Genomic DNA, 115,343 nt, shown 5'->3' on the forward strand with positions numbered 1-115,343 from the left:
TTGTAACTCAATTCTATCACTATATCTTTCCGCATTTCACTTTTTTGTAGTAACTTTGCGAATAAAATATCCGACCTGAGTAATCCGAGGATCCCGTCCACCTACAGTTATCAAACCTTGCTTATCAGCTCCTATACGCATTGAACGGAACTTATAGACGTAAAAATCCGTCCCTCCACGTCCCACACGTAGTTGTTTATAAAAACCACCACCTTTACTTTCCAATCGGACGGCGAAATATAACACAAGAAATACGGGGAAAAGTAGAATTATTCCCAAAAGAGAAAAGATAAAATCAAGAAAGCGAATCATCACTCAGTACCTGCAACTGTTATATATGCGGCCTTTACAACATTAATAATGAAGTTCAGCTGTTCCTCATCCAGCTGAGGATAAATAGGCAAAGAAATTTCCCCCTTAAAATTCTCATAAGCTTGAGGATAGTTTTTTATGTCATATCCCAAGGATTTGAAAAATGAAAGCATCGGCATCGGAATGAAATGCACATTGACCGCTACTTCCGCCTTGGCTATTTCATCAATCATACGGTCACGCTGTTCTTCCGTAAAATTCTTGATTCTTAATGCGTAGATATGATAGGAGCTTTCCTTTTCACCATCTACCGAAGGAGGAATTATAGCCCAATCGTAATCTGCAAAAGCTTTGGAATAAGTATTGAATACCCTTCTACGTTCCTTCAGAAGAGCAGGATACTCTCGTATCTGAGCCAGTCCGATAGCCGCATTCACATCAGCCATATTTATTTTCATTCCCAACCCCACAATGTCATAACGCCAACCACCGGCTTTCGACTTTGAAAAAGCATCTTTTGTCTGGCAATTCAGACTCATCATATGGAGCTCCTTATAAAGTTCCGCATTGTCAAAGGGAGCAGGCAAATTAAGGCAAATGGCACCACCTTCCGCAGTTGTAACATTCTTCACCGCATGAAGTGAAAATATAGCAATATCCGTTTCACAACCCGTTCTTTGATTCCTACTGTAATATGCTCCCAAAGAATGTGCAGCATCATTCATAACCAAGATACGCCCCAATCGTTCTTGTACTGACGATGTCGGTTGAAACATGCCACGTATATCCGGTTCATTCACCAACTCCATGATGCGCTCATAATCGCAAGGAAATCCTGCAATATCAACCGGGATTATAGCCTTTGTCTTTGAAGTGATGGCATTGCGAATAGCCTCTACTGAAATATTAAAGTCTTTTCCAGAGTCCACCATAACCGGTTTTGCACCAGCGTGGAGTACAGCCAGAGCAGTAGCACTATAGGTATAGGCCGGCACAATCACCTCATCCCCAGAATGAACACCCAGCCAACGAAGCATCATGATAGCTCCCGATGTCCACGAGTTCACACACAGCACTTCTTTTGCATTGGAGAAAAGTTTTATTTCTTCCTCCAATGCTTTTACTTTCGGACCGGAAGTTATCCAGCCGGAACGTAATGAATCAACCACCTCACTGATGACAGTGTCATCAATGTAAGGAGGCGAAAATGGAATTTTCATGATTAATGTATATTTAAATAGGAAAGAATGCTACAAAAGGGCATCATATAAGATTTCTATAGGATGATAAGCTTGCCTGCCTGTACCATCCTTTATCTGTTGCCTGCAACTCGTACCAGGAGCAGAGATACAAATTTCAGTTTCAGCTTGCCTAACAGCAGGAAATAATGACTGCTCTCCTATCTGCATGGACAATGCATAATGTTCTTTCTCATAACCGAAAGCCCCGGCCATGCCACAGCAACCGGAAGGAATTATATCAACCTGATAATTTTCAGGTAAAGCAAGCATCTCCTTGGAAGGTTCAATGGAAGCCAGTGATTTCTGATGACAATGTCCATGCAATTTTATGTGTAAAGGAAAATCTGTAAATTGTTCTTGTGTTATATTTCCCTTATGGATTTCTTTCACAATGAATTCATCATACAATAAACAATTAGCAGCCAGCCTACGGGCATCTTCCCGGGTATTTTCATTGACTAAATCCGGATATTCATCCCGAAAAGCCAATATACATGAAGGTTCTATACCTATTAAAGGAGTTTCTTCAGAAATAATCTCTTTAAGTAAAACTATATTTTTCTCAGCTATGCCTTTAGCCCTTTTCAAGAAGCCTTTAGACAACTCTGTACGTCCACTCTCCACATGCTTAGGGATAATCACCTCATATCCTAAAGTACGCAGCAGTTTTATGAACTTTATGCCAATCCCCACATCCGTGTAATTGGTAAATTCATCTGCAAACAGATACACTTTACCCTTATCATGGGTTTTATTATCCGGATGCTTTATCATCCAGCTCCGCAAAGTCATTTTATAAAGCTTCGGAATAGAGCGTTGAGGAGCAAACTTCAATATCCGTTTAATGAGTGAAGACGTAAATACATTTGAGATTATTGCATTATAGAGCCATGGCGCTGCCATACCCAGCTTTTGCATACTTGTCAGATTGGCAATTAAACGCGAGCGCAATGGAATATGGGCATTGTCATAATGATGTTGCAGGTATTCCGCTTTAAAACGGGCCATATCCACATTCGAAGGGCATTCTGACTTGCAAGCCTTACAAGAAACACAAGTATCCAAAGCGGTCAGAATTTCTTCCTGATTAAAAATATCCTTCTGGAGCGGATGTATCAAAAGTTCACGTAGTGTATTGGCACGAGCACGCGTAGTATTTCTTTCATCTCTTGTAGCGCGATAAGTAGGACACATCGTACCGCCCAATAAGCCTGATTTACGACAATCCCCGGAGCCATTGCACTGTTCGATGGCACACAGCCATCCTTTCTGCCGAGAATAATCAAAATAAGTATCTATTCCTAAATCCCACTGTTCATAACGCAAATTAGCATCCATCGGAGGAGTATCCACAATTTTGCCCATATTGAAAATATGCGGAGAATCCCATATTTCCTTTACCTCCTTCAAAAGACTATAAACTTTATCTCCCAATAATAAAGGAATGAATTCACCACGTAAACGACCATCCCCATGCTCACCACTCAAAGAACCTCTATGTTTCTTTACCAATTCAGCAGTTTTGGTAGCTACCGTACGGAATAACTTCCTATCTTTTTCTTCCTTTAAATTCAAAACTGGACGGAGGTGTAACTCTCCGGTACTGATATGGGCATGATACACACAACTCAAGCCATAACCGTCAAGCATCTTTTTCATATCTGCAATGTATGCAGGAAGACGCTGTGGGGCCACAGCCGTATCTTCTATAACAGATACAGGTTTAGCACTCCCCGGCATTCCGGAAAGTAAGCCCAACCCGGCTTTTCGCAAGCTCCAAACACGACTGATATCCTTCCCATAGACACGTGGGTAATGAGTTCCATAATTATGTGCTCTTAAATCAGCCTCTATTTCGTTAGCCTTCTTATCTACCTCTTCACGGGTATTTTCTGCTAACTCAATAATAAGTATGGCAGCCGGATCTCCCTGAACAAAGAATCTGTTCTTGTTTTGTGATATGTTCCGTTTACTTAATTCCAAAATTGTGCTATCCATCAACTCAATGGCTACAGGATTATGCTTCAATACCACAAGATTGGCAACAAATGCTTCCTCCAAAGTTGAACAATGCACACATACCACAGCTTTTTCTGTTGGTGGCAGAGGTACTAAACGCAATTTTAGCTCAGTAACGAAAGCCAATGTACCTTCTGAACCAGCCAGCAATTTACACAAATTGAATGGTTCCTGACTATTAGAGTCAAAATAATCTGAATGCAATAATTCGTCGATGGCATATCCGGAGTTCCTTCTGCGTAAAGAGGTATCAGGATAGTTATCCACGATTTCTTTCTGATTTTCCTTATCTGACAGCAACGTTATCAGCCGATCATAAATAGAACTTTCCAATGAAGCTCCTGCACGTATGCTATCAACTTCCTTGGGGGATACCCCTTTCAAAAGAGCCTCAGAACCATCACTTAATATGACTTTTGCCTCCAACAGATGATCACGTGTACTGCCATATACCAATGAATGAGAACCACATGAATTATTACCGACCATTCCTCCCAAACAACAACGATTGGATGTGGAGGTTTCAGGACCGAAAAACAGTCCGTATAGTTTACAATAAAGATTTAACTCATCCAATACCACTCCGGGTTGTACCCTAACCCAACGTTCCTCCGGGTTTATTTCCAAAATATGATTCATATATTTGGAAATATCCACTACCAGTCCTTTCCCGACTACCTGCCCCGCAAGAGATGTACCTCCTGCACGGGGAATCAAATTAATATGATTTCTGGAAGCGTAACGTACAATCTCCTGTACATCTGTTTCATCTTTAGGAAATGCTACGGCAAGAGGTGTCTCCCTATATGCAGAAGCATCGGTAGAATAAAGAATACGATGAAGTAAATCTGTCCTTACTTCACCATGAATATGTAAATCTTTAAAATTCATTCAAATAAAGAAGCTAAAAAAGCAATTATAAAAGTTGTAAACTTTCCAAGATTTTATTTCCTGCATCTCCATTTCCATAAAGTCTATTTTCAAACCCCGTTTTAGGAGCATCCACCAACAGAGCATACGTATCTTCTATCATCGCTTGATTGCTTCCTACCAATCTGTTAAATCCATTGTCAACAAGTTCCACCCACTCTGTTTCATCACGCATAGTCACACAATATTTACCAAAGAAATAGGCTTCTTTTTGCAATCCACCACTATCAGTCATTACCAACTCACAATTCTTTAAAAGCCAAACCATCTCCAAATAGCCAACAGGCTGGATAAAGCATATATTAGAACAGGAAAAATCATATCCTATTCCTATCAATTTGGCTTTAGTACGGGGATGCAGCGGCAATACCACCTTACATTTATCAGATATATTTTCTAAAGCCATAAAAATATTCTTCAGACGTCCCAGATTATCCGTATTTTCAGCACGATGTACTGTACATAAAACAAATTTATCCGGTAAGTTGCTGTTTGGTTTTCTGCATTTATCCGCATAAAACAATGCAGCATCTTGCATTACATCTCCATTCTTTACTATTTGGCATCTAATATTGCCATATCCTTCATTGACCAGATTTTCAGTAGCTTTATCAGTTGGACAAAATAGAATGTCACTGATACGGTCTGTCAAGATACGGTTTATCTCTTCCGGCATATCCATATTGAATGAACGTAGTCCCGCTTCTACATGAGCCACCTTGATATGAAGTTTCTTTGCGGCCAATGCACCGGCAAGAGTAGAATTTGTATCTCCATACACTAACACCCAATCCGGTTTCTCTTCTATCAGAACCTCTTCTATTCTCTCCAACATCTGCCCAGTCATAGCACCATGACCCAATCCATTTATGTTTAAATTATAATGCGGTTTAGGTATGCACATCTCTTCAAAAAAGATATCACTCATGTTAGAGTCAAAATGCTGACCTGTATGTACTATAATCTCTGTTACGTCTTTAGAAGCTGCAAAAGCACGACTCACAACCGCAGCTTTTATAAACTGAGGACGTGCCCCAATAATTGTTACTATTTTCATTTCTTTATAAGATTATTCATTATATCGAAAAAACGCTTTCCCAACACTTGATAAGTATGATTCGAGAGAACAAATTTTTTACCATTCTCTCCTAATCTTCTTCTTTCTTCTTCTGGCATGGATTTTAACGCCAAAATAGCCTTACTAATTTCACCGACGTTATCCGGTTCGACATCAATGCCACAATCAGCCTCTCCAACCAAATTGTTCCCGGCATCTATTGCCTGTATAATTGGTTTTGCAGCCATCATATAATCAAACATTTTATTGGGACTTATGCCAAAACGAAATAAAGACTGCTTTTGCAAGCCTATATAAAGCACATCCATTTCTTTCAGCAAATTAGGTATCGCCAATTTATCGATAGTTGGAAGAAAGTAAACATTTACAATTTCTTTCTTATGTGCATATTTTATCAAATTTTCTTTTTCCTGTCCTCCACCGACTAAAACAAGTACCACATTTTGCTCCGCGAGAGACGAAACCGCATCAATCACAGCATACAATGAATTTGCAATACCATGAGCACCGGCAAAACCAACTATAAACTTTCCTTCTTTCTGAAATCTACTCAATAATAAGCCATGTTCTTCCGGAATCCCCTTAGGGTTATTCCAATCAGATAAAACAATGCCATTAGGTACATAATGAAATTTACCTTTTCCCAATCCATGCTCTCTCATGTGCTCCTCAGCCTTAGGTAACATGGAAACGACAGTATCTACATATCTATAACAGTCATTCTCTGCCTTTTGCATAATTTGGATAAAGGGGTGCTTTTTAGAATATCCACCTAGTTCCATGGGGGATAATGGCCATAAATCATGTACTTCATAAATGAGTTTTGCATGATAATGCTTGGCTATTTTATAAGCAGGATAAATATCTAAAGGATAAGTAGAAGACGCTATTACAATGTCAGGTTCAAAATTCCTTAAATACTCTACAAAATAATGGTAAAGTTTGAATACAAACAAAAACATGGAAAAAATCCTTCCTACTCCATTCCCTTTATATCGATTAACCGGAATCCAACAATATTCAACATTATCTACGATTTCTCTATACTCACAAGGTTGTTTTTTTCTTAAATGCGAAAAAGAACCTCCTACAATTCGCACATGATGTCCTGCTTTCTGCCACTCCTTAGCCATATAATAAGGACGAAATTCCATGCCTAAATCAGGACTACCTGCATAATGATTAATAAGAAGAATATTCATAAAGTAATTTGATTATAAAAGCAATGGTAGTTTTTGTCTGCATTAAACTCATTCTGATAACATAAAATAGTAGATATTTTCAGAATATCCATCTTATTCATAATATCCGAAACTGTTTCATTAAAAGCAGCCTGATCAATATTAACTGGTATTAAGACACCAGTTTCATCATTTACTATTTCAGCATTTCCTCCTACATTTGTAGCAATAATAGGAATCCCAAAACTGATAGCTTCCATAATTGAAACCGGAATCCCCTCTGATAAACTCATATTAACAAACAAATCAAAATCATTCATCATATACAATTGTTTTACATCCGAATTACTGATATAACCAGTCAATATTACATTCAGGTTTTTCGATTTATTCTCTATTAAAGCCTGTAATTCCCTCAATAATGGTCCGCCCCCAATATGAGTCCAACTGATACAAAGCTGCGGATGAGCTACACAAAAAGAATTTATTCGTTTAAAAATGAAATCCACCCGTTTGACAGCAGTCAAACTTGAGCATGAAATAAAAGAAATATCTGCCACTTTCTTTACTTTCTTATTATACTGTTCTTTTGTCGATACTCCCAAATGACTTAAAAATATCTTTTCAGCATAATTTGGATAACATTTTTGCAAAAATATCTTACCTTCTTTCGCTACACAAAACACTCCTTTTAAATAGGCCAACGCTTCTTTTCTATAAGGAATATAAGAACCTATTTGTCGCTCATAAACATCATATCTATGAGCACGAGTGTAAAGCACAAAATCTCGATAATACTCATCTTTCTTTATTCTCCAACCTAATCCCAAAGGTGTATGATTAAACCAGTAACTATAAAAAACACTACCTTGTTTAAAAATATATTTATGAGATGATAAAAAAGAGCTTATCCAAAAAGAACCATACAGATACTTAATTCCTTGATAAAATTCATTGGGAGAACGTGGTCTATCTTTAATCCATAACATTTTCCAAAAATGCAGACTAAATAGCATCAAACAAGCGATATATATTTTCTTTATAAAACTCGTATCAGCCAATGAATTACAAATTTCGACATTTGAAGGTACACACCGACAAACCTTCTTTCGATGAAGAGGCAATACGACAATATGTAATCCCAAATTTCCAGCGACGCGCATCTCTTCCTCTATGAAAGTTTCTGAGTTTATTCCATAAGGAAAAGTATTAGTAAACAAATAAACCGTTTTCATCAAGATTCTCAATTAGCATAAACCTATGAATGTAGACTTTCAATCACAGTCAAACATCGTTTTTCCCACGTATGCTCTAAAGCTATTTGTTTTACCTGTTCTCTAAGCAAAACAAGATCTGTCTTATTATCCAGTATAAACAAAAGCTGTTTTTCTATATCTTTTGCCGTATAATTACAAGTATAACCTATTTTTTTTTCAGATATAAAATCTCCTGTCATCGTATGATTAGTTCCTAATAGTGGACAACCATATCCCAATGATTCAAACAATTTATAAGGAACTGCAAAATTTAAATATTCCACAGGATTTATTAATATACAAAACAAATCTGTTTGGGAAAACATTTTTTTAACTTCTTCTTTTGTACCATGCACTATTCGAACATTTAAAGGAAGTATCCCATATTGTGTTTTTTCCCTCTCCCAATCATCTTTCCTACAACATATTGTTAGATGAACTTCAGGAATATTACCAACAGCTTTTACGAATTGTTTCAAGTCATATACTCCTCCAATACCTCCAACATATAACAAACTCAATTTCTTGTCCTTGTGAGTAAGGTTTTCTTGCAAAAAATCAACGTTTAATCCCGATGGTAAAGCAAAAACAGGCATATTCAATTTTATAGGAATATAATCAAGCATCTTTGTTGAGGGAAGATATAATACATCAACCAATTGCTTATATCTCAACAAATCATAGCGATAAAAATATTTGGCGATATTTTTTTTTATAGAGGAGCCATAAAGTTCAAATTTCCAATAAATATCCCGATAAAATAAGCCAATTTTAATTCCGTGTTTTCTACAAAATGAAAAAAAAGAGAAATCTAAAAAGGGGTGAGTAGGACAATGATGCTTTTCAGTCAATAAAGTTGGCATTGTCGAGGATTCGCTATACAAGAAATCATAAGTTACACCTTTTCTAATATTGTGTTTTATTTCTTTTATTCGTTTTTTACGTTGAGAAGCATTTCCTTCAATTAATATGACTTCGTAACCTAATCTTTCAAATGCTTCAATCATCTTGACAGGACGAATTGAACTTGCAGAAGCCCGTTCCCGATTAATTCTCATGGGAATATGAAAAATCATCCTCTGTATACTCTTCTCCATTTCTTTTTATTTTTATAAAACGTTTTCAATATTAAATAAATGAAAACAAGCAAAAATGCATTTCTAAAATTTATAATCGGATATATACAATCCGATACTGATCCACGTGGAGCATATAATAACCCTGAAAACATTAGCATCCCCATCACGGCAATAAAACCACCCTGTCTAAACCATTTATGCAACTGTGACAAAAGGATTCCGAATACAAAATTCACCACAATAATTCCGACATATCCAAAATCAACCCATGCCTCTGCTATATATGAACTTCCCAACCCACCTCCACCTAAAAAACGTTGAGGATCTACCAAATAAGTAATCGTTGCTCCAAAATTATTATTATGATAAACAGCTTCTAATTCCTGTGACTTATAAAAAGGAAACAACCCGAAAAAATTGCTAACAGGATTATGTTTAAGCTCCTGTATAATAGGTCCGAATGTATAACTGATATTCGTTTCAGGATACGTCCCCTCACACTCTTTTGCATAACCGATGACATTTACACTAACCCCTTGACCTTGAAAAAAACTAATTGCCGAATCAAAAATATTTTTTGATTCATGATCTAGCTCATTTCGTATATACCCGAACGCAAGTAAAAAAGAAAGGGCAAAAGGAGTTATTATACCACAAATAATATATTCACGTTTGCCAAACCATACCTTACCACCAGAATTTACCGTATTTCTCAGAATCAAATAAGCAATCAAAAAGCAAAATGCTAAAACGACTCCGTTACGCTGTCCGTACCCTAATGATAAAGTATTAATTAATAGAAATACTAAAAAAGGATATTTCAATTCCCGTTTCGAAGGCATAGTCGATAAATACAAGAAAAAAAACAAATTAAATGAACGACCTATAAACCCAATGAAATGAGGAAGTCTAGAACTGAAATCTGTATAATAACTCAAATAAGAATTAGACAGAACAAACAACATTTTTTCAATATTGATACAACAAGCAGCAACTGCACATACATAAAGAAAAGGCAAAAACAGTTTTTTCCGGAATTTTACAATGTCCGAAGCATACTTAGTCCTTTCTTTTTGCTTAAACCACACAATCCGCTTATCTTGAAACATATAGAATCCAACAAATAAAAAAAATAAACTTAAATACAGGGAAAACAAAATATGATTTATAATCTGCGGAGAACTAAAATTTAATCCTTCTTCTGACTGTAATTCACCGAAAATGGGAGAAATAAACAATCTACTCAATAAAAAAGTAAAAAATGTAACATTAAACAGAGCAAATACATATCGTTTATTTAGGTCTGCTATTGCATAGATCATACTTAATATCCAAACCGAAAATATAGCTCCTAATGAAAAAAGATACACTTGATACAATAAACCTATTACGAAACTGAAAAGCCCGAGAAATAAGAAAAAGAAAAGATATGCCGTTCGTATTCTCCGCATATAATTACTTTGACAACAAATATCTGTACAAATAAAGATTAGACACAAGACCAGACAATAAAAACACCGACAACGTACTTATTGCCGCCCCGATACTTCCCATCCAATATATTAGAACCACATCTGCTATGATATTAAAAAGCCCCATAGCAACCGTAATATAAAAATTCACTTTAATTTTCCCTAAAGAAGCCAATACATTTCCTCCTGGAATCCGCAAAGAGGCTGTAAAGAAATAACCGATCGCCAAAACAATAAATATGGATACGCAGTCCAAATACTCTTTGCCAAAACAAATCTGAACAATCAACTTTGAGAAAAAAATAAGAAAAAGAGAAATACACAAATTTAATCCCAAACAATATTTTAGTAATTTCATATAATGGTTGCGCACCCAATTCTTATCATTTTGATGATTGGCAAAGTAAGGATAAACAAACGTCATTATAGTCGAAGGAATAAACGTCAAAGCAAAAGGGATAAGTGTAGCTGTCTTATAAGATGCTAGAACATTCATATCTTCAGTAATAACCCCAATAAGAAAAACATCAATAATATAAACCAAAAATGATACCCCATTATTGAACATTGAAACTAATGAAAAACGATTAAACTCTGATGCCTCCTCCTTTGTTATTACAACTCTTGCATCACACCATATCCACCCACCTCTTTTTAAATAAACCATTCCTGCCCCAATACAACCTAACAAAGCAATATAAGTAAAAGCAAAAATTCCCTTCACACCTAAAAAATATGCTCCAACTACAGTCCCTCCCATAACCAATACTGTATTCAAAGAAGTATATAAAGAATAAAATTTGTTATTTCGAAGTACTAAATTATAAATTTGGAAAATCTCATAAATAATTGTAAAGACAGGTATAAAAGAAATAATCACAAATAAAATACTTGTAGAAGAATCTTTGACAAATAACAAACCAAATAATCCGATTCCAAAAGCCAATATAATATTTGCGATCACTCCCCTTCTTAAACCGTATTTAAAAAATGCGTACATCAAAGGAGAATTCCTATACACTGAACCATATTGCAACAACCCTGAAACGACTCCCAAACCGTTCAATAACAAAAAAAAAGACAAAATATTTTGGACATAAGCATATACCCCATATTCTCCCTTTGATAAAATGCGGACTAACAAAATAGTTCCTGAAAAAGAAATGATTTTATTAAAGACATTCGCACCAAACATATGCATCAAGCCACGTTGTGCCAAATTCTTAATAAGAATTACCGTATTATTACGCATAAATCTTTCTCGCAGCAAGTATTGTCAAAACCTGTAACTTCTCAATCACACTCCCTTGATTAAAAAGCATCATAGAGTCCGCTTGTAACTTCTTGTATCCATCTAATAAATGAATATGTTCCTCATAATAAGTGTTAACAAAGTTCCTTATTCCAGGATTTGTAGCATACCAAAATTCAAAAGGATTCATATCACGCTTATTATGGCTAAAATGGCGACTTCCAATTATGTGCAAGCCTCTGCGAAATCCCCCTTGAACAAGCTGCATCAATTTCTGAAAAATAAAAAAACGAGTCCTTTGCTTACGAGTAGATTGAATTTTACCCGCCATCGGATATTTTTTATTAATCCATGTCCAATAAAGCCTGTTATATATACGCAAACATTTAGGGATAGAAAAACAAATATCTATAAACTCTGGATCAATAAAAGGAGAAACAGCATATGTATAATTCGAACGAATATAATGAGTTGATAATGCACCTTGAAAACCACGAAGATAAAGAGACATCAATTCATGGCCCTCATATCCCGAAACATTTATATCTTCACATGAAACCCTATTGGAATATTTAATTCCATTCACATCTATTGTATCTTCGCGTAAGGATTTTAAATATCCTCCTCCTACAATCAAATCCCCCAATTGCCCTGTATGTTCTAAACCCAAGACTCTAAAATTCAAAAATTTCAAAAACTGATTTCCCCCGGTAATTCCCGCATAATATCCCATGCCAAAATTCTTTTTCGTAACTTCCTCCACTTCTCGCACAAACGAAGCTTCATCCAAATACTTTACATAAAATTGGTTACCCAAAAAGTGGGCAACATCTTTTGCATATTGGCAATCCAGACTAGTTGATTGTGAATAACAGATATTAACAATATTTCTATAACCCATATCATGAGCAACCCAAGTTGTCATTCGAGAATCTAAACCACCACTTAAATCCACCAAATGATATTTATATCCATACTCCGTATCTTTGTCAAAACAACGTTTAACAGCCTTTCTGAAACCTTGATCAATTAACTCTATCGCCTCGTTCATTCCCATATCTATTTTTACTTTATAGGAAAAACGATGCCATTCCTTGATATTCATTCCTTTCTCACTCACAAACAAATACTTTCCAGCTCTCACCCTCTTCACCTCTTTTAAGAATGTAGAATCATCTACCATATAACCGAAAGAAAGCAATTGGTAAGCGGCTTTATCCGAAAACGAATATACCATTCCATTCCGCTTTAACTCTTCATATACCAAGTTAAATTTATTACTAACTACAACATTACCATCCACTCCTACATAATAAAAAGGAGCACTATCACCCGTCTGATTTCCCCAAACAATAAGCACTCCAGTTTCTTTATTACGATAAAATCCATTGAATGGGCCTATAAATTCTTTAAAAAAAGTAAATTCATCTTTTTTTAATAATAAAAAAAGTAAATCCTCAAGAGTTGTAACCTTATATTTTGCGAACAGCTCCGACTTATTTAAAATCACCCCATCAGAAACAATAGTAATCTTCTCGTTATCACAATAAAACTTATCATCCTTAAATCTATCATCAAAATTTACCTTCACCCGGACAATTCCATTTTTTCCCGACAACATAAACATCCAACCTATCGTCTGCTTTTCCATCTCTATATATCTTTATAAAGTCCTTAAAGTCAAAACAACTCATTCAATATTCGCACAAATTTGCTATAATTCACAGAAGAATTATATCTTTCTTCCCACATTTCTCTAGCATGTTTTCTTAAAGTCTGATAATCATTATCTACCATACAAGCAATAGATTTCAAACAAACACTCAAATCTCTATTCAAGAAATCTTTATTCAGTAATAAACCATTATACCCATTTTCTACAATTTCTCCCACTCCACCCACGTTGGTCGCAATCACAGGAATGCCAAAAGATGAAGCCTCCATAATAGAAACAGGAATACCTTCTGATTCACTAACATTCACAAAAATATGATAAGAGTTTTCCTTATATAATTTATAAATATCTGTAGATGTCAATTCCCCCAGCAAATTTACTTTTATATTCTTAGGTAGTTTTTCTATATCTAATTCCAACCTCTCTTTTAATGCTCCTCCACCAATATGTGTCCATTCAATATTTATATCAACTATTTGTTGCAATGTTTCTAATATCCTATGAACCCTCTTGACTGGCACAATCCAAGAACAAGATACCAATCGAAGTGTTCCTTCCAAATGTACATTACTTTTAATTCCATAATCAAAAGTGCCCAAACGAGAAACTTCTAGTTTACAACTCTTAGAAATAAAAATATTACCTTTTAAATAATCCAAGCCATGCTTAGATATTGGAAATATAACATCCAGGTAACTTGATAAATAGAATCTCAAAGGTAAATAATTAGAGATATACCTATCTGCATATAAATCATACCCATGACACCGAGCTACTGCTCTTGCTGAAAACTTTTTCTTAAAACGAACTGCAGCATAAGCTCCATGATGCAGCCAATAACTATAACAGACCGTATCATGTCCTTCAATTTTATTAGATATATTCTTTGTTAGAAAAATAAACACCCTTTCACCTAAACCAATAAATGCAATCAAAGAATGCAGTCTCGAAAAAAAATAATTTCTTTCTTTTAGCAAAAATAGTAATTCTTCATAAAAGACTTGCCTGAGAAGAGAACGTAGATACCAGATTATTTTATTACATCTACTCAATTTAGGCATTTGATAAATGCTAATATTATTAGGGATGTTCAAAAAGCGCTGTGGACAAACATTATCTATAGAAACAACGTAAACAGGATAAAACTTGCTATAATAGCGAATTTCATTATCTACAAAAGTTTCTCCTTTACCAAAAGGGAAAGAGTTAGTAATTAAAACTAATGCTTTTTTAGCCATTACAAGATAGCAAACTATAGAAAGATAAAATATTAAAATTAGGGGGACGTAATTTAAACTGTGTCAATCTTTGCATTTTTCTTTTTATCAGTAGATTACTACTTGTATTTATATTGATATTCAAGTGTTTATCCGAAGTAAAATATGATTTACTCAATGGATTAAGAACTGACACAGCTTGAATTATGACCTCTATAAATTATAAAGCAAAGCAAAAGTGCCCCCCTTTTTAAATATCACTAGCATTTATTCTGATAATCATTAAGCAGATTCTCATGGTCCCACATCTTTTGTCAAATCCATAAAAAAATCAAATACTCCAAAACAAACATCCTATCTAGTAGGTAGATTTCTCTCAAAGTTTTTCCCTCTCTTCCCGATTAGCTTTGCGCAATGCGAAAAATTCGTCAAGCAACATTAATTTTTCTATGGAACTCATATCAGAATAGTAATCAACAAAGGAAACACATACTTAAAGCAATAATCCAAAACGCCTTAACATTTTAGGCGAAGCATCTTCATAGCTAATCACAGCACCTTTAATCAGTTCGAGGTCATCTTGCATAATGATACCTTTAGCTTTATCGTTCCCAAACAGTTCTTTAAAACGCTTACCAGTAATCGTTTTCAAATCAGAACAATCTACAAAACGATCTTTCTCTTTTAGAAAAGCATATTTCTTTGCAGACAATTGATAGTGCATCTGTTGCCGTCTTAGAGGCAAATTAGGATTTATTTTTGTGTCTATAATAACAACTCCTATGGCATTTCCATCTAAATCATGTCCCAAGACAACAAAATATTTATTGCGGCCATCATCTCCCGGATTCTTACCCTTGATGTTCTCTTCTTTCCCCAAGTGCATTCTGAACACCTCACCAACAGATACATTGGACAGCAACATGCGTTCTACCGTTTCTTGCGGTAAAAGGTCTTCAAAGGTTCCTTTCTTCATCTGCCCTGCAAATAATCGTCAATCTCAGATTGTTCTTTCAGATATTCTACAAATCCGGAAGTTGCGCCTCCTGCCTGAGCCATCAATAGCGGATTCATAGGTGATGCACTCCTTGCATCCCATGCCGTTTGCCAAGCTACATCATGCGAATCTTTGGACAATTGCTTTGCATCCTTCTGCAAATTTTCTTTTATGGAAGCATCCAAACACGCAAGGTCAGCCTTACTCAACTCATCCATATCCGGTTCTTCGGCAGCTCCTATAAAATAGTAACATTCTGCATTTCCCGGTTTTAATGAATCCGCTAATTGCTGCAACAAGGAACCTTTTACAGCATGAGCCGAATTTGTTGCAACCTTCACGGCATCATACAAAAAAGAAGGAACAGGACCACGCTCCAACGCACAGAACGTATCCTTCACCAGATGCTTCCCGTAAGTAGCATAATGTTGGCGCTCCGCAAAATATAGAATTTTGAACAAATGGATGAAATCCAACTCGCCACATTGCTTTAAAATATAGAGAGTAACAGCTTTTAATTTCAACATGTCATCCGTAGTCATCATTATATCCTCCTATTTTTCACCAAAGAGCAAAGTTCACTCCTCTTTTTGTATTTATATCTACCGCAAAGATAGTCTTTTCACTACAAACTCCAATACTTCAACGAATGAATCTTATCTCTATACATTCCTTTAATATCCACAAGCACCGCATGATCGTACGTCATACCCTTGAAGTATTTATCATCCAGATTCTTGTATTCATCATGAGCCACAGCTACAACCACTGCATCATAATTATCTCGCGGTTTTTCCACCAATCGGAAACCGTATTCTTTCTGAACTTCATCACTGTCTGCGTGTGGATCAACCACATCTACATCGCACCCGAAGTCCCTGAGTTCATTAATAATATCAACAACTTTTGAATTACGGATATCCGCTACGTTCTCCTTGAAAGTAACCCCCATCACAAGGACACGGGCACCAAGTACACCCTTGCCTAATGATATCAAACGCTTTACGAGCTTCTTAGCGATATATCCGCCCATACTGTCGTTTATATAACGGCCCGCACTGATTATCTGGCAATGATATTTCAACTCGCTGGCTTTCTGAACCAAATAATAAGGGTCGACGCCGATGCAGTGCCCTCCTACCAAACCCGGATAGAATTTCAAAAAGTTCCATTTGGTTCCGGCAGCTTCCAACACATCGTAAGTATTGATACCTATACGGCTGAAAATAATGGAAAGCTCATTCATCAAGGCAATATTGACATCACGCTGAGTATTCTCAATAATCTTTGCCGCTTCAGCAACTTTTACATTCGGTGCACGATGGACGCCCGGTTTTACTACAAGCTCATATACTTTGGCCACAACATCCAAAGCTTCTGAATCGCAACCAGAAACAATCTTAATCGTGTTGGGCAGAGTATGCACCTTTTCTCCCGGATTGATACGCTCCGGAGAATAGCCGTATTTAAAATCTATGCCGGCTTTCAATCCGCTTACCTCTTCCAAAATGGGAAGGCAGTCGTCTTCCGTACAGCCCGGATAGACCGTAGATTCATAAACTACATAATCACCCGGTTTCAAGGCTTTAGCTACTGAACGGGAAGCACCTAACAACGGGGTCAAATCCGGCTTATTGTATTTGTCAATTGGAGTAGGAACGGCTACAATGAAGAAAGAAGCTTCCTTCAACTTCTCAATAGAGGAAGTAAACTCTATATCTACATTTTCAAAGGCTGAACCATCCAGTTCCCCACAAGGATCAATCCCCTCGCGCATCTTTGCCAAACGTGACTCATTTATATCAAAACCAATTACTGAAATCTTCTTTGCAAATTCCAGAGCAATGGGCAAACCTACATAACCTAAACCGACCAATGCCAGTTTAGCCTCTTTATTTACTAACTTATTATACATAACCTTCAAACAAAATTAAAAATTAAAAATTAAAGAACTAAAAATTAAAGTTTAGCAACCTTACCTTCTTTCAACCGATAACGTTCCTTACTCTCCGGACAAACTGCAACCCCATCTTCATCAAAGTCAAGCCTATGACCGTATTCACTCATCCAACCCATCTGACGGGCAGGATTACCAACCAATAAAGCATAAGCAGGAACAGTTTTAGTAACTACCGCACCGGCACCGATAAATGCGTATTCACCAATATCGTGTCCACAAACGATGGTGGCATTGGCACCAATAGTGGCACCTTTGCCAACATGAGTTTTGGCGTACTCGGATTTACGGTTGACAGCACTACGAGGATTGGTAACATTGGTAAAGACACAAGAAGGACCTAAAAAAACATCATCTTCACACGTCACACCAGTATAGACTGATACATTGTTCTGAACCTTTACATTATTCCCTAATACCACATCTGGAGAAATCACCACATTCTGACCGATATTGCATCTTTCTCCAAGCACACATCCGGACATGATATGACTATAATGCCATATCTTTGTACCCGCACCAATCCGGCAACCATCATCGATGGTTGCTGTTTCATGAGCAAAAAAATCTTGCATAGGTGTATTTATTTAAAGAAATCTTTTATGCTATCAATAACCAAATCCTGCTGCTCAGTAGTCAGTTCGGTGTGAACAGGAAGGGAAAGAACGGAATATGCCAATTTTTCAGCATTATCCAAAGACTCTGCAGCACGTGTTATTTTTTGGAATGCCTCTTGTTGCTGTAAGGGCAACGGATAATAAATCATACTAGGAATACCGGCATCTGCCAAATGCTGTTTCAAGGCATCACGTTTACCATCTAATACCTTCAAAGTATATTGATGATAAACATGAGTACTTTGAGGCAACTCTTCCGGCGTAATGATGCCTCGCACATCCTTCAAATGTGAAGTGTAATATTGTGCCGCTTCACGGCGAGCAAGGCAATATTCATCCAAATGTTTCAATTTGGCGTTCAAAACCGCAGCTTGAACAGTATCCAGACGAGAATTACATCCGATAACCGCATGGTGATACTTTATCCGCTGACCATGATTGGCTATCATACGAAGCTGTTCGGCCAATACATCATCATTGGTAAGGATTGCTCCTCCATCACCATAACAGCCCAAATTTTTTGAAGGGAAAAATGAAGTACATCCTATATGACCAATGGTACCGGTATGTTTCTTAGTGCCATCGGAAAAAGTATATGTAGCACCGATGGCTTGTGCATTGTCCTCCACAACATACAAGTGATGTTTTACAGCAAACTGCATGATAGGCTCCATATCACAAGACTGACCGAAAAGATGTACCGGGATAATAGCCTTTGTCTTCGGGCTTAGCGCCTTTTCCAAATTGGCAGCTGTCACATTAAAAGTGGCATAATCTACATCCACCATCACAGGAATCAAACCTAAAAGGCCAATCACCTCTGCAGAAGCAACATACGTAAATGCAGGCACTATAACCTCATCTCCCGGTTTCAAGCCTAAAGACATCAATGCTATCTGAAGAGCATCTGTCCCGTTACCACAAGTTATTACATGTTTACAACCGGAATAAGTTGCCAGATTGGAAGCGAATTCTTTTACTTGAGGGCCATTAATAAAAGCAGAAGTTTCAATGACTTGCCGAATACCCGTATCCACTTCCTTTTTTATCTTTAAATATTGACCATGAAGGTCAACCATTTGAAGTTTCATATCCATAACCATTTCATTCTCAAGAATTATTTACCACCCAAATGGATGTTTGGCTAAAGGCAGTTTTGCCAAAGGATGGTAGTCACCTTTCAAACCGATGGGTTCTGCATGACGAATATCATACACGATATTGATTGCATTACGTGCATCCTCAATACCAAAACCTTTACCGGCAAGAATATCCTTATAGCTTTCAGTGTGCAATTCCGTAAAACCTTTGCTGAATTCAAATTCTTCACCGTCAATATTGATTGTACGATAAGTAAGCTTCTCCCCTTGTACTGCATTTTCAGGAAGATTGTCTGAATTTATACTTAAAAAATAACGGACACGCGCTCTTTCCAACTCCAGATATCCTGCTGCACGGTCATGTGTATATACATGAACAATATTCTTCTTTACAGGACCAAACACCCATGAAAGCATATCATAAAAATGCACGCCGATATTGGTCGCAATTCCCCCACTCTTGTGTACATCACCTTTCCAGCTTGTATAATACCAATTGCCACGTGAAGTGATATACGTCAAGTCCACATCATAAATTTTATCTTTAGGACCGTTCTCTATTTTCTTCTTCAAATCAATAATAGACTGGTGCAGACGAAGTTGAAGTATTGTATAAATATGGTGTCCGGTTTCTTTCTCCACTTCTTCCAAGGCATCCACATTCCAAGGATTCAAGACCAAGGGCTTTTCGCAAATCACATCAGTCCCCAAACGCAACCCATAACGCATGTGTGCATCATGAAGATAATTAGGAGTACAAATAGAGACATAATCAACTTGCTTGTCAGTACCTTTCAGTTTCGTACAGTGACGGTCAAACAATTCATGTTCGACAAAAAAGGATGCTTCCGGAAAAAAACTATCCATAATCCCAACACTGTCAAATTTATCATAAGCCGCAACCAAGCGGTTTCCGGTGTCCTTGATGGCACGCAGATGACGGGGAGCAATGTAACCCGCCGCTCCAATTAATGCAAAATTTTTCATTGATTATAATTGTAATATTAAGAACCTAGATTTGCGGAAATTTATTCTTGCACTTCTTCCCACGGATATTGATTCTCCTCGAAATTTCTCAATTCTTCTATTATTTCCTTCTGTTCATCCGTTAAGTCTGAAATATTCCACGTTTCAATAAGTTGATGTGCTTCATGAGCCAATTCTTCATCATACGTTTCACTATATCCCCATGTCAGTAAACGCATTTTTAATAAAGATGCCGGAAGTTGACTCATAATATTGTAGATACGATCCAAAATAACCTGTTTTTTCCGCTCCTTATCTCCATTATCATAGATAGTGGCATTATACCCCATCAGCAGAGCAAGACACAGATTTCCCTCTTCTTCAATATCAGAGCTTTGTTCGGAAAATAAAGAATCGGAACGGGTCAGAACTTCTTTATTTAAACGACAGAATTCATCAGAATAAATAGGACTACCATTCGTATCCAAATACATAAGTTCATGAGCCATCCGTTGAAGCTCAAGAGCACGGGAAAGTAAAGAATTCATCTTTATATTGATTTTTTATTATTTATCGGGAAGAAAAAATATCTTTCGAGAAGATTAGGATGACAGAGAGTCGCTTAGTCATTAATTGCCTTCAGATAGGATTTGGGTACTTTAATGCTTGCTACTAAAACACCCGTAATGCGGATAACAACATAAGTCTTGTTGGCTTCTGTGGCGATTTCACCTTCAATGCCGCTAAACTCCCCTTTGACAACTGTAACCTTTTTGCCAACGGTAAGAGGTTCATTGTCAAAACAAACACCTTCGGGATTCAAATCCATGACGAACATGAAATCCTGCATTTGTTTATCGGGAACAACCAGCATGGAATGAGTGGAAAAATCCTTCATATAGAAAACCTGAACACCATAAACATTATGTATGTCACAAGCAGACTGTTTGGTGGCATGAATAAAAATCAATCCACGGGCAACCGGAACCACGCTACGCTTCCGACGGTACTTCAACTGTGAGATTACAGTTCGAGTGGGAAGATAACACTCCACATCAATACCTTCCTCCAAATTAAGATTTTCGATACGCTTCTTAACTGCAAATTCTTGTTTGCTTAGTGTACGGGCTGCGAACCAATATTTCTGTGTTTCAACCACTTGGAGAAGTTTAATAAATAATCGGAAGTTTGTTTTGGGGTACGCTTCGCGGTCCGATTGAGTCATTTACTCTTTCGAACCGTATCTGCAGACAAGTGCTTATAAAACGTTGTCACCGAACGAATTAGAAGTAGAAAAGCGTTCAATAGACGTTCGTTTAATAAACGCAAAGATAAGCCGTATTTTTTGAACTAACAAAATGTTTAATAAAAATATTTCCAAAGTAATTTTTATTTCATATTAATGTATTGATTTACAATAATATAAATCTAATATTTAACATCTTAAAGTTTTGTTCCTTTTTAACTTTTATGCCTCTACTTATTTTCTTAAAAATAGACGTTCATTAAACGAACGTTAAAAAAACTCCTCCAGCATCTCCTCCATCTTTCTGTGTTACAAGCAATTACACAGTTTATTCAAGCAAAACAAAAACAGTATACATGAACAGATACAAACAATTTATAGCATGCAATACACGATACTAACAACATGTCGTGCAAGAAGTTAATAACGTGTCCTACAAAAAACAAATATCGTGTCCGCAGGATATTAACTTCCTGCAAACACGATATTAATTCGCTTTTACACAAAACTATACGAGGCTAACTACCTGCTGCAACAACCCCGACAATTCGAAAGTAGCATTCTTAATATCCGAAATCCGGTTCTTGCCTTCTGTCGTAAGAGAAAAACGCATCTGACGCTTATCTTCCTTACCTATCAGACGGGTAATGAGCTTCTTTCCCTCGACAGAGCGAATGACCTTTGAAGTGTTGGAGGCAGACAAACCCAGTGCCTCGGCTATCTCACTGGAGGTAAGCTTAGGAGTATTGAGCAGCGTGCACAACAGCATTCCTTCATTCAGCGATAAATCATACATCTGCGTAAACTGCACCTCGAACTCGGCAATAGCCCGATAAACATCACGGATTTTACATAAAGTCTCCATATCTTGTCCTCCTATATAAATAAGTTCACATTTGCCTTGTCCGCACGTTCCATATAGGTAGCCACGCCGCCGATGGTTACTTCATCCAGAAGTTCTTCGTGCTGGATGCCCATCATATCCATAGACATCTGGCAAGCAATGAATTCCACTCCCTGCGCCAATGCCTGCGAGCGCAACGACTCCAAAGAATCCACTCCCTTGCGCTTCATCAAGAAGCGCATCATGCGGCTGCCCATGCCAAACATATTCATCTGCGACAACTTCAGTTTCAAAGAGCTGGACGGCAGCATCATGCCGAACATCTTGCCGAAGAAGTCCTTCTGCACACTGGGTTTCTGCACTTTCTTCAAGACGTTCAGTCCCCAGAAGGTGAAGAAAATGGTTACTTTCTGTCCCGTTGCCGCTGCTCCGTTTGCTAGTACGAAGGTTGCCAGCGCTTTGTCCAGGTCGTCACTGAACAGAATCAGCGTCTTTCCCCTACCCCCGGCTGCGGAAACATTGGAAGCAGATGTACAAGCCGGAGCACCTTTCTCGATGACTACCGTATAGCGTCCTTTCTCGTCATGCTTCTCTATCAATTTATTTCCCGTCGTATCACACCAGGCAGAAGCATCGCGTGCAAAACCGGCATCGGTTGCCACAATCTCCACACGCTCGCCCACAGCAATGCTATCCATCGCCTTTTTCACCTGCATGATAGGTCCCGGACATTGCAAACCGCAAGCATTTATCTTCAACGTTTCCTTCTTGGACACTGATGCATCCGCAGGAACATCATCAGTAGCAGCCTCTACCGAAGAAGAAGAAGAGCCGCCGCCTGCCGGAGCAGATGGAGACGGCAGAGGTGCTGTTGCCGTGGAGTAGGTCTTATAACCACCTATCAGATTGCGCACATTGCGATAGCCGCACCCCATCAGGATGCGCAGGGACAGATAACCGCGCAGACCCACAGCACAGAAAAGCACTACCGGCTTGTCTGTAGGTATCTCTGCCAAATGCTCGCGCATTTCGTCCAACGGAATATTGACGGCTCCCGGAATGGTGCCGAAAGAGAATTCCTCGGGCGTACGGGTATCTATCAGCATCACTTTATCCTTCTCTTCCACCAGCTCGCGCCAAGAGATGACGGGCATTGCACCGCTGATAATGTTCGATGCTACATAGCCGCCAATAGCGATGGGGTCTTTGGCCGAGGAGAAAGGAGGCGCATACGTGTGCTCCGTCTCCATCAAATCGTAGACTGTGCCACCCCGCTTGATGAGTCCGGCTATCTGGTCGATTCGCTTGTCCACTCCCTCGTAACCGATACATTGCGCACCATAGAGTTTACCGGTTTTGGGATGGAAAGTCAGTTTCAAGGTCAAAGGTAGGGCATCCGGATAGTAACCGGCATGAGATGCCGAGTGAGTCACCGAGCTTTGATATTCCATGCCCCACTGCTTCAAGCGTTTGGCTGCAAGGCCCGTAGAGGCTACCGTCATGTCGAATACTTTGGCAATGGAGGTGCCGATAGCTCCTTCGTAGGAAACAGTATTGCCAAACACCATATTATCAGCAACGATACGTCCCTGGCGGTTGGCAGGATTTGCCAGATAATTGAGCCAGGGCTTTCCGGTCAGCGGATGAGGATATTCGATGGCATCGCCCACAGCATAGATGTCTTTTTCGGAAGTCTCCAAGTGTTCGTCTACCCAGATACCGCCCATCTCGCCCAGTTTCAAGCCGGCTTGTTGCGCCAATGCAGTGGCAGGACGCACACCGATGGAGAGTAACACCATATCGGCAGGAATGGCCTTTCCGCTTTTCAGGAATACGGTGATTCCGTTGTCCGTACGTTTGAAATGGGTTACTCCTTCTTCCAGATAGAGAGAGACGCCTTTCTGCAACAAATGCTGATGAATAGGTGCCGCCATAGAGAAGTCGATAGGCGCCATCACCTGATTACCCATTTCGACTACAGACACATGAACACCGGCATGATGCAGGTTCTCCGCCATTTCCAATCCGATGAAACCGGCACCTACCACCACGGCGCGTTTCACCTGCTTGTCCGAGATATAAGCCTTGATATGGTCGGTATCTTCTACATTGCGCAACGTGAAGATGCCTTCGGAATTAATGCCTTCCAAGGGGGGCTTCACGGGGTTGGCACCGGGAGAAAGCAAAAGTTTGTCATAGCTTTCGTCGTACTCCTTGCCTTCCACATTGCGTATGGTAACGGTCTTGTTTTTGGGATGGATGGCGATTACTTCATTCTGCACACGCACATCAATGCGGAAGCGCTTGCCGAAAGATTCGGGTGTCTGTACCAACAGCTTCTCGCGCTCTGCTATCACTCCACCTATATAATAAGGTAAACCACAATTAGCATACGAGATGTAAGGGCCTTTCTCCAATAAAAGGATTTCAGCCATTTCGTCCACTCTTCTCAGTCGGGCGGCTGCCGTGGCTCCACCTGCTACACCGCCAATGATTACATATTTCATAATTCTTCGTTTTTTAAGTTTGACGATGCAAAGAAAATAATTATTTTCAATAAAACATAATTTCCAAAGGAAAATATTATTAAAAGACTCATTTTTAATAAGAATAGGCATAAAAAAACGGATTATTACAAGTTTTTACACCTATAATAATCCGTTCAGTATGCAAGTTTTTATAAGCTTACCAACCAAGCCGAGCAAGACCGACAGCACTATACCATAAGGTAGAACGATAAGCGGCATTAGCAGCTTGAGCAGCAGCAGAAGTGGCAGTGGAAGGTATATAATGGCTAACCCCATTTGCCCGCTTCATGGAGAACATACCAACAGACATCGAATAAATCATCGGCGTTTTTTTCCAACAGACAGAAGCTGCATCATATGCTTGCTTCCATTCATCCAAGGCAACTTCATCCACAACGAGTTTTTCCATCATTTCTACGAAATCATAATAGCCTACATAATAAGACGATCCTACTTTACGCTGATCATAATCAAAGACCGATGACCGAAGAACTTCTCTATCTGCTGTCACTCCCGACAAAGCATTTGCTGTAGCAGCAGCTAAGTTCTCAAGCTCAGAAGATTTCAGCACATCTATAGCAGTGCCCATTGTCCAATTGCTATTACTTCCTATTTTTCCAGTATAAATTTCATCATAAGCAGCAAAAGTCCCAATAGCCATTTCTACCGCTGCACCTTTCTGAAATATAAATGGAAACATTCTATCATAGGCAGCACCAGGACCAGGATTCTCAGCAGGGAAACCAATATAGTAATCGCAACAATCACGCAACTCATACGCGACTTCCACCGACTGCATAAAGCAAGCATCAAACATAATAAAATCAAAATGAGGAGCGTTCTGTAATACTAACTTCAAGTCCTCAATATTCATATAATGCCCTCCTCCAGTCTTATCATTTCCTATCCAGCGAGTAGAAGGCAATGGAGTAGGTATCCATCCTTCCCCATGCGACCAATAAATCAAACCATAACTTTCCGCTTTATATAAAGAATTCCCAAACACATCATTGAATACCTCTTGCGTCTCAGCGACTCCGCACGAATTTCTATCTTCGTATTCTTTGACTATTGTTTCAACAACAGTACCACCTTTATTTTCAATTTCAATCAAACGAGGAAATCCCGTATCTATATACACCAATAAATGCATATCAGATGTATTATCAATTGAAGCCATCCCAGCTTTCAATTCCTCCAAATCCCCATCCGTAAAGCTAGCCAATGGATTTATACTATTATCCGCTGCCATATATACCAGCACAGTACGTTTCCCATCAACCGGAGGATCAGGTATCGGGTCATCACCACGACACGCCGACATGAACAAGGGGAAAACGAAGAAAAAAAGAAGATATAGTTTTGTTTTCATACTTGAAATCTTATTCCTGCGGTTTTGCAAATGTGAAAGCCTCAGGCTTCACCACCTGCAAAACCATATTCTTACTCTTTTTATACTTGCCTTTTACCTTTACAGCCTCTTTTTCCAACTTTTTCTTGTTTTCAGCGAAATAAATCATGCAAGTATAATCAGGTTTCTTCAGATTGTACTCCAGATAGTTCTTAAGCTGGTAAGTGTATAAATCACGCTTGGGCAAGAATCCATTCTTATCCAGCTCTACGCTGTCCAATACCTGGATGTCTGTATAATATACGATGGAGTCATTGAAAGAAGCCGCCACCCCAAAAGCATATACAGCCTTTTCCTTATCTTTCATTGTAAAAGCCGAACACAACGCAAAAACCAAAGCTACGGCACAAAGTATACGAACGTATTTCATTGAGTTATGAGTTATAAGTTATGAATTATCAATGGGGCAAAGATATAAAAAAAACCGCACGCCTACTAAAGACGTACGGTTTTTAATTCCTTCTATTTGTCGGAAACTGATATTTCTTATTTATCCCAAATAAGATTTGAGCAATTTACTACGATTACTTTGTCTTAATCTTCTGATTGCTTTTTCCTTAATCTGACGCACACGCTCACGGGTCAAGCCGAATTTGTCGCCGATTTCCTCTAATGTCATTTCCTGCTGTCCGATACCGAAAAACATCTGTATGATTTCTTTTTCCCTATCGGTTAACGTAGAAAGAGCTCTATCAATTTCCCTCGCAAGAGACTCGTTCACCAAAGAGCGGTCAGCCATAGGGGAGTCATCGTTGACCAGTACATCGAGCAAGCTGTTGTCCTCTCCTTCTACAAAAGGTGCGTCCACCGAAATGTGACGGCCGGACACCTTCAGCGTATCAGAGATTTTGTCAACAGGGATTTCCAGTTCATCGGCAAGCTCTTCAGGAGACGGACGACGTTCGTTTTCCTGCTCGAACTTGGAGAAGGCCTTGCTGATTTTATTCAGCGAACCTACCTGGTTCAACGGAAGACGTACAATACGCGACTGCTCTGCCAAAGCCTGCAGAATGGACTGACGTATCCACCATACTGCATAACTGATGAACTTGAAACCACGTGTTTCATCGAACTTTTCGGCAGCCTTGATCAGTCCTAAATTACCCTCGTTAATCAAGTCGGGCAAACTCAAACCTTGGTTTTGGTACTGCTTGGCCACAGATACAACGAAACGCAGATTGGCACGTGTCAATTTCTCCAGTGCAACACGGTCACCCTTGCGGATGCGCTGAGCGAGCTCCACTTCCTCTTCAACAGTAATGAGGTCTTCGCGACCGATTTCCTGCAAATACTTGTCAAGAGAAGCGCTCTCTCTGTTAGTGATACTTTTTGTAATTTTAAGTTGTCTCATTCTTATAATACAGATTTGGGTTGCAAAGGTACGACAAATTATTTTGTTACAATAATTTCATCCCAACTTTTTCACATTATTTATATCTTATCCTATATAACAAAAAGGATGCCGGTATGTATTGTACCGACACCCCCTTTTTCGCTATTGTTAGCTAATATTACAATCTTCTTACCTAACTATCCCTATTTTTTATTCTTGAGTCAAATCAACGGCATACATTGCACGTTTTCCTGACGGGAACATACCGGTGATGAACAAACCTTGCTCAGGAGACTTTCTTGCCTCTTTCATCGCCTTTTCCAAATCGTCTACCGTCTTCATCGGCACTCCGTTGGCTTTCAGAATGATGAAGCCCTTGCGGATACCTGCATCGGCCATCTTGCCATTGGTAACCCCGGTAACTTCCAGACCGTAACCCAGGTTCAACTGCTTCTTCAGCTCGGAAGATACGGGCTTGAAGGCTGCACCCAAGATTTCCATTCCGGCATCCTTCACTACCTTCGTAGTGCCTTGCTCATTCTTCAGCGTGATTTCGAATTCCTTTTCCTTCTTGTCACGAACCACTGTTACCTTCACTTTGTCGCCCGGACGGTGTTTTGCCAGCATTTCCTGCAAATCCGAGAACTTGTGAATCTTCTTGCCGTTCAATGCTATGATTACATCATTTTCCTTCAAGATGCCGGCAGCGGAACCACCTTCAACAACTTCGGCCACATAGATACCCTCTTTCACACCAAGTTCGTCGGCCTTCTTCTTCAGTTCTTCGGTCCAGCGTTCGTCCATCTGCAGGTCTGTGCTCAAATCACTACCCTTGATGCCAAGGAGCGCGCGCTGCACGGTACCAAACTGTTTCAAGTCGGCTACCACCTTTGTCATAATGCTGGTAGGGATGGCAAAACCATAGCCGGAATAAGCACCCGTGGGTGAGTAAAGCATGGCATTGATACCAACCAGCTCGCCTTTGGCATTCACCAACGCACCACCACTATTACCTTGGTTGATGGCAGCATCCGTCTGAATGAAAGACTGGATGTTTGCAGCTTGTCCATTGGAGGCAGAAGAGCCAATGGAACGGGCTTTTGCACTGACGATACCAGCTGTTACGGTAGAGTTCAGGTTGAACGGATTACCTACTGCCAATACCCATTCTCCCACCTTCAACTGGTCGGAGTCACCAACCGGAATTGTCGGAAAGTCATCCCCTTCAATCTTAATCAATGCCAAGTCCGTGCTGGGGTCAGTACCGATGATGCGTCCTTTCAGCTCACGGTCGTCATTCAGTTTCACAGTGATTTCATCAGCACCTTCCACCACGTGATTGTTCGTCACAATATATCCGTCTTTGGAGATGATGACACCCGAACCGAAACCTACACGCGGCTGGGTCTGTATCTGGCGCTGGCGTCCACGACCGTCTCCAAAGAAGAAGTCAAAAATATCCGGCTGTTCTTGTACCGTCTGGGTCTTACTCAACTGAGTGGCACGTATATGCACTACAGCATGGAGCGAACTCTCCGCTGCTTGTGTCAAATCCACTGGCTGGGCATCCGTTGCATGGAAAGCCGCCGGTAGCAGATTATTGGGGTTCTGTTGGAACAACTCGCTGAATGCGGCAGGCTTTTCCTTATTCAGCATCTTATAAGTGGTCAATCCAGCCACTCCAGAGCTCAGGAGCACGATAGCCGCAACTCCAAGGATGTTTTTTGTTGTCTGTTTCATACTATTCTTCCTATTCTTTAAATTGTTAATATTCAAGTTTCGTTTAACATTACGACGTTAAAATAACGACAAAAAACGTTCAGTTATTCCGCTTGTCACTCTTTTTTGTTCTCTTTTAACAGAGGATATTTAGGGCTTAACAGCGGTTAACGGCAAAGACTGACAAATTAGCATTTATGTACGATTGCTGACTGTTAAAGAACTGACAGATAGGGTATAAAAAGACGCATCACCCGTTGCGGCCGAAACGGATGATGCATTTGGGGTAAACAGATGATGCGTTTATACCAAACAGATGATGTGTTCGGGCTGAACGCATCATCTGTTTTTAGAGGGCAGATAGCACCTTAATAATTCAAGTAATCAATGTCCATGTGGTAGCCCCACTGCGGGAAGTAGAGGTTACCTCCCTCCCACTCCACCTCGCCACGCTGGAAGTCGACGGTCTCGCTGCGGGGATACTGCTTTTCGGGCTGTAGCGGCATGCCGTAATCAGTGTTCACAATCATGCGCCAAGAGTCTATACCACCCAGGAAGAAATATTCTTCGTCGGCATTGCGGGCAAAGGCAGGAATGCCGAATGACTGGTCGACAGGCACCCAACCCACACCCTCGAAGTAGACTTCTGCCCAATCGTGCAGATTCCATGCACGGGGATGCATCATGAAGCCGCTCTGGAAATGTGCGGGAATACCACTGATGCGGCAAAGCGTAATGAACAGCAGGCTGACTTGGCCACAGTCTCCGTGACGGTTGTCCAACACATATTCCGGGATATTCTCAATGGTGGAATATTCGCGTGCAGAAGCCCACGGGAAGTTGTCATTCACCCAACGGAAGATACGTTTGGCTTTCAGGTAGGGGTTGGTTTCACCGGCTGTCAATTTGGCAGCAAGTTCGCGCAAGCGCGGGGAAAAGACGATATGCTTCTCACGCTCGGCAGTATATTCCTTATAAAGGGCGGTCGTCGTATCATAGGGCTGCACATCTTCCGGCTTCAGATTATGCCATTCGCCGTTGGCGGTAAACTCAAAGGTTTCGGAGAATACGGTCGGTTCGCCTTCGACAGCACGTTTCTCCATGTACAATGTACTGTGACGGCACTCGGGCGACGAAAAGGTGTATTGCGGTTCGCTGGCCGAAATGAACTTGACATCCTGCTGCCGGGCCTGGTCCTGACGGGGATAGGGTAACCAGCAACGGATGATTTTCCCGGCAGGCACGGCATTGGTATCTACGGTCAACGTGTAGGTGACGCGCATGCGCTTCGGCGCAACAATGGCCTTGCCCTCTTTCTTCACAGCAGAAATGATTTCGGGCAGGTTCTCCATATTCACTTTCTCGCTGCCACTCGGCGAAGTGCCTTCCTTGGCTATCTTGATGTCATAGCAAGTGGAGTCCACACGAAACAGATTAGGTCCGGCATTGCGGAAATAGCGTTTCTCTCCATCCAGCATCATGCACTCCAAAGCTTTGGAGGCTTCCCACTGGCGCATCTGCTCATCGGTCACGTCGGGAATATACTTGCGGATATAGTCCTTCACCTGGGATTCCGTCATACAGAAATCCGTAAGCAGACGTTGGTACAGGTCGTCCTCCCAATTATAGGGCTTGCTCTCGGGCTTCGTGCTGCATGCAGAAGCCATCACAAACAGAGCGACGGTATACAATAGCTTTCTCATAACTTCACCACTCCAATACCCGGCAAATCGGGCAACGTTATCTTACCTTTCACAACCTCCATACCCTTGAAACGGTCGTTCGCAATCAGCAGACTACCGTCCAAGTCGGCAAAGTCCACTGCCGGAGAGAATTGGGAGGCAGCGGTAATGGCACAAGAGGTCTCGGTCATACATCCTACCATCACTTTCATGTCCAATGCACGTGCCAAAGTCACCATCTTCCAGGCTTCGCGCATGCCGGTACACTTCATCAGCTTGATGTTGATGCCCGTAAAGGCACCCTTCAAGCCTGCCACATCCTTCAGACGCTGAATGGACTCATCGGCAAATATGGGCAACGGGCTTTGCTGGGTGACCCATGCAATATCGTCCAGTTGTTCCTTGGGCATCGGTTGCTCTATCATGACAATTCCTTTTTCGTGCAGCCAATGTATCATATCGAGCGCATGATGTTTGTCCTTCCAACCCTGGTTGGCATCAATGGCAATCGGAAGGTCCGTCACCGAACGGATGGTCTCTATCATTTCCTTGTCGTTCTCCCGCCCCAGCTTCACTTTAAGGATATTGAACTGGTCGGCACACTCTTTCGTCTTTTCACGCACTACGTCGGCCGTATCAATACCGATGGTGAAAGTTGTAGAGGGAGTCTTTTCCTTGTCCAAACCCCATATCTTATACCAAGGGGCTTGCAACAGTTTGCCCACAAGGTCGTGCAAGGCGATGTCCACAGCAGTTTTAGCAGCGGAATCCCCTGCCGAGAGGCTGTCTATATAAGCCAGTATATCTTCCAGCTGAAAGGGGTCTGAGAATTGGCCGATAACATCCTGCACCTTCTTCAGAAAAGCCAGTACACTGTCCATCGTGCCTAGTTCGTGTTGCAGGTACGGGGGCATGGAGGCTTCACCATAACCGATAATGCCATCATATTCTATCTCGACCTGAACGTCGGGAGTGGTAGTACGCGAGTAGGTGGCCACTGTAAAGACATGGCGCAATTTCAGTTCATAGGGGAAGAAACGCAGTTTCATTTTGGGGGTTACACCTGCCCTACTGTTCACGTTGAACAAGGAAGGAGCGTCATTTCCTCCGGCAAATACATGATTGATTGCCATGCCTGAGCCGAGTGCGGCAAAAGCGGCGGTTTTCAGGAAATCTCTTCTGTTTGACATAATTGTGTGTGTATTAAATGTGCCAATATGCTAATGGGCTAATGTGCCAATGGGCTGCGCTATGTATATGCTACGTTATGTTTGCACCGTCACGCCGCAGGTCATTGGCATATTGGCACATTAGCACATTATTACATTGAATAAAATGGATTCGTTTCCGTTGTATTGAGCGACGCCTCCTTATTTATATAAGGTAACACGCGCGTAGCGAACAACAGTCTACCGAGGTTGTATTCATCGAACAGCTCGTCGTCAGGGCTGAAGCTATTGACGCGCACATCGCCTTGCGAATGGATGAAACGCTTGTTGCCGATATACATGCCGACATGTACCACACGTTCCTTGCGTTCCGGCGTCGCCTTGCGCCCGAAGAAAATCAAATCGCCCGGCTGGAGGTTACTGAAATCAGGAGTGATATCGATATGCTCGCCCACGTATGCCTGCTGGGAAGCATCCCGCGGAATGATGATGTCGTGCATGAAAAGAACGGTGCGCATGAAGCCGCTACAATCCACCCCTTTGGAGGAAGTGCCAGCCCAAAGATAAGGGATGCCCATCATGCTATGCGCCGTGGCTATAATGCTGGCGGCATCCTGCTTCAAGGTGGCACGCCATTTCTTCTCAGGCATGGAGATGGATTTGGAGATATATCCCTGACGGCCGTCGGGATAAGCCACCTTATAAAAGGCACCTTTTGTCCCCTCCCACTTCAGGCGGTTTCCTGCAGCAACATCAGAGACGGTCTGCGATGCCTGGCTGGGCTGTGAGTAGACAAAGCCATAATGCGAAGTCACCACTATTTTCTCTGCATTGTTCCAAGCGGTCAGCTCTTCCCGCGTGACGGGATGTATGCCTACTCGGTGTACCCATGCAATGTAGTTGTCCGGTGTCTGGATACGGTACCAGCCGTCGCGCTGCAACACCCGCACCGGCATACCCATCAAGCCTTGCGTCATCATTTCTGAAGAGAAATCCGGGGCTACCCGAAGATTACACACAGACACATTGACAATGCCATACGTCTTGCCTTCAAGTCCGGCCTCATCCGGAAGCACTTGCAGACAATCCATCACCGCATATCCTTTCTTTGCCAAACCATCCAGCAAAGCCGTCTTTGCCTCTGCCGAAGTGGTGACACCACGCAACATCACATTCTTTCCGGAGAAAGAGTAATCCACATCGAACAAAGCCACGCGCTTGTCCGGTGCAAACTTTTGTTTCAAACTGTCAGCGAGTTGCGCCACTTCTGCAGGTATTGTACGGTCACCCACTTCCGAAGCGACAGCAAAAAGCGGGATTAACAGAAATAAAGAAAAAAGAGAGGATAACTTTTTCATTGGCCAAAAGGATTTGGGGGTTATTACTAATAGCAAAGCTACGAATTTATTCCGAAATAGATACATGTTTTTAAGATAATTAAGGGTAAAGAATGAAGAATGAAGGATTCATCCGTACTGCATCCGCACACTGCACAACAAATTCTTCATCCTTCATTCTTCATTCTTCATTAATATTCCGTATCTTTGTACCCTATAAAGCAGTTGGTCGGTCTGTCGCTTGCGCCTCGTGCGTATGAGGAAAGTCCGGGCAACACAGAGCGTCCCACTTCCTAACAGAAAGCTGTCCGTGAGGGTAGAGTAACGTAGAAGAAAATAACCGCCGTCGCCCTTGGGCTACGGTAAGGGTGAGAAGGTGGGGTAAGAGCCTACCAGTCTTGTGGCGACACAAGGGCTGTGCGTCTTGGGAGTTGTAAGGTCATGTAAACCGACGTTATGAGAGTTGCTCGCTCCATGTCGGAGGGTAGACCGCTAAAGCTTGTATGGTGACATGCGGCTCAGATAAATGACAGACACTTCTTTAATGGAGAATGGATAATGAAGAATGGATAATTCCTAATTAGGCTTTTTCAGAAACAGAAGAACAGAACCCGGCTTACAGACTGACTGCTTTTTTATTGACAATGGATAATCGAGATAATAGCATGAACAAGCGTATTGCTGCCCTTTGGAAATTCCTCACCTACGACATCTGGCGTATTACGGAAGATGAAGTCACGCGAACGACCTTTTCCGTATACAATATCATCAAGACGATTTATCTTTGCATCAACCGCTTCACCAAAGACCGGATAGTAAACAAAGCCTCGGCGCTGACTTACAGTACGCTGCTTGCCATCGTGCCTATTCTTGCCATTTTGTTTGCCATAGCCCGCGGTTTCGGATTCGATAATCTGATGGAAAGCCAGATTGTCAACGGTTTCGGCGGTCCTACGGAAACCACGGAAGTCATCCTGCAATTCGTGAATTCGTATTTGTCTCAGACCAAGAGTGGAATATTCATCGGAGTGGGTCTGATTATGTTGCTGTGGACAGTCCTGAATCTAATCAACAATATGGAAATCACCTTCAACCGCATCTGGCAGGTGAAAAAGGCGCGCAGCATGTACCGCAAAATAACGGATTACTTCTCTATGCTTCTGCTGATGCCCATTCTGCTGGTGGTGTCCGGTGGTCTTTCCATCTTCATGAGTACGATGGTGAAGAACCTCGAAGACTTTACCCTGCTGGCTCCCGTCGGCAAGTTTATGGTGCGCCTCATCCCCTTCGTGCTGACCTGGTTCATGTTTACAGCACTGTACGTCTTTATGCCGAATACAAAGGTCAAGCTGAAACACGCACTCATATCCGGTATTCTGGCAGGTACGGCACACCAGGCATTCCAATTCCTTTACATCAGCAGCCAGTTGTGGGTTTCCCGTTACAATGCCATCTATGGTAGTTTTGCCGCCCTTCCGATGTTTCTGCTATGGTTGCAGGTATCCTGGACCATCTGCCTATTCGGTGCCGAACTGACCTACGCCGGACAGAATATCCGGAACTTCAGCTTCGACAAGGATGCGCGCAATATCAGCCGGCGCTACCGCGATTTTATCTCCATCCTGATAATGTCTCTCATAGCCAAGCGCTTTGAACAAGACGCCCAGCCCTATACAGCCGAAGAGATATCCGAAGAGTGCCAGATTCCCATCCGGCTGACACACGAAACCCTTTATGAATTGCAGGAAATCAACCTCCTACATGAAGTGGTGACCGATGAAAAGAGTGAAGACATCGCTTACCAGCCTTCCATGGATATCAACAAAATGAATGTGGCCCTCCTACTGGACAAACTGGACACGCACGGCTCAGAAGATTTCAAAATTGATAAGGAAAATGAATTCAACAACCAATGGGGAGCATTGCTGAAGGCACGGGAGGAATACTACAAGAATGCAAGCAAGGTGCTGCTAAAGGATTTGTAAGCACGCGGAAGTCTTTCCAGAAACTCCGTATCTGCTTTCTTTTTGATTATTTTTTAGACGCGGATGACGCGGATGGGAATATTAAAAAAATCCGCGTCATCTGCGTCATCTGTGTCTAAAAAGTAAATCACCGATATTTCTCAGGCTCCACGGCACGAGTCATATCATAGGCACGGTCACTCTGACGGGATGCCACTAATTGCAGGAAATCGTCCATAGTGCCGTTACCTTATTTATATTGTATCATGCGGCTGATGTACTTACCAATGATATCGAACTCCAGATTCACCACACTGCCCACTTTGAAAGCATGGAAATTGGTATGCTCAAAGGTGTAAGGAATAATGGCCACCTGGAAAGTATCGTCGGTGGGATTGCACACGGTCAGGCTGACACCATTGACCGTTACCGAGCCTTTGTCTACCGTGATGTAGCCGCGCTTTGCCATCTCCTTGTCAAAAGCATACCGGAAAGTAAAGTAATAGCTTCCTTCCGCATCCTTTATATCGATGCAAGTGGCAGTCTGGTCCACATGTCCTTGAACGATATGGCCATCCAGCCGGCCGTTCATCATCATACTACGCTCCACATTCACTTCATCTCCCACCTGCAACAAGCCAAGATTGGAACGGTCCAGCGTTTCCTTCATGGCCGTCACGGTATAGGTATCATCTGTCAGACTGACTACTGTAAGGCAAACACCGTTGTGAGACACACTTTGGTCTATTTTTAATTCACTGACGAATGAACACTTGAAAGTAAAATGTACATTCTCCTGGTCTTTGACCATCGCCACCAATGTGGCACATTCTTCTACTATTCCGGAAAACATGGTTCTATATACTTTTAGGTTATACGCGATTTATTATTAATATGCGCAAAGATACAAAAAGCCCTTCGTATAGGTACAAAAAAAAGGAAGCTTTTCACAAAGCCTCCTTTTTCAGTTTTCAATAGGTATTAGTTTTTTTTTAAGGTAAAAAGATTGTTTTCAGGATAACGATGCAAATATAGGCGCTTTTCGTGATACTAACCAAATTAAAAAACATGTCTTATAACATCTTTTTGAGAAATCATTTAAGTTTATTATCATTTCAAAGCATTTTTCTACACCTGCAATCGTTTTCAATGGACAAATATAAGGCTATTTTCCATGAAACACTGAAATTATCCTAAAATTTTGTTTATTTCTTATCATTTAAGTAGTGTTCATCTGTCCGCCCGCTATGTTTTAACACTTTTGCGTCGATAAAGAACACTATTTCTTCGGCAATATTCGTGATATGGTCACCGGAACGCTCCAACTTGCGGAACACGCTCACCAGGTTCAGACAAGAAAGTGCACTCTCCGGATGCCGGCTGATGTAGTCGGCAAGGATGGCAGTGGCATCAGCATTGATTTCGTCCAGCATATTGTCCTTGGCAAACACAGCGGTAGCCAATTCCTGGCTCTCCTCCTGAAGTGCCTGCTTGGCAAGCTCGAGCATGGAGAGCACCTGGGCTATCATCTCTTCGAGACGGAGTTGCTTGACCAGCTCAGTATCCAATGCCGGTTCATGGCAGTTGAGGGCAAAGCGGGCGATGCCTTCTGCAAAGTCTCCCAGACGCTCCAGGTTCGTATTGATTTTGAGCATGGCAAGCACAAAGCGCAGGTCGATGGCAACGGGGTTGTAAAGGGCAATGATATCCTCCACGTCGCTGTCTATTTTCAGTTCGAAAGCATTGACGCGACGTTCGCGCACCAATACCTGCTGGGCCAGTTCCCGGTCCAGCGTAAGCACGGCGTCACCTGCACGGTCGAGCTGATTATATACCAGGGTCCACATTTCGTCTATTTCCTTTTTCAGCAAGACGAGTTCAGATTCGATAAACTTCACCATAATGTTTCTATTTTAAGATTACTTTTGTACAACTTATTTTTGCTTGTATGGAACAATCCGCTACCCGAAACGTCCCGTGATGTAGTTCTGCGTCTCCACCTTATCGGGATTCGTAAATATCTTCCGGGTATCTCCAAACTCCACCATCTGCCCCATATAGAAGAAAGCCGTATTATCACTGACACGCGCTGCCTGCTGCATGTTGTGGGTGACGATGACGATGGTGTACTGCTTCTTCAACTCGTGGATAAGCTCTTCCACCTTGGCAGTGGAGATGGGGTCGAGGGCGGATGCCGGCTCATCCATCAGCAGGACTGAAGGAGACACCGCCATGGCACGGGCTATGCAGAGACGTTGCTGCTGACCGCCGGAGAGGGCGTAGGCGGAGACTTTCAGCTTGTCCTTCACCTCGTCCCAAAGAGCGGCGCCTTTCAGGGTTTCTTCCACCCGCTGACGGATGAAGGAGTTATCGGTGATGCCATTCACACGGAGTCCGTAGGCAACGTTCTCGAAGATGCTTTTGGGGAAAGGATTGGGCCGCTGGAACACCATGCCCACGTTCTTGCGGAGTTCGTCCACTTGCACTCCTTTTCCATAGATGTCTTGTCCGTCAATGCGTATCTCGCCGGTCAGACGGGTGTCGGGAATCAAATCGTTCATGCGGTTCAGCAGGCGCAGGAAGGTAGACTTTCCACAGCCCGAGGGACCGATGAAGGCTATCACAGACTTCTCCTCAATGTCCATGCTGATGCCTTTCAGGGCATGGAAATCGCCATACCAGAAGTTCACGTCACGGGTTTCTATCTTGTTCTTCATACCTATTGTATATGTTTTCAATTCGTCTTAATCTTCTTCTCAAAGTATTTCCGCAGGGCGTTTGCCAGCAGGTTCACCAGGAGGATAATGAGTATCAGCACTAGTGCCGTGCCGTAGGCGATGGGAAGCTGCGCTTCCATATCCGTACCGCTGGTAGAGATGACATAGAGGTGATAAGGAAGCGCCATGCACTGGTCGAAGATACTTGTAGGCAGCTGTGGCAGGAAGTAGGCGGCACAGGTGAAAAGGATGGGTGCCGTCTCGCCCGAAACACGCCCCAGCGCCAGAATCAGTCCAGTAATGATATTGGGCATCCCCATCGGCAGGATGACATGCCAGATGGTCTGAAGCTTGGTAGCTCCCAACGCGCGGCTTCCCTCACGCATGCTGTCGGGGATGGCTTTCAGCGCTTCTTCCGTGGTGCGGATAACCAAAGGCAGACTTAGCAGACCCAGCGTCAACGAACCTGCCAGGATGCTGTCTCCAAAATCCATATAGTTGACAAACAGCGCCATGCCAAACAGACCGAACACGATGGAAGGGATGCCGCTCAGATTATTCGTCATCATCCGTATGAAGCGTACCACCCAGCCTTTCGGCACATACTCATTCATATAAATACCGCTCATCACTCCCACCGGAAAGGCAAATAAAGCACTGCCCGCCATCAAGCAGAACGTACCTACAATGGCAGGAAGGATTCCGCCGGCAGTCATACCGTTGGTAGGAGCCGTAGTGAGGAACTCCCAATCGATGACTCCTATACCTTTATATATAATGAAGCCGAGGATTGCAAAAAGAATCCCCACCACACTTAGGCTCAACAGACGGAACAAGCCGAATGCCACGTTTTGCGAAAGATGCTTTCTATTGACCATATCTACCTTCTTTTATTTTCGTCTTGGCGAAACTGCTTCCACCGTGAAGTTTATCAATAAACTGATGAAGAACAGCACGACACCCAGCAGGAACAATGCTTCGTAGTGAGCTCCGCCGGCAGGCGCTTCGCCTAGTTCGGCGGCAATCGTTGCCGGAATGGTGCGCAGCGGTTCCAGGATGGTATGGGGAATGACGGCGGCGTTGCCCGTCACCATCAGCACAGCCATCGTCTCGCCCACCGCACGGCCGATGCCCAACACCACTCCGGAGGTGATGCCCGAAATGGAGTAAGGAATCACCACCTTATATATAGTCTGCCATTGCGATGCTCCCAGTGCCAAGCTGGCTTCGCGCATGGCGCGGGGACAATTCCTCATCGCGTCTTCTGTCACCGTTATGATGGTGGGCAACGCCATAATGGCAAGCACAATACTGCCCGCCAGCCCGCTCTCGCCTACCGGCAAGTTGAACACCTGCTGCAAAAACGGCACAATGACAATTAAGCCGAAAAAGCCGTAGACCACCGACGGTATGCCACTCAGCAACTCAATGATGGGCTTCAGCAGATTCCTTACCCGGGAATTGGCTACCTCCGACATATAGATTGCCACCGACAGACCAAACGGCAATGCAAAGAGGATGGCAAACAGACTGACCCACAGCGTCCCCGTAATGAGCGGCAAAAAGCCGAACTGCGCAGCAGGTGTTGCCGTGGGAAACCATTCGGCACCGGCAAAGACGTCCTTCACCGAAATGGTGTTGTCTTTCAGCAGATGCACCGAGTCTGGACGGACGATGAACTGCTGCGGTACAAAGGCTATAATGCCAGGCGTACGCTCCACCAGCTCCGTAATGCAGGCACCTGCATTTTCGTAGGAAGCGCCCAACTGCTCTTCCGTATAATACAGTGTGATGTCCTCCAAACGGAAAAGGCGGATAGGAAGGTCCTCCCCTCCCACTTCGTTCCAGTTTGTCAGCTCTTCATCAAAAACATTCTTTATCTGTGCCGGAGTCAGTTCGCCCACCCGGTTCTCCTTATTCAAGGCCAATACATACCCTTCTTCTATCACCTTGCTGCTGAACAAGCCCAGCGCTTCGGAAAAGAGGAACACGACGATAAGTACGATGGTAAGACTCGTCACAAAGCCGCTACAAGCCAGTATACCTTCTACAATCTTCTCAAAAATCTTTTTCATGTTGCCTATTGATTTCTGTATGCAAAGGAACGGGCCGGATGTTAAGGCAGTGTGACTAACGTTTGAAAGAAATGTTTCAAAGGTGTTACAAAACTATTACAACGACTCAAAGCACATTCCATGTAACACATTTGTAATATCCATTACCTTAATTTGCATCATGTGTTTACCCTATTTGCACCATGTGTTTTATGAAGACAAGAAAATTACTCCTACTCCTCGCCCTGGCAGCTGCCACCACTGGCATGCAGGCGCAACGCATCAAAGGCAGCGACACCGTGCTCCCCATAGCGCAGCAGACCGCCGAACGCTTTATGACCCTGAACCCCTCTGCCCGTGTCACCGTGACCGGCGGTGGAACCGGTGTCGGTATTTCAGCCCTGCTGGACCAGACCACGGACATCGCCATGGCTTCCCGCGCCATCAAGTTCAGCGAAAAGATGAAAGTCAAAGCTGCCGGAGAAGACTTGGCAGAAGTACCCATCGCCTACGACGCCCTTGCCGTAGTGGTTCACCCCTCCAACCCGGTGAAACAACTGACCCGCCAACAACTGGAAGATATCTTCCGGGGCAAAGTCACCAACTGGCAGCAAGTGGGCGGAGACGACCGCAAAATCGTAGTCTACTCCCGCGAGACTTCCTCCGGTACCTACGAGTTCTTCAAGGAAAGCGTACTGAAAAACAAGAACTACATGAGCAGCAGTCTCTCCATGCCTGCCACGGGAGCCATTATCCAATCCGTCAGCCAAACTCGCGGAGCCATCGGATATGTGGGTCTAGCCTATGTATCACCGCGTATCAAGACACTCGCCGTTTCATACGACGGGCAGCATTATGCCGCTCCCACGCTGGAGAATGCCATCAATAAGACTTATCCGATAGTACGCCCGCTATACTATTATTATAACCGAAAAAACGCCTCGGTCGTAGCCCCTCTGCTCGATTTCATCTTGTCTGCCGCAGGACAGAAAATCATCAAAGAGAGCGGATATATCCCGGTACATAAAGAATAAATCTTCATTCTTCATTCTTCATTCTTCATTTTTTTACCCTATCTTTGTCCCCACGATACGAAAATAGTAACATTATGGCAGAAATAAAGAGCGAAGAAACAAGCGAAAAAAAGAGCTTGAACTTCATTGAGCAAATAGTAGAAAACGATTTGAAAGAGGGTAAAAACGGGGGAAAAGTACAGACACGCTTCCCGCCCGAACCAAACGGTTACCTCCACATCGGACACGCCAAGGCCATCTGCCTTGATTTCGGTATTGCCGCCGCACACGGCGGTGTCTGCAACCTGCGTTTCGATGACACCAATCCCACCAAAGAAGATGTGGAATATGTAGAAGCCATCAAGGAAGACATCCAGTGGCTGGGCTACAAATGGGGTAACGAATATTACGCTTCCGACTATTTCCAGCAATTGTGGGACTTCGCTATCCGCCTCATCAAAGAGGGCAAGGCATACATCGACGAACAGACTTCCGAGCAGATTGCCGCCCAGAAAGGAACTCCCACCCAGCCCGGTGTGGAAAGTCCCTACCGCAACCGTCCTATCGAAGAAACACTGGACTTGTTCCAGAAAATGAACAGCGGCGAGATTGAGGAAGGTGCCATGGTGCTCCGCGCCAAGATAGACATGGCAAGCCCCAACATGCACTTCCGCGACCCTATCATCTACCGTGTAGTGAAGCATCCGCACCATCGCACGGGCACCACTTGGAAGGCTTATCCGATGTACGACTTCGCCCACGGGCAAAGCGACTTCTTCGAAGGCGTGACACACTCGCTCTGCACACTGGAGTTTGTGCCCCACCGTCCGCTCTACGACCTCTTCGTGGACTGGGTGAAGGAAGGCAAAGACCTCGACGATAACCGCCCCCATCAGTATGAGTTCAACAAACTGAACCTCAGCTATACGCTGATGAGCAAGCGCAACCTGCTGACTCTAGTCAAGGAAGGCTTGGTAAACGGTTGGGATGACCCCCGTATGCCGACTATCTGCGGTTTCCGCCGTAGGGGATACTCTCCGGAGTCCATTCATAAGTTCATCGACAAAATAGGATATACAACCTACGATGCGCTCAATGAATTCGCCCTGCTGGAAAGCGCCGTGCGCGAGGACTTGAACGACCGCGCCACCCGCGTATCTGCCGTACTGAATCCGGTGAAGCTTATCATCACTAACTATCCCGAAGGGCAAGTGGAAGAGATGGAAGCCGTCAACAACCCCGAGCATCCCGAAGAAGGCAACCACGTCATCGAATTCAGCCGCGAACTCTGGATGGAGCGCGACGACTTCATGGAAGATGCCCCAAAGAAATACTTCCGCATGACACCGGGACAAGAGGTACGTCTGAAGAACGCGTACATCGTGAAGTGTACCGGCTGCAAGAAGAACGACGCCGGTGAAATCACCGAAGTATATTGCGAATATGACCCTGATACCAAGAGCGGTCTGCCCGGAGCCAACCGTAAGGTGAAAGGCACCATCCATTGGGTAAGTTGTGCCCACTGCCTCGAAGCAGAAGTACGTCTCTACGACCGTCTGTGGAAAGTGGAGAACCCGCGCGATGAGCTTGCCGCCATCCGCGAAGCGAAGAACTGCGACGCACTGACAGCCATGAAAGAAATGATCAACCCCGACTCCCTGAATGTGCTGCCCTGCTGCTACATCGAGAAGTACGCTGCCGGCATGCAGCCCCTCTCCTACCTGCAGTTCCAACGTATCGGTTATTTTAATGTTGACAAAGATTCTACGCCAGAAAAAATGGTATTCAACCGTACTGTAGGTCTGAAAGACGTTTGGGGTAAAATCAATAAATAAGAATATGAGTAAAAAAAACCTGCTGTCCGGAAGAGACAAAGAACTGCAAGAAATGGCAGAACAATATGAAGCTGCCAAAGCAGAGAACAGAACCATCTATCTGGACGCAGACGACTTAGCCGACCTCGCAGACTGGTATGCCGTGCATCATAAATATGCCATGGCTACCGAGGTCGTAGAGTATGGCTTGGGAATACATCCGGATAATACGGCTCTGTTGGTGGAACAGGCATACTTGTTCCTCGACACCCAGCATAAAGAGCAAGCCAAAGATATATTGGAACGGATTGCCGAAGAATCTTCCGAAGTGAAAGTGCTGAAAGCCAACCTACTGTTGGGCGAAGGCAAAGAAGAAGAAGCAGAAGCGATACTCGACAGCATAGACGATAAGGACGACCTGGCCAATATCGTTGATGTATCCTATATGTACATCGACATGGGATTCCCGGAAAAAGCATTGACATGGCTGACGCGCGGACTCGAAAAATATGCCGAAGAAGAAGCCTACCTTGCCGTCACCGGCGATTGTTACTATGCCCAGGGACTGTTTGAAAAAGCCACCTTCTTCTTCAATAAGCTGATTGACAAGAATCCGTATTCGGCTCCTTACTGGTTTGGACTGGCCCGTTGCTACTTTGACCAGCAGATGTTCGACAAAGCAATCGAAGCATGCGACTATGCCACGGTGGCCGATGACGAGTTTGCCGATGCCTACCTGATGAAAGGACATTCCTTCTTCCAATTGGGAAATGAGGAAAGTGCCATGGAGAACTACCTGCAAGCCGAAAAGTTCCATCTCGTCTCCCACGGTTTCATCAACACCTTCATCGGCCTGAACAAAACCTCCAAAGGAGAGTGGAAAGAAGGATACGACTATCTGGAAAAAGCCATAACGGCCGAAGACAGCCATGACTTCGCCTTGCCTTCTCTTTATGCCAATGCAGCCCTATGCCTGCACAAGATGGGAAAGAAACGCAAAGCACACCAGTATTGTAAAAAAGCATACGACCTGGCACCCGAAGAGATAGACCCGTACCTGATTGAGGGACGCATCTACATGGAAGAAGGTGAGTATGAGAAAGGTGTGAAGAGATGGGCCAAAGCCTTAGAGTATGCCCCCTATGCAGATACCTGGCACGAAATAGGCATGTGTAGCATGGAAATAGGACAACTGAGCTATGCCAAGCTGGCCTTTGAACATGTCAAAGAGATGGAGCCGGACTTTGAAGGTATCAACGAAAGGCTGACTTCTCTGTATATGTTGCTCAAAGACAAGGAGAACTTCATGAAGTACAACCAACTGTGCGAACATCCGTTCAGGCTGGAAGAGCTGGATAGATTACAGCAGATACTACAAGAAGATAATCAGGAAGAGCTGGCCCTAGTGATGAAGAATATTTTCAATGCATTACAATAACAGTAATTATATACCACTAATCTAGCAAATGGAATCAGTAGCCTTTATCCAATGGTGTCTCGACCACCTCAATTACTGGACCATCACTTTATTGATGGCCATTGAAAGTTCGTTTATTCCCTTCCCCTCGGAAGTTGTAGTCCCTCCTGCCGCTTGGAAAGCCGCCAACAATGACAACATGAATATATATCTGGTGGTATTGTTTGCAACCATAGGGGCAAATATCGGAGCATTGATAAACTACTATCTGGCAAAATGGCTGGGACGCCCCATCATTTACAAGTTTGCCAACAGCCGTTTCGGGCACATGTGCCTCATCGACGAAGCCAAAGTGCAGCATGCGGAGGAATACTTTGACAAGCATGGAGCCGTATCAACCTTTGTCGGCCGCCTGATACCTGCTGTTCGCCAGTTGATATCCATCCCTGCCGGTCTGGCACGCATGAAGCTGGGAACTTTCTTGCTGTACACCACCTTGGGTGCAGGCCTTTGGAATTCCATCCTGGCTTTTATCGGCTATTACTTGTCCACAGTACCCGGCATCGAGAACGAGGAACAGCTGCTTGCCAAAGTAACGGAATACAGCCATGAGATAGGTTATGTATTTATCGGCATCGGCGTACTCATCGTGGCATTCTTCATCTATAAAGGCATGAAGAAGAAATAAAAAAAACGGCATGATAATAAAAAAGCGGTGGACAGCATGATAAATTCTGTCCACCGCTTTTTATTGCTTATCCCAAATCCAAACTTTCTACTTTACAGCTGCAATAGCTTTATCATAGTCAGGCTCTTGTGTAATTTCAGGTACCAATTCCGTATAGGCAATCTTACCATCTTTGCCGATAACCACTACCGAACGCGCCAATAGACCTGCAAGCGGTCCGTCGGCCATGCGTACCCCGTAGTTTTCATCAAAATCGGAAAAACGGAAATCAGACAAAGGAATCACATTCTCAATACCCTCCGTTGTACAGAAACGTGCATGTGCAAAAGGCAAATCCTTGGAGATTGCCAACACCACGGTATCGGGCAGGCCGGTAGCCAGTTTGTTGAACTTACGTACAGAAGTAGCGCACACACCAGTGTCAAGGCTGGGGAAAATATTCAAAATAACATTCTTCCCGTTCAGTTCCTTCAAAGAGAATGAAGACAAATCTGTTTTTACCAATTCGAAATCGGGGGCAACAGAGCCCACCTTTATAAATTCACCGATAACCTTTACCGGTTGTCCTTTAAATTTTGTTGTAGCCATAGTTTTATCAAATTATATGTATACATAACAAATTACATACAGAAAAAGTTCACCCGAAACTTTTTTCCGGATAAACTGTTATTCTACAGACGAATTAATGATAATCACTTAAAAAATTAAATTCACATGAAAACTATTTTTGACGAACTTCAGCAGGAAGTAAAGAATTGGTGGATTTCACTCATTCTTGGTATTCTTTATGTAATAGTGGCTATAAGCCTGATGTTCTCCCCTCTCAGCGGGTATGCGGTATTGAGCATTCTGTTCAGCGTCTCCATGTTGTTCAGCGGTCTGCTGGAAATATCCTTTGCAGTAAGTAACCGTAGAAGGGTATCCAGTTGGGGATGGTATCTGGCTGGAGGTATCATCGACATGATTCTGGGATTCTACCTGATAACCTACCCAATGCTCAGCATGGAAGTCATTCCATTCATCATTGCCTTCTGGCTGATGTTCCGCGGCTTCTCATCCGTAGGCTATGCCATGGACCTCAAAAGATACGGGACAAGAGACTGGGGATGGTATGTTGCTTTCGGTATTCTTGCCGTCATCTGCTCGCTCATCATCTTGTGGCAACCGGCAGTAGGCGCCCTTTACGCCGTGTACATGATTTCGTTTGCATTCCTGATTATAGGCTTCTTCCGTATCATGCTGTCATTCGAGCTGAAAAACCTGCACAAGCGCGGGAAAGAGTGGAAGGAAAAGAAAGAAGTATCAGCCGAATAAGTAGCCCACACGAAGCGTGTCAAAAGGAATCCCACCTTTGACACCTTCGTTTAGCCGAATTGCTCAATAACGTCTCAGAAAACGGAACATCGTAGTCCGTGACACTCCCATCTGTCGGGCAAGCTCGGCACACGACTCTCCTCTTTGGTGCTCCCTCACAAGTTTCCTCTTATTCGCATAGAGTATCTTCATTTTGGGTGTGTCCCCTTTCTTCCTGCCCAGATGTTTTCCCTCCTTCCTCCGTCGTTCCAGTGCTTCTTTGGTGCGCATGGAAATCAGATTACGCTCTATCTCGGCCATCAGTCCAAAAGCAAAACCCAGCACTTTGCTGTTGATGTCATTCTGGAACACATACCCCTCTTTGGTACTGTACAGCACCACTCCCCTTTTGATACAGGAGTTAAGAATGGTCATTATCTCCAGCAGTGTCCGGCTAAGCCGTGAAATCTCCGTTATAATCAAGGAGTCTCCCGGTTTCATCCGGTCCAACAAGCCCGCCAGTTTACGCTCTTTGCTACTCACTTTTCCGCTGACCGTCTCCATGTACCATCTGTCGATACTCAACCCATTCTTCTCCGCGAAGCGTATAATTTCCTCGCGCTGATTCTCTAAAAACTGTTTTTCTGTACTTACTCTTAAATAAGCTACTACTGCCATAATTGATAAACGTTTATTGGTTATTATTCACCACCAAAGAACGGTTATTCAAGTAAGAGTGGCAACACACAACTATGACTCTCTATCACAGAGGATCACATTATGGACATCCCCCGAAGTCAGGGAAGACTTCTCGGTAACCATCTCAAATATGCCTATAAACAAAGAAAACAGCCCCACTGAAGCTGTTTTCTGAAATTAGTTCATAAAAAATTGATACTATGTAGTTTCATAGTATACTCTTCTTCATTTCATTCACTATGTATCTCACATCCTCATCCGTCACATAAGGACCACTCGGCAAGCAAAGACCACGCTTGAACAAGTCCTCACTGACACCATTCACATAGGCAGGATTAGCCGCATAAACCGGCTGGAGATGCATGGGCTTCCATAAGGGACGGCTCTCGATACCGGCTTTATCCAAGCAAACACGCATGGCCTCTACATTACGGTTAGGCTCACAAGAAGTATGGGCACTCACTGACTCATGCGTAACACCGGCGGCACCACCTACGGCGCCTTTTACTGTCTCACGGTAGGCATCCTCCTCACCTCTCACATGCAGATTCCCGTCAAGCAGTACCGTGTTCAGCCAATAATTGCTGTCATAACGTCCGGAAGGATTCTCATGAAGCGTGATTCCCTCCACATCAGCCAACAGCTCACGATACAGACCGCACAGATACTTATGGTGCGCTATGTGCTCATCCACCACCGTCATCTGGCCGCGACCGATACCTGCACAAATGTTACTCATCCTATAATTATAGCCTATACGCTCATGCTGGTAGTAGGGATAGGACTCACGGGCCTGGGTAGCATAGAACATTATCTCACGTTTGGACTCTTCATCAGGGCAAATCAAAGCACCGCCACCGCTGGTGGTTATCATCTTGTTGCCATTGAAAGAAAGCACACCATATTTGCCAAAAGTTCCAAGAACTTGCCCGTCAAACTTGCTTCCAAAGCCTTCGGCGGCATCCTCTATGACCGGAATACCATATTTATCTGCCACTGACATGATTTGGTCTGTCTTGTAGGGCATCCCATACAAAGCCACCGGAACAATCGCTTTGGGCTTTCGGCCCGTCTTGTCGATACGGTCCCTGATAGCCTGCTCCAGAAGTACCGGGTCCATGTTCCATGTATCAGCCTCAGAATCCACGAATACCGGAGTAGCACCGAGGTAGGTCACCGGATGGGAAGAGGCACAAAAGGTAAAGCTTTGTACTATCACTTCGTCACCCTGACCAACTCCGCAAGCGAGCAGGGCCAGGTGTACCGCTGCTGTACCTGCACTCAAGGCCACTACCTTTTTATCCTGTCCCACGAAGCGTTCCAAATCCTGCTCGAAGGCATTCACATTAGGACCGAGGGGTACTACCCAGTTGGTATCGAAGGCTTCTTGTATGAAGCCTATCTCCTTGCCGCTCATGTGGGCGAGGCAAAGATATATTCTCTTATCCATAAAATTACGTGATTTACAAAACTATATTCTTGATAATCTTACACCTATTCCCTACAGCCAACACACCATCCGGAATATCCTTTGTAACAACGGAACCAGCACCTATAATACTCCACTTCCCTATCTTAACACCCGGAATAACAACACTGCCGGCACCAATCCATGTCCCCTCGCCAACTTGCACATTGCCACAAAGCGTACAATGGGGAGAAATATGCACATAATCAGCAATCAGACATTCATGATCCACCGAAGCACCGGTATTGATAATACAATGGCTGCCAATACAAGCATCCGACTGCACAATTGCCCCCTGCATAACTACCGAGCCTTCTCTTATCTCAGTTTCTTCAGATATAATTGCAGAAGGATGAAAAGCTTTGCCATATTCAACCTTTAACTCCTTGGCAATCTTCCTGCGAATACCATTATTCCCAATACTGATTATCAATGGTCCGCAGACCTTCGACGGACGTAATACGGGATAGTCAAAAAGACTATGAATTTCCTCATTATCATCAAACAACGCTTCAATCGGTTCATGATTTGCACGCAATATATCAATGATCACTTTGGCATGACCACTGGCACCATATAAATACATGTTTTGATATTAGTTATTTCCAGTAAAGACTTCCATCGTAGCCGAAGTATCAGAGCTGATACCTTCCCTTATAAATACCTTTCTTATTGTCATAAAAACAATTTTCAAATCAAGTAGAAAAGAACAATGATCTACATACCACACATCCAGTTTAAATTTCTTTGACCAACTGATAGCATTGCGCCCGTTAACTTGCGCCCAACCCGTAATCCCCGGACGGACTTCATGACGACGAGCTTGTTCTTTACTATAAAGCGGTAAGTATTGAGGCAATAAAGGACGGGGACCTATCAAAGCCATATCCCCTTTCAATACATTAATCAGTTGTGGAAGCTCATCAATCGAAGTAGAACGTACAAAACTTCCAACTTTTGTCAAACGTACAGCATCAGGCAATAAATTTCCCTCTGCATCCCGTTCATCGGTCATGGTCTTAAACTTGATAACTTTAAAAATCTTTCCATCCTTCCCTGGACGCTCCTGAGTGAAAAAGACCCCGGAGCCCTTATTGGCAAAATGCAACCAAAAAGCGACAAGAAACAGTATCGGCCAAATCAAAGCCAATATGCAAAACACGAGAAGGAAGTCAATCACTCTCTTAAGAAAATGAGAATACATGCTCTAATAATTATGTACCAATATGAAGTCGTATCTAATATCCTTAAAAAAACTATTCTTCGATAACAAGACGATAAAAATCTTCATTTTAAAGAAATTACTTCCTCCAAGAATGAAACGAACTTATCCGCTAATGATTTTCTTGAGAAATTAGCTTCTGCAAATGCCCTAGCCTTCTGCCCGCATTCTGTTCTGTATGTATCATCGTCCAATAAAGAAATCAAGCCTTCGGCAAAAGCATTTGCATCCTTAGGAGGAACAACAATCCCTAACTTATTTTCTTGAATCATATCAGCAAGCCAACCTGGATAATTGTTTAAGACAGCCAATCCTGAAGATATATAATCAAAAAACTTATTAGGTGAAGTTCCATAGTAGAAAGCCGGAACATCAGCTAATACCATCAAACCCAAATCTGCTGATGCAACAACTTTATTTAGTTCCTTCTTAGGCATCGGATTATAAAAACGACAATTATCCAATTGCTCTTTTCGAGCTCGTTCCATCAAATGCGGTTTCATTTTACCGTCTCCTATAAATGCCAACACAATATCCGTCCGTTGCTTTGCCTTCAGCACTGCAGCAGCATCCAACACTGCGTCCAAACCATTGGCAATTCCATGTGCACCAGTAAAAACCGCCACTTTATCTGTTTCGGAAATGCCCTCCAACGAAAGATTATCACGTGAAGATGGCTTGAATATCTCCAAATCACACCCGTTCGGAATCATCGAAATACGCTTGCCTGGCTGGCTCCTTCTTTTAATTCCTTCACAAATTCCAGGAGAAAGACCAACACAAGCATCCGCGCAATGATAACTCAACCACTCCAAAATATTCATCCCCCACAATAGAAAAGGATTCTTCATACCTAAGGCCTTAGGTAATTCAGGCCACAAATCACGAACTTCAAATATAAATTTTTTCTTCCGGAACAACTTCATTACTATGCCTGGAATACCGGCTGTCAAAGGAGTAGAAGTTGCAAACAACAAATCATAATCTTCTTTCAATGCTATTTGAATACCTTTCCATCCAAACTTCACGAAAGTCCATGCTCTTTTGGCGATACCATCCTTATTTGAGTAAGGTAAAGCTATCTGAATCACATCTATACCATCGACCATTCCTCTATGAACATTTTTCATCGTTGTGTTCGGCAAATCTAGCTTGACCGTTTCACCACAAACCACGCAAACAGAATGACCTCTGGCAATCAGATGTTTTGCCAATTCATAAGAACGTGTCCCCCCCGCTTGGGTGGGAATGGTAAAATGTTGATGGAAATAAAGCACTTTCATTTTATATAAATTGAAGGATTGTTTTTATCGAGCTATTTTTAGTCTGAAATTCGATTTGCCTACATTTAGTCGTTTGACCATAATAATTAGAACATAATTGTTCTGTATCAATAGTTTCACCGTTTGATTCCAAACTAAGATTATCCTTATTTGTATGCCATAATTGACGCATATTCATATTTTTGGGGTTACCATCTATACAATCTTCTATCTCCCACTTACATGTGTTTTTCCATTTTACAATCTTTCTATAATGTTTTATTTTCTTATTCAGATAAGTAAAACAAGAAACTTTTCCTTCAAATATGTAAGTATCCTCTGTTTCTTTCAACGAACTCCACTCTGCTTGCGACCAATTATACCAAATAAATCGATCTCCTTTCAACATTTGGTCATGTCCTTCAAGCATTATTGTATTATGAGATTCCGTACCCATAAAATATCGAAGTAACTTCTCTGTTGTATTGTATTTATAACTACCCCCATCAAACAAACAATTCTCTCCTTGATACCAAATATCCAAATGCAGATTATCCGCATGCGCAGGTCGGTCCTTATGTCTTCCACATCTGATAAAAGAAAAAGTATCCTTTTCACGAATACAATAATATCCTCCCTTATCAAAAGAAATGCAACCAAACTGTTTTTTTATTGGTGGATACATCTGTCGGTTTGCTTTCCACTCGCACAAATACCATTCTCTATCCTCATACTGCCTGTCATATAAATGTTCAGAAGTAAGCAAATAATGTAACGCATCGAGTTGAGGACGATAATCACGATAATCGCAATCATTTAGTTTAAAAAACAAAGCTCCATCATTTGAGCCATAATTAGGTAGCCAGCCAGTCAAATCATCCTGGCATTGATACAAAAAATTCACAGACTGATAAGCACGTTTATATACTTCATCACAAAACCGCTCCCCATTTCTGTCTGCCAGAGTAATGGCCCATGTCAAAAGCTGAACCACTACCCGATGATAATTCATGCTGAATTGCAAATAAGTACCATCTTCTGCCACTTGGTATTTTATCTCTTCCTCAAACCATTTCTTTCCTTTCTTTTTCCACTCTCCAGATTCTGGAAACTGAGGAAATAACAGACCTACCAGATACAACGCCAACGTTTCTGTTATTGCATGATTATTACGCACTGCAATCCGGGAAAAATTTATATTTGCACGTACATGCTTTATTTGCCAATAAACAGACTGGATGATTAACCTAAAAACATCTTCCGTCAATTCAACCGAATCTTTATAATAATAAAGTGCGAATAACCAATTCAATACACGCAAAGATATTTCCTGACTACATTTATAATTAGGTCCACAATTAAGTGGGTTTTTATGAATCCAGTCCTCTATTTGAGAAAATACAAAAGACGCATGATTTTCACCGGATTTTTGATCATAGCGGATAATGTCATAGAGAAAAGAAAAACGGGACTTTTCCCATACATACTTTATATCCCCTGCTTCAGGCACAATATCCTCTACTGTCGTCCAGTGTATATTCGCATTATATTTATAGTTCGTATCAGGGTTTGTCAGCCAGTCATAATCCGTTCCAAGGTTGTACCAAACGGCAGAAAAGAAGCAATATTCACCGCGCTTCATTCTATTGACTCTCTCTGAAAGTACCCTACTATCAATATGGGTCAATTTCACGCTCTTTCTACTTGAAAAGAAAAAGGGTTTTGCGTGCTTTCTCCAATCCGCCAATGACAAATATTCTTTATCCTCCCAAGAAATAGGGTATGCTCTTTTCAACATTCCCCCTTTACGGCGTATTTCATACTGGATACGAAACAAAAAGTACTTTATTCCCATGTTATGAAATAACTGAAAATAAAGAAGAAATTTATTCATAAGGAACACAGAATTATTCAATCTCAATCCACTTGTTCTGCTTCAAGCTATCGATACAAGCAAACGATGCCTTGGCTGTATTTACAATAGAGTCAAACGGAATTAAAGCTTCTCCTCCGTTTTGTATTCTATCATTCAATAAAGCAAATTGGGTAGTATGCCCTTTATCCATACCTTTTTTCATTTTAGAGAATCCTTTGCAACCATATCCTTTCAGTTCTCTCCAATTGTCAAGAACCAGCGTCTTTTCTTGTGTATAGATTTCTATTCTCTCTTTCGAATAAGACTTGCTACCATTAGCAAAATAGTTTATCACGGCATTTGTTCCATTCTCGTATCTTAGTAAAATACTTGCATTATCCGTATTCTCTTCAGGATTTTCCCCCATTGCATTCATACATACGGCAACAACCTTACTGTCTGCGAAAAATGAGCATAAATCAATAAAATGGCAAGCCTCACCAATAATACGTCCTCCTCCCACTTTCAAATCATGCACCCATACTTCAGACGGTATAAATCCGGCATTCATAGTTGCCACAATATTTTTCACTCCGCTTCCGGCAAGCTGTTTCATTTTCACCGCGAAAGGAGAAAAACGTCGGTTATACCCCACAGTCAATGTTACTCCATTCTTTTGTACTTCCCGATAAGTTTCAGTTATCTCATTCAATTCCGCTTGATTCAGGCACAACGGCTTCTCCACAAATACATGTTTCTTTGCTCGTAATGCATCCAGCACCATTGAAGCATGAAGATTATGCCGGGTTGTAATCATTACCAAATCCACAGCCTCATCTTTCAGGATTTCCTTGTAATCAGAAGTTGCTTTCATGGCACCAGCCTTTTGAGCCAAAACTTTAGCAGACAAACCTTGCGCACTCGCAATGTACCGAATATGCGCTCCTGCTTTCGTCAAAGCAGGCAACATCGTTGCCGATGTAAAGTTTCCGGCACCAATAATACCTATTTGTCCTTTTGTTACCGGGAAATTAGCAGAAGCAACCTCAACTATCGTATTTCGTTTTGCATCAACGGGATATTTCAAGATAGAAGCGATAGAACCATGTTTACGCATGTCCCCATATATCTTTTCATAATCCTTCAAATCCACTTCTTCAGTAATCAATGATTTCACATCAATATTTCCCATAGATATTGCCTGCAAAACAGTCTCGAAATTTCTTTTTTCTGTCCAGCGTACAAAAGGTAACGGATAATCTATTCCTTTATTTTCGTAATCTTCATCATAACGTCCCGGACCATAAGAACAAGAAACCTGGAATGACAACTCCTTTTTATAAAAATCATCCCTACGAATATCCAATCCTATCACACCCACAAGTACAATACGTCCTCTTTTCCTTGACATTTCAGCCGCTTGATGAATCACTTCATCTGTTTTGGCAGAAGCGGTAATCAATACAGCATCAGCCCCATGTGAAGCCGTTTCTTCAAGTACATATTTCACAGGGTTTGTTCCTTTTGCCGGATTTATGCCTATTACTCCTTTCGTGCGGGCCAACTCCACTTTTTCTTCATCAAAGTCAACTCCTATAACTTTACATCCGTTCGCCTTCAATAGCTGCGCCGTTATCAGTCCAATCAACCCTAACCCGATTACAACAACGGTTTCTCCCAGTTGCGGATTCAACAAACGAATACCCTGCAAACCTATAGACCCAATTACAGTAAAAGCAGCTTCTTCATCCGAAACATTTTCCGGTATTTTAGCTACCAAGTTTTTAGGTACACAAACATACTCGGCATGTTGTCCATTAGAGGCCACACGATCACCCACCTTAAATTCTGTAACTCCATTTCCTACAGCAACCACTATACCAGAGTTACAATACCCTAAAGGCAACGGTTGTCCCAATTTATTAAAAACCGCCTCCAATGTAGGTTGCAAACCATCTGTCTTTATCTTATCAAGTACTTGCTTTACTTTATCAGGCTGTTGACGGGCCTTGTCTATCAAATTTGCCTTTCCAAACTCGACAAGCATACGTTCTGTCCCTAAAGACACTAAAGAACAAGATGTTTTGACTAAAACATAACCCGATTTTACCTGAGGAACCGGAACTTCTTCAAGTACAGTCCTCCCTGATTTCATATCTTGAATAATCTGCTTCATTACTAATTAATCTAATAAGGGTAATAATCTATTTTCTACCATTTTCTCAAACTTATATTTTTTCAAATATAAATCACGACCTTTTCGTCCTATAACTTTAGCAGTATCAATAAAATTACGTTCAGCCAATATTTTCCAAGTATCATTAAACATATAATCTACAATAATGCCAACCCCATGTTCTTTAATAAAAACTGAATTCGTAACTTCAGGATTAGTAATCACAGGAATACCAAGCATCATCGCATCATAAACCTTGTTGGATGCTGCTAATCTATTAATTTCCAATTTCGGATCATATAAAGAGAATATACCACAACAATCTATTAACTTATCAAACAATTCAGCTTGAGGCATTCTATCATAGTAAGTCACATTTGGTAATGAAAGCAATTTTTTCTTATAATGAGTATCATAAAAAGTTCCAGCTAATAAAAAAGAAATATTGGGATATTTCTGAGCAAACAAAAAAATCTGATCTATGCCTCTTGTGCTTGAAATATTGCCAATAATAGCAAATGAATGTTTTACCGAATCATAATTTCTTTCTTTCCCTTTTAAATAATCATATGGGGAATTCTCAATAACCACCGTTTTACATTCATTATATGTTATGCGATTATTATCTACATGAATAACCAATCCTGCCTTTTTCATAACCTTATGATCTAATCTTATTAGCACTTTTTTTATCCAAGTAGGAAAATTATGGCTAATAGCAAATTCATCATAAACTTCATAGATATATGGTATATTTTTAATCTTTGATGCCAAAAACAGAGGAAAAGCACATTCAAAATTTATAGCAATAATAGTATATTTTTTCAAGTCACAACTAAATATAAATTTACAAAACAAAATAATCATCCATATTGGATAATATAGTAATAGTAATTTTCCTCCAAAACCTCCTCCTGTAAACAAGTATTTTACATTATCACATTTAGGTTCATTTTTTGCAGTACGATTCCATCCCCAAAAATAAACATCTATGCATTTTGATTGAAAGAAAGATATAAATTTCTGAATCCTTACATCATCAATAGGACTTCCTTTAATATACAAAATTAGCTTCATAAATATTAAATAAATTTTCGTACATATTCTCTTGTATCTCCTATAATTTGAGCAGGATTACCAATAACAACAGAAAAATCTGGAATATTACCACGTATTACACAGCCAGCCCCAATTATAACACCTTCGCCGATATTTGCACCTGGCAAAACAATACTTCCCCTTCCTATAAAACTATTCTTTCCAACACGTATGTTTTTATGTCGCCCTAAAATCCCTGGATAATTAATATTCATAGATTTTATCACTGTATTTAATGCCCAATCATGAGTCAAAAAAGACACTTCACTTGAAATAGTTACCCCTTCACCCAATTCAATCAAGGAATAATTTCCACCATCAAAGTAAGCAGAAGATGATATATAATTAGGTCTCCCCTTAAATACCATCCCAGATGAACAATAAAATCTATATGATATTTTCGTAGCTAATGCAGGGCTAAACTTCCCAACCATTTTTATTAGTCCAAAATAGAATATCTTTTTTATTTTCATATTATTCAATTTCTTCTAATGCTTCTCTTAGAGCGTTTATATACCCCTTACCATACTTCAAATCAGGTTCCATATAATTACCCTCACCCCATTCATTCCAAGATTTCAAAAAGACTATTTGATCCTCTGAAGGTTTGTTTCTTACTATATTTATAATTGATTTTACATGTTGCTTAAAAAGCTCCGGAGTAGATCCATGTAAGATATAAGCTCCTTTTCCCCTTCTTGGAGATGCATCCCAATTAGGTATTAAAACTGGATATATATTATTTTCAGAATATAACTTATCAACAAATTTCTTTATTGCATCCGAATATTGATATACTTGCAATGGCCTTCCCAATATTGAAGAAACCTTCATCAATAATTTATATTTTACTCTTCCCCAGAAATTATAAATACCACCACGTATAGGATGTGTTAATAAAGACAATATAACAGCATCATATTCGCTATATTTAATCTCATTTTTCAGTGTCCCTATATCATTCGCACATCCAACAAAATAGAACCCTGGCAATCCTTCCTTAGCAGCTAGTTCCTCCCAAATATTTTTGAATTTATCAATATATGGAAATGAAATGCAATCATAAATAACAAATACCAATTTATTGTGAATTCTATAATATCGCGGATCTTTAAAAGATGAGAGCAAATAATAAAAGTGCTTAATGATATCATCTTCTCCCAAATATGCTTGCTCGACTATAAGTTCATTTTTCAAAATCCCAGCATCTGCTTCCCATGTTTTTTTATACCATGTATGATTAGCCCATGCAAGACAAAAAGGGAAATCTATATTCCGGTTATTCAGCATCAATTGTAAGGGCTTTTCAAGAAGTACTTTCCCATTACCAAACCAATAATGATAATAACAAAAAGCCGCAATATTAGCCTCCTTTGCTAATAAAACCTGTTGCTCCATAACCTCTGGTATCCTTAAATCATAGTATCCTAAATCAGCTGGAATCCGAGGTTGGTAATGTCCTCTATATAAAGGAGTGCTTTTCCCTACATTCGTCCACTCTGTAAACCCCTTACCATAGTATTTATCATTCTCTGATATGGGATAATACTGCGGTAAATAAAATGCTATCACATTAACACTACTCATAATGCTCTTTCAATTTATATATTATAGCTATTAATAAAAACATATATAGATAATCAAAAACAAAAGGTCTTTGATAGATGGTGCATAATAACAATAGTACCACCAACATATAATCCTTATACAACCTCAATTTTAAATAAAACAAAAACATTCCCGTAAAAAACAAAGTAATACCAACAAACCCATAATCTACAATCAAGTCTTTATATGAAGCCCCACCATAGTTTATTTTCAAAGACTCTCCCCCACCTAACCCCACTATAGAAGTCGGAGTAGAAATATACTTTTGAAACCATTGATCAAAAAAAGCTGAAGTACGATTATCCCCGCTCAAGCCATCGTCGGTCCATTTTAACCTCCCAAACACAAGTTGATCTACAACTTCATTATTCTTTAATATTATCAGTAGAATTAGAATACATAATAATGCATATATCTTGCTACGTATGTTCATATAAAGAAAGATATAGCCAAATAAAATTACATAAAAAAACAGAGAAAAAGAAAATAGACCTGCTATCAAAATAGGCCAATTCTCCCATAATCTTAAATTAAATCTATTTCCTATAAGTAATAGAGAAGCAATACTACCAACCACCCCAGGTTCATCATAATAAGCACAAAAACGGAAATACACAAAATCCGAAACTTGAGAAACAACTAAAAAAGGATATTGAATGTATTCATACGACTTTATAGTATTTAGAGGAGAGATGATAGAATAATCCATATATACATCCCCCCAGACAACACAAAAATAAACGAGTAAAGAAGGAATCAAAGATATTGAGAATAAAAGAGAATAACATCTAAATGCCCTTGATAAAAAATCACCAGATAGAAGAAATATTGAATAAACTATTAAATGTAATAAACACACTATTATACTTAAACGAGCACTAATGATTATTGTGTACAAATAGAATATGAATAATAGAGATAATGATATATATGCATTCTTATTCTTTCTAATTCCAAATTGTGGAATAGAGAATAGAAATAAAAAAATGACTAGAAGTACAGGAATCTGAGTTCCCCAAAGAAAATATGGGGGAGAGATAAGAAATAAAACAAAAGAATATACATATACAAGAAAATTCACCTTTCGCATATAAAATTCATTTTTTTAAAAGCGATTGAGTCTCCTCATTTTCTTTGCAAACAATCGCCAACATACAATAAGCGTAAAAGGTAATAAACGTGGAAACATATATAATACAGAAAACCTCATCTCGCTAATAATAGACGCTATGCCTCCAGAAATATGATAACTATTTTCTATATCAATATAATAAGAAGCAAAAGAGTTATAATCAATGTTCACTTTACCCCAATTCCATTCGCTACGATTTGTGCGCATCAAATTTCTAAAAGCAATATTAAAACGTTCGGGATTTATTAATGAATTTGCATTTTTTATCCCCTCAGCAACTCTAAAGTTTTCATCACTTATCAGTTTTCTTGCATAAGTAATTAATTCATTCTTATTTGTATATGTTTTCACACCTCTCTCATAATGATTAATTACTCCTTCAATATAATTACATACATCTCCATTATCTGCATAGGCTATAATGGGTTTTGAATTTATTGCAGCATATTGAGTCATTAATCCTCCAGACAACGGGTAAGTGCCTAAATAAATATCACAATTACTAAAAACCGCACTAATATCTTTTCGTATTCCAATAAGCACAACTCGATCTCCGTTTTTCATTAAATTCCGCTTATGCTCAAAAATTTTAGAATCAGATATTCCTGCAACTAATATTACAACATGTGGAGACAAATCAAGTATATCATCCATTAATCGAAAGAACACATTATTTTTACCTAACATTTTATATAAATTCCCTCCTGTTAAAATCTTTACATTTTTCAATAAACAGGACGGGAACCCCTGAAATTCTGTATATTTTGAAACTATTGGATAATAAGGCAAAGCCAATAATTGTTCTTCATATAAATTTCTTTTCTCTAAAGAAACTGTTTTTCCATAAGCTCTAAACTCTATATTATAATCTATAAATGTATTTCCTAACCAATAAGCATGATCTGTAAGGTTTATGTTATATTTTATAACTCCTTTTATAGAATGAATTGTTAATAAAGCTGTTATATCCCAAGGAAAAATATGCAGAAATAAGCAAGATGGTGAAAAATTCAATATTTTTTGCCTCAAAACACATGCTTTCTCAATATCATTATTAATATGTTTATCCATTATATAAACAGTAGCTTTACCATATTCATATAACTCACGTAATATTTCTTTAGAATTTGATGAAATAGGTGTCAACAGAATATATAAAATTTGTACTCCCATATCCATCATTGCACGAAGATATTGTTGAGTTAAACATCTATTATCCCACCCAAAACTATCTAGAAAAACATATTTGTTCAAATTCGGACTTACAATAGAATCATTATTAATATTTTTGCTTCCAACTTCTCTTATTAGCTTTTCAAGAACCATATCCGAATAAAAACAATTAAATGAATAAGCCCATTTCGAAGCTACTCGAATATACTTTAAGCATTTTTGATACTGCCCTTTATCGTATTTTTTTTGAGCCATACAACTCAATTTGGAATATACACTTATAACATATTTCTTATCTATTACCTTCATTTTTACCCATCAGCAAATTTTTAAAATATATTACCATACATATCATATAAAGTATATAACTAACCAAATATCCTTGTGTAATCCCCAACACTCCACTCCAATGCATAAACAAAAAGCCTAATCCTACAAATATCAATGCAAAAATAATTTCTGTTGCAATAAATGTTTTCGTCATAGACTTAGCTACCATCAAGAACGCCAACAGCCAACTACATATCTTGAAAAAATCGCCTAGTAACTGCCAAATAAACAGATTCTCCATAGGTAGGAATTCGGGAGTGAAAAGAATACAGATAACAATAGTACGTAAAAGATAAACCAATGTGAAACCTCCCAAAAGCATAGGAATTATCACTTTATAACTCTTAAATATCTCCTGTCGCAACTCCTTTGAATTACTCAATTCACTAAGTCGTGGCAAATAATAGACACTGAATGAAGATGTTATTATCATCAGATACATATTAGAGACACGATTCATCGCCTCCCACCAGCCGGCTTCTACAGGAGATATTTCTGATATTACATAGCCACGAAGTAACATTTGAGACACAGGCACTGTAGCAGTCGTTGTTAATGTCATCAAAGTATAGCGAAAATATTTTTTTGTCGTTTCAATATCTATTTTTTCTTTAAAATAACTCCATTTCAACCAAGGCAACTTCCTTACCATCCAAAGTGTAACCAACAACATTATACTTTGATAAGTAACAGCACTGACCAAAGCCCCTTTCAATCCCAATGTTAAAACAAACACAAGAGTAAACAAGAGTCCAAAAATACTATTGGCTATGTTAATTTTTACATATTTCTGAAATTCTTTAAAACCATTAAGGATAGAAGTCAACATCAAATTTAAAGCATATAATAGGACTGTGATTCCGAAAATAATAAAGACATAACTATACCCATCGGAAAGCATAACTATTTTACTCAAGAAAGAATGAAAAACAATCATTAGTATCCCAACCACCAATGAACAACAAACCGTTATACGCAGTGCTGTAGATAGTAATAATCTTATTCTATTTTCATTGTCTTTATATTCAGCTACATACTTGATGATGCCACTATTAATACCTCCACTACTCACAGCCATTGCAATGGAGGCAAAATTATTTAATTGTCCTACTAATGCTACCCCTGCAGGTCCTATGACAGACGCCACGACTTTAACACCGATTAAGCCTGTCAACATTTTTACTAACGTAGAAATGGCAGTAAAAGAAAAGACTCTGACAATATCCATTTTCGCTACATGTTGGCAAAGAGAACAAAAATTTAGCGCTAATTTACGCACAAACTCAATCTTTCCAAGCATTCAATAATTCTGTTACTTTCCGGACTTCTTTTTTCGTAATCACCGGACTCATTGGCAAGCTCAATTCTTCATTATGTATCTGTTCTGTTATCGGAAATGAAAGACTATTCCATTCCTGATAGCATGCTTGTTTATGAGGAGGAATCGGATAATGAATTATTGTCTGCACTCCGTTGTCATCCAAATATTTCTGCAACTCATCACGTTTCTTTGTCCGGATAGTAAATATATGGAATACATGAGCATCCCAGTCTTTCACAATCGGAGTAATGATATCCGGATTGGTTATATGTTCAATATAATATTTAGCAAATTCCTTACGGATAGCCACATCTTCATCCAGATGCTTCAACTTTACACCCAATACAGCTGCCTGTATTTCATCTAAACGGCTATTACGACCACAATATTTAAACACATATTTCTTTTGAGAACCATAGTTAGCTACCGCACGAACAACTTTTGCCAATTCTTCGTCATCCGTTGTCACAGCACCTGCGTCACCAAATGCCCCCAAGTTCTTGCCTGGATAAAAACTATGACCAGCGGCATCACCTAAAGCCCCCGTTTTTCGTCCATTAAACTTGCAGCCATGAGCCTGCGCATTATCTTCTACAAGCTTTAGATTATATTTCTTACACAATTCACCTATTTTTTCCGTATAAGCGCATTGACCATACAGATGGACAATCAAGATTGCTTTAGTACGTTCCGTAATAGCACACTCTATTTTTGAATCATCTATCTGATAAGTTTCAATGCTCGACTCTATCAATACAGGTTTTAAGCCATTTTCTGATATTGCTAAGATAGAAGCTATATAAGTATTTGCAGGCACAATCACTTCATCACCAAGCTTCATTATCCCCATTTCCACGTATGCACGGAATATCCAAATCAAAGCATCCAAACCATTGGCACAACCTACTACATACTTTGTTCCTATATATCGGGCATAATCAGCCTCAAATCTTTCATTCTCCTTTCCTTGAAGATACCAACCACTATCCACTACCCGATCTACGGCTTCATGGATTTCCTCAGAATATTTCTGAGTAACTTTCTGTAAATCCAAAAACTTTATCATAATACCCTTTTCATATATACATAGTTATTATCTCTATTAAATTCATCAAAAAAACATTTTTGATATAAACGGATAGCCCTTTGGTTATCTAAAAGTACTTTCAAGACAACTTGCGAGAAACACATTTCTTTTGCCTTAGCTAAGACCAAAGTCAGCATCTCATAGCCAAGCCCCTTTCCATGAAGTGCCCTTTCTCCTATATATCCCCAATACTCAGCCTGTTTATTTTCTATATTCTTCAAACCGCAAGCGCCAATAGGAGTATCCTGATATTTGACTCCCCAAATCATATAATCACTTCTTTCCCGCAAGGAATTAAACCATTCAAGTTGCTCTTTCCTGGAAATAAGACCTATGGCTGAATAGTAATTTATATAAGGGTCATTCAACCAAATCCAAGACTTTTCCAAAAAAATGGAATCAAACTCACACAAACTCACTCTACAGCCCATATTCATAAATGTCATAACACATTCCACGACCACCAAAGCCCTCCTTCTGAAAAATCAAAGACACATTCAACAGATGCCCCATTTGTTCAGTAGACTGACCGAAATCAAAATAGGGATAATTTGTGTATTCATGATTTATCAAATAATCAAAAAGTAAATCTAACACGCCCAGTTCTTTTCCTTCCACATTGGCTGATATATATTGTGTATGCACCACTTGTTTAGTGATATACAGCAATGTTCCACCTAGGGCAATGTCATCTTTGTATGCCATATACAATTTTATATATTGTGGAAATCGGGACTGTAGCAATTGCATCTCGAGTAAAGTATGCACAGGTGCAACCCCATATTTATTCTTTAGGTTAGTATCTAGGATTTCCCAAAACGTACTCAAGTCATTGCTTAGCCTGACTGTTATGCCATTTGACAAGGCCTTTCTTATACCGGATTTTCTTGATTCTGTGAACTTTATCTTATCTGCCTGAATAATTGTAGAAGAAATATTCCTACCTATTATTTTTGCATTGGTAGTACGAAACAGGGCATAGAGATCTTCCTGTGCCAAATGCTGATGATAAATAAGTGGAACGGGTTTATAAATGACCTTTTCAAAGCCTGATTCTTTCAAACAAGCATTTAGCTGGTGGAACATATCTACACTTTCCGCTACTGTCACCTTGTCATTCATTATCATACCACCATAAGTCAATCCTTGGTGAGAATATAACACATTTCCTGCTTTATTTGCGGGTAACAATGAATAGAGTTTACCCTTACGGTATATCATCAATGAATTATCCTCGAATCTATCTGAATGATAATCCATATAGTTCCTGTCAAAAAGGAAAGTACCATTTTTTGAACGTAAAACAAATTGGTTCCAGGCAGCTTTCTGCCCAGATGTGTATTTTGTAATTTCAAACATATCATTATTGTTTATGCCAACATTCTGTTATGACCACAACAAGTACAATAGAAAATTATAAGGCAGAAGTTTCCCTCCGTTCTATTCACATTATTTGATTTCTTTGTTTTAATCATTACAACGTATCTTATTATAGTTCTAATACTTACTGCCAAGTTTCCTCTCCAATGTCCTTACTCTGCACATCAGATAACAGATAGATTTTCACTTCATTTTATACTTTATAAAATCATCGTAATTACGTATATAGTCTTTCTCATCATACTCGTGCGAAGCAAGCACCAGACATACAGAGCCAGAAGAAAAATCATTCAAAGTACGCCAAATACCCGGAACGATATAAAGTCCTTGATAAGGACGGTTTAATAAGAATGTACGCTTAATATTTCCATCATCAAGCGTAACTGAAAAACTTCCGCTAGCGGCAACTATAAGTTGACTTAACTCTTTATGAGCATGTCCACCACGACTTTCACCACCGGGGACATCGTACAAATAATAAGTACGTTTTATATCGAAAGGGACAGTTCTCTGATTTTCCACTACTGTAATATTCCCTTTCCGGTCACTATGATGCTTGTCAAGTTCAATCATAGTACAATCATAAACATTGCTTTGCTTCATAGGCTGAGACATTTAAAGGAATCATAATCAAAAATATAATCTTCTCTGTTATAAGTAGTCGAAGCCAAGACCAATGCTAATGAATTAGTAGAAAAATTATTCATCTCACGCCATAATCCTTTGGGTACATACAGCCCATAATAAGAGCGATTGAGCGAAAAGATTTTCTTTTTCTTACCATCGTCTAACACGACATCGAAACTACCAGAAAGAGCCACAATGAATTCTTCATTCTCCCGATAAGCATGTCCTCCGCGAACTTCACCACCCGGAACATCATAAATCCAATAGACACGTGCTATTTTAAAAGGAATATTTTTAAATTCCTCTATGAAAGACAAGTTTCCTCGCTTATCTAATATCTTAGGCAAATTAACAAGATTAGCCTCAAACATAATTCTGCTGACGTATAAATAAAACAACTCTTCCACATGCTAATCCATCCCCATAAGGATTCACCGCCTTACTCATTCTTTCATAACGCGCTTCATCATCCAACAAAGCGGAAACTTCACCTACAATCTTATCATAATTTGTTCCTACCAATTTTACCGTACCAGCTTCCAATGCCTCCGGACGCTCCGTCGTATCACGCATCACAAGTACCGGCTTGCCAAGTCCGGGAGCTTCTTCCTGAATACCACCACTGTCTGTCAGAACAATAGCAGATTTCTCCATCAAATAAACAAAAGAGAGATACTCCAAAGGCTCTATAAAAAACATATTTCCTAAATTGGATAAATCCTCACCAAATACTTCATGAATGGGTTTGCGAACATTGGGATTCAAATGCATCGGATAGACAAAGTCGACATCCGGATATTGTTTTGTAAGAGCCTGAATAGCCTTACACATAGACATGAATCCGTCACCGAAATTTTCACGACGATGACCTGTTATCAAAACTAATCTCTTTCCATCCTGCAAACGGTTAATGTCATAACCGGAAGTTCTCAAAACACCTTCCAATTCTTCATCAAGTTTCTTATCGCTCTTTATCTTATCTACAACCATGTAGAGTGCATCTATTACCGTATTTCCGGTCACAATAATAGAAGATTCCTTTACCCCTTCATCCAACAGATTCTGTCGGCTTAACGGTGTGGGAGAAAAATGATAAGTAGCAATGCGTCCTGTTATCAGCCGATTCATCTCCTCCGGCCAAGGGCTATATATATTATGGGTTCGAAGCCCCGCCTCTACATGCCCCACCGGAATCTGCTGATAAAAAGCAGCCAATGCCGAAGCCGTAGAGGTGGTTGTATCACCATGAACCAAAACAACATCCGGCTGTGCCTCTTTCAAGACATCCCGCATCCCCGTCAAAACACGGGCTGTCACATCATATAAATCCTGCCCTTGTTTCATAATATTCAAATCATAGTCAGGAGTAATATCAAATATATGTAACACTTGATCAAGCATTTCGCGATGCTGACCGGTAACACATACAATCGTCTTGAACTCCTCCGGATATTTCTGAAATTCTTTCACCAGAGGAGCCATCTTTATAGCTTCGGGACGAGTCCCGAAAACCAACATAATTTTCTTCATGCTATAGGGGATTAATTATTTCTTATAGATTCCGCAAAAATCAAGAATTACTTTCCGGTCATTATGTGGCAAGGATTTAAATACAGAATGAGCAACCAGAAAAACGACTATATCAGCCTTCTCATAGGCTTCTTTATAGTCCGTAAGTTTAAACACGTTGTGCTCCTGCACATTAGGTTCCACGACTAATATATCCGCATTATTACAGCTTTGCATCACTTTGGTAGTAATATACTTGGCAGGAGCTTCACGCAAATCATCAATATCGGGTTTAAAGGCCAGTCCCATCATGGCAATGATAGGTTTACGATGATATTCCAATTCAAACTTCAACATGGCATTCTGAACTTTCTCTGCACACCAGAATGCTTTATAGTTATTGATTTCGCGAGCGGTAGATATGATTTTAGATTCCATAGGAAATTCTGCCGTAATGAAATAAGGATCAACCGCTATACAGTGTCCTCCAACGCCACAACCCGGTTGAAGAATATTCACACGGGGATGCTTGTTCGCCAAGTTAATCAATTCCCAGACATTGATTCCTGCTTTATCACAAATCAGAGAGAGTTCATTGGCAAAAGCTATCTGTACATCACGGGAGGAGTTTTCTGTCAGTTTACACATTTCTGCCGTTTTACAATTAGTGCGATGGAGCGTTCCCTGTACAAACTTACTATAAAGCTCAATGGCCTTATCTGTAGAGGCTTCATTCAAACCGCCAATGACCCGGTCATTATGAACTAACTCATAAATGACGTTCCCGGGAAGAACACGCTCCGGACAATAAGCAATATAAATTTTATCTCTCAATTCCGGACGTAATCCAAATATCAAATCACACATTTTATCAGTAGTACCTACCGGGGATGTAGATTCTATGACATACAAATCTCCCTCTTTCAACAAAGGAATTACGGCACGGGTAGCAGCTTCCACGTAAGAAATATCAGGCTCATGATTTCCCTTAAAAGGAGTAGGTACCACCATAAAATAGGCATCACTCACTTCCGGAGTTGTAGAAGCCTTCAACTGACCGATAGTAACGACTTCTTGAAGAAGCTCCTGCATACCAGGTTCAATGATATGCAATTTACCCTGATTAGTCATTTCTACAACTTTGGGATTAATATCAACCCCGATAATCTGAATTCCGTGTTTAGCAGCAATAATCGCAGTAGGCAGGCCAATATAACCCAACCCCATAAAACATGCTTTCATATCAATAAAAGTTATCTATTTTTTATGATTTCCTTATCACACTCAAATCCTATTCTACTTCCTCAAACGGGTATGGATTCTCTTCGATATTTTTCAATTCTTCGATGATTTCAGTTTGTCCCGAAGTCAAATTATCTTTGTTCCAACCTTCAATAATTGCATAGGCTTCTTGAAGCAAAACTTCCTCATAAATTTCCCCATAACAATAAGTTAACAAACGAACTTTAAGCAAAGAAACCGGCAGATGTTCCAAAACATGACAAATCCGATTCAATATCGTTTGTTTCTTTTGCTCCTTATCCCCATCATCATAAATGGTAGCATTATACCCCATCAAAAGAGCCAGACACAAATTCGCCTCCTCTTCAACATCGGAACTTTGAGCAGAAAAAAGAGAATCGGACTTAACAAGCACTTCCTTATTCAACCGGCAAAAAGTGTCGGAATAGACCGGCTCACCGTCCATACCAAGATACATCAGCTCATGAGCTGCATGCTGAAGCTCAAGAGCACGGGAAGTTAAATCATTCATTATTATGATATATGATTAAAATATAAGATTATACTTATTTAGAAGTCACCCGATTATTTTCAGATAGGATTTGGGGACTTTGACACTTGCAGTCAAAAGGTCTTTAATGCGGATAACAACGTATGTTTTATTGGCTTCGATGGCAACCTCACCTTCAATACCGCTGAGTTCGCCTTTGATAACTTTTACTTTATGCCCAACAGTCAGAATTTCGCTATCAAGGCTGACACCGTCAGGATTCAAATCCATTACGAACATAAAGTCCTCCATTTGCTTATCCGGTACCACTAGCATGGAATGCGTGGAAAGGTCCTTCATATAAAAAAGGGGGACATTATAGATGTTGGAAATATCGCAGGCTGTCTGCTTGGTGGAATGAACAAATACCAGATTGCGGATTACTGGAACTTCGCTACGCTTACGACGATACTTCAATTGAGAAATGACAAAACGCGTGGGAAGATAATAGTCAAGCTCCAAATGCTCTTCCGATTTAAGTCGGTCCAAAGATTTCCGGACTGTAAATTCCTGCTTGTCACGGGTGCGAGCCGCAAACCAATATTTCTGTTGTTCAGCCACTTAGGAATTTTCTTTCGAATAAATTAGCTCAATTCCGGGTGCGCTTCGCGGTTTGAACGAGACATTTTCCCACCCAAACCGTATTGTACACTTTTGCAATGATAATAAGCTATTAAAGAAGATATTAGACTCATAAAAGTGTCCAATAAACGTTCGTTTAATAAACGTCTATTTTTAAGAAAATAAGTAGAGGCATAAAAGTTAAAAAGGAACAGAACTTTAATATGTTAAATGTTAGACGTACACTACTGCAATTCAATAGATTAATATGAAACAGAAATCACTTTGGGAATATTTTTATTAAACATTTTGTTAGTTCAAAAAATACAGCTTATCTTTGCGTTCATTAAACGAACGTTTAAAAAACACCTCATCATTTCCAATATATCATTCTACATTCCAATATCTTACCCTTATAAATGCATTATTGAAGTTTCGTAAATATACCTACTGATAAATGGGAATTTATCGCACAGAACGCAAGTGAAATAAAAGCCCACTTCCATAACCTATGGAGAGAGTGAAAGCCCATGGATTTCTATCTAAAACACAAGCATTACTTTACTTTTCGCCCTTTGTTTGTCCACTGTTGCATAGGGAATTAATAACGCCTAACGGCTATGAACAGCTCTGCTTATGGCCATCAAACGATTGCTTCATGGCCGTTAGCAGAGCTGTTCATAGCCGTTAGGCGTCACTAACTCCAAGGCTTTTACAGATGAAGTACGTAGCCCGCGCCTATTGCGCACAAGGTGCAAACGTATTGTACAGCAACTTAAAAGACATCAGACTCCACTATTCATAGTCGGGCAAACTCAAAAATGCAGGAAAACTACACTGACCGATTTATGTAACCCACGCGCGGTATTATATTAAAGAACAATAAGTTACGACAAAACTCAGACGTTTTCGGCAGGTGGAAGCAAATTTTGCTTCCACCTTTTCAGGTTGCTTCCACCGCAGAGTAAATGCCGATGGATAGGGAGATGCAGGAGGTGGGTGGAAGTGTGGAAGCAAAACAGATGCAAATTTATGTTTCAGCAACACGCCTCAAGTTTTAAAAAAGATGTAGTACAAAGGCATAAAACATAATAAGTGTTACAAATACACATTTTATGCCCCGACACTCTTGCAAATGTCGAAAAAGTCCGTACCTTTGCAATGTGTTTTTCATAGTATTAGATTTAAGGTTAACAAAGGTTGGAGTACAGCGGTACTCCTTTTTTTATGCCCATACGTACCGTCCCGGTTCTCCAATAAATTTTTCACGTAAAATGCAAGGCAACTTTTTATATCCATTTAGTTTTTGGCTATCTTTGCACTGCTTTCGGCGGGCATAGGCACGCATAAAGCAACTTAACTAACAATAAATCAATAATTAAAAACAGAAAATTATGGCAATGCATACATGGTTTGAATGTAAGATCCGTTACGAGAAAACAATGGAAAATGGAATGAACAAGAAGGTGACCGAACCGTACCTGGTGGATGCCCTCAGTTTTACGGAAGCGGAAGCACGCATCATCGAAGAGATGACGCCGTTCATTTCGGGAGAGTTCACCGTATCGGACATCAAACGTGCCAACTATAGCGAATTGTTCCCCAGCGAAGAGGAAGCTGCCGACCGCTGGTTTAAATGTAAACTGGTTTTCATCACACTGGACGAGAAAAGCGGTGCGGAAAAGAAAACCTCTACCCAGGTATTGGTGCAGGCTGCCGACCTGCGTGATGCAGTGAAGAAACTGGATGAGGGCATGAAAGGCACAATGGCCGACTATCAGATAGCATCTGTAGCGGAAACCGCCATTATGGATGTATATCCGTACAGTGCAGAGCCCGACGACAAACCGGAAGTTTAATTTAAGTGATGAGTTATAAGTTATGAATTATTATTGCGAGCCATAACTTATAACTCATAACTCATAACTCAAAAAAACGATGATTGCAGAGAATTTAAAACAAGTACTGAGCGAACTGCCTGAAAAGGTACGGCTGGTGGCTGTTTCCAAATTTCACCCCAACGAGGCGATAGAAGAAGCGTATCGTGCCGGCCAGCGTGTGTTCGGAGAAAGTAAGGTGCAGGAAATGACTGCCAAATACGAAAGTCTACCCAAAGACATAGAATGGCATTTCATCGGGCATCTGCAAACAAACAAAATAAAATATATCGTTCCTTACGTAGCGCTGATTCATGGCATAGACTCCTACAAGCTGTTGGCCGAAGTGGACAAGCAGGCTGCCAAAGCCGGAAAAACCGTCAACTGCCTACTGCAGTTGCACATTGCCCGAGAAGAGACCAAGTTTGGATTCAGCTTTGACGAATGCCGGGAAATGCTGGCAGCCGGTGAATGGAGAGAGCTCAAGCATATCCGGATATGCGGATTGATGGGCATGGCCACAAATACGGACAATGACGAACAAATCAAAACAGAGTTTTGTTCTTTAAATAGCTTCTTCAATGAAGTGAAAGCCAAGTGGTTTGCCGATGCAGAGTCATTCCGGGAACTGTCCATGGGGATGTCTCACGACTATCACGAGGCCATTGCAGCCGGGAGCACCTTGATACGTGTAGGAAGCAAGATTTTTGGAGAAAGAAACTATTAACCATAAAAAATCATTATCATGGCAACATTAGAAACTACTTTTGCAGGGCTGAAACTCAGAAACCCCATTATCGTCAGCAGCTCCGGACTGACAGACAGCGCCGCCAAGAACCAGAAACTATCTGAGGCCGGCGCAGGTGCCATTGTGCTAAAATCACTTTTTGAAGAGCAAATCATGATGGAGGCTGACTGGATGGGAGACCCGAACATGTACCCCGAAGGCAGTGACTACCTTGTAGGATATATCCGCGAACATAAGCTGGGTGAATATCTGAACCTGATTAAGGAAAGCAAAAAGGTTTGCAATATCCCCATCATAGCCAGCATCAACTGCTATCAGAATGCCGACTGGGTGGAATTTGCCGCCAAAATAGAAGAAGCCGGTGCAGACGCACTGGAAATCAATATCCTTGCACTGCAGACGGATGTACAATATGCTTACGGCAGTTTCGAGCAACGCCACATCGACATTCTGAGCCACATCAAGAAGACGGTCAAGATACCCGTCATCATGAAGCTGGGTGACAACCTGACCAATCCGATAGCTCTGATAGACCAGCTGTATGCCAACGGTGCCGCCGCAGTAGTGCTGTTCAACCGCTTCTACCAGCCGGACATCAACATTGAGAAAATGATACAAGTATCCGGCAACGTATTCAGCAATGAAGCCGATTTGTCCAAAGCCCTGCGCTGGATAGGCATCGCTTCGGCAGCCGTAAACAAACTCGATTATGCTGCTTCCGGTGGTATCCACTCGCCCGAAGGCGTTGTCAAGGCAATATTAGCAGGTGCTTCGGCCGTAGAGATATGCAGTGTGCTTTATCAGAATTCAGCTACCATCATTGAAGAATACATCCGCTTCCTCAACTTGTGGATGGACCGCAAAGGTATGGAAACCATCAGCCAGTTCAAAGGTATTCTGAACGTAAACGACCCGAAGGGAGTCAATACTTTCGAACGTACACAGTTCTTGAAATACTTCTCTTCACATGAATGAGACAAAAGGGTGACAAGACAATAAAAATGAAAGGGTGATAACACTACAATGACGTTATCACCCTTCATTTTATACTATACCGCTATCTTTTCATTTCTTCTTATCCAGCGCCTCAAAGCAGGAATTCTTGCTCACGAATTCCGGAACAATATCCTTCATGGCAGCAACAATTTTCATCTGGTCATAAGTGTAACTTACATCAATCAGCTTCTGGATACGCTCCTTCACCTCGTCATAGTCATACTCACGCACCGTGGCAATCATAATCTTCTCATGATAGGTGGGCTTTGTAAGCTCCTTCACATTCAAGAGTTCCTCGTAGAGCTTCTCGCCATGACGGAGACCGGTAAATTCAATCTTCACATCCGTACGTCCGGAAAGGCTGATCATACGCTTGGCAAGATCCACAATCTTCACCGGCTTACCCATGTCGAAGATGTAGATTTCACCGCCGTTACCCATACTGCCGGCCTCAAGGACAAGGCGGCAAGCTTCGGGAATGGTCATGAAGTAACGGATTATCTCAGGATGGGTCACTGTCACCGGGCCGCCACGCTGAATCTGGTCGCGGAAACGGGGAATGACAGAACCGTTGGAACCCAGCACATTGCCGAAACGCGTAGTGATGAACTGAGTGGCATGGCCTCCCTCCTTCTGCAACTTCTTCGCAAGAGACTGCACATAAATCTCGCAAATACGCTTGGAACAGCCCATCACGTTTGTAGGGTTAACAGCCTTGTCCGTAGAAATCATCACAAACTTCTCGGCACCGTATTTCACGGCAAGATCGGCAACGGTGCGCGTACCGAATACGTTCACCTGGATGGACTCGGAAACGTTGTCCTCCATCATCGGCACATGCTTGTAGGCGGCCGCATGGAAAATATACTGGGGCTTGAACTCCCTGAAGATATCCTCCATGCGCGTGGCATTGGAGATGTCGGCTATGATGGTCTCGGCATCGATGTCGCGCCAACGGTCCTGAAGTTCCAGACGGATGTCATGCAGAGGAGTCTCGGCTTGGTCCACTAAAATAAGCTTGTAGGGATTGAACGAAGCCACCTGGCGCATGATTTCGCTGCCGATAGAACCGGCGGCGCCCGTAATCATCACACGCTTGCCCTCCAGATGAGAGGCAACCTTACGGATATCTATCTCGATGGGATTGCGCTGAAGCAGGTCCTCAATCTGAATTTCCTTCAGCTGCGTACGGCTCAGCGCCTGGCCGTTCCACTCGCTCAAGGGGGGTGCGGTCATCAGTTTGATGTTGTGCACCAGCAGGCGGTCAGCCATGTCGGACTTCTTCAATTCTTCCATCTTGGCGGGAGAAATGATAATAGTCTGCACATCGCGGTCGTTCAGCACATCAATCAGCGTATCATCGTTGGGGAACACCTTGACACCCATCATCACCTTATTGATAAGCTCAGGTTCGTCCGCAATGAATCCGCGCAGACGGTAGTGGTTGCGCAGATTGACACGTAATGCCTTGGCAATATTGACCCCGGCTTCCTTGGCACCGTAAATGAACACATTGGCACTATGGGTGCCGTCGAAGTTCAGCGCCTCGAAGAAAGTCTTGACAATCACACGGGAGCATGCCATCATGGCAAAGCTGATGATATAGGACATGAACAGCACGCTGACCGGAGCCAGGTTAAACTCCAAATAGCTTTCCGTCAGGACGCTCGTTATCATCAGCAGTGCATACGACACCGTCAATGACACAAAAATGCGCATGATATCCACAAAGGAGGAAAAGCGCAGTACATTGGAATACGTACGGAAAACACGGAAGAAAATCAGGTTGACAGCAACCGTCCATAAAATGGTCTTGTCAATGGTAGATGATTCCAGAAAAATGCTTCTGAAATCATATCGGAGAGCATAGGCCAACAGACTGGATATGACGATGATAAATACATCAATTAACAGAATAGTCCATATCGGAAGCACTTTCGCGGAAAGATACCGATGAAAAAAATTTCGCTTCATTTCGCTTGACAGTTTTGTTTTAGGCGAGGCAAAGATACACTATTTTAGTCAAAACAGACAATAAATCGATAAAAAAATGTTATAACAATTATTTATCGTCTATAAAGAAACCATCCCACCTCCCCCGTTTTAACAGTCAGAAAGCGGGATAGAAATAGTTTTGCCCCGGAAAATGCGGTATCCGCTACATCAGATTACTTGCCAACTCGCTCAACTGGCTGCGCTCCCCTTTCACCAGATTGACATGGGCAAACAAATTCTGGTCTCTCATGCGGTCTATCATATAGACAAGCCCGTTGGACTGACTGTCCAGATAGGGTTGGTCTATCTGCTGAATATCACCGGTAAACACCATTTTTGTACCTTCGCCGGCACGGGTGATGATGGTCTTAATCTCATGTGGGGTCAGGTTCTGGGCTTCATCGATAATACAGTAGGTTTCGCTCAAGCTGCGCCCACGGATAAAGGCTAATGCCTCGATGACCAATTGTTCACTTTTTTGCATATCCTCCAAGCGTTTCACTTCAGAGGAATTGGCAGCGAACTGATGCTTGATTACATTCAAATTATCGAACAAAGGCTGCATGTAAGGAGCCACTTTCTCATTGGCATCACCAGGAAGGAATCCAAGGTCTTTATTGGATAAGGCCACGATGGGACGTGCCAGAAGAATCTGCTTGTAGTCGGTAAGTTTTCCCAATGCGGCGGCCAGTGCCAGCAGGGTCTTACCGGTTCCCGCCTTACCGGTCAGGGCAACCAGCTTGATGTTCGGGTCGTTCAGCACCTCAAAAGCAAAGCTCTGCTCGGCATTGCGCGGTTCAATGCCATAATTCTTTGTCTTGTGGACCCGGCAAATCGAATGGGCAAAGGGATTATAACGCGCAAGCACACTGCTGCGGTCACTCTTCAGCACAAAACATTCGTTGGGACGAATGATGTCCTTAAAATCGAACTCGTTGATGTCCAGTCCTTCTTTGGAAGAATAAATGCGATCTATCAGCGCAGGGTCAATACCCTCGAACACTTCATTCGACTTTTCGAATATATCCACATTGATTACCTTATCATTGATGTAGTCTTCGCACAGCAGACCGATGGAACGCGCCTTCATGCGCAGATTCACGTCTTTCGTGACAAGGATGGTTTTCATTTTAGGCTTTTTGGTGGAAAGCCAGTCCACTACCGACAGAATCTGATGGTCGGGGATGCGTTCGGGAAAGGAATCACGTACCCGGGGAGAGTCCACCATACCTGCCACCACAAACAGACGGCCCAAGCCCTCTCCCAATGGCGCCCCTTTGGTGAACAGATTATCATCGGTAATCAAATCTAGCTCACGGACGAACTCACGCGCATTGAAATTAATCTGCTCATTACCTTTCTTGAATTTGTCCAGTTCTTCAAGGACTACGATGGGAAGATAAATGTCATTCTCTTGAAAATTCTTCAAACAGTTATAATCGTGAAGAATCACATTCGTATCAATCACAAAATTTTTCTTAGCTCCCATACACGTTAGATTTAAATTGTTAATACCTTTGCATAAGCTTAAGATAAGCTACACTGCAAGCAATTTCAAGCAAGCTTGATTGCGTCCGGTTTGCATTATCTTTGTCGCTTTTAAAGATAACAAATTAATAGGGAGAAAGGATTGCTTCTCCGTTAAATATTATAAAAGATGGATTATCAGGACACTTTAACTTACTTATATAACAGTGTGCCCATGTTTCAGCAAGTGGGCGGCTCAGCATACAAGGAAGGATTGGAAAACACTCTGACCCTGGACGCACACTTCGAACATCCCCACCGCAGTTTCCGCAGCATTCATGTGGCCGGTACCAATGGAAAGGGTTCCTGCTCGCATACGCTTGCCGCCATACTGCAAGAGGCAGGATACAGGGTCGGGCTCTATACCTCGCCCCATCTGGTGGATTTCCGGGAGCGCATCCGGATTAACGGACAGCCTATACCCGAGGAATACGTCATCCGTTTTGTAGAGCAGGAACGTGGCTTCTTCGAACCCCTCCATCCCTCTTTCTTTGAGCTGACCACCGCCATGGCCTTCCGCTACTTTGCCGATGAAAAGGTGGATGTAGCCGTAATCGAGGTGGGACTAGGCGGACGCCTGGACTGCACCAATATCATCCGTCCGGATGTATGCATCATCACCAACATCAGTTTTGACCATACCCAATTCCTGGGGGACACCTTGGCAAAAATCGCAGGAGAGAAGGCAGGAATCATTAAAAGCGGTATCCCCGTTGTAATCGGCGAGACCACTCCCGAAACGAAACCGGTATTTCTGGAAAAAGCACAGACAACGGGTGCTCCCATCTACTTTGCCGAGGAGAATGACCGTGAAGACTATCCCGGAATAGAATACGAACTGAAAGGGCTCTACCAGCAGAAAAATGCCCGGACCATCCTCACCGCCCTCCCGCTACTGAAAGAAGCCGGCTACCGGCTGGACGGACAAGCAGTGCGCAGTGGCTTTGCCCGTGTGGTGGAACTGACGGGCTTGATGGGACGCTGGCAAAAACTGCAGGACTCGCCCACCCTGATTTGTGACACCGGCCACAATGTGGGAGGCATCACCTACATTACAGAACAACTGAAACAGCAGGCTTACCGCCAGCTACACATCATCATAGGCATGGTGAATGACAAGGATATACGGGGGGTACTGGCCCTGCTGCCCCGGGAAGCGACCTACTACTTCACCAAAGCCAGCGTGAAGCGAGCATTGCCCGAAAGCGAACTACAGGAGCTTGCCGAAGCAGCAGGTCTGGAAGGACATTGCTATCCTGATGTACCTGCCGCCGTGCGGGCCGCACAAGAAAAAAGCCTCCCGGAAGATTTCATCTTCGTGGGAGGCAGCAGTTTCATTGTGGCCGACTTGTTAGCGAACCGCGATGCACTCAATCTCTACTAAGGCATCTTTGGGCAACGCCTTCACTGCCACAGCCGAACGTGCCGGGAAAGCACCGTCAAAATAGGTGGCATATACCTTGTTCATATCAGCGAACAAGGACATGTCTGCCAGAAAAACGGTTGTCTTCACAATATTCGCCATGCTCAGACCTGCCTCTTCCAGGATATGCTTTATATTCTCCAAGGACTGGCGGGCTTGCGCTTCCGTACCTTCAGCCATCACTCCGGTAGCTGCGTCAATAGGCAACTGACCTGATACAAATACCATTCCACTGGCTTCGATAGCCTGGCTATAAGGGCCTATGGCGCCCGGTGCCTTCTGGCTGCAAATCACTTTCTTCATGATTGTCAAAGTTTGTTTTTATTAATAATCGAGTCTATTTTCTTTTTTGAAATAAAAAAATCCGAAGTATATGCAGTATTCCGGAAATCCACGCATTTTATAAATAAAACAACGTAATTTCACTCATAACCTGTTATACCTAGACTTAACTCATTTAACACGGGGGAGTTCCCCAAAACAGAGGCTCTGCTTGCGAAAGCAGAGCCTTTATTCTATCCCATCCCTTTACTTGCAATGCTTCTCAATCAAAGCATCCACATTGGGGTCACCCAATTCCTTTGCCTTGGCAAAGCTGGCACAAGCTTCCTTGTCCTTCTTCATCTGCAGCTGGGCGATACCCATCAGACGGTAGGCCTCGGCATACTTAGGGTCTTTCTCCAGAGCAGCCTTCAGCACATTCAACGCCTCTTCGTAACGTCCCACGCGAAGATTCACCACTGCCAGTTCGGCACGGTAAGTCAAATCCTCCGGATTCAGTTCGATGGCTTTCGCCATATCGTCCAGCGCACGCTGGTACTGCTTGGCCTTCAAAGCAGCCTGCTCACGGTAATAGTAGAACATGTCGTTCACTTTACCGTTCACGGCATTGTAATAGGCGTCATAATCCAGCATGGCATTACGCGCCTGGTCTGCATTCATACGGGCTTGGGCACGCTCCAGCAAGTAAGGGGCGGCTTCCTCCGTATAGGGCTGGGTAAAGCGGGCCACACAACTGTCCATCAGAGCCAGTACCTCTTCGGCAGGCGCCTGCATCAATTCCTTGGTCTTGGCGGCACTGAAGAAGGTAGCCGGAGAGGCCAGAATGGTCTTATTCACTTTATCATAGCTGGTAAATGCCGACGGATAGTCCTGCTTGGCAAACAGGATGTCACCCTCCAACTGGACATAAACCGGAAGCTCGTCAATGGCTATCGCTTTCCGTACCTCGTCCAGAGCCTTGTCGAGCGACCAATCCTTATAAACTTTCTCGGGCTTGCCCAATGCATAATTATAGATTATCTTGGCCCGGTTGTAATACACATCATCTTTCTTTGCCGCAACCTCCAAAGCCTTATCCATATCTGCGGCGACCTTATCCATGGAAGCATCTTCACGGGACATGAACAGATGCTGGGAAGCGCGGCGCAGATAACCGTCGGCACTGGCAGGATATTGTGCAATGAAATCGTTCAGAGTCTCCATATACTTCTCCGGAGACAGTTGGGAAGAAGCCATGTAGAGGAACACCAAAGCCTGCTCTTCGGTATCGGGCAATGCCTTCTTGATACCGATGCCCTTCAATGACATATCTCCATAAGACAATGCGGAGATATTCTGCGACATGGCGAAATTGGCATCAATGGCATAGCAGATGGTAGCCGTGTCTTGTCCGGAGGACTTCTGCGCAAGGCCGAAGACCTGCCCGTCCACAGTCATCAGCGGACAACTCACCATCTTGTCCTTCAGACGCATATCGAGCGTATAATAGGAATAGTTGCCGGAAATCTTATCAGCTTCCTTTACTTTCCCGGCAGTGAAGGAACGGTCCTTTTGGGTGGAATAAGGCAGCAGATATACATCCGCACCGGCAGCCGGAGCCACAGCAGCCAAAGTGAGTGCCGTGACTTTCTTTCCGGGTATGCCGACACGGAACTTGACAACATCGTACATGTCATCGGCCCCCATAATGGCCTCCACCGGCATCTGTGTCCCGTCCGAGCTCATCACAACGGCGCGCTGGGCACCTTTGAACAAGGTGTAGTCAGAAAGCGCAACGCCATCTTCAGTGACAAAAAAGCCGTTTCCAGTATTCAGTATCTTATCGTTCTGGTCGTAGGTCACCACCGAAAAAACGGCACGTTTGGCTTTGTCTACCCACTTCGGGGCTTGTGCCACACTCCACTGAGCCAATAAACAGAGAGTGAGCATCAACAGCAATTTCTTTTTCATATCTTAGTTGGTTCTTTGTTTTACCGCTTCATAAATCAAAATGCCGGCTGCAACGGAAACATTGAGGGACTCGATGGTTCCCAACATGGGAATCTTCACCCACTCGTCACACAACGCCAGGTTGTCATAGGACACCCCCTTGTCTTCGGCACCCATAATGATGCACATCGGACCGGTATAGTCGGCTTTGGTATAGTCGTAATCGCCTTTCTCCGTGGCTGCCACGATATGGAAACCACTATTCTTGAGGAATTGCAGGGTCTCTTTCAGGCTGTGTTCGCGGCAAACGGGCAAAGTGTGCAAGGCTCCTGCCGAGGTTTTCATGGCATCTGCGTTGACAGATACACTGTTCCGTGCAGGGATAATCACGGCATCTACCGCCGCACACTCGCAAGTACGGGCAATGGCGCCGAAATTGCGGACATCCGTGATGCCGTCAAGCATCACAAACAGAGGATTCTTGCCCTGCTCGAAAAGGAAAGGTACCAAGTCCTCCGTCTTCTGGTAAGTGACTGAAGAGATGAAGGCAATCACTCCCTGGTGATTCTTCCGCGTCACGCGGTTGATGCGTTCCACCGGAACGCGCTGTACCGGTATCAAAGTCCCTTTCAAGACAGCGAACAGCTCTTTTGACAAATCACTCTGAATGTCCTTCTTTACCAATATCTTGTCTATCTCTTTTCCTGCCTGAATGGCTTCTATCACGGCACGAACGCCGAAAATCATTTCACTGTTATCAACCATATATGGGTATTTACTATTTGACGATTTACTATTTACTATTTGATACTTCCAGCAATGCTCTGGCATTGTTCAGTGCGGCTTCGGTCAGCTTAACACCACTCAGCATATGGGCTATTTCTTCCACACGTTCATCGTCGGTCAGACGACGGATGTGACTGTTTGTTTCCGTCTCGTTGTCCTGCTTGTACACCTTATAATGGGCGCGTCCGCGGGCAGCAATCTGGGGCAGATGGGTGATACTGATTACCTGGCGGTCCTGCTCGCCCATCTCCTGCATGATATCCGCCATGCGGTCGGCTATCTCGCCGGAGACTCCGGTATCTATTTCGTCGAATACAATGGTAGGAAGCTTGACGGCACCGGCTATCATTGCTTTGATGGAGAGCATGACGCGGGCTATTTCACCACCCGAAGCTACGGAGGAGACGCTTTGCAATGCCCCGTTCTTATTCGCGGAAAACAAGAAGTTCACAGTATCCGCCCCGTGTATGCCCGGCTCTTTGCGGGCACCTATCTCTACCTGGAAACGGACATTGGGCATGCCCAACGGAACCAGCCGCGCAGCCATCTGCTTCTCCACTTCACGGGCAGCGGCAGTACGCGCCTTGGTGAGGACGGCAGCCTGCTTTTTCACCTTATTATATAAAGCGTCGCAACGCGCTTTCAGTTCCTCGATGTGCTCGTCGGACGAAGTGATGGCGGAGAGTTTGGCGGCGTATTCATCCGTCAGCGCCAGAAGTTCACCGACAGTGGAAACGCGGTGCTTCTGTTGGAGCGTATAAATCAAGTTCAGACGTTCGTTCACTTCATCCAGACGTTCGGGGTTGAACTCTATTTCATCCTCCTTACCCGACACTTCCTGCGAAATATCCTTCAACTCGATATAAGTGCTTTCCATGCGTTCGGCAAGTTCCCCGGCAACCGGATAAACCCTCTGCAGGCCGAGCATCGTATTCAGGCATTCCTTCAGCCCGGACAACAAGCCTCCTTCGTCCGAGTAGAGCGTCTGCCCTACCCGATAGAGTCCGGCCTTTATCTCTTCCGCATGGCTCAGCGTATCTGCCTCTTGCTCCAGCTCCTCCTGCTCACCGGCAGACAAGTGTGCCTCTTCCAACTGTTCCAGTTGGAAACGGATATAGTCTTCGTCCGACTTATCCTGATTGGCACGGGCAACAAGGGCCTCCAAATCCTGCTGTGCCTGCTTCCATGCTCCGAAGATATGCTGGTAAGCAGACAAGGCCTCTTCGTTATGCGACAAGATGTCCAGTACATTCAACTGAAATCCTTCCTTGTTCAGCAATAGGTTCTGATGCTGGGAATGCACGTCAATCAGCTGTTCTCCCAGCTCCTTCATCTGAGCCAATGAAGCAGGCGTGTCATTGATGAATGCCCGGCTCTTGCCCGAAGCGGACACCTCGCGGCGCAGGAGGCATTCTTCCTCGTACTCCAACTCATTCTCCTCAAAGAAAGGCTGCATACCGTAAGCGGAAATATCAAAACGGGCCTCAATAATGCACTTCGAAGCTCCTACACGAATGGCTTTCACATCGGCACGCTGTCCCAGCAGCAGACCGATGGCACCCAGAATAATGGATTTTCCAGCACCGGTCTCACCCGTTATCACCGAGAAACCGCTGCTGAAGCTGATATCGAGCTTTTCAATAAGCGCATAATTCTGTATGTAAAGCGAACGCAACATAAGGATATTGACGATTTGACGATTTACTATTTACTATTTAAATCTTTCACCAGACGGTCTACGATGTCGGCAGCCACTTCGGCTTTGGACTTCAAGGGGTAGTCCGTCTTTCCCTGGTGGTCTATGATACTGATTTTATTGGTATCGCAACGAAAACCGGCTCCCTTGTCGTTCAGGGAGTTCAGCACGATGAAGTCCAGATTCTTGCGGTTGAGCTTGTCTTCCGCATTCATCTGCTCGTTATGAGTCTCAAGGGCAAAGCCTATGAGGAGGCGTTGACAGTGCTCCGCATCGTTCTTCAGATTGCCTAAGAAAGCGGCTATGTCGCGGGTAGGTTTCAAGTTCAAACTCATCTCCCCGGTCTTTTCGCGCTTGATTTTCTCATCCGCCACTTGTTCGGGGGTGTAGTCTGCCACGGCAGCCGTCAAGATGGCGGCATCGGCATGGACAAAGGCGGCGGATGCAGCCTCGAACATCTCCTGCGCCGACTCTACCGCATGGTACTGGTGCATCGGGAAGTAAGTGCCTTGCTGCACCGGACCGGCAATCAGTATCACCTTGGCCCCTCTGGCGGTACATTCATCTGCCAGGGCAAGTCCCATCTTGCCGGAAGAATAGTTGCCGATGAAGCGCACCGGGTCTATCTTCTCATAAGTAGGTCCTGCGGTTATCATCACTGTCTTGCCCACCAGGTCGCCCTCTTTGGCAGCAAAGTACATTTCCAGGTGGCGGATGATATTCTCCGGCTCCTCCATACGGCCTTTCCCCACCAGATGGCTGGCGAGTTCTCCCGTAGCAGGTTCTATGATGTGGTTTCCATAAGAGCGGAGTGTATCCAGATTCTTTTGGGTGGAAGGATGGGCATACATGTCCAGGTCCATGGCAGGCGCCACAAACACCGGAGCTTTGGCGGAGAGATAGGTGGTAATCAGCATATTGTCTGCCACGCCATTCGCCATCTTGCCGATGGTGGAAGCCGTAGCCGGGGCTATCAGCATGGCATCTGCCCACAGACCGAGGTCCACATGGCTGTTCCAGGTGCCATCGCGTTGGGCAAAGAACTCACTGATAACCGGTTTGCTGGTCAAGGCAGAGAGCGTGATAGGGGTAATAAATTCTTTTCCGGCAGGCGTAATGACCACCTGCACCTCTGCACCACGCTTAATCAGTCCGCGAATAATATAGCATGCTTTATAGGCGGCAATGCTGCCCGTAATGCCCAATACTATTTTCTTCCCTTTCAGTATATTTGCCATTTATTTCTGAGTCATTTCACGCAGACGTATCTTGGTCAGCGTGGCTTTGGTATTCAGGGTAAAATCACTGTTCAGAATCCAGCTGTAATAGCCGGGATCGCGCTTCAGGACATCGGATACCGACATGCCCTTGTACTTGCCGAAGTTGAATACTTCCACACCTTTGTCATCGTAGACCATACGACCGGCAAAGTCCACATTCTTGTTGAAGCTGGAATAGTCGGCAAGGAAAGCCACGTCATTCTGCAACTCCGGATAGCGGTCCAACTGCGACATCAGCACTTCGTAGGTGGCACGTGTATCAGCCTCTGCCGTATGGGCGTCTTCCAAATTCTTGCCGCAATAGAATTTATAGGCAGCAGACAGCGTGCGTTGCTCCATCTTGTGGAAAATGACCTGCACGTCCACAAACTTGCGGCGGCTCATGTCAATGTCCACACCGGCACGAAGGAACTCTTCCGCCAGGACGGGGATATCAAAACGGTTGGAGTTGAAGCCCGCCAAGTCGCATCCTTCAATGTCATTGGCAATGTTGCGCGCCACTTCCTTGAATGTGGGGCAGTCGGCTATATCGGCATCGTAGATGCCATGAACGGCAGATGCTTCGGCAGGAATGGGCATTTCGGGGTTGATACGCATGGTTTTGGACTCCTCATTCCCGTTGGGATATACCTTGAGGTAACAGATTTCGACAATTCGGTCTGAGTTGATATTGGTACCCGTAGTCTCCAAATCAAAAAAGACTATCGGATTTTTCAGATTCAATTTCATTGTTTTTTCGTTTTATAAGCTCTGGCTATGAGCTATAAATTATAAGTTTAACTTACAAGCCACGAGCTACAAGTACCGTGCGGCATAATTGCGCAGCCACTTGTAGCTCGTAGCTCATAATCCGATTGCTAATATTCATCAGTCATTCAGCATCATCGGCATCAGCAGCATCAGCAAGTCTTCGTTCTCTTCCTGCTCTACCGGAATAATGACACCTGCACGTGAAGGATCTGCCAGTTCGATAACGATTTCATCGGCAGAAATGTTATTCAGAATGTCAATCAAGAAAGTGGACTTGAAACCGATGCTCATCGGATTGCCCGCATATTGGCAAACCAGTGTTTCTTCGGCCGATGTAGAGAAGTCGATGTCCTGTGCGGAGATGACAATCAGATTCTCCTGCATACGGAGCTTGATAAGGCTGCTTGCCTGCGAGGAGAAGATGGACACGCGGCGCAAAGCACCGAGCAGTTGCAGGCGGTCTACCGTCACTTTATAAGGGTTGTTCTGCGGAATCACAGAGTTGTAGTTGGGATAGCGTCCTTCGATAAGACGGCACACCATGCGGTAGCTTTCCAGTGTGAACACAGCGTTGCGTTCGTCGAACTCGATAGTCACCATGCCTTGTTCTTTCGGCAGCAGATTCTTCATCAGCGAAGCCGGCTTCTTGGGCAGGATAAAGGCGGCACGTTCGTTACCTTTGGCGGCCAGTGTCTTGCAGCGCACCAGCTTATGACCGTCTGATGCCACCATCGTGATGTCCTCCGTTGTGATATCGAAATAGATACCGTTCATCACGGGACGAAGCTCGTCATCAGCCGTAGCAAACACGGCACGGTTGATACCACCCAGCAACACTTGTGCATCCATTTCCACACGTACGGCATTGTCACCCAACATGGCAGACTGCGGGAACTCGTCCGCATTCTGCCCCATCAGGCTGTATTTACCGTTCTGATACTGTACCGTGATTTCAAGGGAATCCGTATTGATTTCAAAAGTCAACGGTTGTTCGGGAATTTCCTTCAAAGCGTCCAAAAGGGTTTTGGCTGTGACGGCAAAACGGCCGTCCATATCACTTTCATTCACTTCGACCGTAGTGACCATCGTCGTTTCACTGTCGGAAACAGTTGCAGACAAGGTTCCGTCTTGCAGTTCAAAGAGGAAACAATCCAAAATAGGCAACGCATTCTTCGAATTAATCACACGGCTGATAGCCTGCAAATGACTGGAGAGCGCAGTACTCGAAACGATAAATTTCATATCTTCTGTATATTTAAGTTTTTTATTTTGCTAACGTCTTAGAAACCGTTTTTATCTTTTTCAAACTGACGGACAAAGTTAAAAAAAGAATTCCCTACGACAAAGAAATAGCAAGAAAAAACAGCCGAATATTCGTCTCATATTCCTAAAAAATTGTAACTTCGCCGCATCATTTAAAAAGAAAACAATGGAATTTACAGGAAAAATCATCGCTATACTCCAGCCCAGAGGCGGAGTTTCCAAGTCAGGTAACGAATGGAAATCACAAGAATATGTGATTGAAGACCATGGCCAATATCCGCGCAAAATGTGTTTTGACGTATTTGGAGCGGACAAAATCGAACAGTTCAATATTCAGATGGGCGAAGAGCTGACAGTATCTTTTGATGTAGACGCACGCCAATGGCAAGACCGTTGGTTCAACAGTATTCGCGCATGGAAGGTAGAACGCGTAAGCACTGCCGCACCCGCTCCGGGCGCTCCCGTTCCACCGCCGGCTCCCACTGCCGCACCGGAATTCCTCGCAGGGGATGCAAAGGATGACCTGCCGTTCTAAGAATATGTTATAATTCACCACAGATTGCACAGATTAACACAGTTCATTCTAGAATTTTGATAATCAAGATTTTTTAGCTGTTTTAATCTGTGCAATCTGTGGTGAGTGTGTATTTTGACTTTCCTCGTGCTTATTTTCCCTCAGCACTCTACAGAATGACCGATTAATCACCCTTTATAAAGCAATACGATATTCGGATAAACCACCCCTTCTGTACAAGTGAATTGTACTGCAAGCATGAAATGACGGAAGAAGTTGGATTGACGGAAGAAGAAGTTCGGTATCAGACGCACATACGTTTCAGGCTGGCTCAGCATCATCTCCATATCCACCATCATCACAAAATTATATATGGGTGAAAGACTGCCTATACCCTCTTCGTACACCGGTGTTCCGTCTAACACATCTCCACTCTCCACCGCCTCAATATAGGCCGAAAGGCTCAGTGCATCGGGAGCCAGCAACAGACTACCCCGATAGAAACAGGCAAAGGTATAAAGGGCAGACTCCGTGATGCCCGTCAGCTGGGTGAGCAGCGTGTTACGGGGCAACACATATTTAGGGAACTTCCTTGCTTTGGGATACAACGAATTATTTGAAACCACCTTCGGCATAAGCGGAGCATCCTCTTCCTTGGGGGTACTGTAAAGCAGAGACTGCAAGCGGCGTTCCGCTGCCAGTTCATCCTTGAGAGGGATACACATCACGGCGCAAGGCAGCTTGTCCAACGTGTCTTTAGACTGGAACAAGCAAGACATCACGCTCTCGCCCGCATGCTCATTCAAGTAAGCAATCCACTCCTCGTCGCGCTGCTTGATATAGTCTGAATAGGTGGCCTTGGCATACTCCTGACTGGCAGTAAAGCCAAACCAGGAATTTCTGTCAGACATTGCCCAGCGATCGTAAAAAAAAGTGGAAGACGGAAGCAGAGCCCCGGAAAATCCGTCCTCTACCGGCTGCTGCACCCGCAAGGCATTGATAAACGTCTGTGTGGAATCCGACCCATGGCTGATGCCGGAGCAATAAATGGCATCTTCATTGAACTTCATGTCAAACTCCGCCCAACTGCCCAGCTGCGTCTGCGAACGGATACCATCCGTAGGCTTCCCCATATCCACTCCTTTCATACGCACATAGACCGTGGCAGCCACGTTACTCTGCTTGCCCGCGTACATAGTGCGGAAAGAAGGGAGGTTCATCAGGGACTTTTTGCTGCGCCGCGCATCAATCACATGTTCTATCAAACGCTTCTGGAAACTTACAACCAGAAAATCGGGAGTGAAGTAGGCAGCCAGGAAACGACCGTCTGCCATGGGATAGATACGTATCTCCTCTCCCTTGTAATCGAAATACTTGGAAGGAAACGAACTGGAGCAGTACTTCTCCACAAAAGACTCCACCAACTCATAATCACCCGAACCCAAACTGCAATACAATACTTGGTTCATCGGTGTATCCGGCTCGTGAAAGCTAATCAGCATCTTGTTCATCTGTTTACTCAGTCCATGCGGAGTATCCTCCACCAAAGTATACAAATACTTCTTCAAGTAAACAAAAAGCTCCGATACGTATAGAAAATGATTGTCTTTGCTGCAATTCAGTTCATTGATATCCTCCACGAGGTCTGCCATACGGTCGGTTTCGAGTATGGCTGTGGCATCTTGCGGCACCAAAGTATAAAGATTGAAATCCTGCCGGTTCTCCACCGAATTCAACCGCAGGAAGGAATACACACCAAAACCGGTACATAGCAGCACTATGGACACAACGACAGCTATCTGTATGAGGAGTCGGAGTTTCATGGCATTTATTCATCAACTTTTGGCAAAAATAGCATTTTCTACTAATAAAACAAAACAAATGTTTCAAAAAGTTTAGAAATCTATTTCAAGTCCATCGTAGGCAAAGTGTACATGGGGTGGCAGCTGCTTTTCGATGTCGGCATGAAGCCCTGCATGATGGCTCATATGGATGAAATAGGTCTCTTTGGCACCAATACGTCCGGCAGCCTCCAACGCCTCCGAAATACTCTGGTGCGTAGGATGCGGCTTTGGCCGTAAAGCATTCATTACCAAAACGTCCAAGCCCTTCAATTGTTCATAAGATTCCTCAGGCATTGTGTACATATCCGTGATATATCCCAGCCGGCCGCCAATGCGGTAGCCCAGGATGGGAAGCCTGCCGTGCATCACCCGTAAAGGCAGCACCTCCGTCCGATTGATGTAGAACGCTTGCCCCGCCTCCACTTCCTGCAGATAGATACGCGGAACTCCCGGATATACTTTATCAACAAAACAGTAAGGCATCCTTACCCTCAGATGGGCAGCAGTGTAGGCATCGGAATAGATAGGGATATCGGCAAAACGGCCGAACGGGCGCAAATCATCCAGACCGCCCACATGGTCATAGTGTTCGTGTGTCACCAGTACGCCGTCTATCTTCTCAAAAGAAGAGGCGCGCAGCATCTGTTCCCTGAAGTCAGGACCACAATCTATCAATATCACCGCATCATCCGTATGCAGCAGGGATGACGCACGCAAGCGGTTGTCCCGCGGGTCAGTAGAAGTGCAGACCGGACAAGTACAGCCTATCTCAGGCACACCGGTCGAAGTTCCGCTTCCTAATATTCTGAGTTTTCCCATTGACTAAATCAAATAAATTTCTAAAATCAGGTTATATACAACGATGTTTGGGTGCGTCAAAACTCTCTTACTATTTTATCAAACAAACTTCCGGGTGAATGTCAATGCCGAATTTCTCGCGGACAGAAGCCCGCACGGCATCCGAAAGAGCGACAATATCCGCTCCCGTGGCACCACCCGAGTTCACCAGTACCAACGCCTGCCGGCCGTGCACCGCAGCAGGCCCCAGCGCCTTGCCTTTCCAGCCACACCGGTCTATCATCCAGGCAGCCGGTATCTTTACCCGACCGGCATCCACATCATAGTGGGGCATGTCCGGATATTCCCGTTGCAAAGACTCGAACTGCCGACGCGGCACGATGGGGTTCATAAAAAAACTACCCGCATTGCCCAGCACCTTCGGGTCGGGCAACTTGCTTTGACGGATGTCTATAATCACGCGGCGCAAAATTTCCAGATTCAGCACCGGATATTTCTCCAGCTCCTGCCGGATAGTACCGTAATCCAATGTATAATGTTCCCGTTTACCCAGGCAGAAGTTCACGTAAGTCACAAACACGGTCTTCATCTCCGGTTGCTTAAACAAGCTCTTTCTGTAGGAGTAGCCGCATTCGTCCACCCCGTAGATACGCTTCTCCCTTGCCATGTTTATGGTTTCCACGGATGTTATCAGGTCCTTTACTTCCACACCATAGGCACCGATATTCTGTACTGCGCTCGCCCCCACCTCACCCGGTATCAGCGAAAGGTTCTCGGCACCATACCAATGCCGCTCCACACAGTAGGCCACAAAATCGTCCCATACCACACCGGCGCCCACACGCACCGACACGTGCTCCTCATCCTCTGACGTCACCTCCAGGCCACCGATACGTGAATGCAGCACCGTGCCTTCATAATCCTTAATAAAGAGCAGGTTGCTCCCTCCACCGATATGCAGCCAGGGCGCAACGACCTGTCCTGCTGCAATCAGCTCCCGCAGTTCATCCTCCGAACCGTATTCCAGAAATCTTGCAGCAGTAACATCAATTCCAAATGTATTGGGTATCTTCTTCAAACCTTTCCTCCTTTATTTAAATGCTCGTGTCTTCATATTTGTACAGCTCCCATCCTTTACTGCGTTTGCGGAAATAGAAGATATTGGAGTATCCGTTGCCTATACCATTTACCTTCAGTATTTTGGTATCCGACAAGTCCTCATTCTTCTGTCCGTAATTGATATTAGACAATCTGTCGGTAGGCATTACCGGACGAAAGGCATACCACTGGTCCACATCCAAAGTAGTTTCCAGAATAGAAAACTCGTCATCAGGGTCTATGGTGATGAATTGTAGCGGATGCCTGATATGCTTGCTCTGATAGACACTGTCCGTCACAAAACGGGTATAGAATTCCACGAAGTCCTCATTTTCACCTTTCTCCATCTCGCGCAGGTTAATGGCCTCGAGCATCCACATTCCCCGCTTCCGTTCAAAATAATAACGCTTCACCATACGCGTTTTCAAGAAAATCCACTCCACTTGCACCGATGTCAGCGTAGTATCGCCCACCATGTCCATATCCTCTTCCTTATCAAAAAGCAAGGTGTAATAGTTCTGCTTGGTAAACAGATAATCATGCTTCCAAAACTCTTCCTCTATCTTTGACGGCGTGTCACGATTGTAATAGGGCAAAGGGAATACCGTCCTCTGCCTTTGCAGGGCATCATCCGAAGCATAATTGAAGATAAAATCATCAAACAGCTCGTCTGCCTCCATCGGCTTCGGTTCTTCCTTCACTTCTGCTTCCAGCAGCGTATCGGCCTTGTGACCGGCCGAATCCACCATTTCCGTAATGGTAGCAAAGGGATCCATTTTCGCCTTTTTGTTTCCGCACGAAATCAAAAAGGTGAACAACAAAAATCCCAATAAAAGTTTTTTCATTCTTTACGGACCGCTTACGGTCACTTGTTTAATTTAGCTCTTAATTTCTCAAGCATGTCTACGGTCATGGACTCCAGGTCGTACTGCGGCATCCAGTCCCATTCCTCGCGTGCACAAGAGTCATCCAGAGAGTCGGGCCAGCTGTCGGCAATGGCCTGCTTCAGCGGATCAATCTCGTATGCCATCTCAAAATCAGGCATATGCTTCTTAATTTCCTGATAAATCTGTTCCGGGTCAAAACTCATGGAGGCGATGTTGAAAGCGTTGCGGTGCTTCAGCCTTGCCGGTGCCGCTTCCATCAGCGAGATGGCCGCGTTCAGTGCGTCGGGCATATACATCATATCCATATACGTGCCGGCCTTCACCGGACATACGAATTTTTCTCCCTTCACGGCAGAGTAGAAAATATCCACCGCATAGTCCGTAGTGCCGCCACCCGGAGGGGTCACGTTCGAAATGATTCCCGGAAAACGTACCGAGCGTGTATCCACACCATATTTTGTATAGTAATAGTCACTCAACAATTCAGTCGTCACTTTTGTCACCCCATACATGGTACGCGGACGCTGGATAGTGTCCTGCGGTGTCTTCACATGAGGCGTAGCTTCGCCGAACGAACCGATGGAACTCGGAGTAAACACGGCACAATTGTACTCACGTGCCACTTCCAGTACATTCCACAACCCGTCGATACCGATTTTCCAAGCCATGGCCGGACGGCTTTCGGCAACTACCGAGAGCAAGGCAGCCAGGTTGTAGATAGTATCAATCTTGAACTGACGTGCCACCACCTCGATGGACTGACGGTCTGTCACGTCGGCAATGGCCGAAGGGCCGGATGCTTTCAATTCTCCCTTGGGCATAGCACTCGGAATGTATCCTGCCACAACATGGTCATCGCCATAACGTTTGCGCAACTCCAGCGTGAGTTCCGACCCAATCTGTCCGGTAGCTCCAATTACCAAAATATTCTTCATACGAGTTATTTATAAGGTTTCGTTATTATATATGGTGCAAATATACATACTTTTTTTTCATATTTCTGCCATATTGATATTGTTTATTCCAAGAAAAATGATGTTCTTTGTGGGAAATGTAATGACAACGTATTACCTAAAAAATAAAATGCTATGTACGGTAAAATGAAAGACCATCTCAGCAAGACACTTGCTGAAATAAAAGAAGCCGGACTCTACAAGGAAGAGCGACTGATTGAGAGTGCACAACAAGCTGCCATCAGCGTAAAAGGCAAAGAGGTGCTGAACTTCTGTGCCAACAATTACCTGGGACTGTCCAACCACCCGCGGCTGATTGCCGCCGCCCAGCAGATTATGGAACGCCGCGGATACGGCATGTCGTCCGTACGCTTCATCTGCGGAACACAGGACATCCACAAGGAGCTGGAAGCAGCCATCTCCGACTACTTCAAGACTGAAGACACCATTCTCTACGCCGCTTGTTTCGACGCCAATGGCGGTGTGTTCGAGCCCCTCTTCACCGAGGAAGACGCCATCATCTCGGACTCCCTGAACCATGCTTCCATCATTGACGGCGTACGCCTCTGCAAAGCCAAACGCTATCGCTACGCCAATGCCGACATGGCCGACCTGGAAAGATGCCTGCAGGAAGCCCAGGCACAGCGTTTCCGTATCGTGGTTACAGACGGGGTATTTTCCATGGACGGCAACGTTGCCCCGATGGACCGGATTTGCGACCTTGCCGAGAAATACGACGCGCTGGTCATGGTGGACGAATCACACTCCGCCGGCGTGGTAGGCCCTACGGGACACGGCGTAAGCGAACAATACGGCACCTACGGACGCGTGGACATCTATACCGGAACCTTGGGCAAAGCCTTTGGCGGCGCTTTGGGAGGATTCACTACCGGACGCAAGGAAATCATCGACCTGCTGCGCCAACGCAGCCGTCCGTACCTCTTCTCCAACTCATTGGCTCCGGGCATCATCGGCGCCAGCCTCGAGGTATTCAAGATGCTCAAAGAGAGCAATGCCCTGCATGACAAACTGCTGGAAAACGTGAACTACTTCCGCGACAAGATGACCGCCGCCGGTTTCGACATCAAGCCGACACAAAGCGCCATCTGCGCCGTCATGCTGTATGATGCCAAACTCTCCCAGATTTATGCCACCCGCATGCAGGAAGAAGGCATCTACGTCACCGGCTTCTACTACCCCGTAGTGCCCAAAGACCAGGCACGCATCCGCGTACAAATCTCTGCCGGACACGAAAAGGAGCATCTGGACAAATGTATCGCTGCATTTATTAAGGTGGGGAAAGAGCTGGGAGTGCTGAAATGAGTGATGAGTTATAAGTTATTTGCTTGTGCTTTCCCTTGCGGATATAAGCCCTTCATCAACAAATAACTCACAACTTATAACTCATAACTAAAAAAAATCCCGCGACTAAAATTAGCCGCGGGATTTTTTTTAGTTTCTCTCTTATCTACGTTCTCCCAGTTTTGAGTCAACGAAGAAGATTCCGGCATCACCGGCTTTCTTTATCATATCTACAATGCCGTCGGCAGTAGCTTCTTCTTCTACCTGCTCGCGCACGAATCCCCAAAGGAAGTCTTGTGTAGCCTTATCTTTTTCGGCAGAGGCAACATCTACCAATTCATCAATCATTTTGGAAACACGGCGTTCGTGCTGGGCTACCTGCTCGAACACTTCCAGTGGAGTACCGAAGTCATTGGGAACAACATCAATCTTGTCCAGTTTGGCCTTACCGCCACGCTTGATGATATAAGAAGCCATTTCACAAGCATGAGCTTTTTCTTCAGAAGCCTGCTTCTTCAACCAGGAAGCCATGCCGTTATAACCTTCTTTCTCCATATAGAAAGACATTGCCAGATAAAGGTTGGAAGACCACATCTCAGCCGTAATCTGCTCATTAATTGCATTCTGTAATTTTTCTGTAATCATAATCGTATTTATTTAAATTGAAATCATTACAAAAGTAACAAGAAACCTTAAAAGTTGTTCACGCAATAACATTTTTTATATAAAAACAGAAGCCTTGGTATAATAAATGCTTCGCCATTCATGCAACGCATCTCCAGCCTCTCTATACCAGCTCGTCCGACGTATATCCTTGAGGCAGCTCACGGCAGTTATAGCCCGAAGCCATAATTTCGCCATAAGCCCCTGCCGAACGGAGGGCGATAAGGTCGCCACGCTTCACCCCATTCAAATCAATAGCCTTACCGAATACATCAGAAGACTCGCAGATGGGCCCTACGACATCATAAGCCTGAACCGGCGCATCCGAAGTGATATTCTCTATCTTATGGAACGCTTGGTAGAGTGCCGGACGAATCAAATCCGTCATGCCGGCATCCAGAATGGCAAACTGCTTGTTGGTGCCCTGCTTCACATAAAGCACCTGCGAAATCAATGAACCGCATTGTCCCACTACCGCACGTCCCAGCTCGAAGTGGAGCGTCTGGTGGGGACGGAGTTTCAGATGGCTGTTGTAAGTCTCGAAGTAGCTTTTGAAGTCGGGTATCGGCTGACGGTTGGGGTGACCGTAGTCAATGCCGAGTCCGCCCCCCACATTGACGTGCTCGATGCGGATATGGCGAGCTTCCAGCTTATCCTGCAATTCGTTGACGCGGTTACACAAAGCCACGAAATCGCCCATATCCAATATTTGGGAACCGATGTGGAAATGCAGTCCGATGAATCTCAGGTTCTTCATATTCTGCGCAATGTCTATCACATGGTCCATATCCTGCATGCTGATACCAAACTTGTTTTCGGCCAGCCCAGTGGTAATATTGGCATGGGTATGGGCACCTACATTGGGATTGATACGGAAAGCCACATTGGCCACCTTACCTTTAGCGGCAGCCAGCTCGTTGATAATCTCCAGCTCGGGGACAGACTCCACATTAAAGCAGAAAATGTCATAATCCAGCCCCAGATTGATTTCCCAATCAGCCTTGCCCACCCCTGCAAAAACAATCTTGCCAGTGGGAAAACCTGCCTTGATGGCTGCACGGATTTCACCGCCACTTACACAGTCGGCACCCAAGCCGTTCTCGCGGATAATGGCAAGCACCTTGGGATTGGCATTGGCCTTCACAGCATAATGCACCGAATAGTTGCCATATCGGGCAGCTTCCGTACGGATGCACGAAAGTGTGTCGCGCAAGACCTTTGTGTCGTAGTAATAGAAGGGAGTACGCAATTCGCGGAATTTATGGATAGGGAATGTTCCTTTCATATAATAATCGTAATCTTTGTTTAGTTTAAAAAAAGGAAGATGAAAGAGGTGTCTACAAATAATTTTTCAGACGCAGATGACGCAGATTACACAAATAGGAAGCAAAAAGAATCTGCGTCATCTGTGTAATCTGCGTCTGAAAAATATCAAGAGTTATTCCTCATTGAACAGCGCATCACTGAGTGACTGCAACGCTGCCTTCTTGTCGCACTCGCGGATGAGGAAAGAAATATTATAGTTGCTACCACCGAAAGAAATCATACGTACCGGTATGTCGCGCATGGCATCCAATGCCTTGGCTTCGAAACCGACGTTTTCCCATTCGAGGTCGCCCACCACGCAGATGATGCACATGTCCTTGTCCACCGTCACTGTGCCATACTTCTTCAAGTCATCCAGAATTTCATTGAGATGCTTCACATTATCGATAGATACGGACACACCCACTTCTGAAGTACAAATCATATCGATGGAAGTCTGGTAGCTCTCGAATATCTCGAAAACCTTACGCAAGAATCCGTGAGCAAGCAACATGCGGCTGGATTTTATCTTGATGGCCGTAATGTTGTCCTTGGCAGCCACCGCCTTAATCTTACCCTTCTCCGTATCATTGGAAATCAGCGTACCCGGAGCAGTGGGGTCCATCGTATTGAGCAGACGGACGGGGATATTGGCATACTTGGCAGGCTGGATGCAGGTAGGGTGCAGAATCTTGGCACCGAAGTATGCCAGCTCGGCGGCCTCTTCGAAATGCAGATGACGCACCGGCGCAGTCTTGTCCACAATACGGGGGTCGTTGTTGTGCATGCCGTCGATATCCGTCCAAATCTGGATTTCGGAAGCGTTGATGGCAGCACCAATCAGCGAAGCCGTATAGTCGCTTCCGCCACGCTGCAGATTGTCTATCTCGCCGTAGGCGTTGCGGCAGATGTACCCCTGAGTGATATAAATCTCAGCATCCGGATGCAGTTCCAGCTGAACCTGGAGCTTGTCCTTGATATAGACCGGATCGGGCTCGGCATTCTTGTCCGTACGCATGTATTCTAAAGCCGGAAGCAACACAGACTTCACGCCGCATTCCTGCAGATAGTAGTTCATCATGGCGGTGGAAATCAACTCGCCCTGAGCCAACACCACTTTCTCCTCAAACAGAGTGAAGAGGTCTTTGGTATAAGAACGGATATAGTCAAAATGTGATTTGATGAGTTCCAGGCCTTTCTGTTTATACTCCGGAGTAGCAAAGAGTTCATCAATGTGCTGGCGATATTTACTTTCCAGCTTGTTGATAATCTCGTTGGCACCTTCCGGATTCTTCTTGTACAGATAGTCCGAAATCTCAACCAATGTGTTTGTGGTACCCGACATGGCAGAGAGAACCACAATCTTACGTTCACCATCGGTAATCAATTTGGCCACTTCCTTCATTCGCTGAGCCGAACCTACTGAAGTACCTCCAAACTTTAAAACTTTCATTTTCGTTCCTGTATTAATTAGTTTATAGTTACAAGCTACGAGCTACAAGTAGGCAGCTGCGGAGCTTTATCGTTAATTTCTGTTCTTTATAAGAATCAGTAGTTAGAGATAACTACTTAACTACTAATCATTGGTTATTGCAGGGGCGTATTCTGCTGTAACATCAGTCATCAGATGGTCTGCGCACCGGTACACCTTGCCGGGAAACTCTCGCAGCAGCTGCAGGTTGTGCGTGGTCATCACCACCAGTGCGCCGGCTTCACTGATGCCGTGCAGAAGTTCTGCAATGGCATGTCCGGTTTCCGAATCCAGGTTTCCGGTAGGCTCATCCGCAAGGATTATCTCCGGAGAGTTGAGCACTGCACGCGCAATCACAATGCGCTGTTGCTCACCACCCGACAGTTCATTAGGCAGCTTATATCCTTTGTTGCTCATCCCCACCAGGTTCAACACCTCTTCTATTTTGTCCTTAATCTCCCCTTTGCTCTTCCAACCGGTAGCACGGAGAACAAATTCAAGGTTATCGTACACCGTACGGTCTGTCAGCAACTGGAAGTCCTGGAATACGATTCCCAGCTTACGGCGCAACTGCGGGATGTGCTTACGCTTAATATGGAGCATGTCATACCCCAATACTTCAGCCTCGCCCGATGCAATATCCAGTTCGCCATAGAAAGTCTTGAGCAGGCTCGTCTTGCCGGAGCCCACTTTACCTACCAGGTACACGAACTCCCCTTTGTGAAGTTCCAAATTCACATCGTTCAGTACGCACAACTCCTGCTGGTGTATCTCTACGTCCGTATATCTTATCAGCGCCTCGCCCACCCCCATTTTAATTATTAATTTTTAATTACTTAATGTTTCTTCCACGTCGCACTGTGACGTTCCTCCAATTCACGCGCAAGGTCTTCAATGCGGTATCCTTTGGATGTGAGCAGCACGATGAGGTGATACAACAAATCAGCTCCTTCATAAATCAGGCGTTCGTCCGTACCGTTGCAAGCCTCAATGACGGTTTCCACAGCCTCTTCGCCTACCTTCTGTGCCATTTTGTTGATACCGGACTGGAAAAGACTGGTCGTATAGGAACCTTCGGGCATTTCATCATAACGCTTACAGATGAAATCCTGAAGAAGCTTTAGAAACATAACCGGCTGTTCGTTCTTCTCACCCCAGCAAGTATCTGTACCGGTATGGCAAACCGGGCCTACGGGATGTACCTGCACCAGTAACGTATCCCGGTCACAGTCTTCCTTTATGGAAACCACATTCAGGAAGTTGCCACTCTCCTCGCCTTTCGTCCAAAGACGGTTCTTGGTACGGCTGAAGAAAGTCACCTTTCCAGTTTCCACCGTCTTGTCATAAGCCTCCTTGTTCATGAAGCCAAGCATCAGCACCTTAGCGGTATCTGCATCTTGTATAATCGCCGGAACGAGTCCGTTCATCTTGTCAAAATCCATTCTATTTACGATTTAGCTATTTACTATTTACGATTGATATTACTTTAAGTGACTGGAGACTTATGATTTGCTTGAGTAATCCCAATCGTAAATCGTAAATCGTCCAATCGTAAACTCACCTTCATCTTCTCATCGCAATTCCTTGGGCACAAAGATACGATTTTAATTCGGGAATTTTGATTTCTCCGAAATGAAAAACACTGGCTGCCAGGGCAGCATCTGCTTTTCCCTGCAAAAAGACGTCACGAAAATGTTCTTTGGCACCTGCCCCTCCCGATGCAATGATGGGGATGGACAATCCGTCGGCAAGGCTGGAAAGCGCTTCATTGGCATAACCGGTCTTGACACCGTCGTGATTCATGCTGGTGAACAATATCTCGCCCGCACCACGTTCCTGGGCTTCTTTTGTCCACGCAAACAGTTCCTTATCCGTTTCCACACGACCACCGTTCAAGTAGCATCGCCATCCCTTCTCTGTCTGTTTGGCATCAACTGCCAGTACACAAACCTGAGAACCGAAGTTCTTCGCAATCTCGTCTATCAATCCGGGACGGCGGATAGCTGAGGAATTGATGGAGATTTTATCGGCACCTGCATTCAGTAGCCTATCCACGTCACCCAGTTCATGAATGCCTCCACCTACAGTAAAAGGAATGCTGATATTCGCAGCTATGCGTTTCACCAATTCAGTGAAAGTCTTACGGCCTTCAAAACTGGCTGTGATGTCGAGAAAAACCAGTTCGTCGGCACCCTGCTCACTATAAGCACGCGCCAGTTCTACCGGGTCGCCGGCCTGGCGGAGGTTCACGAAATTGGTACCTTTCACTGTCTGCCCATCTTTAATGTCGAGGCAAGAAATGATTCTTTTTGCTAACACGGCGGTTTGAGTTATAAGTTATGAGTTATAAGTGATTAATTTTCACCTTTCAACTAACAAAATTTTCCAGTTCTTTGAAGGTGATGCGGCCTTCGTACAGAGCCTTACCGAAAATAACGGCAGGTATGCCGACAACTTCCAAATGGCGTATATCATCGGCACAGCTTACGCCTCCACTTGCTATCAGATAGAGTTCAGGATGGTGCTCCAGTATCTCCTTATACAACGCTATCGATGGTCCTTGCAGCATTCCGTCACAACTGATATCAGTACAGATAACCTTACGGACCCCCTTCTCTACATAGTCTTTCAAGAACGGAAACAGTTCGCAGCCACTCTCATCCTTCCAACCATTGACGGCTATTTTATGCTCTTTCACATCAGCGCCAAGAATAATTTTCTCGGAACCATACATTTGAAGCCATTTGCAGAACAATTCGGGATTCTTCACAGCAATGCTGCCACCGGTCACCATCTGCGCACCGTTCTCAAAAGCTATCACCAAATCTTCATCACTCTTCACCCCACCTCCAAAATCAATAATAAGAGACGTACGCACAGCTATCTGTTCCAACGTACGGTAGTTTACCACATGATGGGAAGCCGCACCGTCCAAATCGACCACATGAAGTCTGCGGATACCATGAGCCTCCAGCTCCAGGGCCACTTCCACGGGATTTTCGTTGTACACCTTCTTGCTGTCATAATCGCCTTGGGAAAGGCGTACACATTTTCCGTCAATAATGTCAATAGCGGGAATCAGTTCTATCATTTTATTTACGATTTGACGATTTACAGTTCCAGGAAATTCCGCAAAATACGCTCTCCCACACTTCCACTCTTTTCCGGATGGAACTGTGTGGCGTAGTAATTGCCTTTATGCAAAGCGGCACTGAACGGATGAATGTAATCCGTCACGGCTGCCGTACAATCATTGACTGGCACATAGAAACTATGTACGAAATAAACAAACTCTTCTTTAGTAAAGCCTTTAAAAAGTCCGCTATTCGTCCGGGCAATGGTATTCCATCCCATATGAGGTACTTTATCCTCGTGCCTCTGCGAAATGAAACGTTTCACATCAGTATCAAAAATACCCAGGCAATCCACATCCCCCTCTTCAGAGTGGCGGCACATCAACTGCATGCCCAGGCAAATGCCCAATACCGGCTGGCGTAACTCCTTTATCAGCCTATCCATACCACCGGCACGCAAAAAGTCCATAGTGGTTTCCGCCTCTCCCACACCGGGAAAGATAACCTTATCGGCAGCACGTAGCACAGCCTCATCCGCCGTAATCACTGCCTCTACTCCCAGACGCTTCAAAGCATAATCCACCGAACGGATATTGCCTGCATTATATTTGACAACTGCAACTTTCATTTTTTTAATTGAGAATTGACCATTGAAAGGTAATAATTGAAAGGTAATGACAAGTTCCCCACCATCAACTATCAATTATCAACTATCAACTAATTAAATATTACCGTTTTGTTCTTATATGCCAACACCTTGCGTTCAATATGCTTCTGAACAGCACGAGAAAGCACAATCTTTTCCAAGTCCTTACCCTTGTTCACCAAATCCTGCACAGTGTCCTTGTGTGTAATACGCACCACATCCTGCTCTATGATGGGACCGGCATCCAATTCTGTGGTAACATAGTGGCTGGTAGCTCCAATAATCTTCACTCCACGTTCAAACGCAGCATGATAGGGCTTCGCTCCCACAAATGCCGGAAGGAAAGAGTGATGGATATTGATTATCCTATTGGGATAAGCGTTTATCATTTGCTCGGAAATGACCTGCATGTAGCGCGCCAGCACTATGAAAGTTATCTTATGCTTTGCCAGTAACTCCATTTCCTTCTTCTCTTGTTCCTCCTTTGTCTCTTTGGTAATGGGGAAAAGATGGAAAGGAATACCGAAACGCTCGGCCACGTGCTGCAAATCGGGATGATTGCTTATAATAAGAGGTATCTCCACATTCCACTCACCAGCGGTGTAACGCGCCAACAAGTCGAACAAGCAATGGGACATCTTTGAAACAAAGATAGCCATACGCGGTTTTGTATCGGAGAAATAGAGACGGAAATTCATCTCATATTTCTGTGCATACAAAGTGGCAAAATAATCCTCAATCTTTTCCTGAGGCACCAGAAAATCTTTCAATTCCCATTCAATACGCATAAAAAAGATATTCTCTACATGGTCTACATACTGATCCAGATAGATAATATTACCTTTATTCACCGTTATAAAGTCTGTTACTTCTGCCAATATGCCTGGTTTGTCAGGGCAGTGCAGCAACAGTTTGGCTGTTTTCATCATCCTAAAATGTTTTTTATCATTTTTCAAATTACAACATTCTCGTTTTGAGTCCGCAAAAATAACGATTTATTGCAAAACAACGAACTTTTCGAGCAAGAAGTTTAAAACAAGCTCCGAAATGTTTCGTTTTCTCCAGGAAAGGTTTTCATATCAAGAATAAAACAGTGCATAAACGTATTTCTAAACAGTTGTTAAATTTACTTTTCTCTTATTTTTCCAATCTTCTCAATATGAGGATATAAAGCAAATACAGCACAAAACGCTTGGAAAAAAGTTCGCCATAGCTATTGCAGATATCAAAGAAATGCCTACCTTTGCAACCGCAATCAAGAGAGATAGCAACGAAAGAATGAAATAATGGTGCGTTAGTTCAGTTGGTTAGAATACATGCCTGTCACGCATGGGGTCACGGGTTCGAGTCCCGTACGCACCGCGTATAACACTTATAATAAGGAAGTTTTATAAAAAGCACCCGGAAAAGTACCCGTTATTCACTTTTCCGGGTGTTTTTTGTCTGTTTTGCTGCCGGAACTCTCGGCTTACCTTCTATTTTTAACAATTTTATAGCGAATGTAAAAGCCCGCCGCAAGAACCGCCGCTAACCCTATCCCGCTAAGTACCCAAAGAAACGGGTTCGTTTTCGGGTACTTTTCTTCTTCGGTCTGCGCGGTTTCCTTTGTTTCCGCTTCCGCCGTCGTCTTCTGCGTTTCGGTAACTTCCGTTTCCGTAGCGGTAGTAACGTTTGTTTCTGTCTTTTTTTGCTTATCGCCGTTTATAACGATGCGTCCGGTAGTCAGCGACTTTACGTTAGGCGGTTTCTTCAATCCTTCAATAGCCGGGAACAAATCCGTATTATGCCGCAGGGGGGTATCTGATTGCCCTTCTGCCGTTTCGCTGGCTTTCCGGGTTGGCTCTCCGTTTGCCATTTCCAATGCCTTACGCATGTCTTCATTAAACGCGCTGTCGGCTTTTTGAAACTGTTCTGCAAAGCGGTTCGGCTTTTGTCCTTCCGGGTAATACTCAACTTTTGTAAACTCTATAACTATGTTTTGCTTCTCGTTGCTTCCGGTAGTAGCCGTAGTGTTGGTGGTTGTCCGGTCTTCCGTTCTCCGGCTTCCTTCCGTAGTTGCTGTTAGCTGGCTTTCCGCCGCCAGCTTTCCCTTACGGGTACTTCGGGTACTTGCGCACCCGAAAACCAACAGAAGCAAGAATAGGGAAAGCATGGCTAAAACAAATCTTCTCATACGTCTGTGAAATTTAGAACTTTGTCCTTCCCCTTCTTGTTAAGGGTAAGGCTTCCGTAGTTTATACAATTAAGCCGGGATAACCACCCTTTCTTGAAAACCATCTGCGAAGGGTCGCGCTTTATAATTCCTTCAATAAAGGAAATACGGGCGCGTTTTATGTCTGCAAACAGTTCGCGGGCGTTCCTTCCGTTCATCGCGGCTAAGGTCTTTTCGCCTACTATGCCGTCCACGCTTACCCCTAAAATTCGCTGTACCCCGGTAATGCCGTTCTTTCCCGAAGCCCAAACCCAATCCACTACCAAGTTGGCGACGGACTGGCTTTTTATCCGGTCTGCCTTCCATCTGTCCCAATAGTGCGGCTTCATCACGCGACTAACCGCGTCTTCTTCGGTTATCAAACGCAAATCTTCCACATCTATATCGCCGTCACCGTCTTTGTCGTACCCTACGGCTTTCCAAGTGGCGATAGTTACCCCTTTGTTAGTTGCTCCGCCTTTGTCTGCCGGGTGGTTGGTAAATCCACCTTCCCAACTTAAAATAAAGGGGGATAATATTTCAATCCGTGCCATTTTCTGAATGTTTATTCGTTATCAACTCTACAATTTTTTCCGCGTCCTTTGCGCTTGCCGCCTGCACAATCTGCCGTATTATGTCCGGTACTTCCGCCGCGTTTACTTTGATTTTTTGCAGCTTCTCGCGTACGGAAATAAATTCTATCAATACCGCGCTGATAGTATAGACAACGGTAGCAAATGGAGCGACGTACCACGTGAACAATCCGGCTAAAAAGTCAAACATGAGGGCGAATACCATAACCCGTATGTAGTCCCCGATTTTGTTGAACGTCCGGCGGTATTTCCTGCTTCGCAGTCCTTCCCCTGCCGCCTTCGCCGCCTTGCGCCCGTAGTACATATCTATGAAAGTAGCCATCGCCAAGAATACCCAGCAAATCAGCACAATGGCTACACGTACCGCCACGTAAACCGTCAAACCGTGCCAGTCTTCTTGCTGTATCAATTCCAACATATTAGTAACCTTCCGTTAATAAATCGTTCTTTACCATAGTTTTGATAGCAATAACCCTGCTAAGGTGTGCTTTATAGTCCGCTACTGCTTTCGCTTTGCGGTCTTCGTCCGTTTCTATACCCAACTGTGCGGCGTAATAGTCGTTAATCAAAGAAAATTCTTCGGTTTCGTCTATTTCGCTACGGATAACCGCACGTGTAAGGTTTTCGTAGTCCGGCTTCTGCCAAACCTGTACCGTATCGTAGTTGTAAACGGTCTTTTCGCCCGTTTCCGGGTCTTCTACCTTTTCTTCCACTATGTTGTAGTTATAGTGGTGGACGATGTGGAGAACGCCAAATTCCTGTCATTTTTTGATAGGTCAGGTTATACTATCAAAGCGCATTTTATTAAGAACTGTATTTTTGGTAAGTCGTTTAAGGTAGCAGTAAGGGATAAAAGTAAGGTGGATTATTATATTCAGCTAACACAGTTCTATTCACAATTCAGGAGCATAGGACAGAATTACAATCAGGTAGTGAAAGAACTTCATTCCAATTTTTCAGAAAAGAAAGCACTTGCTTTGCTTTACAAACTGGAACAATGCACTTTGGAACTGATAAAGACCAATGAAATGATAGTAATGTTAAGCAGACGGTTTGAACAGTCCTACCAAAGAGAGGGGACAATATCGGCAGATGAATAGAAATAACTTGCCAAAAAAGAAAAATCCCGAAGTTACCACGTGTACAACTTCGGGATAGTTTCTTTCTTATTTGTCCGTTCCGTGTTCTTTTTCAAACTTTCGGAGCGTACCAACATCAAACCTTTTCTTTATGAACTCACGCACATCGGAAGCCCGATAATAGGCTTTTCCGCTAATCATCATAAAGGGCAGCAGTTTCTTGCTTCTCAATCTCTGTAACGTTCGGGTACTTACTTTGAACAACAGGCATAAGTCCTGATTATCCAAAAGTTTATCGCCCGGCATTACTTCGGGATTGGTTTGCAAACTCTTTACGTCTTTGCCTACTTCTTTCAATTTATCAAGAAGTTTCTGCATCCAGTCTTTAAACTCGTAATTATCTACATACATATTGCTTCATTTTTCTGATTATACACTAATGATTACCAATCGATTGATGAAGCAAAGTTCAGAAAAGGAAAGCAAACAAATTACAGGGTAGCATACGCTACCCCGTATAAATTGATGCTAAACACCTGATTATCTATACCCTTTATTTTCGTGTTCTTTGCGGATAAGGTTTGCCAGTTCATTAAGGAACTCTGTTAGTTTGGCTGGCTTTCGCTTGATGACATCCATGTACTTTTGATGATAATCACCTAATTTAATGTTAAAGAGCCATTCAAAGGCTTTTCCTAAGTCCGTCAGGTGAACAGGTTTTTCATTTTGATATATTATACGTTTTGACAGGAATAAGCCGCTGACTATTTCCATGATGTTGATAAGGCTTGTTTTGTCTGCTAAATGGATAGGGGAAAGGGATAGTTTATTTGCGTGTTGCTCGAATTGTTCGGGGTATTTGATATGCAAATTCACTATGCGTACTTCTGTTTTGATTAGTTCTATTGCTTCATCAATCAAATGCAAATAGGGTATTTTTTTCTTGCTCAAACCGCACACGATACGATTTAAGCCGATGTAAGCCGAAAGAAAAATAACGTAATAAAACGCTGTAATCCTGTTCGTTGATACTAAAATCGGCTAAATGGGTAGCCAGTTCTTCAATAGCTTCTGTAAATTCGGATGCAGAAACTTTACGCTGTGAGTATTCCGATAATAATCGGAAGAATCTCTGTTCCAACAAATTATTCATTATGGGAATTATAGAAAGAAGTCCTACCAACGTGGTAGAACTTCCTTTTTTAATAAGTTATTTATTTACAAACTGAAAATCATATTCATTATATCTGTTACCAATATTAGGATATTTTTTTAAAAGCAGTTGTATATTAGAAACATCTTCCGTTGATAGATTTACATCTACCGCTTTTGCATTTTCTTCTAAATACTTAATCCGTTTAGTTCCCGGAATAGGAATTATATTTTCACTTTGTGCCAATATCCAAGCTAAGGCAAGTTGGGCTGGGGTTATTCTTTTGCTTTCTGCTATTTCTGCAATTTCAATAGCCAGTTTTTGATTATTTTCCCAATATTTACCGTTATAACGTGGCAAATGCTTGCGGAAATCATGTTCTTCCAATGCATTTACGTTAATAGTATTTGTTACTAAACCTCTGCCTAACGGTGAAAATGGAACTAAAGTTACACCTAATTCTTTTGTTAATGGCAGAATCTCTTTTTCGACATCATGTGTTAATAAAGAATATTCACTTTCAACCGCAGATATAGGATGAACATTACAAGCTCTTTTCAGTGATTCGGAAGAACATTCGCTTAGTCCCAAATAGCGTACTTTACCCTCTTTTACTAACTCTGCCATAGCTTCAACTGTTTCTTCGATTGGTATTGTGGGGTCAATCCGATGCGCATAATACAAGTCTATAGTTTCGATATTTAATCTTTTCAGGCTGTTCTCTACAGCTTGTTTTACATATCTTGGAGAAGCATCCACATAACTATCACCACCAACGAACACGCTACCTTGACTATTGCGTAAGCGAAAACCAAATTTTGTTGCAATGAAAATCTGATTTCTTTTTTCTGCTAATACTTTGGATAGCAATTCTTCATTAGCACCATTTCCATACACATCCGCAGTATCCCAAAAATTAATGCCAAGTTCTAAAGCACGATGCAATGTCTTAATGCTTTCTTTTTCGTCGGCTACTCCATACGCAGCACTCATTCCCATACAACCCAATCCGATAGCGGATAGGTTTACTTCTGTTTTGCCTAATTTTCTGTACTTCATTATTTATATTTTTTAGTCGGTACAAAATTAGGTAATGGAAATATGGCTGGTTAACACTATTCAAAGCATCATTTGCACAAATCAAATAATTGTTGTTCTCTAATTTCGCTTGGCGATTTTCCTGTGTGCTTACGATAGAATTTACTGAAATAGGCTATATTTTCAAATCCCAAGCTATAAGCAATTTCTGAAATAGAAAAATTACTATGTAATAAATACTGGGTACATTCTTTGATTATTCTTTCCGCAATCATTGTAGAGGTAGTTTTTCCAGTAGTATCTTTTACCACTTTATTTAAATGATTAACGTGTATAGACAAACGGTTTGCATAATCGGCAGGAGTGCGCAAACTTAATACTGAATGTGGATAATCAACAGGAAATTGTCTATCCAATAATTCTATAAATAATTCGGTAATACGTTGCGAAGCATTCGTATGTGATTCATATTTATTAGACTCCTGCATTTTTAAAGCTGTATGTATCAACAAATGAAGATAACAACGTAAAACATCATGTTTGTTTACATAGTCTGACTGGTTTTCTTCCTGCATTTTTTTGTATATATCCATGACTTTGGCAACTTGTGCGTCATTCAAGAAGAAAACCTTATCTCCAGTAACTTTGAATAATGGTGTATTAGCCAAAGAGCCATTCTTTTCTTCTGACTGAACAAACTGCTCATTGAATATGCAGAACATACCTTTCTGTTCTTCACTAATTGATTCCCAAGCATAAGGGACTAAAGGATTAGAAAATAACATAGCAGGACGATTTACTAAAATCCATTTATCTGCATAATATAGTTTTCCCACACCAATAATCAATGTGACTTTATAAAAATCTCTATAACTGAATTGTACTGTCCCAAAATTACATTGTCGGGAAAGAACATTGAAATATGGGTTCTCCTTAGAGTAGGTTGTACCCAGTTGAGGGTCACAACGCTGGATTCTTTTATAGAACTGTGGAATACTTTCGGACATAATATTCAATATTGTATCGTTAGAGTCCTATAATATTTTTAATTTTTTGTATATTCTCAATGGTTAGATTATCATTATTACATTTAGGACATAATATTGCTTCTGTTTCAAAAAAGAATTCATAATCATCCCGTTTTAGAAAGTACTTATTTTTACAGATAGGACAGGTAAATCGTATTTTCTTATTGAATAATATGAAAATAGAATCTTTTTTTGTGCGAAGATAACTCTCTGTTAATAAGGAAAAACCTATTGTTCTTCTTAGCCTTTTTACAATGCTTAAGTTTTGATTATCGGTGTCTTTTAATATTGAGAATATCAACTTGTCAATAATATCTACTGCATATATAAGTATATATGGGACTACCCAATAATACTGTTTGTAATATAGAGCAAAATCTTCTTCTTGAGAAAAAACAAAATTAAAATTTTGTGGTTCTGTTCGATAATTCTTATCTTTAGTAACAATATGTAAAGCATGATTAGAAATCCCATTAATCCCATATTCGTATAATTTGTTATAACGTAAATCGTGAACAAAATCAGCGTCAAATAAAGGATTTGTTAGGCAATCTACTGCATTCTTAATAACATCCACTTTGTTTATATTTTTACTACTTGGGTCATACGTTTCCACAGTATCTGAATGAAAAAATCTATATATAAAATCAGAACGATTATATAGTAACTGTTCTAATATTAGTAATTCATCTGTAAAGGGTTTACGAATTAATGCATAGGCAACTGTTATTTTTCCTCTTTTTGCACAATATAAAGATTCAAAAACAAAATTGATAAAATCCGACGTTATAGAAAGTATTATATGTTTAGTCAAGATTAATTCTAAATCTTTGTTTTTATTATTCCATGTAAGCCAGTCGATTGCATGAATTTTATTCTTATTCAGTTCGTCCATTCCAGTCTCGCTTCCATCTAAAATTGACTCTGTATGATATAAGTCCTGATAATTTTTTTCTTTATATATTTCCGTTAATTGGTCATATATTACAGCACAAATATCTTGAATTCTATGATAGCATTTAGGCAAGAAAATTTGCTCGTTGGGAGTAATTGCTAATACTGGGGCTGTTTTTTCTGGTTTCATAGGCTATAGATGTTTATAGACAAAGATACAAATAATGAAATGGCATACAATATTCATCTAAAACTATTTTTCTGAAAATAATGATGTCTTTGCATTTTTGTTGTATCTTTGCCCTAACTCAAACAACCACCGCAACACCAAGCAATCTAAAGAATTGCGCACGTGGGGTTATTAGTGGGAGAAAGAATAAAGAGCTTGCTAAGATATTGAGTACTTGAAGAATAAAACTAAGGTTCATCTTCCGTACGCACCGCGAAAGCAAATAGCAAATTAAAGCAAAGCTCTGAAATTCAAGTATTTCAGAGCTTTTTCTTTTTCTCGCTCCGGCAAAAATGGGGACCCGAAATATCCGGTGCATAAGCAATTTTCGAGTTTCAGCTTTCTCAGACTTACATCACAAGAATAAGAAACTGAGCAGCAATGAATGGGCAGACCGTCCTCCGGATAGGGACAAAACTGGAAGAAGGTATAGGCAGAATCCACGTATGTCCCATGCTTTTTATTATGAAGGTTCATGTAAACCCTCGTCCCACGCACGTGGGCTCGACGGTTCACGCAGGCAAACCGGCGAACACACATGCGTGGGACGAAGTTTTGTAATAAGGTTTCGGGAATTATGCGCCAAGCTTCTCTGCATTACACACAGGACATGAAGGGAAAAAGTGCCCATATACGGGGAGCAAAAGCCATACTTCCGGCACTATAGACAACGGAGTTCGCCCCTTAATCACCATATTTGCACGAAGAAAACGGAAAATAAGCCCGAAATAGACATTAACAAATGTTATTTATTATAAACGAGAAACAAAAAAAAACACGTGGTTAAATTCTTGCTGTCAGATAGTTAAAGCCGAATATGAGAAGAAAAAGTAGTGCTGGCAAAAATGATGATTTTTAAAATCGGGGTCTGACTTACGAACTACAACTGCATGTGTAAAATAGGATATTCTTTACCTTCTCCGTCCAAATCGGACCTTTTGTATACGCTAAAGCCTATATATTTATAAAAACCGACAGCTTGAATATTCTGCTCGTTCACATCGACTTTCGTTACCTGCAAATGATTTATGGCATAAGTAACCAGTTTTTTACCAATTCCTGTGCCTCAATAATTATTGGTAATAAACAACATTTCAAGATTTCCTTCTGCAATTCTCATAAATCCGATTAAGATTCCCTCCTGTTCAAACCCGAATAGAGCGACATACTGAAAATATACCGAAAGCTGTTCCTTATAGTAATAGAAAATCTTCCTCTGTAAGAAAATCATGTGTACTCAATACTGCACTTTCCCAAATTTCTATCAAACGTGGATAATCCGTAACTTTAATTTTTCTAATCATAATTGTAATTGCTATTTAAAACCGCAAAGTTCGGAACTTATACATTCAATACACTGAACCCAAGTTAAAAAATACGTTTACGGATTTTGCTTAGTACTTGTGGCATGATACCCAAATAAGAAGCTATATCTTTGAGTGGTATATAGTTTAATGTAATGCCATATCCTTCAATCATCTGTAGATAATACTATTCAGGAGAATATTTAATCAAGTCGATATTTCTTTTCAAGAGTTTACGCAGTAGTATAGCATTCAAATCTTCAAATACAGTTTTTACCTTAGGAATAGCAGTATACAGTTCATCTACTCGCTTCTTGTCTATTCGGTAAATAACGCTATCTACAATTGTCTGCACATTAAATGCAGATCTTGTTTGTAAGGTAAAAGACATGTTCGACATTGAAAACGTACCTTCTTTACAAAACCAAAAAATTTACTCTTCCCCTTTATGATTCAAAAGCCAACAACGCAACATCCCATCAAAAACGAAATAACTATATCTTTCTATTTCTCCTTCCTTAATCAAAAATGTATCTTTACTAATCAATATCCGCTCAAAATATTGGTCAAATGACTTAGATTCCTCCAAATTAAAAATATTGATGCTAAAATTAAATCCTTTAAGTAATTTTTCTAAAAAGCATAATATTTACAGACTATAGTTTTCATCAGTTTTGATAGCCGATTTTTATTCCAGAATACCGAAACGAACCAAGGCGTTCCGGACACCATTCTCATCCACCGCCTCCGTTATATAATCGGCAACGCTTTTCACAGCCTCGGAAGCTCCTCCCATAGCTATTCCCATCCCGGCTGCACGAATCATGGAAATATCATTCCCGCCATCACCAAAAGCGATGGTTCTTGAAACATCAAATCCATAATAGGAAGCAAACTCATTGATACCCATAGCCTTGTTTACTCCCGCCACATTGACATCCGCGAAGAAAGGGTTCCATCTGGAAACAGAAAGTCCGGGAAGTTGTGCCATTACTTCTTTTTCCATTTCTTCATCACAATATATGCATAACTGACAACATTCGCCTCCCATAAACTCTTTTTCGATGTCTGCCACCGGCGGTGTAGGGTGATTGACCAGCCTGGCCAATTCGATGACGGTCGGGTTGAGTTCGTTGACAAAAATACCTTTATTCGTTTCGATAGCCAGAGCAAACCCATAATGTTGAGCCAATACCAGTACCCTCTGAAAATCCTTTTCGGGAATCTGTTTACGAGATATAGGAGTGCCATCTCTCAGTACACAATCGGACCCATTCAAAGCTATCACTGCATCGTATGGAATCTCTTCAAGTTCGTGAAGATCGGTAAACGCCCTCCCAGTTGCTATTATGATTTTTATACCGGATTCATGAACTTGCTGCAACGCTTCGATAGCCGACTGCGGAACGCGGTGAGTGTCGAAACTCACCAATGTTCCGTCTACATCTAAAAATATAGCTTTGGTCTCCATTATAAAATATTTTGGTCTAATAAATTCATTCTATCTGCATCATCTCAATTTTGTGAATATCTATATTCATTCGGTGCAACTCCCGTTGCTTTCTTAAACACCAGACTGAAATATTGCACACTCGGATAGCCCAGCCGACGCGCTACGGCAGCAGGTGTATTACCGCCTTCCGATAACATTTTCTTGGCCGTGTACAAGCATTTGAACTGGAAGTATTCAGCCAATGTCTTACCCGTCTCAAACCTCAGCAAATCATCAAAGTAAGCCGTCGAAAGATTCAGTTTTTCGGCACAGCATCCGGAAGTGGGCAGCTTCCCCTCCTGCAACTTTCCGGAAGTGATATACTCGTCCAATATCCCTTCCATTTTCCCCAGAATCATCTTGTTCTTATTCTCACGGGTGATGAATTGCCGCTCATAGTAACGTGAGCAATAATCCAGCAGCAATTCGATGTGACGGGACAGGATGGTATTGCTATGCGTATCAATGGAATGATGAAGTTCATCATCAATATTCTCAAGGCAACACGTCACTTTGGCCGTTTCGCGCTGTGACAGATGCAACGCCTCCTCCTTGCGGTAGAAAAAGAAAGTATAGTTGTCGATATGATTCTTTAACGTAGTACAAAGCAATAAATCGGGATGAAATGCCAGCAGCCAACCTTTGTCCGGAAGCGTATTGTTCTTGTTCATCCGGAATATCTCGCCGGGAGTAAGAAATACCATCGTAGCATTGGAATAATCATAATATTTCCGTCCGCAGCAGTCACAATCCCCTTCACAGTCCTCAATCAGTAGGATGGCATAGAATTCAAACTTCACAGCATCCTGATACACACTAGGATTTTCCAGATTAATAATGCTTACCTGAGGATGCAACGTTTTACATCCCAGGCACCGGTTACATTCACATACGGTCTTTATGTCCAATGTATTGTCTTTCATCACCTATAAAGTCATTCTCATTATTGTAACTTCAGATATATAAAATCTTAAGGATATGTTTTCCACACCTTCACAATATACCAATTACAAAATTAGAGGAAAATCCAGACATCTTCACTACCCTTATTACGGATTATATAACCTTAGTTACTGTTTTTATATCTGGCTACGTGACTTCATCTCCAGATACTTGTTTATCACGTCCACAGAAAGATTTTCCGGTGTAGTCAGCACAGAACTGATGCCGTGCTGCTTCAAGGTGGAGACTATCAGCCGTTTCTCGAATACAAATTTCTCGGCAATGACATGGCGGTAATACCCTTCCGTATCCCTCGCAGGAGTGGCGACGTACTCTTTCAGAGCGGCATCTTCGAAGAAGATGACCAGCAACCGGTGCTGGCGGTTCAACTGCTGCAAATAAGCCAACTGGCGATTCAAGCTGCCGATGCCGGAAAAATTGGTATACAGCACCAAAAGACTGCGTTTGTTGACGCGCTTGTTCAAATGTACGCACAATGAGGAAAAGTCGGTCTCCCCAAAAGTAGTCTGCTGGCTGTAAAGGTTCTCCAATAACGCCTGCATTTGTCCGGGCTGTCGGGAGGCGGGGATAAATGTATCAAAGTGCTCATTAAACGTTACCAGTCCGGCTTTATCCTCCTTCCGCATGACAACGTACGAAAGAACCAGGGAGGCATTAATAGCATAGTCCAGCAAGGTCATCCCGCGAAATGCCTGCTGCATAATCCGCCCCTTGTCTATCACGTTATAGATTTGCTGGGAACGCTCGTCTTGATAGACATTTACCATAAGTTCGTGCCTCCGGGCGCTTGCTTTCCAGTTTATCGTGCGGTAATCGTCGCCTTTCACATACTCCTTTATCTGTTCGAACTCCGTATGATGCCCCACCCTGCGGATACGTTTGATGCCCAATTCCGTCAAGTTGTCGCTGATAGCAAGCAACTCATACCGATGGAGCATCAGATAGGACGGATATACCTTGACATCCAGCGGAGCATCGCAAGTATATCTGCGGAAAAGCAATCCCATTCTGCCTGCCACAAACACCCGAATCCGTCCGAAAGAGTAAATCCCCCGCCGCGTAGGACGCAGATGATACGTAATCGTCCTGCCCTCATTCGCCTGGAGCCTCATCCGGAAATCAATATTCCGCAACTGGAATGCAAAAGGAATCTCATCCACCACTTCCACAGCCACCGGATGCGGATAACTGCTCTCCACACGTATGTTCACGGTGTTTTCATCTCCGTTGGAGAAGCGGGTAGCACACTGGCGGAATGCCCGGATGCCGCGAATACGATAGAGCATCACCCCATCCACCAACGCCGACACCGCCAAAACAAAAAGCGCCCACTGCCCGATTGCAAAGAATGGAGCAAAGACGTACCCGATACCCGTCAGCAGGACTATCAGAACAAGAGCAATATAGAATCGGCGGCCCAGTCTCACTTCGGCACTTCCACCTTATCAATCAGACGTTGCGTCACCTTTACCGGCGAATAGCCTTCCATCTCGGCTTCCGCTGTCAATATCAAGCGATGCTGAAGCACATACGGAGCAACGAACTTAATATCCTCCGGTGTCACAAAGTCACGTCCCTGCAACAGTGCATATGCCTTGGAGGCCTGCATCATTGCCACGGACGCACGCGGAGAAGCTCCTAAATATACAGCCTTGCTGGTACGCGTCTGCTGTACAATCAACGCGATGTACTGAAGCAGCGTGCGGTCTACAAACACGTGTTCCATCAGCCTGCGCAACGAAAGCAGTTCTTCTTTTGTGAGCACGGGCGCCAGGCTCTCCAACTTCACCAACGAAGCATTGGCGTGGTGGCGCTCCAGGATGTCCACCTCCTCCTCCAATGAGGGATATCCCATGGTTATTTTCATCAGGAAGCGGTCCAGTTGCGCTTCAGGTAACTTATAAGTCCCCTCCTGCTCCACCGGATTCTGGGTTGCCAGAATCGTATAGAGTTCTCCCATCTGATGCGTGGTACCGTCAATGCTGACCTGCCGTTCTTCCATAACCTCGAACAAGGCTGCCTGCGTCTTGGCGGGAGCGCGGTTTATCTCGTCCACCAGCACGAGGTCGGCAAACACCGGTCCTTGATGAAAGTCAAAGTCATTGGTTTTCATGTTGAAGACCGTAGTACCCAACACATCACTCGGCATCAAGTCCGGAGTAAACTGAATGCGGCTGAAGTCCGCCTTAATCAAGCGTGCCACCAGACGGGCAAGCAGTGTCTTTGCCACCCCCGGCACTCCCTCCAGCAACACATGGCCGTTTGCCAGGACAGCCGTCAGTACCAGGTCCACTATCTGCTCCTGCCCCACTATGACCGTAGCAATCCGGTCCTTCAACGCTTGTATCTTCTCGGAAAAGAGAGTCAAGTCCACCCGTTTTTCTGTGTTCTCTTCCATAAATATCTTCTTTATATATGATTGATTATTTCATTCATTTTATCGACAAGCCGTTTCATCTCCTTCTCAGAGATGCTGCGCCCTCCGTACACCACCGGCCTCACCTCGCGGATGAACGCGGCTATTTCCCCCGCTTCCATACCCGTCTTCCGGGCAATCCTGCCGAAAGAGCGCTCATCCTCTGCCACTTCCTCCACATCCACTTGTATTTCCTTCCTCAGTTCCTCCGCAAAATAGAGATATTTCTTGCGGACTAAGTCAGCATGGTCCTTCTTCTGATAATAAAGAGTACCTATCAACTCTGCAAACTCCAAAGACTTATTTTCCGGTTCGCGGATAACCGGAATGGCGCGCTGCTTCCTGCGGGCTGCAAATATCATAAAGAGCAGGATGGAAACCATACTCAAGTACAATGCCCAGCGAAGCGGCGGCTGCGAAAGGAAATAGCGAAAAGGAGACATCTGTACCTGGGCTGTTTCTTTCATATAGCCTTCGGTACGGACAATGGGAAATCCACCCATCTGGGACAATATACGAAAAAGATAAGCCGCATTCTTCCCATCCAGTACACCATAGTTCGTAAAAAGCAGGGGAGTGGAAGCCAGTATAACTTCCCCCTTTCCCCAAGAAACCGACATGGCAACCGGATGAGCAGCTTCTCCGGTAACAGTTTTTTCCGCCAACACTTTACTAGAAATGGAATCTGCAAAGAAATAAGACTGACAAAGTTGGGGATAGAAACAGAAAGTCTGCTGCGGATAAACCGCCGAATCCCCCACCCAGCACAAACTGTCTTTCGAAAGCAATGCAGTGGCATATTTTTTCAAAGCCGACGGACTGAAATAGGAATAGCTGCACTCAAATCCCAGCGTATCTTTCAAAATACGGCTGAAAGAGCTACCCGCCAGCATAATCCGGTCTCCCCGTCCCGCCATCTTCAACATCGCCTCCACATCTACATCCGTCAAATGCAGGTTATCGGTAACAACCAGTATT

General features: G+C 42.8%; 106 protein-coding genes, 1 tRNA gene, 1 other RNA gene and 4 pseudogenes (1 of these 112 running past the window's edge). 15 read left to right on the forward strand and 97 right to left on the reverse strand.

Translation table 11 applies throughout. The annotated features are described in order from the left end of the window. Positions 1-54: 54 nt before the first annotated feature. From DWX62_RS12980 to DWX62_RS13115, 28 genes and pseudogenes are all read right to left on the reverse strand, one after another. A pseudogene (locus tag DWX62_RS12980) lies at positions 55-312 on the reverse strand (sugar transferase); the annotation flags it as partial. Next, complete coding sequence (locus DWX62_RS12985; RefSeq protein WP_005831226.1) at positions 312-1,532, reverse strand: DegT/DnrJ/EryC1/StrS family aminotransferase; 1,221 nt, start codon at positions 1,530-1,532, stop codon at positions 312-314. The gene DWX62_RS12985 and the pseudogene DWX62_RS12980, both read right to left, overlap by 1 nt. Before the next feature lie 30 nt (positions 1,533-1,562). After that, positions 1,563-4,463, reverse strand: coding sequence for an FAD-binding and (Fe-S)-binding domain-containing protein (locus DWX62_RS12990; RefSeq protein ID WP_005831228.1), 2,901 nt, complete (start codon positions 4,461-4,463; stop codon positions 1,563-1,565). 25 nt (positions 4,464-4,488) lie between these two features. Continuing rightward, complete coding sequence (gene wecB, locus DWX62_RS12995) at positions 4,489-5,559, reverse strand: UDP-N-acetylglucosamine 2-epimerase (non-hydrolyzing) (protein ID WP_005831231.1); 1,071 nt, start codon at positions 5,557-5,559, stop codon at positions 4,489-4,491. Then, a complete protein-coding gene (locus DWX62_RS13000) occupies positions 5,556-6,782 on the reverse strand; it encodes a glycosyltransferase family 4 protein (protein WP_005831233.1) in 1,227 nt (408 codons plus the stop codon). Before DWX62_RS13000 ends, wecB (DWX62_RS12995) begins: the two co-directional genes overlap by 4 nt. Continuing rightward, entirely contained in the window at positions 6,779-7,996 is a 1,218-nt protein-coding gene (locus DWX62_RS13005) for a glycosyltransferase (RefSeq protein WP_005831235.1), read from the reverse strand. The genes DWX62_RS13000 and DWX62_RS13005 overlap by 4 nt, the downstream gene beginning before the upstream one ends. Positions 7,997-8,019: 23 nt before the next feature. After that, positions 8,020-9,114, reverse strand: a complete 1,095-nt coding sequence (locus DWX62_RS13010; RefSeq protein WP_005831239.1) for a glycosyltransferase — start codon at positions 9,112-9,114, stop codon at positions 8,020-8,022. Beyond that, entirely contained in the window at positions 9,090-10,547 is a 1,458-nt protein-coding gene (locus DWX62_RS13015; protein ID WP_120172926.1) for an O-antigen polysaccharide polymerase Wzy family protein, read from the reverse strand. Before DWX62_RS13015 ends, DWX62_RS13010 begins: the two co-directional genes overlap by 25 nt. A gap of 4 nt (positions 10,548-10,551) precedes the next feature. After that, entirely contained in the window at positions 10,552-11,820 is a 1,269-nt protein-coding gene (locus DWX62_RS13020; RefSeq protein ID WP_008664796.1) for an oligosaccharide flippase family protein, read from the reverse strand. Beyond that, entirely contained in the window at positions 11,813-13,471 is a 1,659-nt protein-coding gene (locus tag DWX62_RS13025) for an asparagine synthase-related protein (protein WP_117878504.1), read from the reverse strand. Before DWX62_RS13025 ends, DWX62_RS13020 begins: the two co-directional genes overlap by 8 nt. A gap of 29 nt (positions 13,472-13,500) precedes the next feature. Then, complete coding sequence (locus DWX62_RS13030; RefSeq protein WP_005831256.1) at positions 13,501-14,733, reverse strand: glycosyltransferase; 1,233 nt, start codon at positions 14,731-14,733, stop codon at positions 13,501-13,503. 472 nt (positions 14,734-15,205) lie between these two features. Continuing rightward, positions 15,206-15,688, reverse strand: a complete 483-nt coding sequence (locus DWX62_RS13035; RefSeq protein ID WP_005831258.1) for a hypothetical protein — start codon at positions 15,686-15,688, stop codon at positions 15,206-15,208. Then, positions 15,685-16,254, reverse strand: coding sequence for a Panacea domain-containing protein (locus tag DWX62_RS13040; RefSeq protein WP_005831259.1), 570 nt, complete (start codon positions 16,252-16,254; stop codon positions 15,685-15,687). The genes DWX62_RS13035 and DWX62_RS13040 overlap by 4 nt, the downstream gene beginning before the upstream one ends. 80 nt (positions 16,255-16,334) lie before the next feature. Then, complete coding sequence (locus DWX62_RS13045) at positions 16,335-17,624, reverse strand: nucleotide sugar dehydrogenase (RefSeq protein ID WP_005831261.1); 1,290 nt, start codon at positions 17,622-17,624, stop codon at positions 16,335-16,337. Positions 17,625-17,668: 44 nt separating this feature from the next. After that, on the reverse strand, positions 17,669-18,241 hold the full coding sequence (locus DWX62_RS13050) for an acyltransferase (protein ID WP_005831263.1): 573 nt from the start codon (positions 18,239-18,241) through the stop codon (positions 17,669-17,671). An 8-nt stretch (positions 18,242-18,249) separates the two neighbouring features. Next, entirely contained in the window at positions 18,250-19,386 is a 1,137-nt protein-coding gene (locus DWX62_RS13055; RefSeq protein WP_005831265.1) for a DegT/DnrJ/EryC1/StrS family aminotransferase, read from the reverse strand. 18 nt (positions 19,387-19,404) lie between these two features. Next, complete coding sequence (locus tag DWX62_RS13060) at positions 19,405-20,370, reverse strand: Gfo/Idh/MocA family oxidoreductase (RefSeq protein ID WP_005831267.1); 966 nt, start codon at positions 20,368-20,370, stop codon at positions 19,405-19,407. 41 nt (positions 20,371-20,411) lie between these two features. Beyond that, entirely contained in the window at positions 20,412-20,897 is a 486-nt protein-coding gene (locus tag DWX62_RS13065; RefSeq protein WP_005831269.1) for a UpxZ family transcription anti-terminator antagonist, read from the reverse strand. A gap of 74 nt (positions 20,898-20,971) precedes the next feature. After that, positions 20,972-21,508: a UpxY family transcription antiterminator gene (locus DWX62_RS13070; RefSeq protein ID WP_034526121.1), complete on the reverse strand. Its 537-nt coding sequence runs from the start codon at positions 21,506-21,508 to the stop codon at positions 20,972-20,974. Between the two features lie 595 nt (positions 21,509-22,103). Continuing rightward, positions 22,104-22,460, reverse strand: a complete 357-nt coding sequence (locus DWX62_RS13075) for a MarR family transcriptional regulator (protein WP_005831273.1) — start codon at positions 22,458-22,460, stop codon at positions 22,104-22,106. 11 nt (positions 22,461-22,471) lie between these two features. Further along, complete coding sequence (locus tag DWX62_RS13080; protein ID WP_034526071.1) at positions 22,472-24,946, reverse strand: FAD-dependent oxidoreductase; 2,475 nt, start codon at positions 24,944-24,946, stop codon at positions 22,472-22,474. A 178-nt stretch (positions 24,947-25,124) separates the two neighbouring features. After that, entirely contained in the window at positions 25,125-26,339 is a 1,215-nt protein-coding gene (locus DWX62_RS13085; RefSeq protein ID WP_005831277.1) for a clostripain-related cysteine peptidase, read from the reverse strand. Positions 26,340-26,349: 10 nt separating this feature from the next. After that, the gene (locus DWX62_RS13090; RefSeq protein ID WP_005831279.1) at positions 26,350-26,748 is read right to left on the reverse strand and encodes a hypothetical protein; all 399 of its coding nucleotides are present in this window, start codon (positions 26,746-26,748) and stop codon (positions 26,350-26,352) included. Positions 26,749-26,868: 120 nt separating this feature from the next. Next, complete coding sequence (locus tag DWX62_RS13095) at positions 26,869-27,729, reverse strand: RNA polymerase sigma factor RpoD/SigA (RefSeq protein WP_002561589.1); 861 nt, start codon at positions 27,727-27,729, stop codon at positions 26,869-26,871. Positions 27,730-27,921: 192 nt separating this feature from the next. Continuing rightward, positions 27,922-29,451, reverse strand: coding sequence for a Do family serine endopeptidase (locus DWX62_RS13100; protein ID WP_005831283.1), 1,530 nt, complete (start codon positions 29,449-29,451; stop codon positions 27,922-27,924). Between the two features lie 347 nt (positions 29,452-29,798). Beyond that, positions 29,799-31,133, reverse strand: coding sequence for a transglutaminase domain-containing protein (locus tag DWX62_RS13105; protein ID WP_005831285.1), 1,335 nt, complete (start codon positions 31,131-31,133; stop codon positions 29,799-29,801). Next, a complete protein-coding gene (locus tag DWX62_RS13110; RefSeq protein ID WP_008664809.1) occupies positions 31,130-32,302 on the reverse strand; it encodes a dipeptide epimerase in 1,173 nt (390 codons plus the stop codon). The genes DWX62_RS13105 and DWX62_RS13110 overlap by 4 nt, the downstream gene beginning before the upstream one ends. A 131-nt stretch (positions 32,303-32,433) precedes the next feature. After that, entirely contained in the window at positions 32,434-33,639 is a 1,206-nt protein-coding gene (locus DWX62_RS13115) for an NlpC/P60 family protein (protein ID WP_117589585.1), read from the reverse strand. 200 nt (positions 33,640-33,839) lie between these two features. Between DWX62_RS13115 and rnpB the strand changes: the two genes are divergently transcribed. Next, positions 33,840-34,253, forward strand: an RNA gene (gene rnpB / locus DWX62_RS13120) — RNase P RNA component class A. Between the two features lie 30 nt (positions 34,254-34,283). After that, on the forward strand, positions 34,284-35,603 hold the full coding sequence (locus DWX62_RS13125; RefSeq protein ID WP_005832288.1) for a YihY/virulence factor BrkB family protein: 1,320 nt from the start codon (positions 34,284-34,286) through the stop codon (positions 35,601-35,603). 136 nt (positions 35,604-35,739) lie between these two features. Here DWX62_RS13125 and DWX62_RS13130 read toward each other — a convergent pair. The 6 genes and pseudogenes from DWX62_RS13130 to pstC form a co-directional block, all read right to left on the reverse strand. After that, positions 35,740-35,820, reverse strand: a pseudogene (locus tag DWX62_RS13130) (NAD(P)H nitroreductase); the annotation flags it as partial. A 12-nt stretch (positions 35,821-35,832) separates the two neighbouring features. Beyond that, positions 35,833-36,435: a riboflavin synthase gene (locus tag DWX62_RS13135; protein ID WP_005832292.1), complete on the reverse strand. Its 603-nt coding sequence runs from the start codon at positions 36,433-36,435 to the stop codon at positions 35,833-35,835. Positions 36,436-36,787: 352 nt separating this feature from the next. Then, complete coding sequence (phoU, locus tag DWX62_RS13140; RefSeq protein WP_057282083.1) at positions 36,788-37,483, reverse strand: phosphate signaling complex protein PhoU; 696 nt, start codon at positions 37,481-37,483, stop codon at positions 36,788-36,790. Between the two features lie 60 nt (positions 37,484-37,543). Next, positions 37,544-38,299 (reverse strand): phosphate ABC transporter ATP-binding protein PstB, encoded by a 756-nt coding sequence (pstB, locus tag DWX62_RS13145; RefSeq protein ID WP_118264444.1) that lies wholly within the window; start codon positions 38,297-38,299, stop codon positions 37,544-37,546. A 17-nt stretch (positions 38,300-38,316) separates the two neighbouring features. Beyond that, positions 38,317-39,177, reverse strand: coding sequence for a phosphate ABC transporter permease PstA (pstA, locus tag DWX62_RS13150; protein ID WP_022401248.1), 861 nt, complete (start codon positions 39,175-39,177; stop codon positions 38,317-38,319). A 12-nt stretch (positions 39,178-39,189) separates the two neighbouring features. After that, complete coding sequence (gene pstC / locus DWX62_RS13155; protein ID WP_044467405.1) at positions 39,190-40,374, reverse strand: phosphate ABC transporter permease subunit PstC; 1,185 nt, start codon at positions 40,372-40,374, stop codon at positions 39,190-39,192. 191 nt (positions 40,375-40,565) lie between these two features. Between pstC and DWX62_RS13160 the strand changes: the two genes are divergently transcribed. From DWX62_RS13160 to DWX62_RS13175, 4 genes are all read left to right on the forward strand, one after another. Continuing rightward, a complete protein-coding gene (locus DWX62_RS13160) occupies positions 40,566-41,387 on the forward strand; it encodes a PstS family phosphate ABC transporter substrate-binding protein (RefSeq protein WP_057282082.1) in 822 nt (273 codons plus the stop codon). 74 nt (positions 41,388-41,461) lie between these two features. After that, a complete protein-coding gene (locus tag DWX62_RS13165) occupies positions 41,462-43,201 on the forward strand; it encodes a glutamine--tRNA ligase/YqeY domain fusion protein (RefSeq protein ID WP_005832304.1) in 1,740 nt (579 codons plus the stop codon). 4 nt (positions 43,202-43,205) lie between these two features. Then, complete coding sequence (locus tag DWX62_RS13170) at positions 43,206-44,618, forward strand: tetratricopeptide repeat protein (protein ID WP_057089505.1); 1,413 nt, start codon at positions 43,206-43,208, stop codon at positions 44,616-44,618. Between the two features lie 28 nt (positions 44,619-44,646). After that, the gene (locus tag DWX62_RS13175) at positions 44,647-45,285 is read left to right on the forward strand and encodes a DedA family protein (protein ID WP_005831315.1); all 639 of its coding nucleotides are present in this window, start codon (positions 44,647-44,649) and stop codon (positions 45,283-45,285) included. A gap of 87 nt (positions 45,286-45,372) precedes the next feature. Here the strand turns inward: DWX62_RS13175 and tpx are convergent, their stop codons facing one another. Beyond that, positions 45,373-45,873: a thiol peroxidase gene (gene tpx, locus DWX62_RS13180; protein ID WP_117878497.1), complete on the reverse strand. Its 501-nt coding sequence runs from the start codon at positions 45,871-45,873 to the stop codon at positions 45,373-45,375. A gap of 126 nt (positions 45,874-45,999) precedes the next feature. Here tpx and DWX62_RS13185 point away from each other — a divergent pair, with 126 nt between their 5' ends. Next, complete coding sequence (locus DWX62_RS13185) at positions 46,000-46,599, forward strand: DUF308 domain-containing protein (RefSeq protein WP_117878495.1); 600 nt, start codon at positions 46,000-46,002, stop codon at positions 46,597-46,599. Positions 46,600-46,662: 63 nt separating this feature from the next. On the opposite strand, the gene DWX62_RS13190 is transcribed toward DWX62_RS13185, so the two are convergent. From DWX62_RS13190 to DWX62_RS13295, 22 genes are all read right to left on the reverse strand, one after another. After that, a complete protein-coding gene (locus DWX62_RS13190; RefSeq protein ID WP_005831322.1) occupies positions 46,663-47,256 on the reverse strand; it encodes a master DNA invertase Mpi family serine-type recombinase in 594 nt (197 codons plus the stop codon). A 229-nt stretch (positions 47,257-47,485) separates the two neighbouring features. Next, the gene (locus DWX62_RS13195) at positions 47,486-48,727 is read right to left on the reverse strand and encodes an aminotransferase class I/II-fold pyridoxal phosphate-dependent enzyme (protein WP_117878493.1); all 1,242 of its coding nucleotides are present in this window, start codon (positions 48,725-48,727) and stop codon (positions 47,486-47,488) included. 13 nt (positions 48,728-48,740) lie between these two features. Next, entirely contained in the window at positions 48,741-49,331 is a 591-nt protein-coding gene (locus tag DWX62_RS13200; RefSeq protein ID WP_117588530.1) for an acetyltransferase, read from the reverse strand. 9 nt (positions 49,332-49,340) lie between these two features. After that, positions 49,341-49,949 carry a sugar transferase gene (locus tag DWX62_RS13205; protein WP_008664828.1) on the reverse strand — a complete coding sequence of 203 codons (609 nt, stop codon included), beginning with the start codon at positions 49,947-49,949 and terminating at the stop codon, positions 49,341-49,343. Positions 49,950-50,032: 83 nt separating this feature from the next. Further along, complete coding sequence (locus tag DWX62_RS13210) at positions 50,033-51,250, reverse strand: glycosyltransferase family 4 protein (RefSeq protein WP_008664830.1); 1,218 nt, start codon at positions 51,248-51,250, stop codon at positions 50,033-50,035. A 1-nt stretch (position 51,251) separates the two neighbouring features. Next, positions 51,252-53,123 carry an alginate lyase family protein gene (locus tag DWX62_RS13215; protein WP_120172927.1) on the reverse strand — a complete coding sequence of 624 codons (1,872 nt, stop codon included), beginning with the start codon at positions 53,121-53,123 and terminating at the stop codon, positions 51,252-51,254. Positions 53,124-53,136: 13 nt separating this feature from the next. Further along, positions 53,137-55,260: a bi-domain-containing oxidoreductase gene (locus tag DWX62_RS13220; RefSeq protein ID WP_120172928.1), complete on the reverse strand. Its 2,124-nt coding sequence runs from the start codon at positions 55,258-55,260 to the stop codon at positions 53,137-53,139. A gap of 6 nt (positions 55,261-55,266) precedes the next feature. Continuing rightward, positions 55,267-56,337: a hypothetical protein gene (locus DWX62_RS13225; RefSeq protein ID WP_120172929.1), complete on the reverse strand. Its 1,071-nt coding sequence runs from the start codon at positions 56,335-56,337 to the stop codon at positions 55,267-55,269. A 5-nt stretch (positions 56,338-56,342) separates the two neighbouring features. Further along, complete coding sequence (locus DWX62_RS13230) at positions 56,343-56,831, reverse strand: acyltransferase (RefSeq protein ID WP_120172930.1); 489 nt, start codon at positions 56,829-56,831, stop codon at positions 56,343-56,345. A 1-nt stretch (position 56,832) separates the two neighbouring features. Beyond that, positions 56,833-57,945, reverse strand: coding sequence for a glycoside hydrolase family 99-like domain-containing protein (locus tag DWX62_RS13235; RefSeq protein WP_120172931.1), 1,113 nt, complete (start codon positions 57,943-57,945; stop codon positions 56,833-56,835). Further along, the gene (locus tag DWX62_RS13240; RefSeq protein WP_133303673.1) at positions 57,938-58,675 is read right to left on the reverse strand and encodes a hypothetical protein; all 738 of its coding nucleotides are present in this window, start codon (positions 58,673-58,675) and stop codon (positions 57,938-57,940) included. Before DWX62_RS13240 ends, DWX62_RS13235 begins: the two co-directional genes overlap by 8 nt. A 396-nt stretch (positions 58,676-59,071) precedes the next feature. Next, positions 59,072-60,526: a hypothetical protein gene (locus DWX62_RS13245; protein ID WP_133303674.1), complete on the reverse strand. Its 1,455-nt coding sequence runs from the start codon at positions 60,524-60,526 to the stop codon at positions 59,072-59,074. 37 nt (positions 60,527-60,563) lie between these two features. Then, positions 60,564-61,901: an O-antigen translocase gene (locus tag DWX62_RS13250; RefSeq protein WP_120172934.1), complete on the reverse strand. Its 1,338-nt coding sequence runs from the start codon at positions 61,899-61,901 to the stop codon at positions 60,564-60,566. After that, positions 61,885-62,988 carry a DegT/DnrJ/EryC1/StrS family aminotransferase gene (locus tag DWX62_RS13255; protein ID WP_120172935.1) on the reverse strand — a complete coding sequence of 368 codons (1,104 nt, stop codon included), beginning with the start codon at positions 62,986-62,988 and terminating at the stop codon, positions 61,885-61,887. Before DWX62_RS13255 ends, DWX62_RS13250 begins: the two co-directional genes overlap by 17 nt. Further along, positions 62,985-63,440, reverse strand: a complete 456-nt coding sequence (locus DWX62_RS13260) for a GNAT family N-acetyltransferase (protein WP_165859023.1) — start codon at positions 63,438-63,440, stop codon at positions 62,985-62,987. The genes DWX62_RS13255 and DWX62_RS13260 overlap by 4 nt, the downstream gene beginning before the upstream one ends. Continuing rightward, complete coding sequence (locus DWX62_RS13265) at positions 63,430-64,368, reverse strand: GNAT family N-acetyltransferase (RefSeq protein WP_120172937.1); 939 nt, start codon at positions 64,366-64,368, stop codon at positions 63,430-63,432. Before DWX62_RS13265 ends, DWX62_RS13260 begins: the two co-directional genes overlap by 11 nt. Before the next feature lie 204 nt (positions 64,369-64,572). Beyond that, entirely contained in the window at positions 64,573-64,992 is a 420-nt protein-coding gene (locus DWX62_RS13270; RefSeq protein WP_120172938.1) for an FdtA/QdtA family cupin domain-containing protein, read from the reverse strand. Next, complete coding sequence (locus DWX62_RS13275; RefSeq protein ID WP_120172939.1) at positions 64,989-65,387, reverse strand: FdtA/QdtA family cupin domain-containing protein; 399 nt, start codon at positions 65,385-65,387, stop codon at positions 64,989-64,991. The genes DWX62_RS13270 and DWX62_RS13275 overlap by 4 nt, the downstream gene beginning before the upstream one ends. Continuing rightward, positions 65,380-66,546: a UDP-N-acetylglucosamine 2-epimerase (non-hydrolyzing) gene (gene wecB / locus DWX62_RS13280; RefSeq protein ID WP_120172940.1), complete on the reverse strand. Its 1,167-nt coding sequence runs from the start codon at positions 66,544-66,546 to the stop codon at positions 65,380-65,382. Before wecB (DWX62_RS13280) ends, DWX62_RS13275 begins: the two co-directional genes overlap by 8 nt. 15 nt (positions 66,547-66,561) lie before the next feature. Continuing rightward, positions 66,562-67,767, reverse strand: a complete 1,206-nt coding sequence (wecC, locus tag DWX62_RS13285) for a UDP-N-acetyl-D-mannosamine dehydrogenase (RefSeq protein WP_120172941.1) — start codon at positions 67,765-67,767, stop codon at positions 66,562-66,564. Positions 67,768-67,816: 49 nt separating this feature from the next. Then, on the reverse strand, positions 67,817-68,299 hold the full coding sequence (locus DWX62_RS13290) for a UpxZ family transcription anti-terminator antagonist (protein ID WP_118264432.1): 483 nt from the start codon (positions 68,297-68,299) through the stop codon (positions 67,817-67,819). A gap of 45 nt (positions 68,300-68,344) precedes the next feature. Beyond that, positions 68,345-68,878 carry a UpxY family transcription antiterminator gene (locus tag DWX62_RS13295; protein WP_117713875.1) on the reverse strand — a complete coding sequence of 178 codons (534 nt, stop codon included), beginning with the start codon at positions 68,876-68,878 and terminating at the stop codon, positions 68,345-68,347. Positions 68,879-70,272: 1,394 nt separating this feature from the next. Between DWX62_RS13295 and DWX62_RS13305 the strand changes: the two genes are divergently transcribed. From DWX62_RS13305 to DWX62_RS13315, 3 genes are all read left to right on the forward strand, one after another. Continuing rightward, positions 70,273-70,737 (forward strand): DUF4494 domain-containing protein, encoded by a 465-nt coding sequence (locus tag DWX62_RS13305; RefSeq protein WP_005831367.1) that lies wholly within the window; start codon positions 70,273-70,275, stop codon positions 70,735-70,737. A gap of 79 nt (positions 70,738-70,816) precedes the next feature. Continuing rightward, positions 70,817-71,482 carry a YggS family pyridoxal phosphate-dependent enzyme gene (locus DWX62_RS13310; RefSeq protein ID WP_057256432.1) on the forward strand — a complete coding sequence of 222 codons (666 nt, stop codon included), beginning with the start codon at positions 70,817-70,819 and terminating at the stop codon, positions 71,480-71,482. Positions 71,483-71,500: 18 nt separating this feature from the next. After that, positions 71,501-72,478 (forward strand): dihydroorotate dehydrogenase-like protein, encoded by a 978-nt coding sequence (locus tag DWX62_RS13315; protein ID WP_117652580.1) that lies wholly within the window; start codon positions 71,501-71,503, stop codon positions 72,476-72,478. Between the two features lie 90 nt (positions 72,479-72,568). Here DWX62_RS13315 and DWX62_RS13320 read toward each other — a convergent pair whose 3' ends face one another. Then, entirely contained in the window at positions 72,569-74,473 is a 1,905-nt protein-coding gene (locus tag DWX62_RS13320; protein ID WP_057256434.1) for a nucleoside-diphosphate sugar epimerase/dehydratase, read from the reverse strand. Positions 74,474-74,657: 184 nt separating this feature from the next. Next, positions 74,658-75,983, reverse strand: a complete 1,326-nt coding sequence (locus DWX62_RS13325; RefSeq protein ID WP_005831374.1) for a PhoH family protein — start codon at positions 75,981-75,983, stop codon at positions 74,658-74,660. 168 nt (positions 75,984-76,151) lie between these two features. Here DWX62_RS13325 and DWX62_RS13330 point away from each other — a divergent pair, with 168 nt between their 5' ends. Further along, complete coding sequence (locus tag DWX62_RS13330; RefSeq protein WP_035448828.1) at positions 76,152-77,405, forward strand: folylpolyglutamate synthase/dihydrofolate synthase family protein; 1,254 nt, start codon at positions 76,152-76,154, stop codon at positions 77,403-77,405. Here the strand turns inward: DWX62_RS13330 and DWX62_RS13335 are convergent. The 7 genes from DWX62_RS13335 to dnaN form a co-directional block, all read right to left on the reverse strand. Continuing rightward, positions 77,373-77,747, reverse strand: a complete 375-nt coding sequence (locus tag DWX62_RS13335) for a RidA family protein (RefSeq protein ID WP_022402038.1) — start codon at positions 77,745-77,747, stop codon at positions 77,373-77,375. The two genes, DWX62_RS13330 and DWX62_RS13335, sit on opposite strands and share 33 nt — an antisense overlap. Positions 77,748-77,972: 225 nt before the next feature. Beyond that, on the reverse strand, positions 77,973-79,676 hold the full coding sequence (locus DWX62_RS13340; protein WP_118264435.1) for a tetratricopeptide repeat protein: 1,704 nt from the start codon (positions 79,674-79,676) through the stop codon (positions 77,973-77,975). A 3-nt stretch (positions 79,677-79,679) separates the two neighbouring features. Beyond that, positions 79,680-80,420 (reverse strand): 23S rRNA (guanosine(2251)-2'-O)-methyltransferase RlmB, encoded by a 741-nt coding sequence (rlmB, locus tag DWX62_RS13345; protein ID WP_005831382.1) that lies wholly within the window; start codon positions 80,418-80,420, stop codon positions 79,680-79,682. A 28-nt stretch (positions 80,421-80,448) separates the two neighbouring features. Further along, complete coding sequence (recN, locus tag DWX62_RS13350; RefSeq protein WP_118264436.1) at positions 80,449-82,119, reverse strand: DNA repair protein RecN; 1,671 nt, start codon at positions 82,117-82,119, stop codon at positions 80,449-80,451. A 26-nt stretch (positions 82,120-82,145) separates the two neighbouring features. After that, positions 82,146-83,375, reverse strand: a complete 1,230-nt coding sequence (gene coaBC, locus DWX62_RS13355; RefSeq protein ID WP_016274345.1) for a bifunctional phosphopantothenoylcysteine decarboxylase/phosphopantothenate--cysteine ligase CoaBC — start codon at positions 83,373-83,375, stop codon at positions 82,146-82,148. Then, positions 83,376-84,146: a 3'-5' exonuclease gene (locus DWX62_RS13360; RefSeq protein WP_005831385.1), complete on the reverse strand. Its 771-nt coding sequence runs from the start codon at positions 84,144-84,146 to the stop codon at positions 83,376-83,378. A 138-nt stretch (positions 84,147-84,284) separates the two neighbouring features. Then, entirely contained in the window at positions 84,285-85,409 is a 1,125-nt protein-coding gene (dnaN, locus tag DWX62_RS13365; RefSeq protein ID WP_005831387.1) for a DNA polymerase III subunit beta, read from the reverse strand. Positions 85,410-85,596: 187 nt separating this feature from the next. On the opposite strand from dnaN, the gene DWX62_RS13370 reads away from it, so the two are divergent. After that, positions 85,597-85,965: a DUF3127 domain-containing protein gene (locus tag DWX62_RS13370; protein ID WP_005831391.1), complete on the forward strand. Its 369-nt coding sequence runs from the start codon at positions 85,597-85,599 to the stop codon at positions 85,963-85,965. 167 nt (positions 85,966-86,132) lie between these two features. On the opposite strand, the gene DWX62_RS13375 is transcribed toward DWX62_RS13370, so the two are convergent. The 5 genes from DWX62_RS13375 to DWX62_RS13395 all read right to left on the reverse strand — a co-directional run bounded on the left by DWX62_RS13375 (position 86,133) and on the right by DWX62_RS13395 (position 91,506). Beyond that, on the reverse strand, positions 86,133-87,767 hold the full coding sequence (locus DWX62_RS13375; protein WP_005831393.1) for a DUF3352 domain-containing protein: 1,635 nt from the start codon (positions 87,765-87,767) through the stop codon (positions 86,133-86,135). A gap of 72 nt (positions 87,768-87,839) precedes the next feature. Continuing rightward, a complete protein-coding gene (locus tag DWX62_RS13380) occupies positions 87,840-88,607 on the reverse strand; it encodes an MBL fold metallo-hydrolase (RefSeq protein WP_120172942.1) in 768 nt (255 codons plus the stop codon). Positions 88,608-88,677: 70 nt separating this feature from the next. Beyond that, entirely contained in the window at positions 88,678-89,664 is a 987-nt protein-coding gene (gene murB / locus DWX62_RS13385; protein WP_005831398.1) for a UDP-N-acetylmuramate dehydrogenase, read from the reverse strand. Positions 89,665-89,680: 16 nt separating this feature from the next. Then, entirely contained in the window at positions 89,681-90,529 is an 849-nt protein-coding gene (locus tag DWX62_RS13390) for a DUF4348 domain-containing protein (RefSeq protein ID WP_005831399.1), read from the reverse strand. Between the two features lie 20 nt (positions 90,530-90,549). Next, a complete protein-coding gene (locus DWX62_RS13395) occupies positions 90,550-91,506 on the reverse strand; it encodes an NAD-dependent epimerase/dehydratase family protein (protein ID WP_005831407.1) in 957 nt (318 codons plus the stop codon). A gap of 153 nt (positions 91,507-91,659) precedes the next feature. Between DWX62_RS13395 and kbl the strand changes: the two genes are divergently transcribed. Beyond that, a complete protein-coding gene (gene kbl, locus DWX62_RS13400; protein ID WP_005831412.1) occupies positions 91,660-92,847 on the forward strand; it encodes a glycine C-acetyltransferase in 1,188 nt (395 codons plus the stop codon). A 141-nt stretch (positions 92,848-92,988) separates the two neighbouring features. On the opposite strand, the gene DWX62_RS13405 is transcribed toward kbl, so the two are convergent. The 9 genes from DWX62_RS13405 to purU all read right to left on the reverse strand — a co-directional run bounded on the left by DWX62_RS13405 (position 92,989) and on the right by purU (position 100,914). Continuing rightward, on the reverse strand, positions 92,989-93,471 hold the full coding sequence (locus tag DWX62_RS13405; RefSeq protein ID WP_005831414.1) for a ferritin: 483 nt from the start codon (positions 93,469-93,471) through the stop codon (positions 92,989-92,991). 142 nt (positions 93,472-93,613) lie between these two features. Further along, positions 93,614-94,774, reverse strand: a complete 1,161-nt coding sequence (lysA, locus tag DWX62_RS13410) for a diaminopimelate decarboxylase (RefSeq protein WP_005831416.1) — start codon at positions 94,772-94,774, stop codon at positions 93,614-93,616. Between the two features lie 153 nt (positions 94,775-94,927). Beyond that, positions 94,928-96,247 (reverse strand): aspartate kinase, encoded by a 1,320-nt coding sequence (locus DWX62_RS13415; protein WP_005831418.1) that lies wholly within the window; start codon positions 96,245-96,247, stop codon positions 94,928-94,930. 123 nt (positions 96,248-96,370) lie between these two features. After that, complete coding sequence (locus tag DWX62_RS13420; RefSeq protein WP_005831420.1) at positions 96,371-97,078, reverse strand: ATP-binding cassette domain-containing protein; 708 nt, start codon at positions 97,076-97,078, stop codon at positions 96,371-96,373. 23 nt (positions 97,079-97,101) lie between these two features. Next, positions 97,102-97,707, reverse strand: coding sequence for a bifunctional phosphoribosyl-AMP cyclohydrolase/phosphoribosyl-ATP diphosphatase HisIE (hisIE, locus tag DWX62_RS13425; RefSeq protein ID WP_005831422.1), 606 nt, complete (start codon positions 97,705-97,707; stop codon positions 97,102-97,104). 121 nt (positions 97,708-97,828) lie between these two features. Continuing rightward, a complete protein-coding gene (hisF, locus tag DWX62_RS13430; protein WP_005831425.1) occupies positions 97,829-98,584 on the reverse strand; it encodes an imidazole glycerol phosphate synthase subunit HisF in 756 nt (251 codons plus the stop codon). 49 nt (positions 98,585-98,633) lie between these two features. Further along, positions 98,634-99,356, reverse strand: a complete 723-nt coding sequence (gene hisA / locus DWX62_RS13435; RefSeq protein WP_005831427.1) for a 1-(5-phosphoribosyl)-5-[(5-phosphoribosylamino)methylideneamino]imidazole-4-carboxamide isomerase — start codon at positions 99,354-99,356, stop codon at positions 98,634-98,636. Between the two features lie 20 nt (positions 99,357-99,376). Next, positions 99,377-99,967, reverse strand: a complete 591-nt coding sequence (gene hisH, locus DWX62_RS13440) for an imidazole glycerol phosphate synthase subunit HisH (protein ID WP_008664882.1) — start codon at positions 99,965-99,967, stop codon at positions 99,377-99,379. 89 nt (positions 99,968-100,056) lie between these two features. Beyond that, positions 100,057-100,914 carry a formyltetrahydrofolate deformylase gene (purU, locus tag DWX62_RS13445; protein WP_005831431.1) on the reverse strand — a complete coding sequence of 286 codons (858 nt, stop codon included), beginning with the start codon at positions 100,912-100,914 and terminating at the stop codon, positions 100,057-100,059. A gap of 359 nt (positions 100,915-101,273) precedes the next feature. Between purU and DWX62_RS13450 the strand changes: the two genes are divergently transcribed. Further along, a tRNA-Asp gene (locus tag DWX62_RS13450) sits at positions 101,274-101,347 on the forward strand. 106 nt (positions 101,348-101,453) lie between these two features. On the opposite strand, the gene DWX62_RS13455 is transcribed toward DWX62_RS13450, so the two are convergent. Genes DWX62_RS13455 through DWX62_RS13470 form a run of 4 tightly spaced genes read right to left on the reverse strand, consistent with a single transcriptional unit; the run spans position 101,454 to position 103,482 of the window. After that, on the reverse strand, positions 101,454-102,158 hold the full coding sequence (locus DWX62_RS13455; protein WP_038610247.1) for a hypothetical protein: 705 nt from the start codon (positions 102,156-102,158) through the stop codon (positions 101,454-101,456). After that, the gene (locus tag DWX62_RS13460; protein WP_038610245.1) at positions 102,155-102,730 is read right to left on the reverse strand and encodes a glycosyl hydrolase 108 family protein; all 576 of its coding nucleotides are present in this window, start codon (positions 102,728-102,730) and stop codon (positions 102,155-102,157) included. Before DWX62_RS13460 ends, DWX62_RS13455 begins: the two co-directional genes overlap by 4 nt. Further along, entirely contained in the window at positions 102,717-103,187 is a 471-nt protein-coding gene (locus DWX62_RS13465; RefSeq protein ID WP_016274332.1) for a phage holin family protein, read from the reverse strand. Before DWX62_RS13465 ends, DWX62_RS13460 begins: the two co-directional genes overlap by 14 nt. A 1-nt stretch (position 103,188) precedes the next feature. Beyond that, on the reverse strand, positions 103,189-103,482 hold the full coding sequence (locus DWX62_RS13470; protein ID WP_120172943.1) for a hypothetical protein: 294 nt from the start codon (positions 103,480-103,482) through the stop codon (positions 103,189-103,191). A 12-nt stretch (positions 103,483-103,494) separates the two neighbouring features. Between DWX62_RS13470 and mobA the strand changes: the two genes are divergently transcribed. Beyond that, positions 103,495-103,869, forward strand: coding sequence for a conjugal transfer protein MobA (gene mobA / locus DWX62_RS22295; protein WP_279387162.1), 375 nt, complete (start codon positions 103,495-103,497; stop codon positions 103,867-103,869). A 66-nt stretch (positions 103,870-103,935) separates the two neighbouring features. Here mobA and DWX62_RS13480 read toward each other — a convergent pair whose 3' ends face one another. From DWX62_RS13480 to DWX62_RS13545, 13 genes and pseudogenes are all read right to left on the reverse strand, one after another. After that, positions 103,936-104,259: a helix-turn-helix domain-containing protein gene (locus DWX62_RS13480; protein ID WP_120172944.1), complete on the reverse strand. Its 324-nt coding sequence runs from the start codon at positions 104,257-104,259 to the stop codon at positions 103,936-103,938. Between the two features lie 129 nt (positions 104,260-104,388). Then, entirely contained in the window at positions 104,389-104,808 is a 420-nt protein-coding gene (locus tag DWX62_RS13485; RefSeq protein WP_165859024.1) for an RteC domain-containing protein, read from the reverse strand. Continuing rightward, on the reverse strand, positions 104,762-105,001 hold the full coding sequence (locus DWX62_RS22300; RefSeq protein ID WP_010992862.1) for a hypothetical protein: 240 nt from the start codon (positions 104,999-105,001) through the stop codon (positions 104,762-104,764). The genes DWX62_RS13485 and DWX62_RS22300 overlap by 47 nt, the downstream gene beginning before the upstream one ends. Positions 105,002-105,058: 57 nt before the next feature. Then, positions 105,059-106,060 carry an aldo/keto reductase gene (locus tag DWX62_RS13495; protein WP_120172946.1) on the reverse strand — a complete coding sequence of 334 codons (1,002 nt, stop codon included), beginning with the start codon at positions 106,058-106,060 and terminating at the stop codon, positions 105,059-105,061. 68 nt (positions 106,061-106,128) lie between these two features. Beyond that, positions 106,129-107,046, reverse strand: a complete 918-nt coding sequence (locus DWX62_RS13500) for a helix-turn-helix domain-containing protein (RefSeq protein ID WP_120172959.1) — start codon at positions 107,044-107,046, stop codon at positions 106,129-106,131. A gap of 19 nt (positions 107,047-107,065) precedes the next feature. Further along, positions 107,066-108,151 carry a hypothetical protein gene (locus DWX62_RS13505; RefSeq protein WP_120172947.1) on the reverse strand — a complete coding sequence of 362 codons (1,086 nt, stop codon included), beginning with the start codon at positions 108,149-108,151 and terminating at the stop codon, positions 107,066-107,068. Between the two features lie 919 nt (positions 108,152-109,070). Continuing rightward, positions 109,071-109,494, reverse strand: a pseudogene (locus tag DWX62_RS13515) (GNAT family N-acetyltransferase). Positions 109,495-109,558: 64 nt separating this feature from the next. After that, a pseudogene (locus DWX62_RS22305) lies at positions 109,559-110,143 on the reverse strand (Crp/Fnr family transcriptional regulator). 39 nt (positions 110,144-110,182) lie between these two features. Further along, on the reverse strand, positions 110,183-110,965 hold the full coding sequence (locus tag DWX62_RS13525) for a Cof-type HAD-IIB family hydrolase (RefSeq protein ID WP_009038203.1): 783 nt from the start codon (positions 110,963-110,965) through the stop codon (positions 110,183-110,185). Between the two features lie 44 nt (positions 110,966-111,009). Then, positions 111,010-111,909, reverse strand: a complete 900-nt coding sequence (locus tag DWX62_RS13530) for a response regulator transcription factor (protein ID WP_005831452.1) — start codon at positions 111,907-111,909, stop codon at positions 111,010-111,012. Between the two features lie 156 nt (positions 111,910-112,065). Beyond that, positions 112,066-113,376, reverse strand: coding sequence for a DUF58 domain-containing protein (locus tag DWX62_RS13535; RefSeq protein ID WP_022402024.1), 1,311 nt, complete (start codon positions 113,374-113,376; stop codon positions 112,066-112,068). Continuing rightward, on the reverse strand, positions 113,373-114,347 hold the full coding sequence (locus tag DWX62_RS13540; RefSeq protein ID WP_009038201.1) for a MoxR family ATPase: 975 nt from the start codon (positions 114,345-114,347) through the stop codon (positions 113,373-113,375). Before DWX62_RS13540 ends, DWX62_RS13535 begins: the two co-directional genes overlap by 4 nt. An 11-nt stretch (positions 114,348-114,358) precedes the next feature. Next, positions 114,359-115,343: the 3' portion of a DUF4350 domain-containing protein gene (locus DWX62_RS13545; RefSeq protein ID WP_117887656.1), read on the reverse strand. It continues 239 nt past the right edge of the window; the window shows 985 of its 1,224 coding nt (coding positions 240-1,224); the start codon falls outside the window, past its right edge — the gene reads right to left on this strand; the stop codon is at positions 114,359-114,361.

Source organism: Bacteroides sp. AF20-13LB (assembly GCF_003603065.1).
Lineage (GTDB): Bacteria > Bacteroidota > Bacteroidia > Bacteroidales > Bacteroidaceae > Bacteroides > Bacteroides uniformis.

What these genes read in the sequence shown, in the direction of transcription:
- DWX62_RS13115 (WP_117589585.1), bottom strand. Translation starts at nt 33,639, where the DNA reads ATGAAAAAGTTATCCTCTCTTTTTTCTTTATTTCTGTTAATCCCGCTT.
- DWX62_RS13200 (WP_117588530.1), bottom strand. Translation starts at nt 49,331, where the DNA reads ATGTATTTATATGGTGCCAGTGGTCATGCCAAAGTGATCATTGATATA.
- lysA (WP_005831416.1), bottom strand. Translation starts at nt 94,774, where the DNA reads ATGAAAGGAACATTCCCTATCCATAAATTCCGCGAATTGCGTACTCCC.
- DWX62_RS13250 (WP_120172934.1), bottom strand. Translation starts at nt 61,901, where the DNA reads ATGCTTGGAAAGATTGAGTTTGTGCGTAAATTAGCGCTAAATTTTTGT.
- pstB (WP_118264444.1), bottom strand. Translation starts at nt 38,299, where the DNA reads ATGAAGAACAAGATAGAAACCCGTGACGTGAACTTCTGGTATGGCGAT.
- DWX62_RS13090 (WP_005831279.1), bottom strand. Translation starts at nt 26,748, where the DNA reads ATGAAATACGTTCGTATACTTTGTGCCGTAGCTTTGGTTTTTGCGTTG.
- DWX62_RS13370 (WP_005831391.1), top strand. Translation starts at nt 85,597, where the DNA reads ATGGAATTTACAGGAAAAATCATCGCTATACTCCAGCCCAGAGGCGGA.
- DWX62_RS13015 (WP_120172926.1), bottom strand. Translation starts at nt 10,547, where the DNA reads ATGCGGAGAATACGAACGGCATATCTTTTCTTTTTCTTATTTCTCGGG.
- DWX62_RS13245 (WP_133303674.1), bottom strand. Translation starts at nt 60,526, where the DNA reads ATGGCTCAAAAAAAATACGATAAAGGGCAGTATCAAAAATGCTTAAAG.
- rlmB (WP_005831382.1), bottom strand. Translation starts at nt 80,420, where the DNA reads ATGGTTGATAACAGTGAAATGATTTTCGGCGTTCGTGCCGTGATAGAA.
- DWX62_RS13525 (WP_009038203.1), bottom strand. Translation starts at nt 110,965, where the DNA reads ATGGAGACCAAAGCTATATTTTTAGATGTAGACGGAACATTGGTGAGT.
- DWX62_RS13540 (WP_009038201.1), bottom strand. Translation starts at nt 114,347, where the DNA reads ATGGAAGAGAACACAGAAAAACGGGTGGACTTGACTCTCTTTTCCGAG.
- DWX62_RS13100 (WP_005831283.1), bottom strand. Translation starts at nt 29,451, where the DNA reads ATGAAACAGACAACAAAAAACATCCTTGGAGTTGCGGCTATCGTGCTC.
- DWX62_RS13255 (WP_120172935.1), bottom strand. Translation starts at nt 62,988, where the DNA reads ATGATAAAGTTTTTGGATTTACAGAAAGTTACTCAGAAATATTCTGAG.
- wecC (WP_120172941.1), bottom strand. Translation starts at nt 67,767, where the DNA reads ATGAAAGCATGTTTTATGGGGTTGGGTTATATTGGCCTGCCTACTGCG.
- DWX62_RS13335 (WP_022402038.1), bottom strand. Translation starts at nt 77,747, where the DNA reads ATGAAGAAAGTGATTTGCAGCCAGAAGGCACCGGGCGCCATAGGCCCT.
- DWX62_RS13055 (WP_005831265.1), bottom strand. Translation starts at nt 19,386, where the DNA reads ATGGTTATGGATATGAAACTTCAAATGGTTGACCTTCATGGTCAATAT.
- hisIE (WP_005831422.1), bottom strand. Translation starts at nt 97,707, where the DNA reads ATGGATTTTGACAAGATGAACGGACTCGTTCCGGCGATTATACAAGAT.
- DWX62_RS13215 (WP_120172927.1), bottom strand. Translation starts at nt 53,123, where the DNA reads ATGAATAAATTTCTTCTTTATTTTCAGTTATTTCATAACATGGGAATA.
- hisA (WP_005831427.1), bottom strand. Translation starts at nt 99,356, where the DNA reads ATGATAGAACTGATTCCCGCTATTGACATTATTGACGGAAAATGTGTA.
- DWX62_RS13220 (WP_120172928.1), bottom strand. Translation starts at nt 55,260, where the DNA reads ATGAAGCAGATTATTCAAGATATGAAATCAGGGAGGACTGTACTTGAA.
- DWX62_RS13005 (WP_005831235.1), bottom strand. Translation starts at nt 7,996, where the DNA reads ATGAAAACGGTTTATTTGTTTACTAATACTTTTCCTTATGGAATAAAC.
- tpx (WP_117878497.1), bottom strand. Translation starts at nt 45,873, where the DNA reads ATGGCTACAACAAAATTTAAAGGACAACCGGTAAAGGTTATCGGTGAA.
- DWX62_RS13265 (WP_120172937.1), bottom strand. Translation starts at nt 64,368, where the DNA reads ATGTTTGAAATTACAAAATACACATCTGGGCAGAAAGCTGCCTGGAAC.
- DWX62_RS13340 (WP_118264435.1), bottom strand. Translation starts at nt 79,676, where the DNA reads ATGAAAAAGAAATTGCTGTTGATGCTCACTCTCTGTTTATTGGCTCAG.
- DWX62_RS13035 (WP_005831258.1), bottom strand. Translation starts at nt 15,688, where the DNA reads ATGAAGAAAGGAACCTTTGAAGACCTTTTACCGCAAGAAACGGTAGAA.
- DWX62_RS13240 (WP_133303673.1), bottom strand. Translation starts at nt 58,675, where the DNA reads ATGGATTATTCTATCATCTCTCCTCTAAATACTATAAAGTCGTATGAA.
- DWX62_RS13320 (WP_057256434.1), bottom strand. Translation starts at nt 74,473, where the DNA reads ATGAAGCGAAATTTTTTTCATCGGTATCTTTCCGCGAAAGTGCTTCCG.
- DWX62_RS13375 (WP_005831393.1), bottom strand. Translation starts at nt 87,767, where the DNA reads ATGAAACTCCGACTCCTCATACAGATAGCTGTCGTTGTGTCCATAGTG.
- DWX62_RS13095 (WP_002561589.1), bottom strand. Translation starts at nt 27,729, where the DNA reads ATGAGACAACTTAAAATTACAAAAAGTATCACTAACAGAGAGAGCGCT.
- DWX62_RS13000 (WP_005831233.1), bottom strand. Translation starts at nt 6,782, where the DNA reads ATGAATATTCTTCTTATTAATCATTATGCAGGTAGTCCTGATTTAGGC.
- DWX62_RS12990 (WP_005831228.1), bottom strand. Translation starts at nt 4,463, where the DNA reads ATGAATTTTAAAGATTTACATATTCATGGTGAAGTAAGGACAGATTTA.
- DWX62_RS13045 (WP_005831261.1), bottom strand. Translation starts at nt 17,624, where the DNA reads ATGTATAATAAGTTAGTAAATAAAGAGGCTAAACTGGCATTGGTCGGT.
- DWX62_RS13310 (WP_057256432.1), top strand. Translation starts at nt 70,817, where the DNA reads ATGATTGCAGAGAATTTAAAACAAGTACTGAGCGAACTGCCTGAAAAG.
- recN (WP_118264436.1), bottom strand. Translation starts at nt 82,119, where the DNA reads ATGTTGCGTTCGCTTTACATACAGAATTATGCGCTTATTGAAAAGCTC.
- DWX62_RS13025 (WP_117878504.1), bottom strand. Translation starts at nt 13,471, where the DNA reads ATGGAAAAGCAGACGATAGGTTGGATGTTTATGTTGTCGGGAAAAAAT.
- DWX62_RS13460 (WP_038610245.1), bottom strand. Translation starts at nt 102,730, where the DNA reads ATGGCACGGATTGAAATATTATCCCCCTTTATTTTAAGTTGGGAAGGT.
- DWX62_RS13325 (WP_005831374.1), bottom strand. Translation starts at nt 75,983, where the DNA reads ATGGGAGCTAAGAAAAATTTTGTGATTGATACGAATGTGATTCTTCAC.
- pstC (WP_044467405.1), bottom strand. Translation starts at nt 40,374, where the DNA reads ATGAAAAAGATTTTTGAGAAGATTGTAGAAGGTATACTGGCTTGTAGC.
- DWX62_RS13010 (WP_005831239.1), bottom strand. Translation starts at nt 9,114, where the DNA reads ATGGAGAAGAGTATACAGAGGATGATTTTTCATATTCCCATGAGAATT.
- DWX62_RS13135 (WP_005832292.1), bottom strand. Translation starts at nt 36,435, where the DNA reads ATGTTTTCCGGAATAGTAGAAGAATGTGCCACATTGGTGGCGATGGTC.
- DWX62_RS13235 (WP_120172931.1), bottom strand. Translation starts at nt 57,945, where the DNA reads ATGAGTAGTGTTAATGTGATAGCATTTTATTTACCGCAGTATTATCCC.
- DWX62_RS13270 (WP_120172938.1), bottom strand. Translation starts at nt 64,992, where the DNA reads ATGAAGCAAAGCAATGTTTATGATTGTACTATGATTGAACTTGACAAG.
- DWX62_RS13420 (WP_005831420.1), bottom strand. Translation starts at nt 97,078, where the DNA reads ATGGGGGTGGGCGAGGCGCTGATAAGATATACGGACGTAGAGATACAC.
- DWX62_RS13225 (WP_120172929.1), bottom strand. Translation starts at nt 56,337, where the DNA reads ATGAAGCTAATTTTGTATATTAAAGGAAGTCCTATTGATGATGTAAGG.
- DWX62_RS13195 (WP_117878493.1), bottom strand. Translation starts at nt 48,727, where the DNA reads ATGGATAAGAGAATATATCTTTGCCTCGCCCACATGAGCGGCAAGGAG.
- DWX62_RS13290 (WP_118264432.1), bottom strand. Translation starts at nt 68,299, where the DNA reads ATGAATGATTTAACTTCCCGTGCTCTTGAGCTTCAGCATGCAGCTCAT.
- DWX62_RS13330 (WP_035448828.1), top strand. Translation starts at nt 76,152, where the DNA reads ATGGATTATCAGGACACTTTAACTTACTTATATAACAGTGTGCCCATG.
- DWX62_RS13505 (WP_120172947.1), bottom strand. Translation starts at nt 108,151, where the DNA reads ATGAAACCAGAAAAAACAGCCCCAGTATTAGCAATTACTCCCAACGAG.
- DWX62_RS13260 (WP_165859023.1), bottom strand. Translation starts at nt 63,440, where the DNA reads ATGGGCTGTAGAGTGAGTTTGTGTGAGTTTGATTCCATTTTTTTGGAA.
- wecB (WP_005831231.1), bottom strand. Translation starts at nt 5,559, where the DNA reads ATGAAAATAGTAACAATTATTGGGGCACGTCCTCAGTTTATAAAAGCT.
- DWX62_RS13170 (WP_057089505.1), top strand. Translation starts at nt 43,206, where the DNA reads ATGAGTAAAAAAAACCTGCTGTCCGGAAGAGACAAAGAACTGCAAGAA.
- coaBC (WP_016274345.1), bottom strand. Translation starts at nt 83,375, where the DNA reads ATGGCAAATATACTGAAAGGGAAGAAAATAGTATTGGGCATTACGGGC.
- purU (WP_005831431.1), bottom strand. Translation starts at nt 100,914, where the DNA reads ATGATGAAAACAGCCAAACTGTTGCTGCACTGCCCTGACAAACCAGGC.
- DWX62_RS13230 (WP_120172930.1), bottom strand. Translation starts at nt 56,831, where the DNA reads ATGAAAATAAAAAAGATATTCTATTTTGGACTAATAAAAATGGTTGGG.
- DWX62_RS13175 (WP_005831315.1), top strand. Translation starts at nt 44,647, where the DNA reads ATGGAATCAGTAGCCTTTATCCAATGGTGTCTCGACCACCTCAATTAC.
- DWX62_RS13415 (WP_005831418.1), bottom strand. Translation starts at nt 96,247, where the DNA reads ATGAAAGTTTTAAAGTTTGGAGGTACTTCAGTAGGTTCGGCTCAGCGA.
- DWX62_RS13020 (WP_008664796.1), bottom strand. Translation starts at nt 11,820, where the DNA reads ATGCGTAATAATACGGTAATTCTTATTAAGAATTTGGCACAACGTGGC.
- DWX62_RS13305 (WP_005831367.1), top strand. Translation starts at nt 70,273, where the DNA reads ATGGCAATGCATACATGGTTTGAATGTAAGATCCGTTACGAGAAAACA.
- DWX62_RS13080 (WP_034526071.1), bottom strand. Translation starts at nt 24,946, where the DNA reads ATGAAATATGTAATCATTGGCGGTGTAGCAGGTGGAGCCACGGCAGCC.
- DWX62_RS13040 (WP_005831259.1), bottom strand. Translation starts at nt 16,254, where the DNA reads ATGATGACTACGGATGACATGTTGAAATTAAAAGCTGTTACTCTCTAT.
- DWX62_RS13125 (WP_005832288.1), top strand. Translation starts at nt 34,284, where the DNA reads ATGAACAAGCGTATTGCTGCCCTTTGGAAATTCCTCACCTACGACATC.
- DWX62_RS12985 (WP_005831226.1), bottom strand. Translation starts at nt 1,532, where the DNA reads ATGAAAATTCCATTTTCGCCTCCTTACATTGATGACACTGTCATCAGT.
- DWX62_RS13075 (WP_005831273.1), bottom strand. Translation starts at nt 22,460, where the DNA reads ATGGAGACTTTATGTAAAATCCGTGATGTTTATCGGGCTATTGCCGAG.
- DWX62_RS13390 (WP_005831399.1), bottom strand. Translation starts at nt 90,529, where the DNA reads ATGAAAAAACTTTTATTGGGATTTTTGTTGTTCACCTTTTTGATTTCG.
- DWX62_RS13480 (WP_120172944.1), bottom strand. Translation starts at nt 104,259, where the DNA reads ATGTATGTAGATAATTACGAGTTTAAAGACTGGATGCAGAAACTTCTT.
- DWX62_RS13030 (WP_005831256.1), bottom strand. Translation starts at nt 14,733, where the DNA reads ATGGCTAAAAAAGCATTAGTTTTAATTACTAACTCTTTCCCTTTTGGT.
- DWX62_RS13165 (WP_005832304.1), top strand. Translation starts at nt 41,462, where the DNA reads ATGGCAGAAATAAAGAGCGAAGAAACAAGCGAAAAAAAGAGCTTGAAC.
- DWX62_RS13050 (WP_005831263.1), bottom strand. Translation starts at nt 18,241, where the DNA reads ATGCAAGATTTTTTTGCTCATGAAACAGCAACCATCGATGATGGTTGC.
- DWX62_RS13185 (WP_117878495.1), top strand. Translation starts at nt 46,000, where the DNA reads ATGAAAACTATTTTTGACGAACTTCAGCAGGAAGTAAAGAATTGGTGG.
- DWX62_RS13190 (WP_005831322.1), bottom strand. Translation starts at nt 47,256, where the DNA reads ATGGCAGTAGTAGCTTATTTAAGAGTAAGTACAGAAAAACAGTTTTTA.
- DWX62_RS13205 (WP_008664828.1), bottom strand. Translation starts at nt 49,949, where the DNA reads ATGTATTCTCATTTTCTTAAGAGAGTGATTGACTTCCTTCTCGTGTTT.
- DWX62_RS13495 (WP_120172946.1), bottom strand. Translation starts at nt 106,060, where the DNA reads ATGAAGTACAGAAAATTAGGCAAAACAGAAGTAAACCTATCCGCTATC.
- DWX62_RS13060 (WP_005831267.1), bottom strand. Translation starts at nt 20,370, where the DNA reads ATGAAAAATTTTGCATTAATTGGAGCGGCGGGTTACATTGCTCCCCGT.
- DWX62_RS13160 (WP_057282082.1), top strand. Translation starts at nt 40,566, where the DNA reads ATGAAGACAAGAAAATTACTCCTACTCCTCGCCCTGGCAGCTGCCACC.
- DWX62_RS13085 (WP_005831277.1), bottom strand. Translation starts at nt 26,339, where the DNA reads ATGAAAACAAAACTATATCTTCTTTTTTTCTTCGTTTTCCCCTTGTTC.
- dnaN (WP_005831387.1), bottom strand. Translation starts at nt 85,409, where the DNA reads ATGAAATTTATCGTTTCGAGTACTGCGCTCTCCAGTCATTTGCAGGCT.
- DWX62_RS13465 (WP_016274332.1), bottom strand. Translation starts at nt 103,187, where the DNA reads ATGTTGGAATTGATACAGCAAGAAGACTGGCACGGTTTGACGGTTTAC.
- DWX62_RS13065 (WP_005831269.1), bottom strand. Translation starts at nt 20,897, where the DNA reads ATGAATTCTTTACTTTCCCGTGCTCTTGAGCTTCAACGGATGGCTCAT.
- DWX62_RS13530 (WP_005831452.1), bottom strand. Translation starts at nt 111,909, where the DNA reads ATGAAAGACAATACATTGGACATAAAGACCGTATGTGAATGTAACCGG.
- DWX62_RS13210 (WP_008664830.1), bottom strand. Translation starts at nt 51,250, where the DNA reads ATGAAAGTGCTTTATTTCCATCAACATTTTACCATTCCCACCCAAGCG.
- DWX62_RS13105 (WP_005831285.1), bottom strand. Translation starts at nt 31,133, where the DNA reads ATGAGAAAGCTATTGTATACCGTCGCTCTGTTTGTGATGGCTTCTGCA.
- DWX62_RS13395 (WP_005831407.1), bottom strand. Translation starts at nt 91,506, where the DNA reads ATGAAGAATATTTTGGTAATTGGAGCTACCGGACAGATTGGGTCGGAA.
- pstA (WP_022401248.1), bottom strand. Translation starts at nt 39,177, where the DNA reads ATGGTCAATAGAAAGCATCTTTCGCAAAACGTGGCATTCGGCTTGTTC.
- phoU (WP_057282083.1), bottom strand. Translation starts at nt 37,483, where the DNA reads ATGGTGAAGTTTATCGAATCTGAACTCGTCTTGCTGAAAAAGGAAATA.
- DWX62_RS13405 (WP_005831414.1), bottom strand. Translation starts at nt 93,471, where the DNA reads ATGATTACAGAAAAATTACAGAATGCAATTAATGAGCAGATTACGGCT.
- DWX62_RS13360 (WP_005831385.1), bottom strand. Translation starts at nt 84,146, where the DNA reads ATGAAATTGAATCTGAAAAATCCGATAGTCTTTTTTGATTTGGAGACT.
- DWX62_RS13380 (WP_120172942.1), bottom strand. Translation starts at nt 88,607, where the DNA reads ATGGGAAAACTCAGAATATTAGGAAGCGGAACTTCGACCGGTGTGCCT.
- DWX62_RS13455 (WP_038610247.1), bottom strand. Translation starts at nt 102,158, where the DNA reads ATGAGAAGATTTGTTTTAGCCATGCTTTCCCTATTCTTGCTTCTGTTG.
- DWX62_RS22300 (WP_010992862.1), bottom strand. Translation starts at nt 105,001, where the DNA reads ATGAATAATTTGTTGGAACAGAGATTCTTCCGATTATTATCGGAATAC.
- DWX62_RS13275 (WP_120172939.1), bottom strand. Translation starts at nt 65,387, where the DNA reads ATGTTTGAGGCTAATCTTGTTAATTTGCCTAAGATATTAGATAAGCGA.
- DWX62_RS13110 (WP_008664809.1), bottom strand. Translation starts at nt 32,302, where the DNA reads ATGTCAAACAGAAGAGATTTCCTGAAAACCGCCGCTTTTGCCGCACTC.
- hisH (WP_008664882.1), bottom strand. Translation starts at nt 99,967, where the DNA reads ATGAAAGTTGCAGTTGTCAAATATAATGCAGGCAATATCCGTTCGGTG.
- wecB (WP_120172940.1), bottom strand. Translation starts at nt 66,546, where the DNA reads ATGAAGAAAATTATGTTGGTTTTCGGGACTCGTCCCGAAGCTATAAAG.
- kbl (WP_005831412.1), top strand. Translation starts at nt 91,660, where the DNA reads ATGTACGGTAAAATGAAAGACCATCTCAGCAAGACACTTGCTGAAATA.
- DWX62_RS13315 (WP_117652580.1), top strand. Translation starts at nt 71,501, where the DNA reads ATGGCAACATTAGAAACTACTTTTGCAGGGCTGAAACTCAGAAACCCC.
- DWX62_RS13500 (WP_120172959.1), bottom strand. Translation starts at nt 107,046, where the DNA reads ATGTCCGAAAGTATTCCACAGTTCTATAAAAGAATCCAGCGTTGTGAC.